Consider the following 113285-nt stretch of genomic DNA (forward strand, 5'->3'; position numbering starts at 1 on the left):
CTGCACGTTCGAGGCCGATCGCGGCGAACTGACCTGCGACGGCGAGGCCGTGCGCTTGACCGAGGCCGAGGTCACCCTGCTGCGCCGCCTCGCCCGCTCGGCCCACGAGCCGGTCGACCGTCTGGAGCTGGCCCGCGACACCGCCGACGCCACCGGCCGCGCGGTCGACGTCCAGGTCACCCGCCTGCGCCGCAAGATCGAGCCTGACCCGAAGAACCCGCGCTACCTGCAGACCGTCCGCGGCATCGGCTATCGGCTGGCGCCGGACTGATGATGCGCCCCTGATGCGTCTCAGGACCAAGCTCTACATCCCGCTGTTCATCAAGCGCTGGCTGCCGACCAGCCTGTTCGGGCGCAGCCTGCTGATCATCATTCTGCCGGTGGCGGTGATGCAGATCGCGGTGACCTGGGCCTTCTTCGACGCGCACTGGCAGTCGGTGACCAGCAAGCTGTCGGAAGGCCTGGCCGGCGATATCGCCTGGGCCGTGCAGTCCTACGAGGACGACCCCAGCCCCGCCGCCGTCGACAAGCTGGCCAAGCGCGCCGAGGACTCGATGTCGCTGTCGATCGCCTTCCAGAAGGGCCGCAAGCTGCCGACCGGCCACCGGCCCTCGCTGTTCGCGGCCCTGGATCGCTCGCTGGACAGGGCCCTCGACGACCGGCTCGAAAATCCGTTCTGGTTCGATACCACCCGGTACACCGCCTATATCGACATCCGCGTGCAGGTGAAGGACGGGGTGCTGCAGATCTACGCCCTGCGCGACCGGGCATACGCCACCCAGGGCCACATCTTCATCCTGTGGATGGTGGTGGCGACCATGCTGCTGACGGCGGTGGCGATCCTGTTCATCCGCAACCAGGTGCGGGCCATCGAGCGCCTGGCCGACGCCGCCGACGCCTTCGGCCGGGGCGAGGACCACGACTTCAAGCCGCATGGCGCGCGCGAGGTCCGCCAGGCCGCCCAGGCCTTCCTGGCCATGAAGGCGCGCATCGTCCGCCACATCGAGCAGCGCACGGCCTTGCTGGCCAGCGTCAGCCACGACCTGCGCACGCCGCTGACCCGCCTGAAGCTGGAAATGGCCATGTCCGAGCCCAGCGAACAGCTCGAGGCCATGAAGGGCGACCTCTCCGAAATGGAGCACATGATCGACGAGTACCTGGCCTTCGCCCGCGGCGAGGGCGGGGAGGCGGTTCAGGAAATAAGCCTGTCGGAGCTGGTCGAGGGCGTGGTCGCCGACGCCGAACGCGGCGGGGCGATGGTCGAGACCGAGATCACCCGCGACCTGGAGGCGCGCCTGCGGCCTCTGGCCTTCCGCCGAGCCCTGGCCAACCTGATCGACAACGGCGTCGCCCACGCCGACCGGGTGAAGGTGACGGCCACGGCCCGCCTGACGGGCGGTGTCGAGGTGACGGTCGACGACGACGGTCCGGGCATCCCCGAGGACCGCTACGAGGAGGCCTTCAAGCCGTTCTCGCGACTGGACGAAAGCCGGAACCAGAACGAGAAGGGCGTCGGCCTAGGCCTAGCTATCGCGCGGGACATGGCGCGCGGCCTGGGCGGGGATCTGGTGCTGTCGCGCTCGATGATGGGCGGCTTGAGGGCGTCGATCCGGCTTCCAGGCTAGAACCCCGCCCCGATCTTCGAGAGCCGGTCGGCCATCTGCTTCAGGCGCTTGTCCAGCTCGGCCATGGTGCGGTTCAGCGCGCCCTCGTCGTCGCGCCAGACCTGGACGACGCGGGCCCAGACGGCGGTCATGGCGGCCAGGCGCGGGGCGGTGGCCTCGATCCCGGCGGCTTCCAGCACGGCGCGGGCGATGCGGGGGAAGCGGGTCGCCGAGACGAGGACGCCCTCGGCCTTGGCGATGGCGATCAACGCGGCGCGGTGGGGCTCCATGGCTTCCAGCCGGGCCATGGCGGCGTCGAACAGACGATCGTGGACGTCGGCGCTCTCGGCATAGTCGACGCCCAGCGCCGCGCGGTCGAAGCGGGCCGAGAGATGGGCCAGCACCGCATGCTTGCTGTCGGCCAGGCCGTAGAGTTCGGCGAACGGAACCTCGGCCTTCACGGCGATGTCGCGCAGGGCGATGGCCGGCCAAGGCCTGTCGGCGGCCAGGGCGAGGGCCGCCGCGGCGGCGCGGTCGAGGATGTCGTCGTCAGCGGAGATTGGGACGTCGGTCATGGGAGTCACATGGCGGCGGAAAGCGACGAGAGCAAGACGCTTAGCCCCCAAGTTCCTTCGAGCGCGCCACGGCGGCGTCCAGCGCCTTCGGGAGCAGATCGCCAAAGCCGCCCTCGCCCATCAGCACCGCCAGCGCGGCGGCCGTCGTGCCGCCCGGCGAGGTCACCTGCTTGCGTAGCTCGGCCGGCTCCTCGCCGCCCTTCTCCATCAGGGCGGCGGCGCCGATGATCGTGGCGCGGGCCAGCCTGGCGCTGTCGGCCGCGTCCAGCCCCTGGGCGGCGCCGGCGGCTTCGAGCGCCTCGATGAAGGCGTAGAGATAGGCCGGCGCCGAGCCCGACACGGCGGTGGCCGCGTGCAGCAGATCCTCGCTGGGCAGGTCGACCACGGTCGCGACCGGCGCGAACAGGGCATGGGCGACGGCCCGGGCGTCGTGATCCTCGGCGAAGATCGAGGCCGTTCCCTGGCCGATGGCGACGGCGGTGGTCGGCATCACCCGCGCCACGCGCCTGCCGCCGAAGACTTCGGAGATGTCCGCCGCGCGCACCCCGGCGGCGATCGAGACGATGACCGCGTCGGGGGCCAGGCGCGGGACGACATCCTTGACCGCCTCGCGCCAGATCTGCGGCTTCACGGCCAGCAGCACGGTCTTGGCGGCGCTCAGGGCTTCCAGCGGTGGATTGACGAGCGCGTCTTGGAAGGCGGCGGGGTCGACGTTCGGATCACGGACGATCAGGTCGGCGGCGGCGAACGCGCCAGCCGCGCTCCAGCCTTGGATCAAGGCGCCGCCCATACGGCCCGCGCCGAGCAGGAGAATGGGGGTCATGGCGGGTCTCCCTCGCGGCCGCGAGGCAACCCCTCATCCGACCTGCTTCGCAGACCACCTTCTCCCGCAAGGGGAGAAGAGAAGTCCAGCCTAAATCAAGCCTGGCCCACCGTCTCGAACATGCAGGCGGCCATGGCCTCGTCCGGGGTCTTGGCGCCCTGGAGCAGGAATTCGAAGGCCGGGAAGAAGCGATCGGCGGCTTCCACCGCCGCGTCGATCATCGAGGCGGCCTGGGCCATGGTCGGGCGCTCGCCGGCCGGCAGGGCCAGGGCGTGGCGGAACACGACCTCGCCGTCCTCGGTCCAAACCTCGAAGTGGCCAAGCCAGACGCGCTGATTGATCAGCGCCAGCAGCTCGTAGGCGTTGGCGCGCTTGGACTTCGGCGCGCGCATGTCCAGCGACAGGCACAGCTGCAGGCAGTCGGCTTCCGGACGCCAGGCGAACCACAGCTCGTAGTCCTTCCAGTCGCCCTTCAGCGCGAACGCCAGGTCGCCGTCTTCGGTGCGATCAAAGGTCAGGTTCTCGGCCGACAGCACGTGTTCGACCACCTCGAGGGGATCAAGCGCCATCAGGACGTCGTCGTCTTCCGGTTGGGTGTCCATGAAAAACCTACGTCCCCGCCGGCGACGGCGGGGGGAGCCCCCGCCATGAATCGCTTACGTGCCAGGGGACACTAATCTGCTTCGTGACGTTCGTCTCAACTCGCTTCACGCCGTGAGCGAGCGACGAGTCGCCTATTCGCCTGAACTCGCGGTTTTTCCAGCGGCGCTTTTAGCGGGGGCTTTCTTGGCCCCTTTAAGCGCCGCGACCTCTTCGCGAAGGGCGGCGACCTCGGCCTTGAGCGCCTCGAAATCATCGCGACGGATCAGGTCGAACTCGGCCGCCAGACGATCCGCCTGAGCCCGCATGGCGGTCTTGGCTTCCTCGCCAGCCGTCTGGGCGATGCCCATGGCCGCCTGGGTCAGCTTGGCGAATTCGTCGAGGAAGGGGTTCTGGCTGTGCATCGCGGTTCCGAGTGGCCCGAAGAGCGGGCGACAGCTCTTATATGGGAAACAAGGGATGAAAGCGAAGCCCGAAGGCGATAGGAGTGCGACGATCTGTCCCGCACGGAGCCGCTCGTGATCTTCCCGAACATCGACCCCATCGTGCACATCGGGCCCTGGGCCCTGCAGTGGGGTCCGCTGGCCCTGCGCTGGTACGCCCTGGCCTATGTGGCGGGCATCCTGCTGGGCTGGCGCTTCGCCGTCCGGATGACGCGGACCGAGCGCCTGTGGGGCGGCCGCACGCCGACCGCCACGCCATTGCAGATCGACGATCTGGTGCTTTGGATCACCCTGGGCATCATCCTGGGCGGGCGGCTGGGCTACATCCTGTTCTACATGCTGATGAACGAGGACCAGCGGATCTGGCTGTTCGCGCACCCGCTGGACCTGTTCAAGATCTGGGAGGGCGGCATGTCCTTCCACGGCGGCTTCCTGGGCGTCTGCGCGGCGATCGCGCTGTTCGCCCGCCAGCAGAAGATCGACATGCTGAAGCTGGGCGACCTGATCGCGCCGGTGGCGCCGATCGGCCTGTTCTTCGGCCGCGTCGCCAACTTCATCAACGGCGAGCTGTGGGGCCGGCCGACCGACGGGCCGTTCGGCATCATCTTCTGCAACGAGACCATCAAGGCCGCTCACCCGCAGCATATCTGTCCGGCCGGCTCCTATCCGCGCCATCCCAGCCAGCTCTATGAGGCGGGCCTCGAGGGCGTGGTGCTGTTCCTGATCCTGGCCTTCGCCGTCTATCGCCTGAAGTGGCTGCAGCGGCGCGGGGCGATCGTGGCGACCTTCCTGATCGCCTACGGCCTGTTCCGCCTGTCGCTGGAGAATGTGCGCAATCCGGATGTCGGCATGCCCGACTTCCCGTTCGGCCTGACCATGGGGATGATGCTGTCGACCCCGATGATCCTGGTCGGCGGCTGGCTGATGTGGAAGGCGCTGCGCGAGCCCGTTCAAGCCGGTCCAGGCGAAGGCGGGCATGAGCCTGCTTGATCGCCTGAAGGCGCGGATCGCCCAGGACGGGCCGATCGGCGTTCCCGAGTTCTTCACCCGCTGCCTGCACGACCCCCGCGACGGCTATTACGCCACGCGCCCCGATCTGGGGGCCGGCGGCGACTTCATCACCGCGCCGCTGGTCAGCCAGATGTTCGGCGAGCTGATCGGCCTGTGGGTGCTGGAGACCTGGACCCGCATGGGCCGGCCCGCGCCGTTCCGCCTGGTCGAGCTGGGTCCCGGCGACGGCACGCTGATGAGCGACCTGCTGCGGGCCGGCCGGCTGGATCCCGCTTTCCTGGCCGCCGCCGAGGTATGGCTGGTCGAGGTGTCGGCCCCCCTGCGCGCCAAACAGGCCGCCCGGCTGGGCGAAGGTCCGCGCTGGGTCGGTCGCCTGGACGAGGTCCCGGCCGGCGCGCCGATGATCCTGGTGGCCAACGAGCTGCTGGACTGCCTCCCCGCCCGCCAGTTCGTGCGCGCCAAGGACGGCTGGGCCGAGCGGGTGATCGGATTGGGCGAGGACGGTCAGCTGGCGTTCGGGCTCAGAAGCTTAGGCAAATCCCCCTTCCCCCTTGATGGAAGATTTCCCATCGGCGCGATCCTCGAATCCTCCCCCGCCCAGGCCGCCCTCGCCTCGGACATCGCCCACCGCCTCGCGGTCGACGGCGGCGCGGCGCTGCTGATCGACTACGGCCGCGACGTCCCGGAAGCCGGCGACACCCTGCAGGCCGTGCGCAACCACCAGAAGGTCGATCCGCTGACCACCGCGGGCTTGGCCGACCTCACCGTCTGGGCCGACTTCCCTTCGGTCGTCGCCGCCGCGCGGGAAACCGGCGCCAAGGCCGGACAGATCCTGAGCCAGCGAGAGTTCCTGCTGGCCCTGGGGATCGAGGCCCGCGCCCAGGCCTTGGCCAGCGCCCGCCCCGATCGCGCCGACCAGGTCGCAAGACAGCTTGATCGTCTGGTCGGAGAGGCGCAGATGGGCGCTCTGTTCAAGGTCGCGTGCCTGACCGCGCCCGACCTTTCGCCCCCCCTCTTCGAGGACGCGACATGACCAAGACGCCCGACCTGCCCACCGTCCAGTCGCCGCTGCTGGGCAGCCTGCCCGGGATCAAGCACGCTTTCTTCACGCGCCAGGGCGGGGTCTCGAAGGGGATCTACGACAGCCTGAACGTGGGGCGCGGCAGCAAGGACGAGCCGGCCGACGTCGAGGAGAACCGAGCCCGCATCGCGCGCTGGTTCGGCGGCGCGCCCGAGGATCTGAACGTCTGCTACCAGATTCACTCGACCATCGCGATCACGGCCGACGGCTCCTGGGGCGATGCGCGGCCGGAAGGCGACGCGGTGGTCTCGAAGACCCCCGGCGTCATCTGCGGCGCCATGGCGGCCGACTGCGCGCCGGTACTGCTGGCCGATCCCGAGGCCCGCATCGTGGCCGCCGCCCATGCCGGCTGGCGCGGGGCGCTGGACGGCGTCGTCCAGGCCGCCGTCGACCGCATGGTCAAGCTGGGCGCCCGGCCCGACCGCATCACCGGCGTCGTCGGCCCGTGCATCGGCCCCAAGTCCTACGAGGTCGGCCTGGAGTTCCTGCACCGGTTCGAGGCCGACTGCCCTGGCTCGGGCCGTTTTTTCACGCCGGGCGCCGCCGAGGACAAGCGCTTGTTCGACCTGCCGGCCTTCGTGCTGGACCGGCTGGAGACCGCCGGCGTCGAGCGTCGCGAATGGGTCGGGCGCGACACGCGGGCCGAGGAGGAGTGGTTCTTTTCCAACCGCCGCGCCTTCCTGAATAACGAAGGCGACTACGGCCGCCTGCTGTCGGCGATCAGCCTGGAAGCGTGAGGCGCCGGGGACACGCCGGCGAAGCTCCGCATACGGAAGCGGAAAAGTTCCGCCGTTAACACTTGTGCCTGGGGCGATCGCTGCTAGAAGGCCCCGCATCGGCCGCCCCCCACTCCGAGATATCTCCATGAAGCTGCTGTCCGGCAACTCCAACCGCCCGCTGTCCCAGGCGATCGCGGAATATCTCGACATGCCGCTGACCCGCGCCCAGGTGCGCCGGTTCGCCGACCTCGAAGTGTTCGTCACCATCGACGAGAACGTGCGGGGCGAGGACGTCTTCGTCATCCAGTCGACCAGCTATCCGGCCAACGACAACCTAATGGAGCTGCTGATCTGCATCGACGCCCTCAAGCGCGCGTCGGGCAAGCGGATCACCGCCGTGCTGCCCTATTTCGGCTATGCCCGCCAGGACCGTAAGACCGGCGGTCGCACGCCGATCTCGGCCAAGCTGGTCGCCAACCTGATCACCCGCTCGGGCGCCGACCGCGTCCTGACGATGGATCTGCACGCCGGCCAGATCCAGGGCTTCTTCGACATCCCGACCGACAACCTGCTGCCCTCGCGCCTGATGGCCGAGGATATCCGCCGCCACTACGCCATGGGCGACGACCTGATGGTCGTGTCGCCCGACGTCGGCGGCGTGGTGCGCGCCCGCGCCCTGGCCAAGCGCCTGGACGACGCGGACCTCGCCATCGTCGACAAGCGCCGCTCGGGCCCAGGCCAGTCGGAAGTCATGAACATCATCGGCGACGTCAAGGACCGCCGCTGCATCCTGTTCGACGACATCGCCGACTCGGCCGGCACCCTGTGCAACGCGGCCCAGGCCCTGATGAGCCATGGCGCCAAGTCGGTCAGCGCCTACATCACCCACGGCGTCCTGTCGGGCGCGGCGGCGGACCGCGTCGCCAACTCGGTCCTGACCGAGCTGGTCGTCACCGACTCGATCGAGGCCTCGGACCCGGCCAAGGCCTGCCCGAAGATCCGCTACGTCTCGTGCGCCCCGCTGATCGGCGAGGCCATCCGCCGCATCGCCAACGAAGAGTCGGTCTCGAAGCTGTTCGATTAAGCCTGGCGGGCGAGGGGCGAGCTTAAACTCGCCTCGCGCACGGCCACGCTTGTAAAAGTCTGGTTAACGGGGCGAAGTCACAATCTCGCCGACCCGGGCTGCTATGCGCGCCCCAAGACTTGATGGGGAATTCTCGAAATGCGTTCTTTTTCGCGTACGCGCGTCGTCCTGACGACGTCCGTCGTGGCGCTGGCCGCCTTGATGGCGGCCTGTAGCGCCCCCGCGCCGCCCGCGCCGCCGCCCGTCGTGCAGGCGCCGCCGCCGCCGCCGCCCATCACCCTGTCGTCCAGCATCGTCGAACGCGCCAGCGCCTTCCGCGGCTACATGGCCCGCGCCGGCGCGGTGTCCCCGACGTTCCAGAACGGCGAACAGATCCAGGCCTCGCTGAAGCTGGGCGCGGCCTACGAGCCCAAGTCATTCATGAACGGCGCGGTAGCCTACGCCGCCGTCCTGGCCCTGCAGGACCCCACCTTCGTCGCCTCGGTGCGTGAGGTCGCCGCCAACCCGACCCAGCGCCAGGAGATGATCAACAACATCTTCTCCAACCCGTCCTACGCGGCGGTGTTCAAGGGCGCCGACAGCGCCGCGGGCCTGATCATCGACACGATCGGCAATGACGGCCTGAAGGTCTACATGGCCGGCAAGGCCGTGAAGCAATCGGCCTACGACGTGCAGAAGTCGACCTGGTCGAAGAGCTCGGTCGTCGATCGCGACGGTCGCCTGGCCTCGGCCAAGAGCCTCTCGGCCAGCCCGGCCCTGGCCGAGAGCGCCGACGTGGCCGTGCTGCAGCAAGCCTCGACCGGTGGCCAGTCGCTGGGCCTGATCCCGCGCGCGGCCCCGGCCCCCTACCAGCCCGTGGTCATCCGCGGCCTGGCCGTGGCCGCCCTGGCCGCCCTGGGCGCGGCCGGCGACAACAACCTGGCCTCGATCGACGCGCTGAGCGGCGATTGGGCCACGGCCAACTGCCTGAACATGGCCAAGCTGAACCTCTATCAGTGCCTGGCCGTGTCCAAGCCGCACTACGAGGACATCTTCTGCCTGGGCCAGCACATCCTGATCGACACCGGCGCGTGCGTGATCAAGGCCTCTGGCGCGACCCTGCCGCCGGAACCGCCTCCGCCGCCCAAGGCCGAGCCGGTCAAGAAGACCGTGGCCAAGAAGGCTCCGGCCAAGAAGTCGGCCGCCAAGAAGAGCTGATCTTCCACGCCATTCCCTCCGAAAGGGCCGGGCGTTGCGTCGCCCGGCCCTTTTGTGTATGTAGCGCGACCCCAAAACGACGCTGGCGAGCGTGGCAATACAGCCATAGGCGCTAGGTCACAGAAGAGAGCATCCGGCTCTCTGGAAAGACATGACAATGTCCGAGATCATTCTGAACGTTGAAGTCCGTGAAGGCGCCGGCACCGGCGCGGCCCGCGCTGTCCGTCGCGAAGGCAAGGTCCCCGGCACCCTGTACGGCGGCGGCAAGGCCCCGGTGAGCATCGCCGTGAAGGTCAACGAATTCCGCAAGTCGCTGTACACCGGCAAGCTGCTGGGCCACCTGGTCACCCTGCAACACGGTGACGAGAAGCAATCGGTCATCGCCAAGGCCATCCAGTTCCACCCGGTCACCGACGAGCCGGTCCACTTCGACCTGTTCCGCGTCAGCGAGCACCAGCTGATCAAGATCGAAGTGCCGGTGCACTTCAAGAACCACGAAACCTCGGTCGGCCTGAAGAAGGGCGGCTCGCTGGAAGTGATCCGTCACACCGTCGAACTGGCCTGCCCGGCCGACAAGATCCCGGAAGAGCTGGTCATCGACCTGACCAACCACGACATCGGCGACACCATCCGCATCTCGGAAGTGAAGCTGCCGGAAGGCGTGAAGCCGGCCGTGGACCGCGACTTCGTGATCGCGACCCTGAAGGCTTCGTCGGCCGCCCAGTCGGACGCCGGCGACACCACCGAAGGCTAATCGCCTCTCGGTCATCCGACCGAATTGTTTTACGGAACGGGCGGGCCTTCGGGTCCGCCTGTTTTCGTTTGAAGTCTTGAGATCCAAGCGATGCTGATCCTCGCCGGCCTGGGCAATCCCGAGTCCAAGTACGAGAAGAACCGCCACAACGTCGGCTTCATGGCCGTCGACGCCCTGGCGCGGAAATGGGGGACCGCCCCGTGGCGCGCGCGCTTCCAGGGCCTGGCGTGCGAGGGGCAGGTCGGCACGCCCGACGGCCCGGTCAAGCTGCTGCTGCTCAAGCCCAAGACCTACTACAACGAGAGCGGTCGCGCCGTGGGCGAGGCCATGAAGTTCTTCAAGCTGGCGCCGTCCGACGTCATCGTCTTCCACGACGAGATCGACATGGCCCCCGGCCGCTTCCGCATGAAGGCCGGCGGCGGCGCGGCCGGCAATAACGGCATCCGCTCGGTGACCAGCCAGGTCGGCGACGCCTTCCGCCGGGGCCGCATCGGCGTGGGCCATCCCGGCCACAAGGACGCGGTCATGCACTATGTTCTGGGCGACTTCCACAAGGTCGAGCACCAGTGGCTGGACCCGATGCTGGACGCCATCGCCGACGCCCTGCCCTTCGCCGCCGCGGGCGACGACGAGCGCTATCAGGCCGAGGTCATGCGCCTGGCCCCCGCGCCCAAGGCCGATCCGCGCAAGCCCGCCAAGGACGACTGACGATGTTCTCGCTACCCCTGCCGTTGATCGGCCTGTCGCTCCTGATCGCCATCGCCCTGTGCGTCCACGTGGTCCGCACCGGCCAGCAGATGTACTGGCTGTGGATCATCCTGGCCTTCCAGCCGATCGGCGGGCTCGTCTACTTCGTCGCCATCATCGCTCCGGCCTGGTTCGGCGGCCGCACCGCCCAGAAGATGGGCCAGGCGGCGCGCAAGGCCATCGATCCGCAACGCGAGTACCGCGACGCCGCCCGCGCCGTCGATGACGCCCCCACGGTCGCCAACCGCGTCCGCCTGGCCGTCGCCGCCACCGAGTTGGGCAAGCACGCCGAGGCCGAGCGGCTCTATGCCGACAGCCTGACCGGCCTGTACGCCGACGACCCGCAGCTGCTGCTGGGCCGCGCCAACGCCCTGATCGAGCTGAACCGCCCCAGCGAGGCCCTGCCGCTGCTGGAGAAGCTGGGCGAGACGCCGACCGGCGGCCGCACGGCCCACATCATGCTGGCGCTCGGCCGCGTTTATCACGCCCTGGGCCGCGAGGAGCAGGCCGAGACCGCGCTGCGCTGGGCCGCCGACAACTATCCGGGCTTCGAAGGCATCGCCCGCTACGCCGTCTTCCTGGCCGCCATGGGCCGCAAGGACGAGGCCCGCGCGCAGTTGGCCGAGATCGACAAGCGCCTCTCCAAGACCCACGCCCACTTCCGCAAGGAAGCCAAGAGCTGGCGAGACTTCGCGGCGGCGGCGGTGGGTTAGAACCGCCCGCGCTGGAAGTCGTCGAACGCCTGCACGATCTCCTCGCGGGAGTTCATCACGAACGGGCCGTGCCAGAAGACCGGCTCCTCGATCGGGCGGCCGGCCAGCAGCAGCACCCGCGCGTCGGTGACGGCCTCGACCCGCACCGTGTCGCCGCGGCCCAGGAAGACGCCCGACAGCGCGTCGACCGTGTCGTGGACGACGCGGACCTGACCCTCATAGACCGCCAGCATGGTGTTGCGATCGTCGCCCACGGGCTCTTCGAACACGGTCCCGGCCGGCAGCACGACGTCGAAATAGAGCGCGTCGACCGCGCCGCCGCCGATCGGGCCGGCCGTGCCGGAGTCGGTGACGCCCGAGATCACCTTGACGGTGACGCCGCGATCGCGGGCCTCGACCGGGATCGCGTCGCTCTCGAACTCGCTATAGCCGGGCGCGCTCATCTTCAGCCTGGCGGGCAGGTTCACCCACAGCTGGAAGCCGCGCATCCGGCCTTCGGCCTGTTCGGGCATCTCGGAGTGGACGATGCCCTTGCCGGCCCGCATCCATTGGATGCCGCCCGGCCCGATCACGCCCTCGCGGCCGGTGTTGTCCTTATGCCGCATCCGGCCTTCCAGCATGTAGGTCACGGTCTCGAAGCCGCGATGCGGATGGTCGGGGAAGCCGCCCATGTAGTCGGACGCCTGGTCGTTGTCGAAACAGTCCAGCATCAGGAACGGGTCGAACATCTGGGCCTCGGGCGTGCCCAGCATCCGGGTCAGCCGCACGCCGTCGCCATCCGAGGCGGGCATGCCCTTCACGATCTTCAGGACGGGACGAACGCTCATGGGAAGCTCCTTTGCGCCTTTGATATCTGATCTGGTTGCAGTTCGCGCAAGAGGGGTCCGGTTCGCCTTTCCCGACCATCCGTGCTAATCGCCCGCCCAACGAAATCCACGAGAGTTCCATGGCCCTTAAAGTCGCCATCGTCGGCCTGCCCAACGTCGGCAAGTCCACCCTGTTCAACGCCCTGACCCAGACGGCGTCGGCCCAGGCCGCCAACTATCCGTTCTGCACGATCGAGCCCAACACCGGCGAAGTCGCCGTGCCCGAGCCGCGCCTGGACGCCCTGGCCAAGGTGGCGGGCTCCAAGGAGATCATTCCGGCCCGGATCACCTTCGTCGACATCGCCGGCCTGGTGCGCGGCGCGAGCAAGGGCGAAGGCCTGGGCAACCAGTTCCTGGCCAATATCCGCGACTGCGACGCCGTGGCCTTCGTGGCCCGCTGCTTCGAGGACGGCGACATCGTCCACGTGGAAGGCCGCATCGACCCGATCAGCGATCTCGAGATCATCGAGATGGAGCTGATGCTGGCCGACCTGGAAAGCCTGGAAAAGCGCGTTCCCGCCCTGGAGAAGCGCGCCAAGGTCGGCGCCGACAAGGAAAGCGCCAACACCCTGCGCCTGGCCAATATCGCCCTGGCCCTGCTGCGCGAGGGCCGCCCCGCCCGCGCCGCCAAGATCGACGCCGACGACGAGAAGGCCTGGCACATGCTGCAGCTGCTGACCTCGCTGCCGGCCCTCTATGTCTGCAATGTCGACGAAGGCTCGGCCGACAAGGGCAACAAGTACAGCGATCTGGTCGCCGAACGCGCCGCCAAGGACAACGCCAAGGCCGTGGTCATCTCAGCCCAGATCGAGAGCGAGATCGCCCTGCTGGACGCGGCGGAACGCGCCGAGTTCCTGGAAACCCTGGGCTTGGAAGAGCCGGGCCTGAACCGCCTGATCCGCGAGGCCTACACCCTGCTGGACCTGCAGACCTATTTCACGGTCGGCCCCAAGGAAGCCCGCGCCTGGACCATCCATGTCGGCGACACCGGCCCGCAGGCGGCCGGCGTCATCCACACCGACTTCGAGAAGGGCTACATCCGCGCCGAGACCATCGCCTTCGACGACTTCATCAAGCTGGGCGGCGAAAACGGCGCCAAGGAAGCCGGCAAGATGCGCGCTGAAGGCAAGGAGTACGTCGTCAAGGACGGCGACGTGATGCACTTCCGCTTCAACGTCTAAGCGTCCAGAACAAGCCAGCGGCCGGAGCGGAAACGCCCCGGCCGTTTCTCATTGGGGAGTACGCCTATGTCCGACACCGTCACCCTGACCTCCGCCGTCGACGGCTTCGCCTTCACCGCCCTGCACGCCCAGCCCGAGGGCCCGCGCAAGGGCGGCGTGGTGGTGATCCAGGAGATCTTCGGTCTCGACCAGTACGTCCAGGCCGACGTCGCGCGCTGGGCGGCCTTGGGGTTCGAGGTGCTGGCCCCGTCGATCTTCGATCGCGCCGAACCCGGCTTCGTGGCCGAGCATGACCCCAAGGGCTTCCAGACGGGCGTCAGTTACGTGCAGAAGGTCGGGATCGACGCCATGCTGTCGGACATCCAGGCCTGCATCGACGCGCTGGCGACGCGCGGCCCGGTGTTCGCGGTCGGTTACTGCCTGGGCGGTTCGCTGGTCTGGCTGGCGGCCGGCCGGCTGGAAGGGCTGGCGGCGGGCTCGGCCTACTATGGCAGCATGATCGCCGCCAATGTCGAGCTGGCCCTGAAGGCGCCGGTGATCGTGCACCTGGGCCGCAAGGACGCCCATATCGCCGCCGATGAGGTCAAGGCCAAGGTCGAGGCCGCTCATCCCGATGTTCCGGTCTACGTTTACGAGGCCAGCGGCCACGGCTTCAACAACGACGGCCGGCCCGACAGCGATCTCGCCGATGCGGAGCTTGCCCGCGCGCGGACGCTCGCGCTGTTCGCCGCCAACGGAGCCGCCTGAGATGGGCGAACGGATAGCCCTGGCCCGCAAGGACGACGGCGCGCCCTTCGCCGCCTATCACGCCCCGCCGCGGGAGGCCCGACGCGGCGGCATCGTCATGCTGCACGCGATCTGGGGCGTGACGCCGCATCTGCGCGGGCTGGCCGACAGCCTGGCCGAGCAGGGCTATGAGGTCATCGTCCCCAGCCTGATGGACGCGGCCGACGCCGACTTCCCCGTCGAGGACACCACGCCTACGATCCTCCACGCGCGCATGGCCATGGGCAAGGCGACCGGCTGGGGCGTCTCCACCCTGCCCCGCGTCCAGGCCTGTATCGACGCCCTGGACGGCCCCGTGTTCGCCATGGGCTTCTGCTATGGCGGCACGACGGCCTGGCTGGCGGCCTGCCGCTGCGAGCGGCTGACGGCGGTCTCGGCCTTCTACGGCGGCGACATCGTCGCCTATCGCGATGAGACGCCCAAGGTCCCGACCATCCTGCACTTCGGCAAGACCGACAGCCTGATCCCGCTGGCCGATGTCGACGCCATCCGCGACGCCCACCCAGACCTGCCGATCTATCTCTACGAGGCCGGCCACGCCTTCGTGGCGCCCAGCGGCCATCACCCCGACAGCGCCCGGCTTGCCTTGCTGCGGACTTCGCAGCTGTTCCATCGTTCGGGCGGGAGCAAGGGCGAGGCCTGAGGCCTGGTTCGGCGCTGTCACCGGAATGTCGAACCCATCGCGCCAGCGTCACGGCTGCGTTACGTTGACGCCATGCGTCTGCGCTTGACCGTCCTGACCTGTGTGCTCGCCCTGCCCCTCGCCGGCGCGGCGCGGGCTGGGGAGACGGCGTGCTGGTTCGAGAACGGGGCCGTCGTCGTTCCGGCGGCGATCGCCGACATGGCCGGCGACTATGTTCTCGACCTCTCCGCCCCGCGCACCCTGCTGCACGAGACCAAGGCCCAGATGGCGGGCGTCACGACGCCGGAACTCACCCTGTCGGTGGAGGTGGCGGGCCTCAAGGCGTCGGCCGTGTCGGTCAAGGTCGCCGACCTGGACGCCCGCGGCGCCGGCTTCGTCACACCGATCGCCGGGGTCATCGGCATGGACGTCTTGACCGGACACGGGGTGGAGATCGACTTCGCGCCCTGTCGGGTGCGCATCGACCAGCCGTGGAGCGCGGCCCGTCAGGTCGTGTTTCCGGTCGAGGTGATCGACGGCCTGCCGACCATCGTCGCGGCCGTCAGCGACGGCCCCACGGCCCTGCGCGGCGCCTTCGCCATCGACACCGCCTCCAAGGCCATGACCCGGCTCTCGACACGCGGGGCCGCCGCGACCGGTAAGCTCGACCCGAGCGCCCGCCACATCGCGCCGGCGCGGCTTCGAGCCTTGTCGATCGGCGGCGTGCTGGCCCAGAACGTCCCCGCCACCCTGGCCGACGACCTGCCGGAGGGTGTCGACGGGACCCTGGGCACGGCGCTTTGGGCTCGTCACCGTCTGCGCCTGTCGGCCGACGCCCGCACCCTGTCGGTCGCGCCCTGATGCTGATCGAAGCCAAGCCCGACGACTTCGCCGCCCTGCTTCGCGGCGAAGCGCCAGCCCCCTATCGCCTGGCCGACAGCCCGGTGGCCCCGCCCGAGGTGCTGGACATGCTGGCGCGGCTGGCCGACCAGATTCGCGCGTCGTTCAGCCCCAGCGCCTGGATGATGGTGGAAGACGGCGAGGTCGTGGGCCTGATCTCGTCCGTCCAGCCGCTGGACGCGGCCGACCGATCCTTGCTGATCGGCTATGGGGTCGCCCCCACCCGCTGGGGCCGAGGCGTCGCCACCCGCGCCGTCGCCGACCTGGCGGCCTGGGCGCGAAGGGATGACCGCCTGCTGGCGCTCGCGGCCGAGACCTCGGTCGACAATCCGGCCTCGCAGGCTGTGTTGGCCCGCAACGGCTTCCAGGCCGTGGGTGAGCGCGAGGACAGCGAGGACGGGCCGCTGATCGTGTGGCGGCTGGACCTGTAGCCACAAAGAAGAAGGGCCCGGTGTTTCCACCGGGCCCTTCGAACTTCAGTCCTTGTAGCGCTCTGAGCCCGCTTAGTGCGACTCGTTGCGCCACACGGTCTTGTAGCTGGCGTACAGCAGACCCGAGAGCAGGACGAGGTAGATCAGAACGGCGAAGCCGGTCTGCTTGCGCTCTTCCAGCTTGGGCTCGGCGGCCCACATCAGGAACGCCGAAACGTCCTTGGCCTGCTGGTCCAGGGTGGACTTGGTGCCGTCATCGAACGTCACCAGGCCAGCCTTCAGCGGCGGGGCCATGGCGATGAAGCCGCCCGGCGGGATGTGCTCGTGGCTGCCCGACCAGGCCGAGGTCAGATCGCCGGGGAAGTAGGGGTTGTAGTGACCACCGGTCGGAACCTTGAGCCCCTTCGGCGGATCCACGTAGCCGGTCACGATCGAATAGATGTGGGCCGGACCCTCTTCACGGGCCTTGGCCAGCAGCGACATGTCCGGCGGCAGGGCGCCGCCGTTCGAGGCGCGGGCCGCGGCTTCGTTGGCGAACGGGCCCGGGAAGTGGTCCGCGCTGGTGGCCGGACGCTTGATGACGTCGCCGGTCTCACCATCGATATCCGGAACCTCGTAGTCCTTGGCGATCGCCTTGACCCACGGGTTGTCGTTCGAGTTCGGGTACTTCTCGCTATAGAACGGGCCGCCCTTGTCGCCGAGGTTGCGGAACGCGACCAGCTTCATCGAGTGGCAGGCCGAGCAGACCTCGCGATAGACCTTGTAGCCGCGCTGCAGCTGGGCCTGGTCGAACTTGCCGAACGGGCCTTCGAACGACCAGTGGACTTCCTTGGCCTTCAGCGCGCCGCCGTTGGCGAGCGCCGGACCGGCGACGCCGACCGTCAGGAGACCGACCGCCGCCGCGAGAACCGAGAGTTTGCGGAGCATCGGGATCAACCCTTATGAGCGTCGGCCGAGAGGGCCGGCGAAGCGATCGAGTCCGGAACCGGCAGGGTCTTTTCGACCAGACCCAGGACCGGGAGCACGACCAGGAAGAAAGCGAAGTAGTAGAGCGACGCGACGCGGCTGAGCCACACGAAGCTGTTCATGTCCGAGCCCATCAGCTGGAACGTGGTCAGGTGCGGGATCACCGGATCGTCGGGCAGCTTGGCGCCGCAGAAGCCCAGGATGACACAGGCCACCAGGAAGAACAGGAAGTAGATCTTCGCGGTCGGACGATAGCGCATCGAGCGCACCTTCGACGTGTCCAGCCAAGGCAGGGCGAACAGGCAGGCGATGGCGCCGAACATGGCCAACACGCCCATCAGCTTGTCCGGCACGGCGCGCAGGATCGCGTAGAACGGCAGGAAGTACCATTCCGGGACGATGTGCGACGGCGTCACCAGCGGGTTGGCCTCGACATAGTTGTCGGCGTGGCCCAGGGCGTTCGGCATGTAGAAGACGAAGAAGGCGAAGAGGATCAGGAAGACGCTCATCGCGAAGCCGTCCTTCACCGTGGCGTACGGCGTGAAGGCGACGGTGTCGGCCTTCGACTTCGGGTCGACGCCGGTCGGGTTGTTCTGGCCGACCACGTGCAGGGCCCAGACGTGCAGGATCACGACGCCCGCGATCATGAAGGGCAGCAGGTAGTGCAGCGAGAAGAAGCGGTTCAGGGTCGGGTTGTCGACCGCGAAGCCGCCCCACAGCCAGGTGGTGATGCTCTCGCCGACCAGCGGCAGGGCGCCGAACAGGTTGGTGATCACGACGGCGCCGTGGAACGACATCTGGCCCCAGGGCAGGACGTAGCCCATGAAGGCGGTCGCCATCATCAGCAGGTAGATCACGCAGCCCAGCAGCCACAGCACTTCGCGGGGCGCCTTGTAGGAGCCGTAGTAGAGGCCGCGCAGCATGTGGATGTAGACGGCGATGAAGAACATCGACGCGCCGTTGGCGTGCATATAGCGGATCAGCCAGCCGTAGTTCACGTCGCGCATGATGTGCTCGACGGACGCGAAGGCGCCTTGGGCGCTCGGCGTGTAGTGCATCACCAGGATGATGCCGGTGATCAACTGCGAGGCCAGGCACAGCGACAGGATGCCGCCGAAGGTCCACCAGTAGTTCAGGTTCCGCGGCGTGGGATAGTCGACGAACGAGTCATAGCCCAGGCGGATGATCGGCAGACGAGCGTCGAGCCAACGCTCGATGCCGGTCTTCGGTTGATAGGTCGAATGTCCGCTCATCTCGCTTAACCGATCTTGACCTTGGTGTCGGTGAGGAAGGCGTATTCCGGAACCACCAGGTTCAGGGGCGCGGGGCCCTTACGGATACGACCCGAGGTGTCATAGACCGAGCCGTGGCAGGGGCAGAACCAGCCGCCGTATTCGCCACCGCCGAAGGTCGGCACGCAGCCCAGGTGGGTGCAGTTGCCGCCGACGATCAGCCATTCGGCCTTGCCCGGCTTGACGCGCGAGGCGTCCGTGGCCGGATCCTTCATCGGCGCGTGGTCGTCAGCGACGGCCTTGGCGATCTCGGCCTTGGTGCGATTGCGCACGAAGAGCGGCTTGCCGCGCCACTTGATGACGACCTGCTGGCCCTCGGCGACCTTGGTCACGTCGAACTCGGTCGAGGCCAGGGCCCGCGTATCGGCGGACGGGTTCATCTGGTCGATGAACGGCCACACCAGGGTCGCTGCGCCGCCGGCGGCGGCCGCGATCGCGGCGATGTGAATGAAGTCGCGCCGGGAGGGATCGCTCCCGTGTTCCGGCTCGGTCGTTGCGCCCACGGCGGTGTCGGCCACCTACGTCACCCTCTAATTCCGCCGGTCCGCGAAAAGCGGTCCGACTTGGAGAAGCGCTTTGCAGCGCCATATCTTGCTCGACCCGCAAGCGGATCTCCGCCACAAGGCAGCGGTCGGATCGTCGTATCGGACGCGCGGACCGAGTCCGCAAGCCCTTTCGATTCCCGGCAAAGCCCCTGCTGCCCTTGTGGTTGGTTCGCTTATTATGCGTATCGCACTTTTTCAACCAGGCATTCCCCAAAACGTCGGCGCGGCCATCCGGCTGTCGGCCTGTTTCGGGGTGGGTCTGGACGTGATCGAGCCCTGTAGTTTTCCCTTGGATGACAAGAGCTTGAAGCGCGCGGCCCTGGATTATGGGCCGCTGACCCAGCTGATGCGCCACGACAGCTGGGAAGCTTTCCTTAAGGCGCCGGAGCGCGTTGACGGGCGCCTGCTGCTCTTCACGACCAAGGGCGCCACGCCCTTCCACAGGTTTTCGTTCGAGCCCGGCGACACCCTGCTGTTCGGCAACGAGAGTCGCGGCGCGCCGGAAGAGGTTCACGCCGCGGCGGAAGGCCGCATCGTCATCCCGATCCGCGCCGAGACGCGTTCGATGAACCTGGCGACCACGGCCGCGATGGCCCTGGGCGAGGCGCTACGGCAGACGGGCGGGTTTCCGGGGAGCTAGTGATCCCCGAAGTCGACGTCCCGCCGCGCGGCGACGATGGTCACGATGAAGCCGGCCAGGACGTCCAGCAGCACCATCAGGGTGATCAGGAAGAAGGTCGAGGTCGCGAAGGCCGGGGCGAGCAGGAACTCGACCAGGCACAGGATGAACAGCACCATCGACAGCGAGTGGTTGATGATCGCGATCTTGCGGCTGGTGGTCGATTTCAGCAGCTCGACGAACAGCACCACCAGCGAGGCGGCCAGCAGCAGGTCGCCCAGGCTGACGCCCCATTCGGCGCGCGAGGTCATGTGGATGGTGAACAGCCGGTCGGTCATGCGGACACTGGCGTCCACGGCCTTGAAGCCGCCCGTCAGGGTCAGGGCGATCAGATTGTAGATGATGACCGGCAAGGCCAGCAGCGGAACCGCAGCGAACATGAACTTCCCCCTACGGCGGATGCAAGCCGCCGTCTTGGTTAAGGCGTAGCCGGAATTTAGCCAGCGGTGAAGCGGCCTCGCCCGAGACGCTTAAGCTTCGTCCACGCCCTGGGGATTTCGAGCCCGCGACTGCAGCCACATCACGCCCAGCAGATCGGACACCGAGGCCTTCAGCCGGCCGAAGTTCGTGTACTTCGACACGCCGGTCTCGCGGTGACGGTGATTGACCGGCTGAAAGCTCACCTCATAGCCCTCGCGCAGCATCAGCGCCGGGATGTAGCGGTGGATGTGATCGAAGTACGGCAGGCGCAGGAAGGCCTCCCGACGGAAGGCCTTCAGCCCGCAGCCGGTGTCGTTGGCGGTGTCTTTCAGGAGACGCTTGCGCACCCCGTTGCCGAGCTTGGAGGCGAAGCGCTTGGCGTTGCTGTCCTGGCGCTTGACCCGCTCGCCGCCGACCAGGGCGAGGGTCGAGGGGCCGGCTTGCAGGGCCTTGGCCAGGCGCGGGGCGTCCGCCGGATCGTTCTGGCCGTCGCCGTCCAGGGTGACGATGATCGGACCGCGCGCGGCCAGGATGCCGGTGCGCACGGCGCGGCTCTGGCCGGAATTCTTCTTATGGCCCAGCACGCGTAGCCGCGGAATTTCGGCCTTCAGCGCGACCAGCCGGGCCTTGGTGTCGTCGCGGCTGGCGTCGTCGACGAAAATCATCTCGTAGTTTTCGCCCGCGAAAGCGGTCGCGATCTCGCGCGCGAGTTTTGGCGCGGCCTCGCCCTCGTCGAAGACGGGAACGACGACGGAAAAATCGGGGGTGGCGTTCATCGGCTTCTAATAGCGGAAAAATTTCCACACGAAAGGATCGTGCTAAACGTGGCCGCATGACGCTTGAATCTCGCTTGGATGACTGGAGCCGCAGTTGGCGCGGCCCGCTGTTCGCCGCGCTCGTCGCCCTGATGGCCGGCCTGCCCGGTCTGTTCGCCATGCCGCCGCTGGACCGGGACGAGTCCCGCTTCGCCCAGGCCACGTCCCAGATGCTGGAGACGGGCGACTACGTGGTCATCAAGTTCCAGGACCAGCCGCGCTTCAAGAAGCCGGTCGGCATCCACTGGCTGCAGGCGCTGAGCGTCAAGGCGTTCTCCGACGCAGAGGACCGCCGGATCTGGGCCTATCGGATCCCGTCCCTGCTGGGCGCGATGCTGGCGGCGGCCGCCTGCGCCTGGGGCGCGGCGGCGCTGTTCGATCCTCGGACGGGCCTGCTGGCCGGTTCGATCCTGGGCGCCACCTTCCTGCTGTCGTCCGAGGCCTTCATCGCCAAGACCGACGCGGCCCTGTGCGGAACCACGACCCTGGCCATGGCCGCCCTGGCCCGCGTCTATGCCGGCCACCTGACGGGCGAGAAGGCGGGGAAGCTGACCAAGCTGTTGTTCTGGCTGGGCCTGTCCGTCGCCGCCCTGATCAAGGGCCCCGTCGGCCTGCTGGTGGCGGTCTTCGCCCTGATCTGCCTGGCGATCTGGGACCGCAAGGCGGCCTGGATGAAGGACCTGGGCTGGACCTGGGGCCTGATCCTGTTCGCGGCCATATGCCTGCCCTGGGCGATGATGATCACCGTGGCCACCGACGGGGCCTTCTGGGGCGCGGCCGTGGGCGGGGATCTGGCGCCCAAGCTGGCCGGCGGCCAGGAGGGCCACGCCGGCCCGTTCGGCTATCACGCCTTGCTGGCCCCGCTGCTGTCGTTCCCGGCCACGCTGCTGCTGCCAGCTGGCCTGGTCGTCGGCTGGACCCGGCGCAACGAGCCAGGCGTGCGCTTCGCCGTCTGCTGGCTGGTCCCGACCTGGCTGATGTTCGAGATCCTGCCGACCAAGCTGGTCCACTACGAACTGCCGGCCTATGGCGCCCTGGCCATGCTGATGGCCGCCGCCGTGCGCGAGCCGCTGGGCAAGCTCGTCCGCTGGCTTGGCGGCGGGCTGTCGGTGCTGATGGGCGCCGTGCTGGCCGCGGTCGCCGTCTACGGCCAGACCCAGTTCGGCGATGGCGGCGATCTGGCCTGGACCGTCGTGGCCGCCAGCCTCGCCCTCGCCGCCGGGATCGCCGGCGCGGTTCTGCTCCTGCGCCGCCACTCGGCCCGCGCCCTGGTCACGGCCGGGGTGCTGGGCGTCGGCGCGCACATCGCCCTGACCGCCGGCCTGATCCCGCATCTGCAGCCGCTGTTCCTGTCCCAGGACGTCGCCGACGCCCTGGACCGCACGCGGCTGTCGCCCCGCTCCGGCGCGGCCGGCCCCGTGGCCGTCACGGGCTATGCCGAGCCCAGCCTGATCTTCCAGCTGGGCACGGCCACCGAACTGACCGACGGCGAGGGCGCGGCCCAGGCGGTCATCGAAGGCCGCCCCGCCGTGGTCGAGGGGCGCGAGGAGAAGCCCTTCCGCGACACCCTGGCCGCCCTAGGCCTGACCCCGCATCCCGTCGCGACGGTCGAGGGTCTGAACTATTCCGACGGCGACCAGGAACGCCTGACCGTCTACCGGGGCGAACCCCAGGCCGCCGCCCCTGAAGAGGAGGGTCAACCGTGAGCCGCTTCATCCAGATCGTCGAGGTCGGGCCGCGCGACGGCCTGCAGAACGAGAAGCTGTCGCTGTCGGTCGACGAGAAGCTGGACCTGATCCGCAAGCTGGAGGCCGCCGGCGCCAGGCGCACCGAGGTGGTGTCGTTCGTGAACCCCAACCGCGTGCCGCAGATGGCGGGCGCGGAAGAGATCATGGCCGCCCTGCCCGCGGATCTCGTTCATTCGCGCATCGGCCTGGTGCTGAACATGCGCGGCTGGGAGCGTTGCGTCGCCGCCCAGTGCGACGAGGCCAATGTCGTGGTCTGCGCCTCGGACGGCTTCGGCCTGGCCAACCAGGGCGCGACGGTCAGCCAGCAGCTCGACGCCTTGGCCGCCATCGCCGAGCGCCAGGCGGTGGAGGGCGGCCCGCCGATCACCGCGACGATCTCCGTCGCCTTTGGCTGTCCGTTCGACGGCGAGGTCTCCGAGGACCAGGTGATGGCCATCGTCCGCGAGGCCGCCGCCCTGGGCGTGCGCGAGATCGCCATCGCCGACACCATCGGCGTCGCCGATCCCTGGACCGTCCGCAAGCGGATCGAGGCCGCCCGCGCCGCCGCGCCGGACACGCGCCTGCGCATGCACTTCCACGACACCCGCAACACGGGCCTGGCCAACGCCTATGCCAGCGTCGAGGCTGGAGTCGACGTGCTGGACGCCTCGGTCGGCGGCCTGGGCGGCTGTCCGTTCGCGCCAAACGCCACCGGCAATATCGGCACCGAGGATCTGGTCTACATGCTGGAACGCGCCGGCTTCGAGACGGGTTACGATCTGGCGGCCCTGATCGAGATCGGCCGCGAGATCAGCGCCAAGCTGGGCAAGGTCCCCGCCTCGTCCCTGGCCCGCGCCGGAGGCTTTCCCGCATGATCCGCTTCGCCGCCCTGCTGACCCTAGGCCTGGCCGCCTGCGCCGCCGCGCCCGTCGACAGCGGCGTCACCGCCCGCTGCGACGTGACGATCAAGTTCGGCAGCTATGGTATGGGGATCGACCAGCCGCTGGCCGCGACGGTCGCCGACATGGTCAAGACCGACCCCGACATCGCCCGCTCGGAGCGCAAGCCCTGGGGCCGCGAAGGCGAGTTCGACCAATGCCTCACGGTGAAGCCGGGACGTAACGTCAAGGCGATCTACGAGCGGTATCGCGCGCTGCTGCCGGCCAAGAACCCGAAGGCCCCGACCTCGATCGAGGGGCCGGATGGGGTAAGGTTCGAGACGATAGGGCCGATGTGACCGCGAAGAGCGCCTAGATCGGTCGCCCGGTCAGCTTCCACAGCAGCGGCCGGCAAACGCTCATCAGCATGATGGCCGGCGCCAGCAGCACCGCCGCCGCGAACAGCTGCAAGCTATCGGCGCGCTTGATGAAGTAGCGGGTCAAGCCGACGCCCTTGTGGAACTCGACCTTCAGCGGGTGTTCCTGGCTGGTGTGGCCCAGATGGATGACCTGGGCGTCCGGCTGGAACAGCACCTGCCCGCCAGCCCGGCGGGCGCGCCAGCACAGGTCGATGTCCTCGACGTGCAGGAAATAGCCCTCGTCGAAGCCGCTCAGCACCTCGAAATCGCCTCGGCGCATGGCGAAGCAGGCGCCCGAGATGGTCGGCATCGGCGCGGGACCGCGCGGCAGCGGCTCGTTCTCGCGATGGATCTCGAAGCTGGCCAGCTGCGGATGGCGCCGCGTGAACTGGCCGAAGGTCAGCACGGTGGTCATCGGGGTAACCTCGCCGCGGCGGCCGCCACGTTGCTCGGTGCCATCGACATTGAGCACGCGCGCCCCGACCACGGTCGGTGTCGGCTGGCCCTTGAAGGCGGTGACCAGCGCCGCCACGCAACCCGACTGCAGGTTGGCGTCGGGATTGAGGAAGACGATGTATTCGCCGCCCGCCACGCTGGCGCCCAGATTGGCGCCGCGGGCGAAGCCGATATTGCCGTGGCCCTGCTTGAGCACGACGCGCGGCTCGGTCAGGGCCAGAGAACGCAACATGTCCTCGTCGCGGCCGTCGGAGCCGTTGTCGACGATGACGAACTCGTCGACCAGCGGCTCGGCCAGCACATGCTTGATGCTCTGCGCCAACGCCTCTCCCGTCCGATAGACGACCATGACGACGGACACGTTCGGACGAGCCGGACGCGCGCCAACGGCAAGGGTCGAGACGGACGGGAGAATGCTATTCATCAGGCGGTCGCGGCCTCCAGGGCGGGTTTGGCGACGCCCTGATTGCGGGCGATGTCAGGCGGGGTGGCATCGGCCTTCAGGACGCGGAGAGCTTCCTCCAGCGACAGGATGTTCTGACCTTCACCGCCGAGGCGGCGAAGGGCCAGTTGACCCGTCTCAGCTTCCTTACGACCCACCACCGCGATCACAGGCACCTTGGCGAGGCTGTGCTCGCGAATCTTGTAGTTGATTTTCTCATTACGCAGATCCACCTCCGCGCGCATCCCCAAGTTCGTCAATTTCTCGGCGACCTCACGGGCGTAGTCATCAGCGTCGGAGGTGATCGTGGCCACGACAACCTGAGTCGGCGCCAGCCAGACAGGCAGGGCGCCCGCGAAGTTTTCCAACAAGATGCCGATGAAACGCTCGAAGGACCCCAAGATCGCCCGGTGAAGCATCACCGGACGCTTCTTCGAACCATCCTCCGAAACGTACTCGGCGTCCAATCGTTCCGGCAAAACAAAATCGAGCTGCAGCGTACCGCACTGCCAGACACGACCAATGGCGTCCTTCAGCGAGAACTCGAGTTTCGGGCCGTAGAACGCGCCTTCACCTGGCTGCAGCACCAAGGTCTCGCCCGCTGCTTCAGCGGCGGCGGAGAGGGCGGCCTCGGCCTTGTCCCAGACCTCGTCCGATCCGGCGCGCAGTTCAGGACGCGTCGAGAACTTGGTGTCGGCAAGAGTCATCCCGAGGTCGTTATAGACCGAGCGCAACAGTTCGATGAACCGCGCGCTTTCTTCCGTGACCTGCTCTTCGCGACAGAAAATGTGGGCGTCGTCCTGCGTGAAGGCCCGCACCCGCATGATGCCGTGCATGGCGCCCGAGGGCTCGTAGCGGTGGCAGGCGCCGAACTCGGCCATGCGCAGCGGCAGCTCGCGATAGCTCTTCTGGCCAACATTGAAGATCTGGATGTGGCCGGGACAGTTCATCGGCTTGACCGCCAGGATCTCGCCCTCGGCGCTCTCGCACATGAACATGGCGTGGCCGAACTTCTCGGCGTGGCCGGACTTCTCCCAAAGGCTCTTGTCGAGGATCTGCGGCGTCTTCACTTCCTTGTAGCCAGCCGCGTCGAGGCGACGGCGCATGTAGTCCTCGAGCACGCGGTACAGGGCCCAGCCCTTGGCGTGCCAGAACACCATGCCCTTGCCCTCTTCCTGGATGTGGAAGAGATCCATCGTCTTGCCCAGCTTGCGGTGATCGCGACGCTCGGCTTCCTCGATGCGCTTCAGATAGGCTTCCAGGTCGGCTTCCGAGGCCCAACTGGTGCCGTAGATGCGCTGCAGCTGGGCGTTGTTCTGGTCGCCGCGCCAGTAGGCGCCGGCCAGCTTGGTCAGCTTGAAGGCCTTGCCGACCGCCTTGGTCGAGGGAAGGTGAGGCCCGCGGCACAGATCCTTCCACTTCTCGCCCTGGTGATAGACCGTGATCGTGTCGCTAGCCGGCAGGTCGCGGATGATCTGGGCCTTGTAGCTTTCGCCCATGGCCTCGAAGTCGGCGATGGCGGCGTCGCGATCGACCTCTTCGCGGCGGATCTTCTCGTCGCGATCGACGATCTGACGCATCCGCTCTTCGATCTTCGGCAGGTCTTCCAGGCTGAACGGCTCGTCGCGCGCGAAGTCGTAATAGAAGCCGTCCTCGACGTTCGGGCCGATGGTCACCTGCGTACCGGGGAACAACTCCTGCACCGCCTCGGCCAGGACGTGGGCGGTGTCGTGGCGGATGACTTCCAGAGCGTCCGGCGATTCGCGCGTGATGATCTCGAACTTGCGGTCGCCGGTCAGCAGATCGGCCGTCAGCGGACGGTCGAGGTCCAGCAGCACGCCGTCCAGCTTGATCAGCAGCGCCTTCTTCTCGAGGGATTTGGAGATGGCGGCGGCGACGTCGCGCCCCGTCGAGCCGTCAGGATACTGACGGGCCGAGCCGTCGGGGAAAACCAGATCGATCATTCTTCACATATCCACTTGCGTGGCTGGCGTCGCGACGGCGGCGGGTCGTAGCCCGATCCACCTAACGGATTGCATCGGCAAATCCGTCGCAACGCCAACCAGGAACCCTTGAGCGGGCCATGATCCTTGAGGGCGGCCGCCGCGTACTCCGAACAGCTCGGCGCGAAGCGGCACTGACGCCCTATCAGAGGCGAGAGCGTCAACTTGTAGGCGCGAAGGCCAAGGTCGACGGTGCGGTCGTAGAAGGTCATGCCGGCGCGCGACTTTGTTGCGATGCGGTTACACACTCCCCGAAGGCAGGGATCAAGCCGCGCCGGCGGTGCTAGTTCGCGTTTCGGAGACAGCTGTGGCCTTACGGACAGCCTCCACCGTCGCTTCGAACGCCAAAAGCGTCGAGGCATGACGGGCGGGATAGTCCTTGACCGGCTCCAACACGGCGAGCTCCGCGAACCGGCCCGCAGGGTGCGGACCGTTCGTCTTAAGCATAGCGGCAAGAGAGTCGCGCGCCAACTCGATGTCGGAAAGTTCCGCGCCGATGACATGGGCGCCCAGGATCGCGGCGGCGGCCTGGCCCAAGGCGCAGGCCGAAACCTCCTGGGCGTAGTCGACGACCTTGCCGTCCTCGACAACCACGTCGACGACGATCCGGCTGCCGCACAGCTTGGCGTGCTTCTCGCTGCTGGCGTCGGGCGCGGACAGGCGTCCGGCTCGCGGCATGTTGGCCACGAGGTTGAGGATCCTGGCGCTGTAGAGGTCGTCGATCATCGCTGGCCTAGAATGGACGAACCTAAGATGGGGTCTTCTGGCGCTCGGACCAGATGGCCTCGGCGCGGTCGCGCACGGCCTCGCCCATCTCCGTGAAGGCGGCCCGCAGCTGGCGGCGCTCCTCGCGCGACACGAACCGCAGCAGGAAGCCCATGAACAGCTCGCCGTTGGAGAAGGTGGCGTTCTGGGGCCCCATGCTCTCGATTTCGAGATAGCGGATGGCCGTCACGAAACCGCCCATCCGGCTGGAGCGCCAGTGCAGTTGCTCATAGGGCACCCAGTCCTGGACGATCGGCGCGATGACCTTGGCGGGCTGGCCCGGCAGGTGCTGCTCCAGGGTCAGGGTCGTGCCGATCTTCATCTGCCCCTCGGCCTTGCGGTAGAGGGGGTTCCACTCGCGCCAGGTCTCGAACTCGGACACGACTTCCCAGACGATCTCGGCGGGGGCCTGGACGCCCAGGCGATGTTCGACGGCGCGCTTCATGGTGCGGGACTTACCACTACGGCGCGCGAACGCTCAACTTGGCTCATTGGGACCCCGCTCAGTCCTTCATGCGCCAGGTCGCGCCCGACGGGCCATCCATGACCACCACGCCCAGGGCGTCGATCTCGGCGCGGATGGCGTCGGCGGCGGCCCAGTCCTTGGCGGCGCGAGCGGCCAGGCGCTTGGCCAGCAGATCCTCGACCCGAGCCTTCAGCTCGTCGGACGCATCGCCCTCGAACCAGCTGTCCGGATCGGCCTGCAGGAAGCCCAGCAGAGCCCCGGCCTCGATCAGGCGGGCCTTGTTGGCGGCGATGGCGACCGTGTCGCCGGCCGTCACGGCCCGTTCGATGGCGCTGGAGACCTCGAAGAAGCTCGACACCGCCAGCGGCGTGTTGAGATCGTCCATCAGGGCCGCGACCACCTCTTCAGGCGCCTCCATGGCCTGGTCCAGCGGCACGTCCTTGGCGCGACGCAGGGCGCCGTACAGACGATCCAGCGACTTCCTGGACTGCTCGAGCAGCTCCGGCGTCCAGTCCAGCGGCTGGCGATAGTGGGCCGACAGCAGCGCCCAGCGGATCACCTCGCCCGGGACGTTCTTGAGCAGCTCGTGCGGGATGACGACATTGCCCAGGCTCTTGGACATCTTCTCGCCGGCCATGTCGAGGAAGCCGTTATGCATCCAGTAGTTGGCCAGGACCGGCGTCTTGTGGGCGCAACGGCTCTGGGCGACCTCGTTCTCGTGGTGCGGGAAGGTCAGGTCGATGCCGCCGGCATGGATGTCGATGGTGTCGCCGAGCGTCTTCTCGATCATGGCCGAGCACTCGATGTGCCAGCCCGGACGGCCCGCGCCCCAGGGGCTGTCCCACTCGGGCTCGTTTTCCTTCGAAGGCTTCCACAGCACGAAGTCGGCCGGGTGGCGCTTGTACGGCGCGACCTCGACGCGGGCGCCGGCGATCATCTCGTCCAGCGGCCGGCCCGACAGCTGGCCGTAGTCGGCGAAGCTTTGGGTGTCGAAAAGCACATGGCCTTCGGCGGCGTAGGCGCTGCCGTTGTCGACCAGCTTGCCGATCATCTCGACGATCGCGCCGATATGGTCGGTGGCGCGCGGCTCGAGATTGGGCCGCAGCGCGCCCAGGGCGTCGGCGTCCTGGTGATAGGCGGCGAGGTAGCGCTCGGTGATCACCGAGATGTCGACGCCTTCCTCGGCCGCCTTCTTGTTGATCTTGTCGTCCACGTCCGTGACGTTGCGGGCATAGACCACCGCGTCCTCGCCATAGAGGCCGCGCAGCACGCGATACAGCACGTCGAACACCACGACGGGCCGGAAATTGCCGATGTGGGCGTGGTTCCAGACCGTCGGACCGCACACGTACATCGTCACCCGCTTGGGATCGGCGGGAACGAAGTCGCGCTTCTCGCGCGCCAGGGTGTCGTGGATCTTCAGGGTCATTGGGTCGCGGCAACCTAACGTAACGGAGGTGTTGCCCCCGAAAGGGGCCGGCCCCATATATCTTCCTGATACGGTAAGGGCCATGTCGCGATGCGTCTAAATCGCTCCCCGCGCCGTATTATGAAACGGGTGGCACGCGTAATTCCGGAGCGAGAGGCGCTTCGGCGCAACTCAGCCCGTGGAAAGACCTCTGAAAAACATGGACGCCTTGTCCCGCGAGCGAACCCTGATCGGCGCCCCCTTCTCTGAAAATGGGGACACCGGTCTTGATCTTGAACCCGCCCAGCGCCCCACCCGAGATGAGGCCATGGCCGCCGTCCGGACCCTGCTGGCATGGGCCGGCGACAATCCGGACCGTGAAGGCCTGCTCGACACGCCCCAGCGCGTGGTCGACGCCTATGGCGAATGGTTCGCCGGCTATCACGGCGATCCGGCCAAGGAGCTGTCGCGCACCTTCGAGGACGTCCAGGGCTATGACGACATGGTCATGTTGCGCGGCATCGACGTGCAAAGTCACTGCGAGCACCACATGGCTCCGTTCCTGGGCAAGGCCTGGGTGGCGTACATGCCGACCGGCAAGGTGGTCGGCCTCTCCAAACTGGCCCGCCTGGTCGAGATCTTCGCCAAGCGTCTGCAGACGCAGGAAACGATGACCATGCAGGTCGCCGACGCCATCGAGGACCACCTCTCGGCCGCTGGCGTCGCCGTGCTGATCGACGCCGAGCACCAGTGCATGTCGACGCGGGGCGTCCACCACCACGACGTCTCGACCATCACCACCCAGTTCCGCGGCGTGTTCAAGACCGACAAGGTCCTGCAGCAGCGGTTCATGGACTTGGTGACGCGGAAGTAGTTTTCTGGATGCTCCCCCGTGACACGGGGGAGCTGTCACGGAGTGACTGAGGGGGCGAACGCGGCCTCGATCCAGCTAGCCCCCTCCGGCCCTCTGGGCCACCTCCCCCGCATCGCGGGGGAGGATCTATAGATTTAAGCCGCCCGCCAGATCCCCTCGCGCAGCCGCGCCACGCAGGCGTCCACCGGGCGGTGGACCAGCGTCACCAGCACGAAGCTGATCAGCATCAGAAGATACCAGGCGCCCATCTTCTCGATCGGCACCAGATGCCAGCCCTTGGCCTGGCTGGGATAGATCCAGGCGCCGGCGAAGGTGCCAAGATTCTCGGCGAACCAGATGAACAGCGAGACCAGGACGAGGCCCATCAGCATCGGCATGCGGCGGGCGACATGGTCCGGCGTGAACACGAACCAGGTCCGGCCGAACAGCAGCGCCGAAAGGGCGAAGAGGCCCACCCGGAAATCGACGATATAGTGGTGGCTGAAGAAGTTGGCGTAGATCAGCACCGCCAGGATGTGGGTGCTCCAGAACGGCGGGTAACGCACGAAGGTGATGTCGAACAGCCGCCAGATGCGGGCGATGTAGCTGCCGACGCAGGCATACATGAACCCCGTGAACAGCGGCACCCCGCCGATCCTCAGGACGCTGGGCTCGGGATAGATCCACGAGCCGTGGGCGGTCTTGAACAGCTCCATCACCGTGCCGACGACGTGGAACATGAAGATGACCAGCGCCTCGTCCCAGCGCTCCAGCTTCAGGGCCAGGAGAAGGACCTGGATGGCGACGGCGGCGATGACCAGGAAATCGTAACGCGCCAGCGGCGCGTCGGCCGGCCAGAAGAGATGCGTGCCGACCAGCAGGGCCAGCATCAGGCCGCCGAACAGGCAGGCCCAGGCCTGCTTCAGCCCGAACAGCAGGAACTCGTAGGCATAGCCGTTCCAGCGCGACCGGCGCGCCCAGGGCCTTGCCCGATCGTCCAGCGCCGCCACGCCGGCCTTGATGCGGTCCTTCAGGTTCATCTCTTCCCCGTGAGATCGGCGCGGAAGCTAGCGCAGGCTCAAGCCCTGCGCCATATGTGGCGCCATGAGCACCGACCTGTTCCCCCAAGCCCACAGCAAGCACGACCTTGAGCGCGGCGCGGCCCTCGCCCCGCGCTTCAACGCCGACGGCCTGGTCGTGGCGGTGGCCCAGCATGCCGACACCGGCGAGATCCTGATGCTGGCCTGGATGAACGCCGAGGCCTTGAAACTGACGGTCGAGACCAACATCGCCCACTATTTCAGCCGCTCGCGCGATGAACTCTGGAAGAAGGGTGAGACCAGCGGCCAGCTGCAGGATGTGGTCGAGCTGCGGGTCGACTGCGACCAGGACGCGGTGCTGCTGAAGGTGCGTCCGCGCGGCGACGGCGGCGCCTGCCACGTCGGCTTCCGCTCGTGCTTCTATCGCGTGCTGGAAGACGGGGCGCTGGTCGAAAAGCCCTGACCTCTCCGACGGAGCAGGCGCGCGGCCCAGGGCTCGAACCAATGGTGCGCGGCCCAGGCCGCGCCCAACGCCAACGGGATCGCCAGGGCGTTCAGCTTCCAATGCGCCAGGCCCATCACGATCGGGATGTGCAGGGCGTAGAGCGCGTAGGACATCCCCGCCAGGCCGTCCAGCGCCGGCCTTAGCGCCCGCCCGACGTCCGCCCGCGCCGCCCAGGCGACCAATAGCGGGAAGACGATCAGCGCCGCGACGAGATCGAACACCGCCCGCGCGGCCTCCGGGACCGGCGGCGACAAGGCCAGCACCACCACCGCCAGGATCGCCAGGATCGGCGCGGCCGGGACCTTCAGCCGCCCCTGGCTCGCCAGGCGCGCCAGCAGCACGCCGGCGAAGAAGCCGTAGATCACGCGCGGCGCGCCGGCCCACCAGTTGAAGCCGTAGGGACCCAGCGAGCCCGTGCCATAGGTCAGGGTCAGCGCCACGTGCGCGACGCCGCCAATGGCGACCAGCGCCGCCAGCCGCCTCGTCGTAAGCCGCGGCGCGACCACCGCGTAGACCAGGTTCGCCGCCAGCTCCCACACCAGCGACCACTGCGGGCCGTTCAGCGGAAAGACGTCGCGGCCGCTCGCGAACGGGATAAAGGCCAGGCCCAGGACCATCAGCAGCAGGGTCGCCCCCGGATCCGCGCCCTGGGCCAGCCAGATCCCCGCGCCGAGCAGCAGGCCCAGCAGCGCCATCGGGTAGAGGCGCTTCAGCCGCTTGACCATGAAGCCCGCGCCCTCGCCGGCCGCCAGGCTCGCGTCATAGGCCCGCGCCAGCACGAAGCCGCTGATCACGAAGAACAGGTCGACCGCCAGATAGCCGTGGCCCAGCACCTCGTACGGCCCGATCGCTCGAGGAATGGACAGGCCCCGCGCGTGGAAGGCCAGCACCAGCAGGGCGGCGAGGCCCCGCAGGGCGTCCAGGCCGGGGATGCGGCTTGCGGTCATGATCGCATGACGCCATGGATTGGTTGAGAAACCCGGAAAGGCCCGCCAGGACACCCCGATGACCACGCCCGAGGCGCTTGTCGCCTTCACCCTGGCCGCCGGCCTGCTGACCCTGACCCCGGGCCTGGACACCGCCCTAGTGATCCGCACCGCCGCCGCCGAGGGCCCGCGCCGGGCGACGGGCGCGGCGATCGGGATCGGCCTGGGCTGCCTGATCTGGGGCGCGGCCGCCTCTTTCGGGGTCGGGGCGCTGCTGACGGCGTCCGAGTTGGCCTACACGGTGCTGAAGTGGACGGGCGCGGCCTACCTGGCCTGGACCGGGATCAGGATGATCCTCAAGCCCCGCGACGCCTTCGAGCCCGGCGAGATGAAGGCCATCGACGCCGGCCCGATCGCGGCCCTTCGGCGGGGTCTGCTGACCAATCTGCTCAATCCCAAGGTCGGGATCTTCTACGTGTCGTTCCTGCCGCAGTTCATCCCGGCCGGCGCCGATCCGGCCCGGTTCGGCCTGTTGCTGACCAGCATCCACGTCGTGGAAGGCTTGCTGTGGTTCGCCGCGCTGATCGCCGCGACGGTGCCGATCGCGGGTCTGCTGCGCGTGCCGGTCGTGGTGCGCTGGCTCGACCGGGTGACGGGCGGCGTGTTCGTGGCGTTCGGCCTGCGTCTGGCGCTGGAGCGGCGCTGACCCCCTCCACCGGCTTCGCCGGTCCCCCTCCCCCAACAGGGGGAGGAGAAGAAGAAGACGCGGCGTCCGCTACGCCTCTTTCAACGCCTCGACCCCGCCGCCCGAGGCCGGCGTCACGACGAAGCGCTTCAACACGCTGGTCGTGTAGTCGGTCTTGTGGATCGTCGAGACCTGCATCAGCTCGCCCGTCGCCTTGCCGTGTTCCAGGGTCAGCAGCAGGAAGCCCTTGGCGCTGGGGTGGGCGTACTTCACTTCCTTGTTGCGCTGGACGAAGGCCTCGCCCAGCGGCACGCCGGGCAGGATGTCGCCATAGCCGGGCGAGGTCACCGAGGTCGCGCCGAACTCGGCCGCCACGCGGGTCTTGCCGGCGTCGTCCCACAGCTCGTTGACCCAGAACATGTGGCTGTCGCCGGCCAGCACGATCGGCCGGGCCTTGGCGGCGGTGAAGATGTCGTAGACCCGCTGGCGATCGGCCGGATAGCCGTCCCAGGCATCGAGGTTCGAGGGAATGTCGTAGGCCGACATCGCCACGGTCTGGGCGACGCGCTTGGCCGCGTAGTCCGGCAGCTTGGCCAGCAGGCCGGCGAACTGGGCCTCGCCCATGGTGGCCTTCAGGTTCGGCGGGGCGACGCGGGCCATGACCACCTGGTTGCCCAGCACCTGCCACGCCGTGCCGGCCTTGGCCGAGGCGCCGACCTGGTCGGCCAGCCACTGCTCCTGGCCCTCGCCCATCATCCGGTGGGCGGGGTCCTTCCATTTCTTGACGAAGCCCGCGACGTCCGGCTTGCCGTCGACGATCGCCATGTCGGTGTCGTAGTCCAACTGGTGCGTGCGGGCCGTCAGCCGCGTCTCGACCATCAGCAGGCTGGCGACATCGCCGAACTGGAAGCCGCGCCAGGCGGCCTCCGGCAGGGCTCCGGCCTCGCGGATCGGCATCCACTCGTAATAGGCCTTCAGCGCCGCGGCCTTGCGTGTCGCCCAGTCGCCTTCGGTCTTGGGATCGTGGTTCTCGGCCCCGCCGATCCAGCTGTCATTGGCGGTTTCGTGGTCGTCCCAGACGACGATCCAGGGCGCGCGCGCGTGGGCGGCCTGGGCGGCGGGGTCGGTCTTGTACTGGGCGTGGCGGCGACGATAGTCGTCCAGCGTCACGATCTCGTGGATCGGATCATGCGTGCGCTGGGCGGCCACGGGCGAGTTCATGCCGTAGTCCTTGGGGCCGCCGCCATACTCGTAGATGTAGTCGCCCAGGTGTACGACCGCGTCGACGCGGGGCAGTTTCGAGATCGCGTCGTAAGCGTTGAAATAGCCGTTCGGATAGAGGCTGCACGACACCACCGCCAGGACGACGTCCTTGGTCGCGCCCTTCGGCAGGGTCCGCGTGCGGCCGACCGGCGAGGTCACGCCGCCACCTTCTTGGTTTGGCGCCTTGAAGCGGTACCAGTATTCGGTCCCGGCCTTGAGGCCGTCGCCGTCCAGGTCGTGCTTGACCGTCCAATCGCGGCTGGCGCGGGCGCGCAGACCCTTGCTGCTGGCGACCAGGGTCTTGAAGTCCGGATCGGCCGCGACTTCCAGGTCCAGACGGATGTCGCCGGTGGTCGCGTCCTTGGGCGTGACCCGGGTCCAGAACACCACGGCGCTGGTCGTGGGATCGCCGCTGGCCACCCCGTGCTCGAAGGCCACGGGGCCCTTGTAGTCGTTGCTGGACTGGGCGGCGGCCTCGCCGGCGGCGGCGCCCGACAGGCCCAGAAGGCCCAGAACCTTACGGCGATCGATCTTCATGAGGCGGCCCTCCGGTCAGCGTACGAACAACAGAAATCACGCGCCGTCATCCCGCGTCTTGTTCGCGGGATGACGGTTCGAGGGGTTAGTGGCGGAACGTGACGCCCACGCCCATGAAGCGCGGCTTGCCGGCGATGAAGGTCGGGATGCCGAAGCTGTCGCCCGTATTACCCGCGTCCTTCAGGTACTTCTGGTCGGTGAGGTTCTCGACAAAGGCCTCGACCTTCCAGCGATCGTCCGCGGCGCCGAAGCCGACGCGCACGTTCAGCAGGCCGTAGGCGTTCTGGTATTCGTCGACCTGGGTGTCGGGGAACAGGCCCGCCGACTGCAGGTCCGAGCGGTCGTTGTCGTCGTCGAAGAACATCTTCGAGCGCCAGGTATAGGTCGGGGTGAAGGTCAGCTTGCCGCCCAGCGCCTCATGGCTGAAGGCCGCGCCGACCGAGAAGGTGCTGTCCGGCGACAGGCGGAAGTGGTTGCCCTCGCGCAGGCCGGTCTCCAGGCGGGCGTGGTTGTAGCCGTAGGTCGCGAACAGGGTCCAGTAGTCGTCGGCCTGGACGCGGGCCTCGCCCTCGAAGCCGTAGGCCTTGGCCTTGCCGGCGTTCAGGGTCACGACCTGCGCGCCCTGGCGGAAGCTGGTGGCGAAGTTGTCGTAGTCGTAGTGGAACACCGCGCCCGACAGGAACACGCGGCCGCCGGCCAGCTTGGCCTTGGCGCCGCCCTCGACGCTGTTGACCTGTTCGGCGTCGACGACGCTGAAGCGCGCCGGACCCAACGGCGTGGCCGGAGCGCTGGTCGAGATCACGTCCGGGCGACGGCCACGGGCGTAGGAGGCGTAGAAGCTGAGGTCTTCCGAAGCGGCATAGCGACCGACCAGGCGCCAGGTCAGGCCGCTGTCGCTGATCTTCTTGCTGAAGCGGTCGCCGTTGTTCGCCGTCGGTTGGGTGATCAGGCCCACCATCGGCAGGGCCGGGTTGGCCACCGCGTTTGGCTGGGCGGCCAGGAACAGGTTGGTCGCGGTCGGGGCGGCCAGCAGGATGCCCAGGATCGAACGGCCGTTGTCGACGCTCGAGGCATAGGCGGCCTCGCGGTCTTCGCTGGTGTAGCGGATGCCGGCCGTGATCTCGAACTTGTCGGTCAGCTTGAACGTGCCGTCGGCGTAGACGTCGTAGGCGGTGTTCTCGCTGTAGTTGGCGAAGGTCTCGCGGTGGATCGGCTTCAGGTTCGAGACGATGCCCGGAGCGATCGAGGACGGGATGCCGAAGCCCAGCTGCAGCACCTGCGCCAGATAGGCCGGGTTGGTCAGCACGGCCAGCGGCTGCGGGTTCGGACGACTGATGCCCAGCGGCGTATTGCCGGCCAGCAGCGCCAGCACGAGGCGTTCGTCGAACTGGCCCGGAATGCGCCACGAACCGGTCTCGTGGAAATAGTTGCCGCCGACAAAACCCGAGAGCCGGCCGCCGTTGTCATAGCGCAGGCGCAGTTCCTGGCTCTGCTGACGGCCCTTGGCGTCCTCGGCGAAGGTCAGGATCGGCAGGCTCGTGCCGTCCGGATCGAACACTTCGGTGGAGTGGAAGGCGCGGGTGGCGGTGATCGACGACAGGGTCAGGCTGTCGCTGAGCTTGTACTCGGCCAGGGCGGTCAGGCCGTAGACCTTGCGGTCCAGCCCCAACGGCTTGCCGCCTTCGAAGCCGGCGCCCGGCGACAGGGTCGCGGCCGACGCCACGCCGGTGTCGCCCAGCACCGCGCCCGTGACCGGGTTGGTCGGGTTGAAGGTGTGGCTCTTGAACGAGGTGCCGCTGGTGTCGTCGACCTGGTAGTTGCCGATCAGGTCGAGCTTCAGATTGCCCGGCTCCAGATGATAGGCGACGCGCACGGCCTTGCTGTCGGTCGAGTTGAAGGCGTCGCCGCCAGCCGCGTCGTCGACATAGCCGTCGATCTGCCGGGTGCGGGCCGCGATACGCAGGGCGCTGCCGTCGCCAAACGCGAAATTGACCATGGCGTCGCCGGTGAAGTAGCCGCCGGTGCCGCCCTCGGCCTTCAGCGCCCAGTCGTTCTTGGCCGGGTTGGCCTTGTTCTGCACCAGGTTCACCGCCCCGATCAGGGCGCCGCGGCCAAACAGGGTCGACTGCGGTCCCTTGGCGACCTCGACGCGCTCCATGTCGAACAGCTCGACATAAGAGCCGCGCGAGCGCGAGATCGACACGCCGTCCTGATAGATCGACACCCGCGCCTCGTCGGCGGACGAGCCGGAGTCGGAGGTGATGCCGCGCATCACGAAGCCGGAATTGTTGTTCGACTGGTTCTGGACCAGGAAGCCGGGCGTGAAGGCCGACAGCTCCTCGAACGACTTGACCCCGATGGCTTCCAGGAACTTGCCCGAATAGGCGGTGACAGCGATCGGAACCTCGACGGGGTCTTGGGCGCGCTTCTGGGCGGTGATGACCAGTTCGCCGAGCTGGGTGTTCTGATCGTTGGTGGTCGGCGTCTCGTCCGCGGCCATCGCGGGAACGGCGACGGCCAGGGCCAGGAGGCTGGCGGTCAACAGCGTGGTGGTGCGGAAAGCGTGCATCGATTATCCCCTCGGCGCCATACTAGACCTGGGCCGTAGGCATCGCCCATGTCGGCCACGCGACGAGTACGTGACGGAGCGATGAAACCCCCGTGGGAGACAGTGTGGACAGAGTCGAAGACCCGCTGGATGACGACGCGCTGGACGCCGATGCTCCGGAAGCGGGCGTCGGCGAACCACTGACCGCCGAGCTGCCCGACAGCCTCGCCGGCCAGCGCCTGGACAAGGTGCTGGCGCCGCTGTTCCCCGACCTTTCCCGCGCCAGGCTGCAAGCTCTGATCGGCGAGGGCCGCCTCAGCCTCGACGGCCAGCCGATCGCCGACGCCTCGCGCAAGGCCAAGGCCGGAACCTATGTCCTGTCCGTCCCGCCGCCCACGCCGGCCGATCCTGAACCGCAGGCCCTACCGCTCTCCATCCTCTATGAGGACGAGCACCTGATCGTGGTCGACAAGGCCGCCGGCATGGCGGTCCACCCGGCGCCCGGCACGCCGAACGGCACCCTGGTCAACGCCCTGCTGCACCACTGCGGCGCCAGCCTGTCGGGCATCGGCGGCGTGGCGCGGCCGGGCATCGTCCACCGCCTGGACAAGGATACGTCCGGCGTCATGGTCGCGGCCAAGAGCGATGTGGCCCACCAGGGCCTGTCGAAGCTGTTCGCCACCCACGACATCGATCGGCTGTACGTCGCCCTGACGCGCGGCGCGCCGTCGCCGGCCCATGGCACGATCGACACGCGGTTGGGCCGCTCGCTCAGCGACCGCAAGAAGATGGCGGTGCTGAAGTCCGGCGGCCGCCAGGCGATCACCCACTATCGCGTCGAGGCTTCGTTTGGACCGCTGGAGCGGCCGCTGGCCGCTCGCGTGGAATGTCGCCTGGAAACCGGCCGCACCCACCAGATCCGCGTCCACATGGCCAGCAAGGGCTCGCCTTGCCTGGGCGACCCCGTCTACGGCGCCAGCCAGGCGGCGGGGCCGGTGCGCGAGCAGGTGGCGGCGGCGGGCCTGAAACGCCAAGCCCTGCACGCGGCGCTGCTGGGCTTCGTCCATCCCGTGACCGGCCAGACCCTGCGTTTCGAGACCCCCCTGCCCCCGGACATGGCGGCGCTAGAGGCGGGACTGGAAACGCTCTGAACCCGCCCCATATCCACGGGGCGGGTTAAACTTGCGCCGTGGCAACAAAAGCGCCCTAATTGCGCTGGCTTGCCTGGCTAGTTTTGAGCCGTCCAGTTTGTCAGTCTGGTCATGTTGGAGCGTCCCATGCGGCATCATCTCGCGATTATCGCCCTGACGGCCGCGAGCATGGGCGCCTCGGCCCTGGCCGGGCCGGCCTTCGCGCGTGATGACGATGAGGTCATCGCCACCGCCCAGGCCAAGCCCTCGGCTCAGGCCCTGACCGCGACGGCTCCGGCCGCTCCGATCGCGCCGGCGCCGGTCAAGCAACTGACCACCCAGGAACAGATCGCCGCCTTCATCGCCGCCAATCCCGGTCCCGAGATCGACGACGGCCCGCGCGGCCTGCTGCCCGCCGACCGCGACGAGAACGGCAAGCGCAAGGTCCATGGCGAGATGGGCGTGTCGGTCGGCACCGGCGGCTATCGCAGCGTCTACGCCTCGGGCCTGTTCCCGGTCGGCGAGAACACCACGGTCGGAGTCGCCGTCTCCAAGACCGACTTCGGCAAGCGCGGCGGCGGCTGGTACGATCCCTATTACGGCGGCGGCTACGGCGCCGGCTATGGTTACGGCCCCGGCTATGGCCGCACGCGCGGCGGCGACAGCCAGTCGGTCGCCCTGTCGATCATGACGGGCAACCGCCGGGGCGGCTCCGACACCCCCGACGGCTGCGCGCCCGGCTTCCGCGATGGCGGCCGTTATGTCGAGCCGCTGTGGGTCGAGGGCATGCGCGACGGAAGCCATCCCTGCGCCGCCGCCGACAGGCGCTAAACCGTCCGGCGCCAAACAGCCTGGAAACCGTCAAAAGCCGTAGCGCTGTTCGCGGATGTTTAACGGCTTGACCTTCATGGTGCCGGCCTCGGGCGTCTAGGGCTTGTTGATGCAGCCGGAAATCACCGCATACCGCCATCCCGCGACTGGGACGGTGACTTATCTGATCGTCGATCCGGCCACCTTTCTCTGCGCCATCGTCGACCCCGTGCTGGATTTCGATCCGGCCAGCGAAGCCGTGGACACCGGCTTCATCGACAAGATCATCGCCGACATCCGCGCCAAGGATCTGGGTCCGACCTGGATCCTCGAGACCGGCCTGCACGCCGGCCACGTGTCCGCCGCCGGCCACCTGAAATACGAGACCGGCGCCTCGGTCTGCATCGGCGCCAAGGTCGTCGAAAGCCTCAAGCGCCTGGCCCCCAAGTTCGGCGAGACCATGGTCGACCTGGACGGCTGGGACTTCGATAAGCTGGCCAAGGACGGGGAGCCACTGCCGATGGGGGGGCTTCAGATCTCCACGATCGCCGTGACCGGCCGCCTGCCCGGCGCGGTGGCCTACAAGCTGGGCGACATCCTGTTCACCGGCGACCTGCTGCTGGCCCCCGCCGAAGGCGCCGGCCGCTGCGACGTCCCCGGCGCGGACCCTGGCAAGGCCTGGGACGACGCCCGCGAGTTCCTCAAGCTGCCGCCACAGACCCGCATCCTGCCCGGCGTCTGCGCCGGCGAGCCGTGCGAGTCGACCGTGGCCGAGGAAAGGGCCGCCAACATCCAGCTGAACGACAAGATCGACCGGCTGGACTTCATCGCCCTGCGCACCGCCGCCGACGCCATACTCCCCGACCCGGTGCTGGCCTCGGCCGCCCTGCGCGTGGCCATCCGCTCGGGCAAGCTACCGTCCGAACCGGACAGCGGCCCGCGCTTCCCCGTGGTGGACATCACCCGGCTCTAGCCGCGGAGAGCGGGGCTCGCGCTGACGTCGAACGCCAGTACGCCACACGATCATTCCTTTTCGAAACGGACTTGCGCCGGATCCCCACGCCAAGCATATGGTTCGCACGCGAAGCATGTGGAGTACGCCGCCATGGCCGAGGATTTCAGCGCCGCCCTGACCGCAGGCCAGACCGGCTTCCTGCCCGATCTCCTGGGCCTGCGGTGGCAGGTGGCCGTGCCAGGCCACGTCAAGGGCCGCTTCGACGTCGACAAGCGCCACATGGCCCCGAACGGCTTCCTGCACGCGGCCAGCGTCATCGCCCTGGCCGACTCGGCCTGCGGCTATGGCTGCGTGATCTCGCTGCCCGAGGGTGGGGCCAGCTTCACCACCATCGAGCTGAAGTCGAACTTCCTGGGCACCGCCCGCGAAGGCGGCGTGGCGGTCGAGGCCACGCTGGTCCACGGCGGCAAGACAACCCAGGTCTGGGACGCCGTGGTCAGCGCCGAAGCCACGGGAAAAACCATCGCCCTTTTCCGCTGCACTCAGATGATTCTGCGACCCAAAGGCTGATCGGAAAAAAGCTGGGAAGAAGGGCTTGCGTCCCGGCGGCGACGCCGTTAGGTATCGCGCCCTCGACCTCGGGCGGTTCAAAAACCGCTCGGAACGGCGGCCTGGAGAGGTGGCAGAGTGGTCGAATGTACCGCACTCGAAATGCGGCGTGCCTGGAAGGGCACCGTGGGTTCGAATCCCACCCTCTCCGCCAGCCATCCTTTTGATACCGCGCTAGAATAGTCGCCGCTACCCGCGGCGGATGACCGCGGAACGCAAGATTGCGGCCCGCCGCGACATCGTCTTCGACGGCCTGCTGATCACTCGCGCCGTCGCGCTGGAAAGCCGCCTCTGGCCTAGCGCTAGCTCGAGGCGACCACGCCCGCTTCATGTAAGGCTACGATACGCGAGTGAGACGCAAATACTGAAGGGCGGAATTTCAGTATTTGATCAAGATCAAGAGAATTATTGTCGCACCCTAGATACCGGAATTGAGTTCCCATCAAGCGAGACCATTATCCGCTCTTTAAGAACGAACGGAGATACCCGAGCGGATACCAAGTATCCTTGCAAACCCGGGTTCGCGCCTAAGATGTCCACAGACAACCTCAAGACGCACACGTCTTCGTCTCGCAAGCTGGAACGCTTCATCACCCTGATGATCGGCGGCCTAAGCGCCTTCTGCGTGTTGGCGGCTCTGAGCGCCAGCGCGTCCATGGAGATGCAGCGCCGCGCCCGCGCGACCGAGTCCGCGCGCGACGACCGGGTCAACGCCCAGATGCTGGAGCTGTCGGTGCTGGCCAAGCAGATCCAGCTGGAGATCGTCCAGGTCCAGCAATTCCTGACCGACGTCTCGGCGACGCGTGGACAGAACGGCCTGGATGACGGCTGGAGCGAGGCCGCCAAGAACGCCGCCGATTTCAAGAAGGATGTCGCGCGCGCCGATGCGCTGGCCGACGCCTTGAACGATGGTGAGCTGAAGCAGGCGCTGGATGAGGTGCGGGTGGCCTTCCCGGCCTATTATGCGACCGGCCAGAAGATGGCGCATGGCTATGTCAACGGCGGCACCGACGCCGGCAACGCCTTGATGGGCGAGTTCGACGCCACCAGCGAGGCGTTGGCCGGCAAGATGGACGCCGCCCGTGCGGCCATGAAGCGCCTGGACCAGACCCAGAACGCCGAAAACAACGTCGTCGAGAAGCGCCTTCACGACCAACAGATCGCCGCGGTCGTCCTGGCCCTGGCCGTCGCCGTGGTGGCCTGCGTGATCGGCGGCGCGGCGATCATTCTGACCCGCACCCGCCTGCTGCGCCCCCTGTCGACGATCGGAGACTATATGGGCCGTCTGGCCGAGGGCGACTACGAACGCGAGCCGCCCTTCCGCAACCGCCAGGACGAGCTCGGCGCCATGGCCCGCACGATCATGGTGTTCCGCGGCGCGGCGCTGGACCGGCGCCAGGCCCGCATCGAGCAAGACTCCGCCCGCGACGTCGCCGACGCCGAGCGCCGCGCCAACGAACAGGAGCGCGCCCGTTCGGACACCGAACGCCAAGCCGTGGTGCGCGAACTGGCCGCGGCGCTTGGTCGCCTGTCGGAGGGCGACCTGACCGCCTCGATCCATACGCCCTTCCCAGCGGCCTATGAGGCTCTGCGCACCGATTTCAACGCGGCGATCGCGCGCCTTTCGACCACCCTGTCGGCCATCGCCCACGGCGCCCGTAACATGCGCGCCAGCTCCGAAGAGATCGCCTCGGCCGCCGATGACCTGTCGCGCCGCACCGAACAGCAGGCCGCCAGCCTGGAAGAGACCGCCGCCGCCCTCGGCGAGATCGCCTCGACGGTCGCGCGCGCCAACGACGGCGCGCGGGAAGCCGCCGCCGTGGTCACCAAGGCCAAGACCGAGGCCGAGACCTCGGGCGCGGTCGTCGAGCGCGCCGTCACGGCGATGAGCGCCATCCAGAAATCCTCGGACAAGATCGGCCAGATCATCGGCGTGATCGACGAGATCGCCTTCCAGACCAACCTGCTGGCCTTGAACGCCGGGGTCGAGGCCGCGCGGGCCGGGGAGGCCGGTCGCGGCTTCGCCGTGGTGGCCATGGAAGTCCGCGCCCTGGCGCAGCGGTCGGCCGACGCGGCCAAGGAGATCAAGACCCTGATCGCCGAGTCCGGCGCCCAGGTGAACGCCGGCGTCGAACTGGTGGGCCAGACGGGCGATACCTTGAACCGCATCGTCAACGAGGTGCTGCGCGTGCACGGCCTGGTGAACGACATCGCCAGTTCCTCCGAGGAGCAAGCTACAGGCCTCCGCCAGGTGAACACGGCGGTCAACCACATGGACCAGGTCACCCAGCAGAACGCCGCCATGGTGGAGCAGACCACGGCCGCCACCCACGCCCTGCGCGGCGAGGCCCTGGATCTGGCCGGGCGCGTCGGCGAGTTCCGTCTGGAGGCCCCGAGCGCTCGAACCAGAGCGGCGGCCTAACCCGGAATGGGGCGAGGGCCTGATCCGGCGCTAGCGGGTGGCGATCACTCTAGCGTCGAACCCGCAGCGCAACGGAGATTGTCCGCGGCGTTTGCGGAGTCGTCTGGCGCAAGCGCTTCAGCGTGAACGGGTTGCCGTAGGCGAACGTGTCTCCGGCGCTGTCAAACAGGTTATCGGCCGCGAGGCTCAAGTCCCATCGCTCCGTGCCGAGGCGCACCCCCGCCCGCGCCGAGACATAGCCGCCCATGACCGGCGCGGTCGCCGCATCGAAGCTGAGGCGGGATCGGCCGACATAGGCCAGTCGGGACTCCAGGCCGAGCCGCCATCCGTCGCCGAGCGAGCGCTCATAGCTCGCCGAGAGCGACGCCGACCCGCGCGGCACGCCCGCCAGCCCAAGCTCCTCGCGCCCCGGAAAGGCCGCGTTGACCGACTCAAGCTCTGGGTTGTTCAGGAGAAAGCTGGCGTCCAGCCGAAACCCGCCCTGCAGGTAGCTGCCCTCGAATTCGACACCCAGGTTGCGGCCGTTCCCCAGGTTCGCCGTGTAGGGCAGACCGGACGGCAGCAACTGATCGCTCTGGATGTTGGTCCAAGTCGCCTGGAACGCCGCCGCGCGCAAGCGCAGACGCCCTTCGAGGAAGCTGGCCTTGGCGCCGGCCTCGAAGCTCCAGAGCTCGTCGCCATCATAGCGACGCTGAGGCTCTCCGCCCTGAGTGTCGAAGACCTGGCTGGGAATGACGGCCGTGTTGAAGCCACCCGATCGATAACCCTCGGCGGCCTGCACGTAAAACAGGACGGCGCTGAACGGCGAATAGGAAAGCACGGCCTTGGGGGCGAAACCCGTGTAGCTCTGCTCGTCACGAAAGCGCGCCGTGTCTCCCGACGCCGCGGCGTGACTGGACGCTTCGGACTTGGTCGCGAACAGGCGCCCGCCCAAGGTCACGCTCCAGCCGCGGCCGAGGGCGCCGATCGCCTCGCCAAACAGCGCCCCCTCCTCCAGCACGTCGCGCCGCGTCTCGCGCGCCAGGGGCGACGTCGGCTGGCTGGTCAGCAGCAAAAGGCCATCGCGGCCTTGGCGCGTCCGCGCCAGGAACACGCCCGCCTGCCACTGGATCCGCCCTTCGGGACGTGACGCCAGAGAGGCCTCGGCCACGACCGCGCCGACATGGTCATCGTCGTCAAAGGCCACCGCCGCGCCAGCGGGCGCCGCGACGGGCGGCGCGGCGCTGGCGTCGTAGCGGCTGGAGAGGTCGTGACGCACGGCGGCCAGCGTCACCTTGGCTTCCCGCCCGAAAAGCGCTCCACGCGCCCCGACATGGACCGCCAGAAAATCGTTGTCGTGCGGCTCGGCGATGCGGTTTCGCCGCGCGTAGGGGCCGACCGAAGGATCGGCATATTGGGTGTCCGCGGAGCTGATCGCCTGGACAGTCATCCCGCCGTCGGCGGTCCAGTTAGGTCCGACCTCGGTCCGCAGCGATAATCTCAAGCCTGACCGCCGGGTTCGGTTGACGTCCGAGCGCCCCTGCCCCGGATCGTCGATATAGCCGCCGCCGCGCTCCGCGTAGGCGACCAGTCTGGCGGCCGCCCGGCCACGGGCCAGCGGGACGTTGACCATCGCCGAGGCCGCCCCGCCGACCCGCCCCCCTTGCGTGCTGGCCACCGAGGCTTCCGTCCAGGCGTCGAAGCCCGACGGGTCGGGACGATGCGTGACGATCTGCAGAACGCCGCCCAGCGACCCGGCGCCATAGAGCGCGCCCTGCGGACCGCGCAGCACCTCGACCTGGCTGACATCGATCAGCGGCAGATCCGGATCCGGCGCGTTGTAGGTCAGGCGCACATCGTCGAGATAGATCCCGACCATCGACTGGGTCTGGCCTGTCAGAGGGCCGTCCGACAGGCCGCGCAGGATCACCTTGTCCCGCCCTGGCCCGAGGTTGGTCACCGTCATCGCGGGGACCGCCAAAGCCAGGTCGGCAGCGTCTCTCACGCCGCGCGCGGCCAAGGCCTTGGCGTCCAGGGCGCTGACCGAATAGGCCAGACGGTCGGCGAGCGTCGGACGCCGGGTGGCTACGACCACCAGTTCGGACAGCGGCGCCAGGGTCTCGGACGGGGCGTCAGCCGCCTTGGCGACGCGCTCGCGCACGACGGGCGCGGCGCGGCGGACGATCTGGAACGCCTTGTCGTCGATCTGGACCGCATCGCAACCCGTATCCTTGAGAAGCGCCTTGAGCGCCGCCCTGGGAGAGGCCCGGCCGGAAAACCCCGGCGAGGCTCCACAGGCCTCCGCCGCGCCAAGCTCGATCGAAACCCGCGCCTGGATCGCGAAGGCCGTGGCGGCGGCTTTCAACTGCCCCGGGGGAATGGAGAACGCCGCGTCGGCCGCATAGGCGCGCACGGGCAGAACGGCCAATCCGATCGCCGACGCCAACCCAAGGCGCCGCCTGGCCCGCCCGTGCAAATCACGCCCCTCCGAACTCGTCAGGGCGTCACCTTAGGACGATTTCTCCGTCGGCGCGATCCACCGTCAACGACGCATAGGCGGCGAGAATTCGCACCGCCGCCTCCTGATCGTCGAGCGCGATGACGCCGGAGAAGCGCTTGAGCGCCGCCTGGGGCGCGATCCGGATCGGGGTCGGGAAACGGCGATTGAGGTCGGCGACGATGTCGCCGAGGGTTTCGCCGTCGGCGACCAATTGCCCCCGCGACCAGGCGAAGGCGGCGTCAGGCTCGACGCGCCGCAGCTGCGAGCCGCTCGCGCCCTGGACGTGACGCAGTTCCTGCCCGACGGTCAGGCGGGCCGGCGGTCCGCCCTTGCCGTCGCGCTGAGCGACCTCGACAATCCCGCGACGCACGCTGACGCGGACACTTCTGGCGTCATGGCGAATGTTGAACTCCGTGCCGACCACGCGCACCCGTTCGTCGCCGACGCCGATCACGAAGGGCCGCGAAGGATCCTTGGCGACGTCGAAACTGGCCTGGGCCAGACCCATCTCCACCCGTCGCTCGCGCCAGCCCAGCCGGACGCTGAGCCGGGAGCCGCCGTCGAGCGTGATCCGCGTGCCGTCTTCCAGGTCGACCTGCCGCGTCTCGCCGGGCCTGGTCTCGTAGGTCACCAGATCCCCCCGCGAGCTCTTCCACAGCGCGGGACCGCCGACCAGCACGGCGAGGGACGCCGCGATCGCGCCGCCGACCCAGATCCCGCGCGGCGCCGCCCTTCTCGGGCGGAAGGCGACCACATTGGGCGGAGCCGGCGAGAGCGCCTCGGCGATCTCCGTCTTTCGGCCCTCAAGATCGGCGACGATCAGCTCGGCCTCTTCGAAAGCCGCCAGGCGGGCCTCGGAGCCCTCCAGCCAGTCGGTCAGGGCGGACCAGTCGTCGGCCGTGGCCGCGTCGGACTGGACGCGGATCAGCCACGCGACCGCTTCGTCGCGCAGCGTCTCCCTCGTTTCCAGATCCTGACCGTTCATCCGATTTCGCCGTGTGCTGGGAGGCCGGCGGCCTTCCCCTTCGCCCCAAAGACGCCATAAAGCCAAAGGCGCCTCAAAAGAATTTCTCGCGCCGCCCTCATGGCCACCGCCCCACCTTGGCGACGATCAGCTTGAGACTGGCCATGATGTATTTCTCGATGCTGGATCGGGACACGCCCATGGCCTGAGCGGTCTCGGCGTGAGTCAGCCCCTCCAGCTTGTGAAGCCGGAAAGCTTCCTGCTGCGCCGACGGCAAGGCCTTTACCGCCTCGAGGACCCTGCCCAGCTGCAGCTTGGCCGCCGCGGCCTCATCGGCGGGGACCTCCTCGGCGATTTGCACGCCGCCCACGTCGGAAACATTGACGCCATGCCATTGGGCGTCGCGGGCCTCGGCGCGCCGACGAACCTTGATGCGGTCCAGCATCAGGTTCGAGCCCAGGCGATAGAGATAGGCCGCCGGATTGTCGACGCCCTCCACGGGGCGCGCGGCGATCTTCAGATAGATGTCCTGGACGAGGTCCTCGGCGGCGACGTCGGATCGCAGGCGCACGCGGAAGTACCGCAGCAGTTCCTCGCGTCGCTCCATATAGACGGCGAGCAGGGGATGGACGTCGACGTCGTCCAAGGCTCGTTCGCGCTCCTAGCGTGATGGGGTCCGAGAATCCGGACCCGCGACAATCTTTCTGAACCGTCCGCGTCGCGCAACCACCGAAAACTTTGAGGCGCCGATCCGAGGGTGTCGTCCTTGCCGGTCGAAAGGCGCTCGTGCGCCGCCCCCCCCGGGCAGGAGGTCTCCTTGCTGGAAGTCATGATGATGAACGACGGCGCGAGCGTCGGCAGCCTTCGGTTCGACGCCGATCGCATCCGCCGCTTCACGTCGGTCGAGCCGCGGGTGATCTCTATCCACCAGCACCTGCGCCCTGAGCGCGAGCGCGTCGAGCGCTATATCGAGGCGACCTACGCCGAGGCCTTCAACAGCCGCCTGCGCGCCCACTACCCCACCCTGATGAGCGTGCAGGACGCTCACGGCGAAATCCACGCCGCCGTCGGCTTTCGTTTGGCCGCCGGCGCGTCGCTCTTCCTGGAACGCTATCTCGACGACCCCATCGAAGCAGCGCTCTCCAGGGCGGTCGGCGCGGCGATCTCGCGCGGCGGCGTGGCCGAGATCGGCAGCCTGGCCTCCCAGAGCGCCGGCGCGTCCTTCTTCCTGTTCATGGCCCTGGCGCGCTACCTCGATCAGCAGGGCTGCGAGTATGCGGTGGCGACCGCCACCCGCCAATTGCGCCGGACCTTCGCCCGCGTGGGCTTTCCGACCCAGCGCCTGACGGCGGCCGATCCGGCGCGCCTTGGCCCGGAAGCCAAGGACTGGGGCGGCTACTATGAACGTGATCCCGAGGTTCTGGCGGGCGCCATCGCTCCGGCCCTGGAGCCGCTGACACAACTACTGCTGGTCGAGCCGCCGCCGATCGAGGGCGCCTGCTCGCGATTGCATCCTTGCATCGGAGGACAGCCATGAGCCGGGTTCTCCTCGCCATCGCCGAGCGAGCGCGTTCGAACGATGGCGCGATCGCGCTCAGCGACCAGACGATGGCGCTCAGCTATGGCGCTCTGCGGACGCACATCGAAAGCGCGGCGCGCGATCTCTTCCGGTGGGCGCCGCTGGTGTGCCCCGGATCGCCAGTCGCCCTCAGACTGCCCAACGGCCCGGCCTGGGTGATCCTGGACCTGGCCCTGGCGCACCTCGACTGGGCCAGCCTGCCGCTGCCCGGCTTCTTCACGGACGCCCAGCGCGAGCACGCCATGGCCGACGCCGGCGCGAGCCTGCTGATCGAAGTGTGCGACGCCGCCAACGCCGACCTGACCATCGCCGGCGCGCCGCTCCGCGTGTCGCCCCTCTCCCTGGCGCCGCGCGCCTTGCCGGCCGGGACGGCGAAGATCACCTACACCTCCGGCTCGACCGGCCAGCCCAAGGGCGTCTGTCTCTCGCGCCAGCACATGGAGGCCGTAGCCGGCGCGCTCGTCGAGGCGATCGGCTCGGACTATGCCGGCCTGCACCTGCCGATCCTGCCGCTGTCGATCCTGCTGGAAAACGTGGCGGGCCTGTACACGACCCTGCTGGCGGGCGGCCGCTACCACATCCTTCCGCCTGACCAGCTAGGCCTGACCGATCCGTTCCGCCCGGACCTGCCGCGCCTGGCCGGCGCGATCGCCGACCACCACGCCACCAGCCTGATCCTGGTGCCCGAGCTGCTGCGCGCCTTGATGATGGTGATGACCTTCACCGGCGTTCGCCTGCCAGACCTGAAACTGGTCGCGGTGGGCGGGGCCAAGGTCGCGCCGTCCCTGCTGGCCCGCGCCGATGAGCTGGGGCTGCCGGTCTATGAGGGCTATGGCCTCAGCGAATGCGCCTCGGTCGTGGCCCTCAATACGCCCTCGGGCCGCAAGGCCGGGACGGTGGGCCGCCCCCTGCCCCACCTGTCGGTCCGGATCGAGGACGGAGAGATCGTCGTCGAGAACGCCGCCCTCCTCGGCTATGCCGGCGGACAGGCGCACGATGGCCCCGTCCGCACGGGCGACCTGGGCGACATGGACGAAGACGGCTTCCTGCGCATTTCGGGACGCCGCGCCAACACGATCATCACCAGCCATGGCCGCAACGTCGCGCCGGAGTGGGTCGAGAGCGAGCTGACCGCCCAGCCCGAGATCCGCCAGGCCGTGGTGCTGGGCGAGGCCCAGGCCGAGCTTTCGGCCCTGATCGTCCCGCTCATCCCCGGCATGGACGAGGCCGCGATCGCACAGGCCGTGGCCCGCGCCAACGCCAGCCTGCCGCCCTACGCCCAGATCGGTCGCTGGCTGATCCGCGACGCCTTCGACGCGGCCAGCGGCGAACTCACCAACAACGGACGCCCCAGGCGCGCGGCGCTGGCCAACCGCCACCGGGACTTCATGGAAAACGCCACGACAGGAGACCTCGCTTGACCTTCTACCAACGCCTCGTGACCGAGACGGTCGACGGACAGATGGGCCTGGCCTCGGTGCCGCAGATCCAGGACGGGCTGACGGGCCGCATCTCGCGCGAGACCTACATCGCCTATCTGACCGAGGCCTATCACCACGTGAAGCACACCGTGCCGCTGATGCAGGCGGCGCGGGCGCGGATGGATCACGACCACCAGCGCTTCGTGGAGGCCCTGGACGAGTACATCACCGAAGAGACCGGCCACGAGCACTGGATCCTCAGCGACATCAAGAACTGCGGCGGCGATCCCGTGGCCGTTCGCGACGGCGAGCCCCGACCGGCCACCCTGGCCATGACCGACTACGCCTATGACTACATCCGCCAGGCCAATCCGATGGGCTTCTTCGGCATGGTCTTCGTCCTGGAGGGCACCAGCGTGCGCCTGGCCACCCAGGGCGCCGAAGCCGTGGCCCGCAACCTGGGCCTTGGCCCCGAGTGCTTCAGCTATCTGAGCTCGCACGGCGCGCTGGACATGGAGCACCTGACCTTCTTCGAGACGCTGATGAACCAGGTCGACGATCCGGCCGACCAGGCCGCGATCATCGAGGTGGCCAAGGCGATCTTCGAGCGCTTCGCCAACGTCTTCCGCGCGATCCCGCATGTCCGCGAGACCGCCGATGCTTGAGGGCAAGACGGTTCTGATCACCGGCGCCTCCGGCGGGCTGGGGAGCCTAGTGGCCTCGCAGTTGATCGCCGAGGGCGCGCATGTCGTGGCGCTTGGCCGTTCGCGGCCGGAGGGCATCGACGGGTTCCTATCGCATGACCTTTCAACCCCGGAAGGCATCGAGACCGCCGCCCGCGCCGTTGAAGGCGGCCAGTGGGACATCCTGATCAACCTCGCCGGCGTCCAGCATTTCGGTCCGTTCGAGACCGAAGACCCCGCCGAGCTGCTGTCGGGCTATCTCGTGAACCTCGTGGCGCCGGTCCGGCTCTGCCAGGCGGTCGCGCCAGCCATGAAGGCGCGCGGCGGCGGCCAGATCGTCAACATCGGCTCGATCTTCGGCTCGATCAACTTCGCTCACTTCGCCACCTATTCCAGCGCGAAGGCGGGACTGCGCGGCTTCAGCCAGGCCTTGCGGCGGGAGCTGGCGGGAACCGGCGTGGACGTGACCTATGTCGCGCCGCGCGCGGTCCGCACCGCCATGGTCTCCGAGCGCGTCCTGGAGTTCGCCAAGCTGACCCAGATGAACATCGATCCGCCGGGGGCCACGGCGCGCCGCATCGTCTCGGCGATCCGGGCTCGCCGTCGCGACGTCTATCTGGGCTTCCCCGAAACCTTCTTCGTCCGTCTCAACGCCCTGCTGCCGGGCCTCGTCGATCGCGCCCTGTCGGCCAACGACCGCAAGGCCGCGCAGCTCTTCGCCCGCTGAAATCGCAGGACATCCCATGAAAACCAAAGCTCTCCTCGCCCTTGGCCTCGCCGCATCCCTGCTGGCCGGCGCCGCCAACGCCGACGCCCTCGACACCCGCATCGACAGCCTGGCCCGCGACTGGGCGCACGTGAACTACGAGGTTACCGACAAGACCGCCCAAGCCGCCGGCGCGGCCAAGGTCGCGGGCGAGGCCGACGCCCTGGCCCACCAGAACCCCGGCCGCGCCGAGCCCCTCGTCTGGGAAGCCATCGCCAAGGCCACGGAAGCCGGCGCCAAAGGCGGCCTGGGCGGCCTCGCCCTGGCCAAGGAATCCAAGGCGCTTCTGGAGAAGGCCGAGAAGATCAATCCGGCCGCGCTGGGCGATGGCTCGGTCTATACGAGCCTGGGCTCGCTCTACGCCCAGGTCCCCGGCTTCCCCCTGGGCTTTGGCGATGCGGGCAAGGCGCGGAGCTATCTGCAAAAGGCCCTGTCGGTGAACCCGAACGGGGTGGATCCCAACTTCTTCTACGGCGATTTCCTGTTCCGCCAGAATGACTACGCCGGCGCGTCCAAGGCGCTGCAGAAGGCGATCGCCGCCCCCGGCCGTCCGGGTCACGAAGTCGCCGACAAGGGCCGCAAGGCCCAGGCCCAGGCCCTGCTCACCCAGGCGCAGGCCAAGGCCCACTAGGACCGTACAGTTTCGCACCGACATCCGGCGAGTTCGAAGAGGTCGAGCTCGCCACTCGCGCTAGCGTCGCGTCCCGCCGAGACCAATTGCCACGCGCGGCGGATTCGAAGAAGCATTGCACCCGCTTGAAATGAAGCCGCAAACTACGCCCAACGCCGAATAAGGGTGCGCGGCTCAGGGAGGAGCGGGTGCCGGAAACCGTGAAGAAAAGGCATGCCGCCCATGTGCGCGACGTGCTGGCCGACGGTTCCGCGGCGGCGCGATCGGCCTTGGCCGCATCCTGGAAAAGATCGTTCTCCTGGTATGGCTTGACCCCCGAGGACACGACCGCGCCGCGTGTTCTGAGCGAGCGCGAATTGCGGGAAGCGCGTGAGCGCATCGAACCCCTCCTGGACGCGGCTCAGCCGACGCTCGACAGGCTGTTTCTCGCCGTGGGCTCCACCGGGTGCTGCGTTCTCTTCACCGATCACCAGGGCGTTCCGGTCGATCGGCGCGGCGCGGACGTCGATGACGAGACCTTCCACCGCTGGGGTCTGTGGACCGGCGCGGTGTGGAGCGAAGAGGCCGAAGGCACCAACGGCATCGGCACCTGCCTGGCCGAGGAGCGTGCGCTCACCATCCACCGCGATCAGCATTTCCATGCGCGCAACACCGCGCTGAGCTGCACCGTGGCACCCATCTACGACCACCAGGGACGGTTGGCGGGCGCCTTGGATGTCTCGTCTTGTCGGGCCGATCTCACGGAAGGTTTCGTCGGTCTGATCTCGGCCGCCGTTCTGGATGCGGCGCGGCGCATCGAGCTCGAGCATTTCCGGCGAATGTTCCTGGGCGCGCGCTTGATCGTGGTCGAAGGTACGAAGCACGGCGGCGGCGTGGTGGCGGTCGATCGCGATGATCTGGTGATCGGCGCGACCCGCGACGCCCGTCTCGGCTACGGCCTGACCGACGCGCGCCTGGCCGGCCGGCTCCACGTGGACGAACTGCTCTTTCCAGAGTCGGCGCTCGAGCAGGACCTGCTGCACCTTGAGCGCTCGGGCGTGCAGCGCGCCCTGGCCCTGACCTCGGGCAATGTCTCCGCCGCGGCGAAGGCTCTGGGCGTCAGCCGGGCGACCTTGCACCGCAAGCTGGCGCGCCTGGGCCTCACGCAACGCCGCTAGGCCCGGGAACTGTCGCACCCATGCGACAGTCGATCTGGGGCGCTGGGCCCCGCCTCCTGACAAGGTCAAAGCCTTGGCGGATGCTTCCCTCTTGACGCCGAACACGGCGCGACAGGAGGAAGCCATGACCAAAGCCGAGTTCACGCGCACAGCCAAGCCGCCGTTCAAAGCGCGCTATGGCAACTTCATCGGCGGCCGATGGGTCGAGCCGACCGCGGGCCGCTATTTCGAGAACACCTCGCCGGTCAACGGCCGCGTCCTCTGCGAGATCGCCCGCTCCGACGCCGCCGACATCGAACTGGCCCTGGACGCCGCGCACGCCGCCAAGGCCGCCTGGGGCGCGGCCAGCGTCACCGAACGCGCCAACCTGCTGACCCGCATCGCCCAGGTGATGGAAGACAACCTGCCGCTGCTGGCCGCCGCCGAGACCTGGGACAACGGCAAGCCGATACGCGAGACGACCGCCGCCGACCTGCCGCTGGCGATCGACCACTTCCGCTACTTCGCAGGCTGTATCCGCGCCCAGGAGGGCGGCATCTCGGAAATCGACCACGATACGGTCGCCTATCATTTCCATGAGCCCCTGGGCGTGGTCGGCCAGATCATCCCGTGGAACTTCCCGCTGCTGATGGCCTGCTGGAAGCTGGCCCCGGCCCTGGCGGCCGGCAACTGCGTGGTGCTCAAGCCCGCCGAACAGACGCCGGCCTCGATCCTGGTGCTGGCAGAGCTGATCGCCGACATCCTGCCGCCCGGCGTGCTCAACATCGTCAACGGCTTCGGCCTGGAAGCCGGCAAGCCCCTGGCCTCGAGCCCACGCATCGCCAAGATCGCCTTCACGGGCGAGACCTCGACCGGCCGGCAGATCATGCAGTACGCCAGCCAGAACCTGATCCCGGTCACCCTGGAGCTGGGCGGCAAGTCGCCGAACATCTTCTTCAAGGATGTGATGGCCGAAGACGACGACTATCTCGACAAGGCCATCGAGGGCTTCGTGATGTTCGCCCTCAACCAGGGCGAGGTCTGCACCTGCCCCAGCCGGGCGCTGATCCACGAGGACATCTACGACGCGTTCATGGCGCGCGCCCTCAAGCGCGTCGAGGCGATCACCCAGGGCGATCCGCTGGACCCGACCACGATGATCGGCGCCCAGGCCTCCGGCGAGCAGCTGGAGAAGATCCTCGGCTATATCGACATCGGCCTCGCCGAGGGCGCCGAACTGCTGACCGGCGGCGCGCGTAGCGACCTGCCGGGCGATCTGGCCGGCGGCTTCTATGTCAAGCCGACGGTGTTCAAGGGCCACAACCGGATGCGGATCTTCCAGGAGGAGATCTTCGGTCCAGTGCTGTCGGTGACCACCTTCAAGACCGACGAAGAGGCCCTGGCGATCGCCAATGACACGCTCTACGGCCTGGGCGCGGGCGTCTGGAGCCGGGACGCCAATCGTTGCTACCGCTTTGGCCGCGCCATCCAGGCGGGCCGGGTCTGGACCAACTGCTACCACGCCTATCCCGCCCACGCGGCGTTCGGCGGCTACAAGTCGTCAGGCATCGGCCGTGAGAACCACCGGATGATGCTGGATCACTATCAGCAAACCAAGAACATGCTGGTCAGCTACAGTTCCAAGAAGCTCGGCTTCTTCTAGCGCGCCGCGCCGATTTTGACGCGGCGTCGGTATCACCTGGCGCCGCGACCTTTCCGATCCAGAAGGAAATCACCATGGCCAAAACCATGAAGGCCGCCGTCGTGCGCGAATTCGGCAAGCCGCTGGTCATCGAGGACGCACCGATCCCCGAACCGGGTCCCGGCGAGATCCAGGTGCGCATCCAGGCTTCCGGCGTCTGCCACACCGATCTGCACGCCGCGGAGGGCGACTGGCCGGTAAAGCCCAACCCGCCGTTCATCCCCGGACACGAGGGGGTCGGCTTCGTCTCGGGCGTGGGCGCCGGGGTCAAGAACGTGAAGGAAGGCGACCGCGTCGGCGTGCCCTGGCTCTACAGCACCTGCGGCCACTGCAAGCATTGCCTGGGCGGCTGGGAAACCCTGTGCGAGTCCCAACAGAACACCGGCTATTCGGTCAATGGCGGCTTCGCCGACTATGTCGTGGCCGATCCCAACTTCGTGGGCCATCTGCCCAAGGCGATTTCGTTCAACGAGATCGCGCCGGTGCTCTGCGCGGGGGTCACGGTCTACAAGGGCCTGAAGGTCACCGACACCAAGCCCGGCGACTGGGTGGTGATCTCCGGCGTCGGGGGTCTGGGCCACATGGCGGTGCAATACGCCAAGGCCATGGGCCTCAACGTCGCGGCGGTCGACATCGACGACGCCAAGCTGGACCTGGCCCGCGCGCTGGGCGCGACCATCACGGTCAATGCCCGGACCGTCGCCGACCCGGCGGCCGAGATCAAGAAGCAGACCAGCGGCGGCGCTCAGGGCGTCCTGGTCACCGCGGTTTCGCCCATCGCCTTCAAGCAGGCGCTGGGCATGGTCTCGCGCGGCGGAACGGTGGCGCTCAACGGGCTGCCGCCAGGCGATTTCCCGCTGTCGATCTTCGACATGGTGCTGAACGGGATCACCGTGCGCGGCTCGATCGTCGGCACCCGCCTCGACCTGCAGGAAGCCCTGGACTTCGCCGCCGACGGCAAGGTCAAGGCCACGATCAGCACCGCGCGCCTGGACGACGTCAACAGGGTCTTCGACCGCATGCGCAATGGCCAGATCGAAGGCCGCGTCGTGCTGGACCTTAGCCAGTAAGGCGCGGGGCCTCATGAGCGGCGTGACGGGGTGCGCCGACACCCCATCGCGCCCCTTCACACCTCGGAAAAAATGCCAAAGGGAGTAGACGGCGTGAGCGACGGACAGGTTTTCCCGGTTCCAGAAGCCCTGGCGAAGTCGGCGCATATCGACGCGGCCGCCTATGACGCCGCGCTCGCCCGGGTCGAGGCCGATCCGGAGGGCTACTGGCGCGACGTCGCCGCCCGGCTGGACTGGATCAAGGCCCCGACCCGGATCAAGGACGTCTCGTTCGACAAGGACGATTTCCGCATCCGCTGGTACGAGGACGGCGTCCTCAACGTCTCGGCCAACTGCCTGGATCGCCACCTGCCGCACAAGAAGGACGACGTCGCCCTGATCTTCGAGGGCGACGAGCCGGGGACCTCCGACACCCTGACCTATGGCCAGCTGCACGAGGAGGTCTGCCGCATGGCCAACGTCCTCAAGGTGCAGGGCGTCCAGAAGGGCGACCGGGTGACGATCTATCTGCCGATGATCCCGATCGCGGCGGTGGCCATGCTGGCCTGCGCCCGGATCGGCGCGGTGCACTCGGTGGTGTTCGGCGGCTTCTCGCCCGACAGCATCGCCGGCCGCATCCAGGACTGCGCCTCGCACTTCGTGATCACCGCCGACGAGGGCAAGCGCGGCGGCAAGCGCATCCCGCTGAAGGCCAATATCGACGAGGCGCTCAAGCACTGCCCGTGGGTGGGCAAGGTGCTGGTGGTCCGCTGGACCGGCGCCGACGTCCCCCTGGTCAAGAACCGCGACATCGTCTGGCAGGACGTGCGCGAGGCGGTGTCGGCCGACTGCCCGCCCGAGCCGATGAACGCCGAGGATCCGCTGTTCATCCTCTACACCTCCGGCTCGACGGGCAAGCCCAAGGGCGTGCTGCACACCACCGGCGGCTACCTGGCCTGGGCCTCTTGGACCTTCTGGGCGGTCTTTGACTATCGTGCGGGCGAGGTGTTCTGGTGCACCGCCGATGTCGGCTGGGTGACCGGCCACAGCTATGTCGTCTACGGCCCGCTGGCCAATGGCGGGACCAGCCTGATCTTCGAAGGCGTGCCCAACTATCCCACCCCCAGCCGCTTCTGGGAGGTGATCGACAAGCACGGGGTCGAGATCTTCTACACCGCCCCCACGGCCCTGCGCGCCCTGATGCGCGAGGGCGATGAGCACGTGACCAAGAACGACCTGTCGTCCCTGCGCCTCTTGGGCAGCGTCGGCGAGCCGATCAATCCGGAAGCCTGGCTGTGGTACCACCGCGTGGTCGGCAAGGCGAAGCTGCCGATCGTCGACACCTGGTGGCAGACCGAGACCGGCGGCATGCTGATCACCCCCCTGCCCGGGGCCACCGACCTCAAGCCCGGCTCGGCCTCCAAGCCCCTGCCCGGCGTCAAGCCGCAGTTGGTGGATGCGGAGGGCAAGGTCCTGGACGGCGCGACCGAGGGCAATCTCGTGATCACCGACAGCTGGCCGGGCATGATGCGCACGGTCTATGGCGACCACCAGCGCTTCTTCGAGACCTATTTCTCGACCTATCCCGGCAAGTACTTCACCGGCGACGGCTGCCGGCGCGACGCCGACGGCTATTACTGGATCACCGGCCGGGTCGACGACGTGATCAACGTCTCGGGCCACCGCCTGGGCACCGCCGAGATCGAGAGCGCCCTGGTCGCCCACGAGACCGTCGCCGAGGCCGCCGTGGTCGGCTGCCCGCACGACATCAAGGGCCAGGGCGTCTACGCCTATGTCACCCTCAACGCCGGGGTCGAGCCGACCGAGGACCTGCGCAAGGCCCTGGTCCTGTGGGTCCGCCACGAGATCGGCCCGTTCGCCGCGCCCGACGTCATCCAGTGGGCCCCCGGCCTGCCCAAGACCCGCTCGGGCAAGATCATGCGCCGCATCCTGCGCAAGATCGCCGAGAACGAACTCGGGAGTCTCGGTGACACCTCAACCCTCGCCGACCCCTCCGTCGTCGACGACCTCGTCAAAAATCGCGCTGGGGCGTGACGGCGCGGTGGTGGAGCATCGCTCTCCACCGCCGCGCCTCGCCCGGATGGGGACGAGCCGTTTCTAGTCCTTGCGCACCGTCAGGCGCGACAGGGTCTGGTTGAGCAGGATGTAGGCGAACTCGCCGAAGGTCACCGGGCCGACGAAACCGCCAGCCGAATGACCTTCCAGGTCAGCGTAGAGATAGTTGAGGATACAGTTGCACGACAGCATCCGGCCGGCGTCGCCCCCCACGCCCGCCTGCGAGTAGGCGGCCCCGAGATCAGCGACCGGACGGGCCAGGCGATAGGGCGTACGCGGCACGACCGGCGCGTAGAAACTGACCTTTCCAGCCTCGGCGTCGATGTCCCGGAAGGAGACGTTGATCATGGCGCCGGCATAGTCGGCCACCAGGGGCAGGCGCGTGTCCACCTTGTTGTCCGACACATAGCGCGCGAGATTGGTGGGCTGGCCGTTGACCAGGCAGTCACCGACGGAGAAGCCCTCGTCCGAGAAGACTATTTCGTCGCCATCGCCCGCGGTGAACAGGTTGACGATGTCGAGATCCACGTTGAGATCGGAGGGGAGTTCGACCCAGAGCACCGCCAAGCCGTCCTCTGCGACCTGCCCCGTCGCGCCGTCTATTACCTTGGGCGTCTGCGATTCCACGAGGTCCAGCCGCACGCCGGCCACCCAGCCAAACACCGGCTGGTTATAGAGGCGGGGCAGGGCGGGTCCTTCGACCGCATAACGTTGATGCGTGGCGCTGAAGGCCGGAGCGACGATGCAGGCAAAGCCGTGCTCAAAGCGCCTGTCGGTCAGATCGGCGAGCCGATCCGACGGCAAGATCGCCGTGCGCGCGCTGATCGCCTCCTCGAACACCGTACAGAAGAGCTTGTCGTCGCGGCAAACCCCGCCCACGTCAGCCATGAAGTAGGCGGTCGTACCGCCAATCCAGTGACCCTTTGGCAAGGTCTCCAGCAGCGCTTGGGCGCCCGAGACGAAGACTACAGCGCCAGACTTGATGATGTCGGCGGCTTCCGCTGACGAGATGAATAGGTTCTTCATGATCGTTTTCCTTTAGATCGCGCCTGCGTCTTGGTGGGTAAAGGCGTTGTCGACGAAGAAACGATGAAGTTCAGACGCCGCCTGCTGGGCGCTTTTCAAGCGATCTTGTACTTCTCGCCGCAACCTCGTCACGGCCAGGCGCGTCGCAAGAACACTGAATTCAGGACTCCGTGCTCCAGAAACGATCTGCGCCCATCTTGGGTCTGTATTTGCCGGCACCATGGCGCCTTCCTCCACATTTGCGGAGCCAAGCTATCGAGTCGTAGTAAATAATAAGTAATAAAAGGTGGCGACAATTTGTCACTATGTATAATTACCTAGAAATCGAGATTTTATATTATCCACACTTCAGACGTATGCTCAAGGCGCGACGGATGGTCGCCCACGTCTACTGTGAGCGCTCCTCGCTAGATCGCCAGGCGCGCGGCTTCGAGGGGCGACACGGGCCCGCAAGCTGGCCGCGTCCGCCCGCCGTCGCCGCACCCACCTGCTTCCCGCCCGCCCCGAGTTGACCCGGGGGCGGAGCTCGAAAGGTCAGGCCCGGCGCGCTACGACGCCGATCATCCGTCCGGCGCTGAGCCGCAGTAAGCCGTTCGGCTTACGCCGCGCCAGGCCAGACGCCTGGGCCTGAACCGAGGATCAAAACTCCTCCCAAGCCTTCGCGGCGGTCGAGGCCGCCGCTCCCGGTCTGGCGAAGGTAACGACCCGCGCCCGAGATTGGGCCACCGGATTGCGAGCGGGCGCGTGGCGGCCCGGAACGGCGACTTCCAGCCGAGGCGCGACAGGCGCGTTCCCGGTTTCGAAGCGCGCCACCAGTCGTTCCAGTTCACCGGCTTCGGATTTCAGATTGGAAGCGGCGGCCGTGGCCTGCTCCACCATGGCGGCGTTCTGCTGGGTGACCTGGTCCATCTGGTTGACGGCGGTGTTGACCTGATTGAGGCCGGTCGCCTGCTCTTGTGACGACTGGGCGATCTCCGAAACCAGGGCGTCGATCTCGGTGATCTTGCCGACGATGCCGGTCAGAGCCTTGCCCGTGTCACCGACGAGCTTCACGCCGCGCTCCACCTGGGCCGTGCTGCTGGCGATCAAGCCCTTGATCTCCTTGGCGGCGTCGGCCGACCGTTGGGCCAGGGCCCGGACTTCCTGGGCGACGACGGCGAAACCGCGCCCCGCATCGCCGGCCCTCGCCGCCTCGACACCGGCGTTGAGCGCCAGAAGATTGGTCTGGAAGGCGATCTCGTCGATCACCCCGATGATGTTGGTGATCTGCTTCGAGCTCTGCTCGATCTCGCCCATGGCGGACACCGCCTCGTTCATCACGTCGCCCGACTTGGCGGCGTCCACGGTGGCGCCGGAGGCCGCGGTGGAGGCCTGCTGGGCGCCGTTCGCGCTGCGCTTGACCGTAGCGGTGATCTCGTCGAGCGCGGCGGCGGTTTCCTCCAGGCTCGCGGCCTGCTGCTCCGTGCGCCGGGACAGGTCGTCCGAGGCGGCGGCGATTTCGTCCGACCCGGCCCGCAGGCCGCTGGTTGTCGCCGCGATGGCGTTCATCGCCCCGCGCAAGCTGTCGATCGCGGCGTTGAAGTCGTCCTTGATCTGCTGGTAGCGCCCGTTGAAGGGCGCCGCGATCCGCGCCGTCAGGTCGCCCTGGGCCAGGCGCTTGAGGCTATCAGCCAGGGCGGTGACCACCGCGTTCTGTTCTTCCGCGACAGCGAGACGCTCCGCCTCGACGACCGCGCGCTCTTCATCGGCCTTGGCGTTCAAAACCTGGAAATAATTGAACATGACGACGCTGGCGTCGGAGAACACTGACTTCATCAGGCTCAGCATCAGCTGGTCGGAATTCTTCTCGTTCCAACCCTTTTCCTTCATCAGACCCGACGCCAGACCAGCGGCATAGGCCGCGTAGGTCTTGCTGAGATAGGTCGCGAAATCCAGGCTGCTGGAAATATTTTGGGTAATGACAGCCTGTTGCTCGAAATACTCGGGAGGAAAGTTCCCCCTGGCGATGAAGGAGAACTTTCTCTTCTCGTTCTCCCAGACGTCGCGCGGCAACGCTTGCAGCGAGGGGTCAATGACGCGATAGGCGTTTAGAAGAGCGCTCTCGAGATGCTTACCAGCTCTCGTGTGAACAATTTCCCCGATGTCTCGATCCTTATCGTTCCAGGTTACGATCTTCGTTGTTATATCGGACAATTCGGAGCCCTCCCGTTTGAGTTTCAGAACGCAGCTTTCGGTAAGTATTTTACCATGTATTGGCGGCTATAATTATTATGGCGCGAAACATTTTTTACTTGATTCAACAATCAAGCCCAAATCGTTACAGGAGAATTAACTGAGAAATTATTGCCCGTTAACCTGTCGCATCCGTGCGACACCGACGAATTCGCCTATGACGTCGCGCGCGCGACGATGAGCGCGGCGTTTGAACAGACGTCCCGGAAATGACGGCTAGAGCATTTTCCGACGAGGTGGATGCCGGTTCGTCGTCAGAAAATGCTCTAGCTCGACCTGCGTGGGCAGCGTTCGACGGCGGCGACCAGGCTTCGCATGTCGATCGGCTTTTCGATGAAGCCGGTCATTCCGGCCGCGATCGCCGCGGCGCGCTCGGCCTCGGTGATCCCGGCGGTCAGGCATAGGACCGGCAGGTCGCGCAATCTGGCCTGGGCCCGGATGCGGCGGGTGGCTTCCAGGCCATCCATGACGGGCATGTTGAAATCGATCAGCACGACGTCGAACGCCTGGGTCTCAAGCAGACCGAGGGCCGATCGCCCATTCTCGGCCTCGGCGATCTGGCAGCCCAGAGGCGCCAGCATCATGACGACCACCTTGCGATTGACCGTGTAGTCGTCAACGACCAGCACCCGTTTGCTCGTCGCGGGATCGCTCGCGACGTTGCCAGCCGGGGTCTCGCGCACGGCGCACGCGAAGGTCAGGGTGACGGTGGAGCCCTTGCCGACCGCGCTCCTGACGGCCACGTCGCCGCCCATCAGATTGGCCAGTCGGCGCGTGATGCTGAGGCCCAGGCCGGTGCCGCCCGTTTGGCGCGCGGTGGCCGCGTCGCCCTGTTCGAACGGCGCGAACAGGCGCGAAAGCGTCGAAGCGTCCATGCCGACGCCCGTGTCGGACACGGTGACCTTGACCAGGAACCGTTCTGGATCGAGGGCCGGCGCACAGGACACGCGCACCAGGATCTGGCCCGCCAGGGTGAACTTCACCGCATTGGATATGAGGTTGGCCAGGCATTGACGCACCCGCAGCGGGTCGAACACCAGAGCGGGAGGCACCGAGGGATCGACGACGAGATCGATCGTGGTCCCCTTCTCGGTCGCCAGCGGCAGGTTCAGACGTACGACGCGATCACACAACGCCGCCAAGTCATCCGTGATTGGCGCGATCTCCAGCTTTCCGGCCTCGATCTTGGCCAGGTCCAGGACGTCGTTGAGCAGGGCCAGCAGCGTGCGCCCCCCCTCCTCGATCAGTTCGACCTGACCCTTGACCCCAGGCGTGAGCGGCTCGAGCGTGAGGGTCTGAGCGATGCCGAGCATGGCGTTGAGCGGCGTGCGCAACTCGTGGCTCATCAGCGCCAGGAACTCGGACTTGGCGGCGTTGGCGCGCTCGGCCTGGGCGCGCGCGGCTTCCACCGCCCGCCCCCTGCGGACATTGGTGACGGCCGCCTGCGCCGTATAGGACAGGAGCATCAGAGCCGCGATCACCAGCACCACGCGCTGCCCCGGCGGGAAGCCGTTGACCGCCAGACAAAGGGCCACGAGGATCGTCGCCGCGCCGCCCCCGACGATCAGCAACAGAAGCTTGGACCAGGAGGCGAAAGCCTGCGCGTGAACCAGAAGCGCGGCGAGCAGGCAGACCCCGGCCAGCCGGAACGCTTCCTGGCCGGAGGTCCACAGAATGACCACCAGGCTCCACCAGACGATGTTCATCCAGGCGACAGCGGCGACGTAGGCCAGACGCTGCCCCGCCGTGGTGGGCGAAGCGGTGCGTTGCGGGCGGCTCGTGATCCACACCCCCGCCTCGGCCGCGGCGGCGCCCAGGGCCCAGAGGCCGCCGATGACAGGCCCGATCTGCCAGACGCAAAGCGCCGCCGAAAGCGCCGAGATCCCCAGCCGCAGCGCCAGGGTCGGCAGGCTGCGGGCGGTCACCGAGGTCACGCCCTCGCCGAGCCAATCCGACCAATCTGACACGTGCGCCCCCGCTCACATGGACTACCCAGCCGCGCTCGCCCGCCCACGGAATTTCGTCCGAGCGGGCCAAGCGTCGACGGTCTTTGGTCCGAAGGCGGGCGTCGGCGCGTCCTCGGGCTCGCTTTCCACCTAGACCGAGCCGAGCCGTCTTGTCACCTCGCGGCGGGGCTGGTGACGAACCGAGCTTTCAGACCTTGGGCGGCGTTGCGAGTATTCGACGCGCCAGTCGCGCCTGGATCCGCTCCCAGGTCCCGAGCTTTATCGGCTCGCCCTTGCGCAGCTTGGTCCAGGTCGTCTCGCTGATGCCGTAGACGTCCGTGAGATGCTCGCGCGTGATCGCGGGCAAGACGGCCTTGAGCGCCTCGAAGCGCTCAAGGCTGATGGTGATGGTCTGAACCACGCCGAACTCCGATGGCCGCTGAAAGGTGCGCGGCCGGCGCCGCCCAGAGGAGGACTGGGTGGCGCCGGCTGCTGACGATCGCTTTGGGGGAAAGCGACCGCTACTCGCGTCCCGAGGAGGCGGGCTTGCGATAGTCCAGAGCCGGCGGTCGGTCGCCCAGCATGGCCTTGTAGGCGAAGTTGGGGCCGCGGCGCTGGTCCAGCTCGGCCTTGGCCTTCTTGACGACGTCGGGATTGGAGAAGAGATCCGCGCCCGTCAGGGCCAGGGTCTTGGCGGCGTTGACGGCGCCCTTGACGCCGATCGACGAGCCGGCGGCGGCCACGTTCTGCCAGCTGTGGCCGGCCGAGCCCGGAACGAAGGTGGCGGTGCCCAGGCCGACGGTCGGGGTGACCCAGCTGATATCCGAGACGTCGGTCGAGCCGCCGCCGCCTTCCATCTCGATCTTGTAGGGCTCGATTGTCTTGACGGTGTCGATCGACGGCGCGCCAGGCAGGCTCTCCTGCATCTTCTTGGCGAAGGCCTGCTCCTCGGGGGTCCAGGTGATGCCGCCGACCTTGCGCAGGTTGGCGTCCATGACGCGACCCAGGGTGTCGTTGGGCAGCAGGGCGTAGACGCCGCCGGTGATCTCCTTGTCGACCGTGGTGCCGGTGGCGAGGGCGGCGCCCTCGGCGGCCTTCTCGACGCGCGACCAGACGTCCTTGACCACGGCCGGGTCCGGATGGCGGACGTAGTAGTAGACCTCGGCGAAGTCCGGCACGACGTTCGGCGCGGTTCCGCCGGCGGTGATCACGTAGTGGATGCGCGTCTTGTCGGGCGTGTGCTCGCGCAGGAAGTTGGTGGCGACGTCCATGATCTCGACGCCGTCCAGCGCCGAACGACCCTTTTCCGGCGCGCCGGCGGCGTGGGCCGAGATGCCGTGGAAGCGGAACTTGCCGCTGATATTGGCCATCGACACGCCCTGGACGGCGGAGTTCACATTGGCTGGGTGCCAGTGCAGCGTGGCGTCGACGTCGTTGAACAGGCCGTCGCGGACCAGATAGACCTTGCCCGAACCGCCTTCCTCGGCGGGCGTCCCGAACACGCGCAGTTCGCCCTTGATGTTGTTCTTGACCATCCAGTCCTTGATGGCGACGGCGGCGCCGACCGAGGCGGCGCCGAACAGGTTGTGACCGCAGCCGTGGCCGGCGACCTGGCCGGGGATGCCAGTCTTCACCGGAGCGGCCGTCTGGGCCAGGCCCGGCAGGGCGTCGAACTCGGCGAGGATGGCGATGACCGGGCCGGCGCCGTTCTTGAAGCTGGCCACGAAGGCGGTGGGTTCGCCCGCGACGCCGGCCTTCACGTCGAAGCCGGCGGTCTTCAGCTGGTCTTGCAGCAGGGCCGAGCTCTTGACTTCCTGATAGCCGACCTCGGCGAAGCCCCAGATCTTCAGCGCCGCGTCCTGAATCCGCGGGGCGTCGGCGTCGACGGCCTTGAGGATCTGGGCGCGGCTGGCGTCGGTGAGCGGCGCGGCATGGACCTGGGTCGCGAGCACGCCCGTCGCCATGCTGGCGGACAGAAGGGCGAGCTTCAGAGCGGAAAGCTTCATGGAACGGTTTCCCCGGGGTGGCGAAGGACGACGCCGGACGGGCGCCCACCTATACGACGTAGGGCGGCGACCGCCCCTCACCGGGAATGTGAAAAATTTCTTTGGCTCTGTCCCGCGTCAGGCGCGGGGACGCACCAGTTCGACCCGCGCATCGTCGGCGCGACCGACGTCGGCCAGGCCATAGGTCTTGAGCGCGGCCACGAACGCGTCGATCTGGCCGGTCTTGAAGACGCCGCTGACCGGCGTGGCGCCCAGGGCCGGATCGGCCAGCGCCAGCTTGCGGTCGGAGAAGCGGTTCATCTCGGCGACGACGGCCGACAGCGGCTCGCCGTCGAACACCAGCCGGCCCTTCAGCCAGGCGGATTCCTTGGCGGTGTCGACCGCCGAGATCAGCCAGTCGGCGGAATCGACGGCCACGAAGCGCGAGCCCGCCGACATCTCGACGCGGCGTTCGCCCCCCTGTCCATTGGCGGGGGCGTCGGCGGCGATGCGCACCCGCCCCTCGACCAGAGTCACCGACAGCTTGCCCGGGTCCATGCGCACGTCGAAGGCCGTGCCGACGGCGGTCACGCGCTTGTCGCCGGCCGCGACCACGAAGGGGCGCGTGGGATCCTTGGCGACCTGGAAGAAGGCCTGGCCGCGCAGCAGCGTCAGCCGGCGCTCCCGGGCCCAATGGTTCACCCGCACGGCGGAATCGGTGCTGAGGGTCACGATCGAGTTGTCGGCGAGACGGAAGGTCGAGCGCTCGCCGACCGCCGTGCTGAAGACCGGCTCATCGGGGGCCGAAGCTGGCGACACAGCGCCGCTCAGCCAGCGCCTGCCGAACACGGCCCCGCCCACGGCGGCCACCAGGCCAGCGGCCGCCAACCCCAAGGCGCGACGGTCCAGATGCGGACGCTTGTCGCCCGCGTTCAGCGCGTCGGCGCGCAGGGCCGCGAAGGTCGGATCGCTCTCTAGAGCGGCGACGCTGTTCCAAGTGCGGTTGAGGTCGTCCCACGCGGCGGCGTTGCGGGCGTCGGCCTTCAGCCAGCGCTCGAATTCCCGCCGATCGCGTGGCGGCATGTCATCGCCTTGCCGTCGCGCGAACCACAGGGCGGCCGCGCTATCCGGGTCGTCGTGTATCTCGTTGCCCGACGTGGTCGACGTCATCTTGGTCTCGCAGACGCGCGTGCAGGTGACGCAGCGCCTTCATCACATGTTTCTCGACAGCGCTGACGGAGACCCCCAGGCGCTGGGCGACGAGCTTGTAGCTCATCTCCTCGAAGCGCACGAGAATGAAAACCCGTCGCGTGCGTTCCGGCAGCTCGTTGAGGGCCGCCATGGCGCGCGCCATCTGCTCACGTCCCTGTAAGACGCGTTCGGGCGAGACTTCATCAACGGGGTGATGAATTTCTTGCAGTTCGCAGTGATCGGACCGCCGGCGGGTGCGGTCGCGACGTCCGCGATCGATCAGGACATTGGCGGCGACCTCGAAGAGATAGCCCTCGACATTGGTGACCACCGCGCCCGGTTGGCGCTTCTGGATCCGGAGAAGAACCTCCTGCACCAGATCCTCGACATCGTTGGCGTGCGCCCGACGGGAGAAGAACGCGCGCAGCGCCGGCGTGAAGCGCGCGCCGCTGTCCGACAGGTCGCGAACCTGCTCGGGAGGTTCGGCGGGCCTGCGACCCCAGATCATTGTTTACGCCCCGACATGACAGTCAGGTGAAATCGCGGTCTCGCCTCTGTCAAGGGCGGTTCCCCCGGTGTGGCCGCGATGACGCAACCTGTGACCAGTTGCCTATTGCCTATGCAACGAGCGATCTTCCGCCGTCAGGCCGCGCCGCGAAGCACGGCGGGCCGGCGAAGTAAGGCATGGTGCGCGCCCTCGACGGCGTGACGTTCCAGGCCGCCAGGGGAGGTCGAAATTCGGTGTTGCCCAGGGTCGGAGGCTTGGAAGCGTGCGCGACACGCGGCGCCGTCTTGGCCCTGCTATTCGCCACGGCCCTGACCGCCACGGCGGTCGCCGCGCCGCGACGCCCCGACGCCGCCTTCCGCTTTGACCTGCCCGCCCAGCCGTTGGGCCAGGCGTTGAACCAGCTGGCGCTGCGTAGCGACCGCGAGATCCTGTTCTCGCCCGCCCTGACCCAGGGCAAGCGCAGCGACAGCCTGAGCGGCGTGTTCACGGCGGAAGCGGCGCTGGGGCGCCTGCTGGCCGGCTCGGGCCTGACCGTTCAGCTCGAGGGGCGCAGCTTCCTCGTGGTGCCGGCCGTCCAGCCCGCCAAGGTCCCTGCCCCCAATGCGGCGTCAGCCGCGCTACCGGATCCGCCGCCTCGGCCGGTCGAGATCGATTCGGTCGTCGTCACCGCGTTGAAGCGATCCAGCCTGATCCAGCAGACACCCATCAGCATGACCGTGGTCTCCGGCGAACCGTTGTCGCGCCTGGGTTTCTTCGACCTGGAAAAGGCCGCGCCGCTGCTACCAGGGCTGAAGCTGGCGCCCACCGCCTTCGGCCGACGCCTGGCGCTGCGCGGCGTCTATGGCGCGGGTGAAGCAACGACCGGGCTCTACTACGACGAGACGCCGATGACCGGGCCGGTCGGCACCACGTCCGATCCTGGCGTGATGGCGCCGGAGCTGGCCCTGGTCGATGTCGACCGGATCGAGCTCCTGCGCGGACCACAGGGCACGCTCTACGGCTCCGGCGCGATGGGCGGGGCGCTGCGGATCCTGTTCAAGCGGCCGGACCTTTCGCGGGACTCCGCCTCGATCGGCGCCGCGCTGTCCTCCGCCGCCCACGGCGGACTAGGCGGCGGGGCGAACGCCGCGCTGAACGCCGTCGTTATCCCCGAGACCCTGGCCGTTCGCCTGACCGCCTACGACCAGCGCCAGCCCGGCGTCGTCGACAATGTCCGGCTGGGACTTCAGGACGTCGACGCCTCCCGCGTACGGGGCGCGCGGCTGGCGGCGTTGTGGGCGCCGGGATCGCGGGTGTCGGCCCTGGTGTCGGCCACCCACCAGACCAGCCACCGCGACGACATCTCGGCCTGGAACGACACGGCCGGTCCGTGGCGGACCGTCCACGCCGCCCGCGCGCCCTTCGACGGCGACATCGACCTGGCGGCGGCGACCGTGAAATGGCGCGGCGACGCCGTGGACCTGACGGCGGTGTCGTCCTGGTACCGCTGGCGACTGACCCGCCGGTCGGACTACAGCGGCGTGCTGCTGGGCGAGCGCACCAACGCGGCGGGCTGCGTGCGGATGTTCACCCTGGCCCTGGCCTGCGACGCCACGCAGATGGCCAGCTACTCGGCCTATGTCGACAGTGTCTATCCGGCGATCCTGAACCAGCCGACGAAGCTGACCGCCCAGATCCAAGAAATCCGAGCCTCGTCCGTCGCCCAGGGTCCCCTGACCTGGACCCTCGGCGCCTATCGCGAGGTGCGTGGCGATACCATCGACAGCCAGGTCCGGCACGTGAATCCCGATACCGGCGCCCTGGCCGAACCGCCGGTGCTGATCGGTCGCCGCGACATCGAGAACCATCTCTCTCAGAGCGCCGCCTTCGGCGAGATCTCCTACGCCATCGCGCCCCAGACCGAGCTGACCCTGGGCGCGCGACGCTTCGACTACGTCAAGCGGGACCGGGGCGCTGTGCAGGTCGCCAATGTCGTGTCCGGCACCTGGGCCGACTATGCGATCAACGCGCGGACCGAGGAGCGGGGCTGGAGCCTGAAGGCCCTGGCCAGCCGCCAGTTCACGCCGGGGTTATTCGGTTATGCCCAGGTCTCGCAGGGCTTCCGTCCCGGCGGCGTCAATGTGGTGCCCGGTCTGCCCGAGACCCTGGCGATCTATCGCTCGGATCGCCTGAACAACTACGAGCTGGGCCTGAAGGCGCGAAGCGCCGACCGGCGCTTCACGGTCAATGTGGCCCTCTATCGGATCGACTGGCGGGACATGCAGTACGCCGCCCAGACCCAGAACCGCGCCTTCAACTACGTCACCAATATCGGCGCGGCGCGCATCCACGGGCTGGAGCTCGAGGCCGCCGCCCAGCGCGTGATGGGATGGACCCTGGCCGGCGCCCTGACCCTGACCGATGCGCGCCTGACCGCCGACCAGCTGACCAACACCGCGATCGGTCTGGGCCTGGAGGGAGACCGCCTGCCGGTCGTGCCCAGGAGGACGGCCTCGGCCTCGATGGAGCGTCGCTGGACCCTGCCCGGCGACCTTGTCGGCCGCCTGCGGTTCGACGGTTCCTATGCCGGGCTGGCGCGGTCGGCGTTCAACGCCGGCAACAGCGACTATCTGAAGATGGGCGGCTATGCCGTCTTCGGCGCGAGCTTCAGCCTGGAGCATCGCGCCTGGATCCTGGACCTGTCGGTCGACAACCTGCTGGACCGAGCCGGTCGCGCCACCGCCGCCCGCAACACCTCGGGTCCGGTCGAGTACTTCGGCGTGGCGCCGCGCACCCTGCGCCTGGGCGTCGAACGTCGCTTCTGAGGCGCCCCGGCCTTTTTCGCCCTCGCCGAGTGAGGGAGCGTCTCGCCCTTGCGTCTGATCCTACAGGCCGCCGTCGAGCGCGCCGACAATAGGGGATCTACAATGATGCAGTTTCGAGGCCTTCGCGCCCTGGCCCTCGGCGCCAGCGCCCTGACGAGCCTGGTCGCCGGCCAGGCGTTCGCCCAGTCGAGCGAACCCAAGGACGCCGGTACCATCGAGGAAGTGATCGTCACCGCGCTGAAGCGCTCCACCACCGTCCAGACCACCCCGATCAGCGTCAGCGCGGTCACCGAGAAGTCGCTGCAGGCGCTGGGCGCCCAGGGCATCCAGGACTATTTCCGCACGGTTCCGAACCTGCAGGTCGACGGCAACTCGCCGACCAGCCGCCGCCTGACCCTGCGCGGCGTGCGCAGCGCCGGTGAAGCCACCGTCGGCCTCTACTACGACGAAACCCCGCTGACGGGCCCTGCCGGCACGACCGCCGACGCCAGCTCGACCAGCGCCGACGTGAACCTGTTCGACGCCGAGCGCGTCGAGGTCCTGCGCGGTCCGCAAGGCACGCTGTACGGCTCGGGCTCGATGGGCGGCACCCTGCGCGTGATCCTTAACAAGCCCGACACCAGCCGCTATGCCGGCGCCGTCGAGGCCCAAGGGACCAGCACCAAGGGCGGCAGCAACGGCTACTCGGTCAAGGGCATGGTCAATGTGCCGCTGATCGAGGACAAGCTGGCCGCCCGCCTGGTGCTCTACAAGACCGAAGGCGGCGGCTATGTCGACGACGTCCTGCTCAACAAGAAGGACATCAACGACCAGCACTCGAGCGGCGGTCGCCTGATGCTGGGCTTCACGCCCACCGAGAACCTGACGATCAACGCCACTGGCCTTTACCAGAAGACCACCCTGGACGGTCAGAACAGCTGGTATCCGGCGCTGGGCAAGGAAGAGTACAAGACCAACGCCCGCGTCATCGCCCCGACCAGCGACAACCTGCGCATGTACAACCTCACGGGCAAGTGGGACCTGAGCTTCGCCACGGTCACGGCGACCTCGTCCTATTACAAGTGGACTCTGCTGCGGAATTCCGACTACAGCCCGACGCTCTCGGGCAGCCGGGCCAACGCCACCGCCTGCCGCAACTGGGTCGCCGGCGGTCCGGCCCCGACGGGCTCCACCAACCCGGCCTGTACGTCGACGCAGTTGACGGCCTTCACCGCCTATGCCGACAGCCGGATCCCCGGCGCGCTCTATCAGCCGATGGGCCTGACCTCTTGGAACCACGAGCTGCGCATGACCGGCTCGCTGTTCGACGACAAGGTCGACTGGACGGCCGGCGCCTATCTCGAAAAGCGCGAAGACTATATCGAGAGCAAGGTGGCCAAGGGCGACGCGACCACCGGTATTATCAACCCCAACGACCTGACCGCCTGGCGCCACGTCGGCACCGACACCAAGCAGACCGCTTTCTTCGGTGAAGTGTCCTACAAGCCGATCGACAAGCTGACCCTCACCGGCGGCCTGCGCCGCTTCAAGTACGACAAGACGGTCTCGGGCCAGGTCCTGATCAGCAACTTCATCACCCAGTCCTATGTGGGTCCGGCCGCCCAGGTCGACGCCGGCGCCGACGGCTGGGTCAGCAAGCTGAACGCCTCCTACCAGGTCACGTCCGACGTCATGGTCTACGCCGTGGCGGCCAAGGGCTTCCGTCCGGGCGGCGCCAACAACGTCCCCGGCCTGGCCAGCGCCCTGCTGGGCTACGCGCCCGACAGCCTGTGGAACTACGAGGGCGGCGTGAAGAGCCAGTGGTTCGATCGACGCCTGACGCTGAACGCGGCCGTCTACCAGATCGACTGGTCGAACATGCAGATCTCGGCGACCAGCGCCAACGGCGCCTTCAGCTACCTGACCAACGCCGGCAAGGCCAAGATCAAGGGCTTTGAAATCGAAGCCACGGCGCGTCCGATCTCCGGCCTGACGATCAGCGGCACCGCCGCCATCGTCGACGCCAAGTTGACGGAAGACCAGGCCAACTCGACCATCCTGATCACCGGCTCGACCGGCCTGCGCGGCGACGAGTTCCCGAACGTGGCCAAGTACAGCGGTTCGGCCGCGGTCGAATACACCTGGCCGCTGAACGGCGACCTGAACGCCCTGGTCCGGGCCGACTACGCTTATGTCGGCGAGTCCGCCTCCCAGTTCCGTCCGACCTACGTCTACTACGAGAAGCAGGGCGACTACGGCTACGCCAACCTGCGCGCCGGCGTGGAAGGCGCCGACTGGGGCGCGTACCTCTTCGTCAACAACGTGACCGACGAGGTCGGCCTGATGAGCGTGACCTCGGCGGTGAACAACAAGCAGCAGGTCGTGAGCATCAATCCGCGCACGGCGGGCTTCCAGGTCCGGAAGCGCTTCTAGAGCATTTTCCGGCGAAGTGGACACCGGTTCGTCGTCAGAAAATGCGTTAAAACAAAGGGCTAGAGCATTTCAGATATCCAGTCGGATCGGAAAATGCTCTAGCAAGAACGGGCGGGCGGACTTTCCGCCCGCCCGTCGCCTCGACGAAGCTCCCCTCTGTTTAGGGAAGCAGGCGGCGCATCGCCTCCGCGACGCGCTCGGCGTCGGGGCCGAGGACGAGGTGGACGATGTGGTCGCCGATGCGGACGAGGCCGCGGGCGCCTAGGGCCTTCAGGGTGGGTTCGTCCACCGCGCCGGGGTCGGCGACGACCAGGCGCAGGCGGCTGGAGCAGGTTCCGACGCTCGTCAGGTTGGCCGCGCCGCCGAGGGCGACGAGCAGCGCTTTGGCCCTGCGGTCGTCCTCGACGCTCGGCGGCGCCGAAGGCGCGACCTTGGCGACGGCGACGGGCTTGGCGGGAGGCGGAGCGTCCCCGATACCCCGGCTTAGGGCCGCGCGGATCTCGCCAGCGACACCGTCGGCGATGGGGCCCAGCACGACCTGCAGCGCGTTGGCGGACGGCTTGACGATCCCGCGCGCGCCCAACGCCTTGAGGGCCGGCGCATTGACCGCGCCCTGGTCGACGACGATCAGGCGCAGGCGGGTGGTGCAGGCGTCGACGCTGGTCAGGTTGGCCGCCCCGCCCAGGGCCTGGACGAAGTCCGCGCCGCGCCCGCCGCCGGTGGTGACGGTCTCGACGGCGACGGTGTCCTCGTCCTCGCGGCCTGGGGTCTTGAGGTCGAAGCGCTGGATGAAGAACCGGAACAGGCCGTAATAGACCGCGCCATAGACGAGGCCGACCGGGATCAGCAGCCACGGGTTCGTGGCCTTGCCGAAGTTCAGCACATAGTCGAACAGGCCCGCCGAGAAGGTGAAGCCCAGCTTCACGTTCAACAGGTTCATCAGCGCCATGGCCACGCCCGTCAGCACCGCGTGCACGGCGAAGAGCACCGGGGCCAGGAACATGAAGGAGAACTCGATCGGCTCGGTCACCCCGGTCAGGAACGAGGTCAGGGCCAGCGAGAACAGCATGCCGCCGACGGCCTTTTTCTTCTCCGGCCTGGCGGTGTGGTACATGGCCAGGCAGGCGGCCGGCAGGCCGAACATCATCACCGGGAAGAAGCCGCTCATGAACGCCCCGGCGCTGGGGTCGTCGGCGAAGAAGCGGCGGAGATCTCCCGTGGCGCCGTGATAGTCGCCGACCACGAACCAGGCGATGTTGTTGAGCACATGGTGCAGGCCGGTGACGATCAGGATCCGGTTGAGGAACCCGAAGACCAGCAGGCCGATCTCGCCCGAGCCGACCACGGCCCGGCTGGCGGCGTCGACCGCGCCGTTGATGCCGTCATAGCCCAGGCCGATCAGCACGGCCATGATCAGGCCGGCCAGGCCCGCGATCATCGGCACGAAGCGCCGGCCGCTGAAGAAGGCCAGATACTCCGGCAGCTTGAAGGTCGAGAAGCGGTTGTAGAACAGCCCGCCGATCACGCCCGAGAGGATGCCGATCGGGGCGCTCAGCTTGGCCAGGGCCTTGGCCTTGTAGGCCGCGCCCGCCAGCTCGGCATGAGCCTTGACGAGGTTGGCGGTGACCTCGGCCGGGACATGCAGCAGGGTCTTGGCGCCCTCGGTGGCGATCAGGAAGCAGACGACGCCCGCCAGGCCCGCCGCGCCGTTGTTCTCCCTGGCGAGGCCCACGGCGACGCCGATGGCGAACAGCAGGCCCAGGTTGGAGAAGATCGCGCCCCCGGCGGCGGCCATGAAGCCGATGTTCAGCAGGTCGGGCTGGCCCAGGCGCAGCAACAGGCCCGCCACTGGCAGCACCGCGATCGGCAGCATCAGGGCCCGGCCCAGGGGCTGGAGGATCTCGAGCGGAGACTTCATGGGCGTCAGGCTCCTGCCCCAATAGAAAGATGAGACTTCACGAGGGCCCGGACCGCCTCGGGCGAGGTCTGGTCCAGCGCCTGCCGGGCCAGGCCGCGGCAAGCCTCGCGCGAGAGGCCGCGCACGCGGGCCTTCACCTCGGGCGCGATGCTGGCCGTGGTCGACAGCTCCGTGACGCCCAGGCCCAGCAGGATCGGCGTGGCGGCGACGTCGGAGGCCAGCCCCCCGCAGACGCCGACCCAGCGCTGATGCCTGGCCGCGCCCTGGCAGGTCTGGTCGATCATCCGCAGCACCGCCGGATGCAGGGCGTCGATGCGGGCGGCCAGCTCGGGATTGCCCCGGTCCATGGCCAGCACATACTGGGTCAGATCGTTGGTGCCGATCGACAGGAAGTCGGCCTCGGCGGCGAGCAGGTCGGCGGTGACGGCGGCGGCGGGCGTCTCGATCATCACGCCCAGCTCGACCTTGTCGCTGACGCCCAGCTCGCGCTTGGCCTCCTCGAGCACCGCGCGGACGGCGCGCAGCTCGTCCAGGCTGGCGATCATCGGGACCATGATCTTGCACTGGCCAAAAGGTTGAACCCGCAGGATGGCCCGCAGCTGGGTCTTCAGCAGATGCGGCCGCCACAGGCTGACGCGCACGCCGCGCAGGCCCAGCGCCGGGTTCTCCTCGGCCGGGATCGGCAGGTACGGCGCGGCCTTGTCGCCGCCGACATCCAGCGTGCGGATGATCAGCGGCCGGCCTTCCAGCGCGTCGGCGATGGCCTGGTACTGGCGGGCCTGCTCGTCCTCGTCCGGCGGGGTGTCGCGGTCCAGGAACAGGAACTCGGTGCGGAGAAGACCGCAGCCTTCCGCGCCATTGGCGACGGCGGCCACGGCGTCGCCGACCGAGCCGGTGTTGGCGAACACCTCGATGCGGACGCCGTCCTGGGTGACGCAGGCCTCGTGGGCGGCGGCTTTCGCGGCGGCGCGGCGTTCCTGGCGCTGGGCCAGGGCGGTCTGGGCCGCTTCCAGGGCGGGCGCGTCCGGCGCGACGCGCAAGGTTCCGCCGTCGGCGTCGAGGATCAGGGCGGCGCCGTCCTTGACCTTGAGCAGCGCGCCGCCCAGGGCGACCATGGCCGGGATGCCCATGGCCGCGGCCAGGATCGCCACGTGCGAGGTCGGGCCGCCGCGCGCGGTGGCGAAGCCGGCCACGGCGCTTGGATCCACGCCCATCAGCTGCGAGGGCAGCAGTTCGTCGGCCAGCAGGATCGAGCCGGGCGCCAGGACCGCGCCTTCGTCCTCTTCGCCAGCCCCTTCCAGAACAAGGAGCGCGCGCAGCACCTGGCGCTCGAGATCCACCAGGTCGTCGACGCGTTCGGCCAGGCGGCGGTCGCCCAGACCGCGCAGGGCTTCGACATAGCCGCCGACGGCCTTACGCCAGGCAAAGCCGGCGCTCTTGCCCTCGCCGATCAGGCGGCGGGCGCCGGCGGCGAGTTCGGGGTCTTCGAGGAAGGCCAGGTGCGCGCCCAGGATCGCCTTGCGGGCCTTGTCGCCTTTGGCCGCGTTTGCCTCGATGCGAGTACGGACAACGTCGAGGGCGGCGGCCAGAGCGGCCTCCTCATGGGCGACGCCTTCGCCCTGCTCGCGCACGACGATGTCGGCGGCCGCCAGGCGCACGGCCTTGCCGATCGCCAGGCCCGGCGCGGCCAGCACGCCCTTGAGCACGCCGTCACGCGGCAATTCGGCCGGCGCCACGGGCGTCTCGGTCACGACGGGCGGGGCGCTCTGGGCGGCCACCGGACCGCCCTCGCCCATGCCGCCTTCGATCAGCTCGGCCACCGCCTGGATCGCCGCCTCGGCGTCCAGCCCCGAGGCCACGACCTGGATGGCGTCGCCATGGCGGATGGCCAGGGACATGACCCCGACGGGGCTCTTGGCGCTGGCGCGGCGGTTGACCGCCACCAGCGCGACCTCGGCCCCGAACGGGCGGGCCGTCTCGGCGATGCGGGCGGCGGGGCGGGCGTGGATGCCATGGACCAGCGGCACGACGACCTCGCGCGACACTTCACCAGTGCTGACTGGGCTGGCGGCCACCGCGCCGCCCACCGGCGACAGCTCCATCAGGAAGTCGCCGACGCTCAGCGCGCGGTCCTGGTCGCGGCGAACGATCTGGAAGGCGTCCGGATTGGTGATCACCACCGGGGTGATCAGGCTGCGGGCCTTCTGGGCCAGCAGGTCGAGGTCGAAGCCCAGCAGCCTGTCGCCGGCCTTCACGCTCTGGCCGTCCCGCACGAAGACCCTGAAGCCCTCGCCGTTCAGGGCCACGGTCTCCAAGCCCACATGCATCAGGATCTCGGCGCCATTGGCCGCGCGCAGCGTCACGGCGTGGCGGGCGCGATGCACGCTGACCACCACCGCGTCGCACGGCGCGTGCAAGGTCGAGCCAAACGGATCAATAGCCAGCCCGTCGCCCAGCATCCGCTCGGCGAACACCGCGTCCGGCGTCTCATCCAGCGGCCCGATCCAGCCGTTAAGCGGCGAGACGAGAACGAGGGGCGACGTGAGAACGAGGTTGGACACGGGCGCTACTCTTCCTCGGACTTCAGTTCGCGGGCTTCAGGGTCACGCGCTCGATCACCCAGAAGGGATCGAGGGTCTTGGACGTGAAGGTCAAGCAGAGATCGGCGTTGTCGGCGCGGGCCGGCAGCCGTGCCGTCACCGTGGACAGGCCCGCGTTCCTGGCGGCGTCGCCCAGTGGGATGGCGGCGATGCGCTCGCCCGCGCAGCCCAGCCGCACCTCCAACTCGCCGCCCGGCGTCGCCGGCGGGTGGAGCGGAATGTTGTCGCGCTCCTTGCCGACCTGGAAGTTGAACGGGATCTGGGTGATCCGCGCGGTCAACACCGCGCCCTTGTCGAGCTTGGCGCCTTCCCAGATCCAGCAGGGGTTGAAGATGTCGACATACATCATGGGCCGCTTGTCGAAGGCGGCGGGCGCGTCGTCGATCAGGGTCAGCGGGACCTTCTCGGTGCAGAGCTTCAGCTGGCCGCTGACCCGGGTGTCCAGCAGGCCGGGCGTGACGGTCCACGACCGCGCGCGTCCCAGGGCCTGGCCGCCGACGAAGGTCTGGGCCTTCAAAGTCGCGCCGCTGGCCAGCGCCAGGGCGCCGGCATAGGGCGTCGAGGCCGCCGTCGGGGCCTTGCCATCGGTGGTGTAGCGGATCTCGCCGACACCGAGGCCCGTCGAAAGCGCTAGGGCGGTCTTGCCCCCGTCCCCTTCCGACGGCGCGGCCTGCGGCTCGAACGGCACGGTGTTGGCCGCGACGCCCAGGATCTTCAGCCGGGCCATCTCTGCCGGCATCCGGCGGGCGAAGTCGTCCCAGTCCGCGGCCGCTTCCGAAGACCAGCCGCGCTCGGCCAAGGCCACGGCGCGCGGAAAGGCCATCAGCTCCAGGCGCGCATCGGTCTGCATGTGCTCGGTCCAGACATTGGCCTGGACGCCCAGGATGTGCTTGCGCTCGTCGGGGGTCAGCTGGGCCGGGGCCGGATCGAAGGCGTAGACGTCCTTCAGGCTGGAGACGTGGCCGCGACCGGTCGGCTCTTCGGCCGACCTGCTCTGGCGGTTGTCGAGATAGAGCACCGGATGCGGCGACAGCACGGTATCGTGGCCCTGCCTGGCCGCGGCGATGGCGCCGTCGATACCCCGCCAGGACATGACCGTGGCGTTGGGCGCGAGCCCGCCCTCCAAGATCTCGTCCCAGCCGATCAGGCGGCGGCCGCGCTTGTCCAGCGTCTTGCCGACCCGCTGGATGAACCAGCTCTGCAACTCGTGCTCGTCCTTGAGGCCCAGATCCTTGATCTTGGCCTGAATCTTCGGGCTGGCCTTCCACTGGTCCTTGACCGCCTCGTCGCCACCGACGTGGATGAAGGTCGAGGGGAAGATATCCATCACCTCGTTCAGCACGTCGTCGAGGAAGGCGAAGGTCGCGTCGTCGGTGTTGTAGAGCCAGGGGAACACACCCCAGTCTCCCATGTGCGAGGCGTCCGGCGCGGCCGTGCCGAGCGACGGATAGGCGACGATCGGCGCCAGGGCGTGGCCGGGTGTCTCGATCTCCGGCACCACCGTGATGTTTCGAGCGGCGGCGTAGGCGACCAGCTCGCGGGCCTGATCCTGGGTGTAGAAGCCGCCGTACTTCGGATAGGCGCGCGCCGCGCCCGGATCGGTGCGCCAGGCGCCGACCTGCGTCAGCTTTGGATACTTCTTGATCTCCAACCGCCAGCCCTGGTCGTCGACCAGATGCCAGTGAAAAGTGTTGAGCTTGTGGGCCGCCATGGCGTCGACGACCGCCTTCAGCGTGTCCAGCGACTGGTAGTGTCGAGCGCTGTCGACCATCAGGCCGCGCCAGGCGAAGCGCGGCGCGTCCTCGATCGACGCGGCGGGCAAGGCGACCTGGCCCTTGGCCGCGTCCGGCGTCGCCAGCTGCCACAGCGACATGGCCCCGTAGAACAGACCCGCGCGCTTGGCGGCGGCGATGGTCACGGACGTCGGCGAGACGTCCAGTTTGTAGGCCTCGCCCGCGGGCCCTTCGCGGGTCAGGACGACGGCGGCTTCACCGACGGCGAGCGGACCTTCCACAACGGCGGGCTTGAAGCCGCGCGAACGCTGGATCAGGTCGGCGAGCTGTCGTGCGACGCCCGTGGCCTCGACGTCGCCCTTGGCGACATGGATACGCGTGGCGCTTGAAAGCTTGAAGGCCCCCTCGGCGGGGACCGCCTTGGCAGGCGCGGGGGTCAGGGTCAGGCTGGCGGAGTCGGCCAGGGCGCTCGTCGCGAGCACGGCGGTCCCGATACTCATGGCAAGAGCGAACGCCGAAACGGCGATGGTGCGCAGCGGGGTCTTGGTCACGCGGCCTCGCGGGAAAATACGCGGCAAAAAGCGGGCGGGACAGCCAGGCTGCCCCGCCCCAGCTCCATGCTTGCAGTCAGGAGGGGTTGGATCAATCGCGCTGATGGCCGGAGGCTCCGGACGGACCCGGAGCCTCCGGCGCTGAATGTCAGCCTAGAAGCTGACGTTCAGCGTGGCCTGCAGCTTGCGGCCGGTGCGGTAGACGCCGCGCGGCAGGGCCGTGGTGTTGGCGTAGGCGTAGTACTCGCTGTCCAGCAGGTTCTGGCCCGAGACCGACATGGTGATGTTCTGGTTGATCGCGTAGCCGACCGTCGCATCCAGGGTCTTCGACGCCTTGACGAACATGTCGTCGCCGCGATCGACGCCGGTGAAGTACTTCGAGCGCCAGTTGAACGTCGCCCGGGCCGAGAACGGACCATGTTCATAGAAGGGGCTGACGTTGATCTGGTTCTTCGAGTTGTACGGCAGCGGCGCGCCGCCCTGGCCCGAGCCATCGGCGTAGGTGTAGTTGGCCAGCAGGCCGAAGCCGTAGGCGAAGTTCTGCTGATAGGCGACCGCCAGGCCCTTCACTTCGGCCGAGCCCGCGTTGAACGGACGGCTGATCTGATAGGTCGTGACCTTGCCCTGCGACTGGTTGAAGTAGGATTCCGGCTGGGTGCGCGTCAGGATGTAGTTGGAGATGTCCTTGTAGAACACTTCGGCCGACAGGATCGCTTGCGGCTGGAAGTACCACTCGGCCGAGGCGTTGACGTTGCTGGACTTGTAGGGCTCCAGCGCCGGGTTGCCGCCGCCGCCCGTCAGGATGCCGTCCGACAGCCAGAAGTAGTTGGTCATGTCGGCATAGTTCGGGCGGGCGATCACCTGGGCGGCCGCGAAGCGGAACACCAGGTCCTGGCGCGCGTCGACGATGATGTTCACGCTGGGCAGGACGTTGTCGTAGCTCTTCTTCGTCGTCGCCCAGGTCCAGTCGGCGGCGGCGTTGCAGGCCGCGCCGGGCTTGCAGACATAGCCGGCGCTGTCGACCGAGGTCTTCACGTAGCGAACACCGAAGTTACCGCGGACGTTGTCGGCCTTGAAGTTGGCCTGAGCGTACAGCGCGTCGATGTTTTCCTGGATGTTCCAGTTGCCCGCCGTGAACTCGGCGGCGGCGAAGATCGACGGCTTGGGCATGGAGGCGCCCGGAGCCAGCCACTTGCCGCTGTCGACATACGAGACCATCGACTGGCCGTCGATGCGGAAGCGGCTCGACATCTGCGTGCCCACGCCGTCGAAGCCCTTCAGGTAGTTGCTGGGCACGGTGGACGGGTTGAACAGCGAGGCCGGGGCGGCGACGCCAGTGATGGCGATGCCCGAATACTGCTGGCCGGTCTGGTGCTCACGGCGCTTGTAGCCGACCTGGACGCGCTGGATGACGCCGTCGAAGTCCTTGCCCAGGTCGATCTGGGCGTACTTCTCTTCGTCGCTGGTCGGCTTGCTGACCAGGTTGCCGCTCCAGCCCGGATCGGTCGCGAAGGCCGACGGGTTGCCCATCACATTGGTCGTGTAGGTCAGGCTGCCCGGGCTCTTGGGCGCGCCGCTGATGTCGACGGTGTAGTTGGCCCAGTTCAGGAACTCGAGGAAGACCTGGCGCTTGGTGCCGCCGTCGGCGGTCGACTTGCCGATCTCGCCGCTCACGTCCCAGCCGTCGGCCTTGTACTGGCCCTTCAGGTGGTAGGTGTCGGAGCTCAGTTCGGCTTCGCGATACTGCACGTCGAGCACGCTCAGCGCGTTGTTGAACGAGGCCTTGCTGACGACGCCGTTGTTCACCGTCAGGCCCGTCAGGGCGCCCAGGCTGTTCCAGGTGTTGCCCTGGAAGGCGTACATCGACTGGTTGGTGTTGTCGTAGTCGGCCTTGATCTTCATCCAGTTGAAGTCGAACGACAGGGCGTCGGTCGGCTTCCACTGCAGGGCCGTGGTGTAGGTGGTGCGGGTGCGGTCCTGCTCGAAGTACGAGGCGCCAAAGGCGTTCGGGCCGCGGGCCGTCAGGTTCGAGGTCAGGGTCGTGGCGCACGAGCCGGTGCAGCCCTTGGTCCGCGAGTCGACCGGGTTGTCCGGGTTGCCGCCGGCCCATTGGTTGGCCGCCATGGTGCCGTAGCTTTCGACGCCGTCGCGGCGCAGCTGGTCCTTGGCGCGCTGAACCGAGAAACTGGCCCCGAAGGTCTGGGCGTCGTTCTTCCAGCTCAGCAGCAGCGAGCCCTGGGCGTCGCCCTTCTTGGAGCGGTCGGTGTAAAGATAGCTCACCGCGCCAGCAACCAGGCCCGCCTTCAGATCCAGCGGCTTGCGGGTGTTGACGATGACCGTGCCGCCGATGCTGCCTTCGTCGATGCGCGCTTCGGGGGACTTGAAGACCTCGACCTTGCCGACGATCTGCGGGGCCAGCAGGGCGTAGTTGAACGTACGGCCCGGAGAATCCAGGATGAACCAGTCGGCCGACGCGACGGTCTGGCCGTTGAGCAGGGTGCGGTTCAGCGCCGGGTCGGTGCCGAGGATGCTGACCTTTTCACCTTGACCAAAGGCGCGGTCGACCGTGACGCCGGGAACGATGGTCAGGGCTTCGGCCACGTTGGAGCTTGGGAACTTGCCCACGTCCTCAGCGGTGACGACATCGACGATGGCGTTGGCGCGGCGTTTGGACTCTATGGATTGCAGCAGCGAGGCGCGGATGCCGGTGACGACCACCTCATCGACGGTGCTGTTGTCTTGCGCCAGAGCCGGCGCGGCGGCCATCACGGCCATGGCGCTGACCGATACGGCCATCACGGATTTGCGGAAATTAGACATAACTCGGCTTCTCCCCATTTTTGCCGGGCCTACTGGACCGGAGCCGAACCCCAAAGCCCAATATGGTACCAATTTTCCGGGAGGTTCCGCAGAAAGTGGTACTTCTCAGGCCTCAGGAGCGAACTGTGACGGAAATTTTGCGGATGACAAGGCCAAAAAGAAACCAATTGCAGACCATGACCATATTGGTATGAAAATGGTTATAGTCTATCGTGAGCGGATATCGGGGCGCCATGGTCTGCGCGGCATGGGCGGGGAGGCTGTAAATGACGTTTGCTGAACGGATCGGGCGGCTCGACGCCAAGGACGATCACGCTCCGCTCTACAAGCAGCTGCAGCGCGCCCTGCGCGAGGCCATCCAGACGAAGGTCCTGGCGCCCGACGACGCCCTGCCGGCGGAGCGGGATCTGGCCGAGGAGTTCAGCATCTCGCGCATCACCGTCCGCAAGGCGCTGGACGGCCTGGTCAGCGAAGGCCTGCTGACGCGCCGGCAGGGCGCGGGCACCTTCGTCGCCGCGCGCGTGGAAAAGAGCTTCTCCAAGCTGTCGTCCTTCACCGAGGACATGATCTCGCGCGGGCGCACGCCGCGCAGCGAGTGGATCAGCCGCGGCGAGGGCCAGGTCACGCCCGAGGAATCGCTGACCCTGGGTCTGTCGCCCGGTACGCCGGTCTATCGCTTCGCCCGGATCCGCTATGCCGACGGCGCGCCGATGGCCGTGGAATACACCACCATCGCCGCCTTCGCCCTGCCCTCCACCGAGGTGGTCGGCGTCTCGCTGTACGAGGCGCTTGAGGCTACCGGCCATAGGCCCGTGCGCGCGCTGCAACGCCTGCGCGCGGTGCTGTTCCAGGCCGAGCAGGCCGACCTGCTGGGCGTGCCCGTCAAGGACGCGGGCCTGCTGATCGAGCGACGCGGCTTCCTGAAGGACGGACGGGCCGTGGAGGTGACGCAATCCTACTATCGCGGCGATGCGTATGACTTCGTCGCCGAACTGAACGCCCTATCGTGAGCGTCAGGCCCGCTTGTCTTGAGTCCTGAGGAGTCATAGCTTGGAGGCGACCGTCTTGACCTGTCCCGAGACCCCCGCGCACGGGCGGTTGTCGCCTGAAGCCACGCGCATGTTCCTGGAAGCGGGCGAGGCCTCGGCGGTCGTGGCCGCGCAGCTGGCGGCCAATGCTGGCGCGATCGAGGCCTTGGCCGAGCGCCTGCGGGCCAATCCGCCGCGCGTGGTGGTCACCTGCGCGCGCGGCAGCAGCGATCACGCCGCCACCTTCGCCCGCTACCTGATCGAGACCAAGGCCGGGGTCCTGACCTCGTCGGCGGGCCTGTCGGTCAGCTCGGTCTATGACGCCTCGCCCAACCTCGACGGCGCGCTGGTCTTGGCCATCTCGCAGTCGGGCAAGAGCCCCGACCTGCTGGCTTCGGTGAAGGCGGCCAAGGCCGCCGGCGCCTATGCGGTGGCCCTGGTCAATGTCGTCGACTCGCCGCTGGCCCAGCTGGCCGACGCGGTGATCCCGCTGCACGCCGGTCCCGAGCTGTCGGTGGCCGCCACCAAGTCCTACATCGCCGCCCTCGCGGCCATCACCCAGCTGATCGCCGCCTGGACGCGGGACGACGAGCTGACCCAGGCGCTGTCGACCCTGCCCGACGCCCTCGCCGAGGCCTGGACCCTGGACTGGACCCCGGCCGTCGAGCGCCTGACGCCGGCCCGCAATCTCTACGTCCTGGGCCGCGGCGTCGGGTTCGCGGTCGCCCTGGAGGCGGCCCTGAAGTTCAAGGAGACCTGCGGCCTGCACGCCGAGGCCTTCAGCGCCGCCGAGGTGCTGCATGGGCCCATGGCCCTGGTCAAGGACGGCTTCCCGGTCCTGGTCTTCGCCCAGAACGACGAGAGCCGCGCCAGCGTCGACGCCATGGCCGAGGGCCTGCGCGAACGCGGCGCCACGGTCATGCTGGCCGCGCCCAACGGAACGCAAGGGGACGAGACCGGCGATGGCGTGCTGCCGACGGTGTCCAGCCACCCGGTCCTCGAGCCGATCCTGATGATCCAGAGCTTCTACCGCATGGCCAACGCCCTGTCGGTGGCGCGCGGCTACGATCCCGACAGCCCGCCCCACCTCAACAAGGTCACCGAAACCCTCTGATGCTGGCCTCGCTTGTAAATGGCCGCGTCCTGACGGAAGCCGGCGTCGTCGACGGCAAGGCCGTCCTGGTCGAGAACGGCGTGATCGCGGAGATCGTCGAGGCGGACGCGGTTCCGGCGGGCGCTGAACGGCGGGACCTCTCCGGCGGCCTGCTGGTCCCGGGCTATATCGACACCCAGGTCAATGGCGGCGGCGGGGTGCTGTTCAACGACTCGCCCACGCCCGAGGCCATCGCCGCGATCGGCGCGGCGCACCGCGCCTATGGCACGACGGGGTTCCTGCCGACCCTGATCAGCGACGACCTGTCGGTGGTCGACCGGGCCATGCGGGCGACCGAGCAGGCCATCGAACAGGGCGTTCCCGGCGTGCTGGGGATCCACATCGAGGGCCCGTTCCTCAATCCCAAGCGCAAGGGCATCCATGACGAGGGCAAGTTCCGCGTCATCGACGACGAGGCCCTGGCGCTGCTGACCTCGCTGAAGGTCGGCGAGACCCTGGTCACCCTGGCCCCGGAACGCACGACGCCGGAGATGATCCAGCGCCTGGCCGACGCCGGCGTGCGCGTCGCCGCCGGCCACACAAACGCGCTCTACAAGACCCTGCGCCAGGCGCTGGACCACGGCCTGACCGGCTTCACCCACCTGTTCAACGCCATGTCGCCGCTGACCAGCCGCGAGCCGGGCGCGGTGGGCGCGGCGCTGGAGAGCCAAACGGCCTGGGCCGGCATCATCGTCGACGGCCGCCACGTCGATCCGGCGACCTTGAGGATCGCCCTGCGCACCCGGCCGCTGGACCGCTTCATGCTGGTGACCGACGCCATGCCGACCGTGGGCATGGCCGACAAGCGCTTCACCCTGCAGGGCCGCGAGATCGTCGTGCGCGACGGCGTCTGCGTCGACGACCACGGCACCCTGGCCGGCTCTGACCTCGACATGGCCGGCGCGGTGCGCAACGCCGTGGCCATGCTGGGCGTCAGCCCGGAAGACGCGGTGACCATGGCCTCGGCCGCCCCCGCCGCCTTCCTGGGCCTGGCCGCCCAGCGCGGCAAGATCGCACGAGGCTACGCGGCGGACTTCTGCCTGCTGGACGAGCGGCTGAACGTCACGGCCACCTGGATCGATGGGATCGCGCGTTAGCGCTCGGCCGCCAACGGAAAAAAGAAAAGGGCGCCGACCTCGCGGTCAGCGCCCTTCCTTTCAGGCCCGGGAGCCGTGGAAGCTTAGAACTTCCACTTCACGCCCAGATAGTACTGACGGCCGTAGTGCACGTACTCTTCCGAGATCATGCGGGTCGAGTCGTCGAGCTTGCTGTCTTCCTGGTCGGTCAGGTTGATACCTTCCAGGGTGATGGTGAAGTTCTTGAAGTTATAGCTGACCTGCGTGTCCAGGTTGAAGGTCTTTTCCTTGATCCGGACGTCGTTGTTGTTGGTCGCCGACGGGGCCACCTGGATCAGGTACGGGTCGCGATACGAGCCCGAGATACGCGCCTTGAACGGACCCTTTTCGTAGTAGAGCGTCGCGTTGAACGCGTCCGGCGACAAGTTCAGCAGCGGCTGGGTCAGCAGCACGGCCGGAGCCGTCTGAACGCGCGGCGTGCCGGCGTAGGTCGGGTTCTTGATCACATACTCGATGTCGCTGGTGACGTGCGTATAGTTCACGATACCGCCGAAGCCGTCGAAGGGCTCGGGCAGGAACGAGAACGGACGCTGCAGCGAGACCTCGAAGCCCTTCAGCTTGCCGCCGGGGGTGTTGATCTGGGTCGTGACCGTGAACAGCGTGTCCGGCGTGTTGCCGTTGGTCAGCAGCGAGGTCGGCAGTTCCGTTTCCGAGTACGGCATCGTGACGGCCGAGGTCTGGATGTAGGACTTGATGTCCTTCTGGAAGAAGCCGATCGAGAACAGGGTTTCCTTGTCCGGATACCACTCGAAGCTCAGGTCCAGGTTGTTGGACAGCATCGGGTTCAGCGCGGGATTGCCGCGGGTCAGCGTCTGCGCCGACTGGCTGACCGAGGTATAGCCCGGCGTCAGGTTCGGCAGCTGCGGACGCGTCATCGCCTTGGCGGCGGCGAAGCGGATGTAGAAGTTGTCGAACGGCTGGGCCGACATGTTCAGCGACGGAAGCGTGTTCGTGTACTCACGCGACACGGTCTGGACGGCGTCGGTCGGGACCGATTCCGAGATATTGCCGAACGGCGTGGCGACGGTCTTAACAACCGCGCCCGAGTTGTAGTGGCCGGTCGCCGTCTGGTCGGTCTTGATCCAGCGCACGCCGACATTGCCGCGCACCGGGATATTGAAGATGTCGTAGTCGAAGTCGCCTTGCAGGTAGAAGGCGGTGTCCTTCTCGGTGATCTGACGCAGGGCGCCCAGCTGGTTCAGGACGCTGAGACGGAAGTCGCCGTTGGCGTTGATGCAGTTGCAGTCGTAGCCGAGCTTGGACTGCAGCTTGCCGAGGTCAGGGGCCAGCCACGAGGTCGGCACGCCGGACGGCAGGTTCAGGCCACGGCCAAAGCCGCTGATCACTTGCGACACGTCGGCGATGGTGACGCCGGCCGGCAGGCCGTAGGCGGCTTCCGAGGTGAAGCTCGTGCCCGTTGTCGCGAGGTTGCGCGAATACAGGCGCTGCTCCCACGAGCTGAAGCCGTATTCCTTGTAGTCGCCGCCATAACGCAGCTTGAAGCCGTTCAGGATCTCGTAGTCGACGTCGGCGCGGAAGGTCTTGAAGGTGTTGACCGCCTTGCTGGGACGCATGCGCAACAGCGACGGGTCGCCCAGGGCGTTGCTCGGGCTGTAGACGTAGTTGGCCGGGTTGGTCGGATCGAAGCCATAGTTGAAGTTCGGCAGCTTGTCGTTGGCCGAGTAGTCGTAGCTATAGCCGTCGGTGTCGTATCGATCGAACGAGAAGGTCGTCTGGACAGGGTTGTCCTGGATCGAACGCGACTGGCCGTAGGTGGCCGAGAAGTGGCCCGACTCGCCGAACTTGGTCTCGTAGGTCAGAGCCAGCTGGTTGAACTCGGTCTTCAGCTCGTCGTGGCGATACTCGACGCGGGCGTCGACATCGTCGAATGAACCCTTGATCAGGCTGCCCTTGCTGTCCGCCGTGAAGTTGACGACGTCCGTCTGCGGCAGGCCAGCGCCCGAACGGCTGAACGAGATGATTTCCAGATAGGTTTCGTCGCGGTTGTTGGTGAACTTGGCCAGCATCGCGTCGAGGGTCAGGGTCGAATTAGCGGTCGGACGCCATTGCAGCGAACCGGTCACGCCCAGGCGCTTCTGATCGTAGTCGAGGCGGCCGTAGCGCGGGATCCGCGGGTGCCACAGGCTGTTGGCGGTGCCGGCGGCGGCCGTGGTGGTCGGGGTGGTGCCGCCGACGGTCGTACCGATCTGCGCGCAGGTCAGGGCTGGGCCGCTGACCGGGTTGTAGGCCGCGCCCGAGCAGGGGAAGGCGGTCGAGGAGTTGGCGGCGACCGACGGGTTTTCCCAGCGACCGGTCGAGGAGCCCTCTTCGCGCTGCTTGCGAGTGGCGTAGGCCACCGAGAGCAGGGCGCCGACTTCACCGATACCGGTGTCCCAGCGATTGCTGACCAGGAAGGTGTAGCGCGGGTCGCTCTTCCGCGAGAGGTCGTTCCAGCCGATCTTGCCCGAAGCGCTCATGGCGAACTGGCCGAAGTCGAACGGACGCGCGGCCTGCAGGTCGACGATCGCGCCCAGCGAGCCTTCTTCGTTCATGGCCGAGATCGACTTGCGCACGGTGACGCTGTTGAACAGCTCCGAGGCGAAGATCGAGAAGTCGAACTGGCGGCCGCGGTTGGCGCCGCCCGAGCTGTCCTTGCCGCCCGTGGTGGCCAGGGCTTCCAGGCCGTTCAGGCGCACGACGGTGAAGTCGGGACCCAGGCCGCGGACAGTGATGGTGCGGCCTTCGCCGCCGTCACGGTCGATCGACACGCCCGGCACGCGCTGCAGCGACTCGGCCAGGTTCAGGTCGGGAAAATCCGCGATGTCCTGGGCCTTGATGACGTCGACCAGGTCGTTCTCGCGACGCTTGATGTCGAGGGCGTTGGCCAGCGAGGCGCGGAAACCGGTGACGACGACGGCTTCGACTTCGTCGGTCGCGGCCGGAGCGGCGGGCGTCTCCTGGGCCGAAGCGGCGCCGGCGAAGACCATCGCCAGGGCCAGGGCGCTCGCGGACACGCCGTATTGCAGGGCGCGCACGCGTCCCGTGTTATTCTTGGACATAGAACCTCCTCCCGATGAGACCATTTGGAGACGGCGTCACCGCCGCCCTTGGCCTTCGTTCCGACTTCGCGTCCTTCCCACGAAGCCGTCCCCCGGCCTTAGATCTTGATTTTTGCCACCGGTGTCAGAAGCAGACACTCGTTCTTGACACCGGTATCAGAGCACTAACAAAGCGATTGGCGGCCGACAAGGCCACAAAGCGGACACAACTCATGAGACTTAGCGCCGTTGCGTTTCCGACACATGGCGACGGTTCGTCACAGGGCGAATCAGCCCTCGTGGGGGCGGTAGTGGCTGACCTGATAAAGCCCTTCCAGCATCGCCTCGCGCTGGGCGCTCGGCAGCTGGGCGCCCATCGCGCGTAGCAGCTTGAAGGCGTTGAGGTGGACGTCGACGGCATCCCAGCGCCAGACCCCGGCCTCCGCCAGGCTGTCGGCCAGGGTGCACAGCGACACCGCCGCCTTGTCGACCCCGCTGTCGGAGACGAACTGCCCCACGTCGATGATCCGCGAGCCGAGCAGGTAGAGCGCGTCGAAAGGCTCGCTGTCGCGGCCTTCGGCCGTCTTGCCGAAGCGGCGCTCGATCTCCGCGAGCGTCTCGTCCAGAGCGGCCAGCGAAGCCTCGCGCAGGCTCTCGACGCCCGCCTCGGCGGCGATGATGGCGTCCTGGGCCAGGATGCCGCCCCGCTCCTTGATCATGCTGGCGAGGCGGTTGGGCGGACGGAATTTACGGACGGTCATATCTGCACCTTCGCTGGGCGCATCAGGTTGGCGATTTCGTCGTCCGACATGTTGGGCGTCTGCGCATCACCCACCTCCGCCGGGAGGTCATCCTTCCGCCGTCCATCCGTCCCCGGCGGGGGTCCCTCGTGCTTGAAACGTCGATCAGGCCCTATGTAGGTGTCGCACTCGATGAACTGACGCTCCTCGCGCGCCACCCAGACGATGCGCTCCAGCAGCACCTTGGGGGTGATCGGCTTGGCCACGACATAGTTCGATCCCGCGTCGCGCAGCTTGAAGATCTGCGAGGTGCGGGTGTGGCCGGTGACCAGGATGACCGGGACGTAGCGGTTGGTCTCGCCGCCGTCCTTCCGCAGCCATTCGATGAACTCGATACCGTCGGTGACGGGCATCTGAACGTCGCTGATGACGAGGTCGAAGGTCTTGGTGCGGATCAGGGTCTGCGCGTCCGCGACACTCTCTGCCCGGAGCAGTTGCTTGACGCCAAAGCCCGAGACCACCTGCGACAAAATGTCCAGCGAGGCGCCGTTGTCGTCCAGGACCAACACCGTGGCCTTTTCGAGATTAATCCGCGTCGAGGGAAGGAGCGGTTCCGGCATGACGCGTCTAGAAGAAGTCCAGCTCGCCCGGATCGACGCGCGCGCCCACCCGTTCTTCAGCGCGCAGCCGCACGACCATGTCGGACAGGCCCAGCCCCCTCAGCAGCGGCTCGATCGAGACGTTCCACTCGCCGGAGGCGTGTTGGCCGATGCGCTCCAGCACCTCGGACAGGCCGTGCAGGCGCTGGGTCAGTTCGTCCAGCGACTGCAGGCGCGTGAGGTTCTCCAGCGTCGCCCCGCCCTTGGCGAGGTCGCCGGCCACATGCTCGCAGTCCCGACACAGGGCCGCGGCCGAAGCCAGCTCCGCGGCCAGACGACGCGACAGCTCTCCCACCGGCAGGTGCTCGGCTGGTGCGGTCGTCGGCGTCTGGAGCTGAAGAGCGGCCATCAGGCTCAGAACAGGTCCACGTCGCCGCTGGCCACGGCCGGCATCGGAGGCGGCGTGGGACGACGGACGTCCTGCGGCGCGTTGTCGACGGCGACCAGGCGCTGGCGAACGCGGCCCGAGGTCGGCCAGAACTCGACGCGACGGGCCGAAACCCCGCCGGTGCTGGACGAGACGATCGGAATGCCTTCGTCGCGCAGGAAGCGTTCAGCGAAGGCGGCGTTGCTGGCGCCGACGTCCGAGAGACCGTCGAACAGCTTGGCCCCGCCGAAGATCTTGGCCTCCATCCGCTCGCGGCGGGCGCCCTTCTTCAGCAGATCGTTGATCAGTACTTCCATGGCGTAGGCGCCATAGCGCACGGCGTCGCCACCGGTCCGGCCATCGCCGGAATCCGGCAGCAGGAAGTGGTTCATGCCGCCGACACCGGCCTGCGGGTCGCGAATGCATGCGGCGATGCACGACCCCAGCACGGTGGTCATCACCACCTGCGGATCGCCCGTCACATGGCTTTCGCCCTGGGTCACGTGAACCTTGATCGCCCGTTCCGGGTCGTCGTGATGGGAGAATTGCGTCATGTCAGCTGCCCGAACACCTGTTCGATCTTCTCTTTCAAGCCCTGAACCGTGAACGGTTTGACGCAATAGTTATTGACGCCGAACTGCACGGCGCGCTGGACCAGTTCGCGGTCGGCGCGACCCGTCAGCATGACGAAGGCGGTCTGGCGGATCGGCGGATGCGAGCGCACCGCGCGCAACAGCGCCAAGCCGTCCATCTTCGGCATGTTGAAGTCGGAAATGACCAGGTTGGCGGGCTTGGCCAGGAGGTTCTTGAGAGCCTCCTCGCCGTCCGGCGCCTCACGGATGTCCTTGAAGCCGATCTGCTGCAGCGCATTGCGGATCAGAGCCCGCATGGTGAGCTGGTCGTCGACCACGAGTACGGAGATGGTGCTAGCTTGCGGCATGGTTCAGCGCCTCGCGGAGGCTAGATCGAGAATGGATTGGCCCATGTGGGACAGGGAAACCTGCTTCTCCACAGCGCCAATTTCGAAAGCGGAGCGCGGCATGCCGTAGACGACGCACGAGGCTTCGTCCTGGCCCAGAGTCTTGGCGCCGGCGTTCCGCATGGTCAGAAGGCCCTGGGCGCCGTCGCGGCCCATGCCGGTCAGGATGGCCCCGACAGCCTTGTCGCCGACCGCGGCCGCCACCGAGTTAAACAACACGTCCACCGACGGGCGGTGGCCGCTGACCGGGTCGCCCTGAACCAGGCGGCAACGCAGGCCAGCCGAGCGAACGACCGTCAGGTGCGCGGCGCCGCCGGGGGCGACATAGACCTTGCCGGGCTCCAGCAGCGCGCCGTCGGTGGCTTCCTGCACCTTCGCCCCGCTGGCGCGGTCCAGGCGCGCGGCGAAGCTGGCGGTGAAGGTGGCCGGCATGTGCTGGGTGATGACCGTCGGCGGGCAGGTCTCGGGGAACAGGGTCAGGATCGACAGCAGGGCTTCCACCCCGCCGGTCGACGAGCCGATCGCCACGATGTCGCCCGACGGCATGAAGTCCTTGCGACGCACAGGCGCGGCGCTGGGCGCGGCGCCGGCGTTGGTGCGGACCGAGGCGCGGGCCGCGATCTTCACCTTGGCGACGATCTCGGCCAGGGCTTCCTGGGTGCCGGTGGCGTCGGCGGGCTTGCCCACGCAGTCCACCGCGCCCAGCTCCAGCGCCCGCAGCGTCATTTCAGCGCCAGCCTGGGTCAGGGTCGAGACCATGACCACCGGCATCGGCCGCAGGCGCATGATCTTCTCGAGGAACTCGATGCCGTTCATGTTCGGCATCTCGATGTCGAGCGTGACGACATCGGGGTTCAGGGCCTTGATCATGCCGCGAGCCTCGAACGGGTCGCCGGCGCCGCCGACCACCTCGATATCCGGGTCACGGGAGAGGGCCGCCGTGATAAGGCTCCGCATGGTGGCGGAGTCGTCGACGACGAGAACGCGGATCTTGGGCATCAGCGACCGACCTTTCGATAGGCGGTCAAGCCGCAGCTTTCGAACGCGGTGATGTTGGCGCTCACGCGCTCGGAGTGGCCGACATACAGCCGGCCGCCTGGCGCGACGAGCGGCGCGAAGCGGCTCCAGACGCGTTCCTGAGTAGGTTCATCGAAATAGATCACGACATTCCGGCAGAAGATTGCGTCAAAAGGCCCCTTCATAGGCCACGACGGACCATTGAGATTTAGTTCCCGGAACGCGACCAGGCCGCGGGCCGCGTCGCAAACGCGCCAAGCGCGACGATCCGACGCATCACGCTCGAAAAACTGGCTGCGCGCCGAGGCCGGAATCCCTTCCAGCAGAGACTCGTCGTAGACGGCCTCGCGACCGGTCGCGAGCACGTTGGTGTCGATGTCCGTGCCCAGGATCCGGATGTCCAGATCGGCCGCGTTCGGCCACACCGACAGCACGGTGAAAGCCATCGAATAGGGCTCCTGGCCCGACGAACTGGCGGCCGACCACAGGCGCAGGCGGCCCCCGGCGCGCACTTTGTCGACGACCGGCTCCAGCACATTGGCGCGCAGGTCGTCGAAGTGGTGAGGCTCGCGGAAGAAACGCGTGACGTTGGTCGTCAGCGCCCGGAGCATCTCCTGGCTTTCGTCGTGACCCTTGTCGCTGGCGACGAAGGCGCAGTAGTCGGTGAACGTCCGCAGACCCAGGGTCCGCAGGCGCTTGGCCAGGCGCGAATAGACCAGCGTCGCCTTGCTGTCGGGCAGGCTGATGCCGGCCAGATCGTACAGCAGCGCGGCAATGCGCTTGAAATCCTGATTGGTGAACGCGAACTCGCCATCAACGATGGCTTCGCGGCGTTCTGAGGTGGAGGCGGAACTCGTCATCAGGCGGCCATGGCCTCCCGTTCAGGCAGGATACGGTCCAAGGAGATCTCGCTGATCATGCGGCCCTCGATCGAGATGATGCCGCGGACGAAGTTGCGGACGGTGTCGCAGGCCATGTCCGGGGTCGGCTGGATCATGTCGTCATTGACCGACAGGATGTCCGAGACCGCGTCGACCAGCAGGCCGACGGTGCGGTCGCCCGCCTTGACGACGATGAAGACGCTACGGACGGTCGGTTCGATCACCGGCATGCCCAGACGGCAGGCCAGGTCCATGATCGGCAGCACCGCGCCGCGCAGATTGATGACGCCGCGCATGAAACCGGGCGATTGCGGCAGCACCGTCGCCGGGCTCCAGCCGCGGATCTCGCGGACCGCCATGATGTCCACGCAGTACTCCTGGTCTCCTACACGAAAGGAGATCAGTTCCCGGCGGTCGATCCCCGTGGCGGCGGCATGGTCAGTCATGACTTACTCCGCCGCGATGAGGGTGGGTTCTGTGGGGCGGGGCGCCCCGCCTTCGCGGCGACGCATGGCGATCGTGGCGTCCACGTCGAGGATCAGCGCGACGCGGCCGTCGCCCAGGATGGTCGCGGCGGCGACGCCCTCGACCTGCTGATAGTTCTGCTCCAGCGACTTGATGACGACCTGGCGCTGACCGTGGATGGCGTCGGCCACCAGGGCGGCGCGTGAGCCGTCCTCGCCCTCGACCAGCAGCACCACGCCGTCGGTCGGGTGCGGAGAGTGGGTGCGGTAGCCCAGGGCCTGGCCGACGTCGATCAGCGGCACGAAGCTGTCGCGGACGGCCAGCACGGAGCCGACCGGACCCAGCGGGCGAACTTCTTCCGGCTTCGGGCGCAGGCTCTCGACGATGGCCGCCAGCGGCACGACCAGGGTCTCGCCGGCGACGTCGACCACCATGCCGTCCAGGACGGCCAGGGTCAGCGGCAGGCTGAGCGTGAAGGTCGAGCCCAGACCAGGACGCGAGGTGATCGAGATGCGACCGCCCAGGGCCTGGACCGAGCGCTTGACGACGTCCATGCCGACGCCGCGACCCGACACGTCCGAAATCTTGTCGGCGGTCGAGAAGCCCGGGAGGAAGATCAGGTTGTCGATCTCTTCGTCGGTCAGGGTCAGGTCGGGCGCGATCAGGCCCTTCTTGACCGCGATCGACAGGACCCGCTCGCGGTTGATGCCCTTGCCGTCGTCCGAAACCTCGATGACGATCCGGCCGCTGCGGTGCAGGGCGGCCAGACGCACGACGCCTTCGGGATTCTTGCCGGCCGCCTTGCGCTCCTCGGGGCTTTCCAGCCCGTGGTCGATGGCGTTGCGCAGCATGTGGGTGATCGGGTCGGACAGACGCTCGATGACCGTCTTATCGACCTCGGTGTTCTCGCCGTCCATGACCAGGCGAGCCTGCTTGTGCGTCATGTTGGCGACTTCGCGAACCAGGCGCGGCATCCGCTGGAACACCGACTTCACCGGCTGGGCGCGAATGGCCATGACGCTGTCCTGGATCTCGCGGGTGAGCTGCTCGAGCTCATCCAGACCCATGGCCAGGTTGGAGGACGGGGCGATGCCGTATTCGCCGACGCGCTGCGCCAGCATGGCCTGGTTGATAACCAGTTCGCCGACCAGGTCGATCAGGCGGTCGATCCGCTCGGGATCGACGCGGATCACCGATTGGCCGGGCCCCGGGACTTCGACCTGGGTAGCCTTGGGCGTGGCGGCGGCAGGCTTGGCGGCCTCGGCGGCAGGCGCGGGCGTCGGCGCGACGGCCACGACCTCAGCGACGGGCGCCGCGACCGCTTCAGGGGCGGGAATTTCGATGGCGGCCGGAGCAACGGGCTCGATGGCCATTTCAGACGCCGCGGCGGGCGCTTCGGCCACCGTCAGCAGCGAGGCCAGAGCATCCTCGACCGCGGCTTCGCCACGGGTGATTTCCAGGTCGCAGTCGCCGTCGACGAACTCGAAGACTTCGCGGATCGCGGCCTCGTCGTCCTCGGTCTCGAGGCGGACGCTCCAGGTCACGAAGGCCGCTTCCGGATCCAGGTCTTCCAGGGACGGCAGGGCGCGGTCGTCCAGGGTCGCCTTGATCGGACCCAGGCGGTTCAGCTCGCGCAGCAGCAGCGCCGTCTCGTTGGCCTTGCGATAGAGGTCCGACTTCGGACGGATCGACACCGTCCAGACGTTCGAGGGGATCAGATCGGCGTCGGCGGCCTGCGCCTCGACCGAGATGGTCTGCGGCACGAAGACGAAGCCGAGGTCGTCGTCATCCATCGCGTCTTCGGCGGCGACGTCGGAAACGCTGGCGGGCGCGGCCGAAGCGGCCTCCTCGACCGCCACGGGAGCGGCGGCGGCCGGGGCCGCCACTGGGGCCGGGGCGGCGTTCGGGTCGGTCCAGGCTTCCAGCTCGGCGGCCATGGCGGCCGAGGCGGCCATGTCGACATCGCCCAGGCCGCGCGCGGCGCTGACGTGGTCGGCCAGGATGTCGGAGGCGCGCAGCAGGACGGCGGCCAGTTCGACCGTGTTGGGCACCGAACCGGCGCGCACGGCGTCCAGCAGGGTCTCGAACACGTGGGCGAAGCGCACCAGCGGCTCGAGGCCGAAGGCGCCGGCGCCGCCCTTGATCGAGTGGACGGCGCGGAACACGGCGTTGACCGTCTCGCTGTCGCCGGCCCCTTCCTGCATGGCCAGGAGACCGCCCTCGAGGTCGGCGAGAAGCTCCTCGCATTCCTGGAAGAAGGTGACCTTGATGGCCTCTAGCTCGTCCATATCCCGTACGTCCTAATTCGCGTCTAGCAACGGGTAGTCAAAATTCGGTACGCGGTACTGGCGGGCCCTGAGCGGCCCAACCCCTTAGGCGGCGACGCGACGGATCGCGTCGACCAGCTTTTCGGGGTTGAACGGCTTGACGATCCAACCCGTCGCGCCGGCTTCACGAGCCCGCTGCTTCTTGGCCGGGTCGCTTTCCGTGGTCAGGACCAGGATCGGGATGGCGCGATAGTCGTCGTCGACCCGCACCGCCTCGATGAAGCCGAAGCCGTCCAGCTTGGGCATGTTGATATCGGTGATGATGATGTCGGGGCGATGGGCGGAGAGAACCTCCAGACCATGTTCGCCGTCGACAGCCTCGACCACATTAAATCCGGCGCCGACCAGAGCCATGCGCAGCATGTCCCTCATGGTGCGGGAATCATCGACCGTGAGAACCGTACGCGTCACGATTCAGCTCCTTGGAATTCCGCCGAGAGGAGCGCCCCTTCGGCGCCGAAAAGACGGGTGGTTTCAACGAAGGCCTGGGAAGGCCCCTTGATCGAAAAGGCTTGGCCGTCCCGGTCCCACGCCTTGCGGGCGGCCAGCAGGACCTGCAGGCACAGACCGCCGAGGCGACGGACCTGATCGGCTTCCACGGTGATCGCCGCGCCGCGGCGTTCCAGGAAGGCGGCCTTGAGTGGGGCCGCGGCCTTCAGATCCAGGGTTTCAGGTAGCGCGATCGCGGCGGCCATCAGAATTCCTCCCAACCTTCGGTGGCGGGGGCCTGGGCCACGGCCGCCGAACCAGTGCTCCGCCCCGGACGGGCGAAGGTGTTCAGGCGAGCCTGTTGCTCGGCCACCGGATTGCGCGCCGGAGCGTGCTGCGTCGCGTCGGCCATGGCCGGGCGGGCGTAGGTCGAAGACCCGCCGCCCACCTGGAAGCGGGCCATCAGCCGAACCAGTTCGCCGGTTTCGCCCTTCAGCGAGTGCGTCGCCGCGGTCGATTGCTCGACCATGGCGGCGTTCTGCTGCGTGACCTGATCCATCTGGTTCACGGCCGTGTTGACTTCGTTCAGACCGGTCGCCTGCTCCGCGGCCGAAGCCGCGATCTCGGTGACCAGGGCGTCGATCTCGCCGACCTTCGTCACGATCCGCTGCAGCGCCTCGCCCGTCTGGCCGACCAGGCTGACGCCCTGGCTGACCTGCTGGGTCGAGCTGGAGATCAGGGCCTTGATCTCCTTGGCCGCTTCGGCCGAACGCTGGGCCAGGGCCCGGACTTCCTGAGCGACGACCGCGAAGCCGCGGCCGGCTTCGCCCGCCCGCGCGGCTTCGACGCCGGCGTTAAGGGCCAGGAGGTTGGTCTGGAAGGCGATTTCGTCGATGACGCCGATGATCTGACTGATCTGCTTCGACGAGTTTTCGATCTCGCCCATGGCGGAGACTGCCTGATGCACGACCTGGCCGCTATGCGTCGCTTCGCCACGTGTCGTCGAGACGACGTCGGAGGCCTGGCGCGCGCCGGAGGCGGTGCGGCGCACGGTAGCGGTCAGCTCGTCGAGGGCGGCGGCGGTCTGTTCCAGGCTGGCGGCCTGTTGCTCTGTGCGGCGCGACAGGTCGTCCGAGGCGTGAGCGATCTCGTCGGCGCCGGTGCGCAGGCCGTCGGTCGAGGCGGCGATGACCTTCATCGTCTCCTGCAGCGAGCCCATGGCGCCGTTGAAGTCGTCCTTCAGCTTGCGGTACTCGCCGGGGAATTCGGCGGTGACGCGGAAGGTCAGGTCGCCCGAGGCCAGTTTCTCCAGGCCCTGGGCCAGGTTGTTGACGACGGTGGAGGCTTGCTCGGCGGCGGCGGCGGCGGCGGCTTCCTTGGCGCGGCGCTCGTCGGCCGTGAGGGCGGCCGTCTTCTCCTGTTCGGCGCGCAGCGTGTCGAGGTGCAGTTGGTTGTCGCGGAAGACCTTCAGCGCCGAGACGATGGCGCCCAGCTCGTCGCCGCGCGTCATCTTTTCGAGGTCGATGGTGTTGTCGCCCTTCGACAGCTTGTCGGTGGCGCCGGCGATGTCGTTGATCGACTTGCGGGTCGTCATGACGGTGAACCAGGCCAGACCGCCGACGGCGGCCAGGGTGATCAGCGACATCACGATCGTGACGCTCATGGCGGCGGTGGCTTCAGCCTGGCGCTTGGCGCTCTCGGCCTCGACCCGCTGGTTGGCGGCGCTGACGACTTGGTCGAGCGTGCCGGTCATCTTGGCGTATTGCTCTTCGAACGGCGCGATGAAGCCCACGGCCATGTTGAAGTCGACGCCGATCATCCCGCTGACCGTGTCGATGGCGCTGCGGCACTCGTCCAGCTGCTTGATCAGCTCGGCGATCTTCGGCTGTTCCGCGGCCGGAAGCTTGGCCTTCAGCGAGGCCAGTTCCTTCTTCACCGAATCGGTCTCGGTCAGGATCGCCGCCATGCGGGCGTCGTTCTTGGCCAGATCGATGTTGCCGGCCTTGTGGGTCAGCACGGTGTAGAGTTCACCGTTGATGTTCGAGATGCGCTTGGAGATCTTCTGGATCGCCATGTTTTCGCGCATGTCGCTTTCAACGACCTGCTTCAAAGCGGCAGACTGACTTTTCTGAACGACAATGGCGCCGCCGGCCATGAGAGCCAGCATGAGCAGCGCGAAAGCTGGCGCAAAGCCGATCTTGATGATCAACGGCAGATCGACAAGACGTATGCGTTTCATCGCGAGGTACCCTCCAACCAGCGCTCCGTGCCCCCGGATCGCCAACATTGAGGTCGGATAATCCCGATAGATTCCTAACAACCTCTGACTTGGTTAAAGGGAATTCGACATAACCTGCTTTAACAGCCCCCGGATGGTCATTTGGCCGCAGGTCCACGCATGTGGAATCTATAGAGAGGGGCTCACATAACGAGAGTCTCGCAGGGGCGAGGCGATGGTTACCCAGAAGTAAACTACAATATTATTTGGCGACTCAGATTCTCTTAACTCGCATCTGCGAGAAAGTTTTTGCGTCCGGATGACGCGTCGTCCACAGGACGTGACACTTTTACTTGGGAGCAGCGGGATGAAATATCCGATCGCTATTGCCGCGGGAATCGCTGGCAGCTTTTTCGTCGCTCAGGCCGCTTCGGCCGCCGGCGGCTTTGAAGACCAAATGGGCCGTTGCCTGCAGCAGTTCGCGAACACCCGCGACGCCGCTCAGGTGATGCTGGAGTGCACCGCCGACGCGGGCAAGCTGTCGGACTGCAAGGTCGTCGACAACAGCGCGGCCGGCAAGGGCTTCGACAAGGCCGCCATGTGCATCGCCGAAAAGCTTCCGATGGGCGCCAAGACCGGCACCGTGAAGGTCCCGTTCCGCTTCCCGGGCGGCGCGTAAGCGCCAATCCCTTCCGGGGAACACAAAACGCCCTCGCCGACACCGTCGGCGGGGGCGTTCTGCTGTCAGAGGGTCAAGATTCGCGATCGACGCGTCGTTACTTAGAACTCTTCCCACTCTTCTTTGAGCGCCACGGCCGTATTGCCGCGGGCGACGGGGACCTGGCCGCCCGAGCGACTGGCGGGGCGAGCCGCAGGGCGGGCGGCGGGCGCCGAGCGCTTCGTCGCGACTGGCGCCACAGGCGCGGCGGCCGCCTGGCGCGCCGAGATCGAGAACGTCGACACCTGCTTGACCAACTCCAGCGTCTGACCCTTGAGGGAATGGGTGGCGGCGGTCGTCTGCTCCACCATGGCGGCGTTCTGCTGGGTGACCTGGTCCATCTGGTTCACGGCCTGGTTCACCTGGTTGAGCCCCGTGGCCTGCTCCTGGGCCGAACTGGCGATCTCCACGATCAAGGCGTCGATTTCGGCCACCTTGCCGACGATGGCGCGCAGGGCGTCGCCGGTCTGGCCGACCAGTCCCACGCCGCGATCGACCTGGGCGGTCGAGTTGGCGATCAGGGTCTTGATCTCCTTGGCCGCGTCGGCCGAGCGCTGGGCCAGGGCCCGCACCTCCTGCGCCACGACCGCGAAGCCGCGACCGGCCTCGCCCGCGCGGGCGGCTTCGACGCCGGCGTTCAGGGCCAGCAGGTTGGTCTGGAAGGCGATCTCGTCGATGACCCCGATGATGTTGCCGATCGAGCGCGAGCTGGTCTCGATCTCGCCCATGGCCACCACCGCCTGGTCGACGACCATGCCGGACTTCTCGGCCTCGGCCTTGGCGCCGGCCACGACATCCTGGGCCTGCTTGGCGCCGGAAGCCGAGCGGCGGACGGTCGAGGTGATCTCGTCGAGGGCCGCCGCGGTCTCCTCCAGGCTGGCGGCCTGCTGCTCGGTGCGGCGCGACAGGTCGTCGGCGGCCACGCCGATCTCGTCGGCGCCTGAGCGGATTCCGTCCGTGGCCACGGCCACCCGGCTCATCGCCTGCTCCAGAATGCCGACGGCGTTGTTGAAGTCGTCCTTCAGCTTCTGGAACTCGGACTTCACGTCGGCGTCGAGTCGACCCACCAGATCCCCGCGGGCCAGCCGATCCAGGGCTTCGCCGAGCGCCGCGACCATGTGAGCCTGGCAGGCCTCGTCCTCGCGGCGCTGAACCTCAAGGCGCTGACGCTCGGCCTCGATGGTCTCCAGATAGATCGAGATGGCGAAATCCATGTCCAGCATGACCGCCTTCATCAGCGCGCTGACCGCGTCGCCAGCCTTGGCCGGATCGCCCTTGGCCATGAAGCTCTTGGGCCACTGGTCGTTGATCACCGCGCGGATCAGGTGCTCGCTGACCACCGCATAGCCGCCGATGTACCAGCGCGGCTCCAGGCCGATGCGGGCATGGGTCTGGCCGATGGTGCGCACGGCCTTGACGTAGGTATCGTCGAAGTCGCCGCGCGAGATCACGTCCCAATGGCTCTGCTGGCGGCCCGAGGCGGCCTGCATGTGCTTTTCGTCGCTGAAGAACGCGCGGGTCTCGGGCGTGGCCCGGACCTTGGCGTAGAAGGCCTCCAGCGCGGGTCCGATGGTCTTTCGAATGACGGGCTGGAGTTCGCGCAGGGCGGCTCGCGCCTTGTCGTCCAGGCCCATGAACGCCACTCGGTCGCCGATTGCGTGATCCTGGCTCATGGCCGCCCCCGTTTCGAAATCCAGGGACAAACTCGTCCAGCATACTTAATGCCGGCTTAAATATTCGCGGCGCGCGAGCGACAGGATGACGCAATCGCTCCGAGGTCGTGCGCGGGCTTTTGACTGGCGGCGCCGTGAAAAACCCTCGCAAACACTGGAGAAACGCCCCTCCATGCCGCGCGACGCCAAGGCTCCAAGGCGGAGCGGGCGTGACATCCCGCCGCGCCCTAGCCGCCGCGCTTCAAGGTCTCGCGGGCGATGACCAACTGCTGGATCTGGCTGGTGCCCTCGTAGATCCGGAAGATCCGCACGTCGCGATAGAGACGTTCGATTCCATAGTCGGCGACATAGCCCGCCCCGCCGAAGATCTGCACCGCCCGGTCGGCGACGCGCCCGACCATCTCCGAGGCGAACAGCTTGGACGCCGCCGCTTCAAGCACGATGCCGGCCCCGCCATCGCGCTTGCGGGCGGTTTCGAGGACGAGCGCCCGCGCCGCCAGGGCTTCGGTCTTGCTGTCGGCGATCATGGCCTGGATCAGCTGGAAGCTGGCGATCGGCTGGCCGAACTGCTTGCGCTCGCTGGCATAGGCCACGCAGTCGGCGATCAGCCGCTCGGCCACGCCCACGCAGACTGCGGCGATGTGCAGGCGACCGCGATCCAGCACCTGCATGGCGACCTTGAAGCCCTCGCCTTCCTCGCCCAGCCGGTTCCAGGCCGGGACACGGACATTGTCGAAGGTGACGTCGTGGATATGGGCGCCCTGCTGGCCCATCTTCTTCTCGGGCTTGCTGACGGAAAGACCTGGCAGGTCGCGCGGGACCAGGAAGGCCGAGACGCCGCCCCCGCCCTTCACGTCGGGATTGGTGCGGGCCATCACCGTGAACAGCGAAGCCTTGCCCGCGTTGGTGATGTAGCGCTTGGCGCCGTTCAGAACGTAGTGATCGCCATCCAGCGTGGCGCGGGTCTGCACCGCGGCGCTGTCGGAGCCGGCTTCCGGCTCGGTCAGGGCGAACGAGGTGATGATCTCGCCGGACGCGATGCCCGGCAGCCACTTGGCCTTCTGGTCATCGGTTCCGAACATCACCAGGCCCTGGCTGCCGATGCCGACATTGGTGCCGAACACCGAGCGGAAGGCCGGCGAGGCCCGGCCCAGCTCGATGGCCACCAGCGCCTCTTCCTCCATGTCGAGGCCGAGGCCGCCGAAGTCCTCGGGGATCGACAGGCCGAACAGGCCCAGGCCCTTCATCTCCTCGACGACGTCGGCGGGGACCGCGTCGTCCTCGGCGACCTTGGCCTCGATCGGCCGCAGGCGCTCGGCCACGAAGCGGGCCACCGTCTCGATCAGCTGCTCGCGGGTTTCCAGATCGAGGGCCATGCGCTTCTTCTCCCACTGTCCAGCGCCCTCGCTGGACGCGAGAGCGTGTCAAACACTTGTTTTGACACCGACTGTAGCGATGGCCCTCGCGAATGGAAATCCCTTACCGCGCGGCCTTTTCAGCCTGGGCCAGCACGCTCTTGCGCATGCCGTAGGCGAAGTAGACCACCGCCCCGATGATGTGGGCGAACAGGAAGTAGATCTGGGTCTTGGCCGGCAGGCTGTAGAACAGATAGAGGCAGCCCAGGATGCCGGCCGGGGCCACGATCTGCCAGGCCGGGGTCGAGAAGACGCGCGGGCGGTTGGGCTCGCGACGGCGCAGCACGATCACCGACAGGCCCACGGCAATGAAGGCCGCCAGGGTGCCGGCATTGGCCAGCTCGGCGATGTCCTTCAGCGACAGGAAGCCCGACAGCACCGCCGATAGGGCCCCGGTCAGCAGGGTCATGACCACCGGCGTGCCGGTCTTGGCGTTGACCTTCGACAGGGCGCGCGGCAGCAGGCCGTCGCGGGCCATGACGAAGAAGATCCGGCTCTGGCCGTACATGAAGGCCAGGATCACGGTCGGCAGGGCGACGACGGCGGCCAGCGCCACCAGCTGGGCCATCTTGCCGTGTTGCAGGCTCTCCAGGATGAAGACCAGCGGGGCCTCGCTCTTGGAGAAGATCTCGGTGCGCGAGGCGCCGATCGAGGCGGCGGCGACGATCATGTAGATGGCCGTGCAGGCGGCCATCGAGCCGACGATGCCGATGGTCAGGTCGCGCTTGGGGTTCTTGGTCTCCTCGGCGGCCGTCGAGACCGCGTCGAAGCCGTAGAACGCGAAGAAGATCAGGCTGGCGGCGGCCATCACGCCGATCTTGGCTTGGTCCGCCCCGCCTCCGGCGGGCACATGGGCCGAGAAGCCGTTGGGCATGAACGGGGTGAAGTGGCTGGCGTCGAAGGCCGGCAGGCACAGGACCACGAAGACGATCAGGGCGATGATCTTCACGAAGACGAGGACCATGTTGACCGTGGCGCTCTCGCGGGTGCCCAGGGCCAGCAGGCCCGCCACCGCCATCGAGATGATCACCGCCGGCAGGTTGACCACGCCGCCGGCATGAGGTCCGGCCAGCAGGTAGTCCGGAAAGCCCGCCATCTTGAACAGGCCGTGGGCGTGGGCCGACCAGCCGACGGCGACCGCCGCGCAGACCAGGGTGTATTCGAGGATCAGGCTCCAGCCGACGAACCAGGCGACCGGCTCGCCCATGGCCGCGTAGCTGTAGGTGTAGGCGCTGCCCGCCGCCGGCATCAGGGTCGACAGCTCGGCGTAGCACAGGGCGGCGCAGGCGCAGACCGCCCCGGCGATCAGGAACGACAGGATCACGCCCGGCCCGGCCAGGCCCGCGCCGACGCCGGTCAGGGTGTAGATCCCCGTGCCGACGATGGCCCCGACGCCCAGGGCGACCAGGTGATACCAGCTGAGGGTCTTCTTCAGCTGATGGCTGTCCGCGTGGCCCGCGGTGATGGTGTCGATCGACTTGCGTCGCGTCCAGAAGCTCACTTGTGGGGTCCCTCCGACTCTCGATGGGGACCATGAAGCGGGTTTCGTTCCCCGCCAAGCCTTGATCTTTAGAAGAAAATCCTCGTCAGGGCGTAGGCCAGGACCGCGACGGCCAGTGTGACCGTTCCCAGCATGATGGCCAGCCTCGGCCTGACCTCCAGCAGGGCCTTGGGACCCAGCTTGGCCGAAATGGCCCCGACGCCGGCCAGCAGCAGGAAGCTGGAGCAGGTCGCCATGGTCGCGACCAGGGCCGGCGGGATCAGGCCCAGGCCCCGGCAGGCGGCGAGCGCCGCGAAGCCTAAAACAAAGAGCGGCGGCGCTTTCAGCCCGCCGACCACGCCGCCCTCCTTGGAGCGGCTCAGCATCAGGCCGATCAGGATGACCGCCGGGCCCAGCCAGACGATGCGGGCCAGCTTGGCCAGGGCCGCGGTGCTGGCGGTCTCGGGCGAGACCGAGGCCCCGGCCCCGGCCACCTGGGCGACGTCGTGGATCGAGAGACCGAAGAACACGCCGGCCTGGTGGGCGCTCAGGCCCAGGGCGTGGGCGATCGGCGGATAGGCCAGCATGGCCACGGTCGACAGCAGGTTGACCCCGACGATGACCAGCGCCGTCGTGCGCTGATTGGCCGGGCTGGCCGGCGCGGCTTGCGAGGCCGCGAGAGCGGCCGAAGCGCCGCAGATCGAGCAGGCGGCCGCCGCGATCAGGGCCTCGGCGAACGGCAGGCCCAAAGCGGTCCCCGCCAGGGCCCCGACGCCCAGGCCGCCCAGCACCACGGCGCCGCTGGCGACGATGGCCGGACCGCCCAGGGCGGCGAACTCGCTCCAGCTGATCTGGGCGCCCATCATGGCCACGCCCAGCCGCAGGCCGGGCTTGGCGAAGACGTCCAGGCCCGCGCCCAGCTGGGCTTGCAGGCCCAGCGCCCCGAGCATCATGCCCAGGATCACCGCGACCAGCGGGGCCGGGGCGTGCAGGCTGGAGGCCAGCAGCTTGGCCAGGACGGCCAGCAGCAGGCCGGCGACCAGGCCCGGCGCCAGCTTGCCGGCCCCGTCGCGCAGCGCGTCCAGCCGGATCGCCGCGGTCGTCATCCGCGGACGGTTTCGCCGGAGATCTGCGCCGAAGCCGCGAAATGCGCGTCGGCCTTGGCGCAGCGGTTCGACAGCCGCTCGTTCAGGCGGCGCACCGTCTGGCTGCCGGTGCGCTCGAAGGCGAACGGCAGGATGCCGTGGACGATGCAGGCCAGGCCCGCGCCCAGCAGCGTGAAGCCGAAGCTCCAGGCCACGCCCATGTGCTGACCATAGCTCTCGCCGACCGACTTGGGATGACGCGTGAAGGACAGGTCCATCGGAGCCCCGCTGAATTTCCGAGCGTCCTAGGATGACGCGGATTCGAGGAAAGACATGGTTTGAAAGGTTACCATTCGCGCGATAGAGAGAATTCCATTCTCCAAACGACGGGATAGCGAGATGATTGATCTCGATCAAATCGACCGCCGCCTGCTGGCCATTCTGCAGGAGGACGCCACCGTCGCCATCGCCGAGCTGGCCGAGCGGGTCGGCCTCAGCCAGACCCCGTGCTGGAAGCGGGTCAAGCGCCTGCAGGACGCCGGCGTCATCACCGCCCGCGTCGCCCTGCTGGACCGCGCGGCCCTGGACCTCAACCTGACCGTCTTCGTGGCCGTGAAGACCGGCCGCCACGACGAGGCCTGGCTGACCCAGTTCGCGGCCGGCGCCAGTTCCCTGCCCGAGGTCGTCGAGTTCTACCGGATGAGCGGCGACGTCGACTATCTGCTCAAGGTCGTGGTCAAGGACATCGCCGCCTATGACCGCTTCTACAAGCGCCTGATCGCCACCGCCCCGCTGACCGACGTCTCGTCCAGCTTCGCCATGGAGCAGATCAAGTTCACGACGGCCCTGCCGATCTGCCCGAGCTGATCTCCCTTCCCCCTCGATGGGGAGGGAACGTGTTTCATCGACCTCGCGCCGTGCGGCTGCGAGTGGGTATGGGGAGGCGACGGAGCGGCCGGGCGAACCCGGGGACCGTAGGGTTTGTTTGTGTTTCGGCTCGCAGACCGCTCCGCCAGGTTGTTCTTGCCCGTGAGGATGGGGGGCGTGAGCGTCTTTCAGCTCGGGACCCCATTTGCCCCCGGACGGGCGCGGACCAAGTCGATCGGCTACATCCGTCTCGACCCCGACGATCCACGATAGGCGGCTTGTACGATCACCGCCCTGTCGCTCCGCTGATGGTTTTGATCCCGGACGGCTCCGTCACCCGCGTGCGCTCCTAAAGAGTAAGCGACGTGGCGTGAAGGCTCCGCCAGGAACCGCCAGCGGCCCCGCTCAACCTACCCCCGCCGCCGTCTTGGGCCGGATCCAAACGCCCTCCCCCGCGACGGGGACAGCTCTGAGTATCGCGGCGGATTCAACGCCGATGATCCAGGGGCGCGAAAAAGTGGGAAGTGATTGATTTCGTGGGGTTCGGCGCCGCGAACGCCGGGGATAGAAGCCGCTCAATCCCCGCAGATCCTCCCCCGCGATGCGGGGGAGGTGGCCCAGAGGGCCGGAGGGGGCCAGCACGGCCGACCTCCAGCTAGCCCCCTCAGCCGCGGAGTTTATCCTCGGGCCGACCTTCGGTCGGTCCCGGGGGCGGCAGCTCCCCCGCATCGCGGGGGAGCATCTGGCGTGCGCGACCTCTTCCCGTCAAAACCGCCTTCCGCCCCGGAAGAGCGCCCGCCTTACATCTCACGGCGAGACGATCGCAGGGCTGTCCAGGTCACTCAAGGACGACGCTCCGCGTCGCCGCGCGCGGTCGCCGTAGGCGATCCTTGACTGACCTGGACAGCCCTGCACGCTGCAGCCTCCAAGAGATCTAAGGCGGGCTCCCTACGCGGGGCGTCGGCTCCTGACTCTTCCGCACGTTCGAAGGCGCTGCTTTAAGGAGGTATCGCGTTCGTATCGTAGCTGGCACGCCACTCCGGCTTAAAACTGCGAACGCCGTGATGCGGCGGAGATTGGATATTCGGAGCCAGCCTTGTCCGCAAGCGCACCGACGGCATGGTTGGGTGGCGCCTCGTCGCGCGATGAGGCATTGCAGTAAGAGCGCAATCGCCTCAGGCGCTAGCATAAATGGCGATTCTCGTTTAACGCGGCACTATGACAATTTGTGTAGCCATTCAAGTCAGCGACGCCATCGTCTTCGCCGCAGATAGCGCCACATCCATGATAGGCCGTGACGCCCAAGGCGGGGAGCATGTCATGAATGTCTACAATCACGGCAAAAAGCTCTTCTGCTTGCACAAGGGGCTGCCGGTCATGGCGATGACTGCCGGCATGGGTCACATCGGCGGTACGTCAATTGAGGTTCTGGCGAAAGACCTGCGGGCGGAGTTCAGCGAGCCGGGCGCCAACCACGTCGACACCGGCAACTACACGATCCAAGAAATCGCGATCCGAGCGCATGACTTCTTGAAAAGAGCGTACGATGCCGATCAGAACAGGCCTCAAGGTCCCCATTCCTTCGAGTTATTTGTGGCCGGCATTCCGTCTGGAAGCCGGCTAGGTGAGGTTTGGCAGATCACCCTCATCAACGGAGTTTGGACGCCGCCGCGAGAAGTGAGGGCTGCGGGTCAGTCGGGCCTCAATTGGGCAGGTGCACCGGAGGCAATCAATCGGCTGATCCTCGGCTATAGCGGAGCAATACCGGGCGTTCTCGCGAAGGCAGGCATCCCGCAACCCGATCTTGGACAACTTTTGGCCAGCATTCAGGCGGAGACAGAGGCGCATGTCGTCTTTCCGGCGATGCCGGTACAGGACGCCATTGACCTTGCAATTTTCCTAGTTGAGACCACTATAAACTTTACGAAATTTTTACCGGGAGCTAACACCGTCGGCGGCGCGATCGATGTCGCAACCGTTACGCGTCACGAGGGTTTTAAGTGGGTAAGGCGTAAGCACTTCTATCCCGCTAACCTCAATCCGTTGGAGACCGATCATGTCGGTGGCCGTCGAAGCTAAGCAGGGGGACCGTAACATGCCCGTTCAAGAATTGCCGATGCCGCCCGTGAAGGTGCAAAAGCAAGACTACTCCGGTGGGAGCGTGACCTACCGTCCGGACAATGCACCCGATCAAACCGTTCTGCCGCATCTCGGCAATTTGAAATTGTCTTTCGGCTCCTAGCCGCCTGGCAGACTTCGCCCCCGCGCCGCGACAATGAAGAAAGCCCGCCGCTCTGTGTGAGCGGCGGGCTTCGTCTTGTACGGTCCTTATGTTCGGGGCCGGTCAGGGCGACGGTGTCGCCGTCTTGATATCCAGGTTCGGTCTGCTCACGCGCCCAAGCGCGGCTTCTCGCCATTTCGTGGCACACCGTGAGGTTGTCGACGCTGATCGGCGAAGGCAAAGAGCGCAACTCTGGAGGGGGCGTCAAGAACGACGCCCCCCTACTCCGGCCACAAATCCTGCACATCGCCCTTGCGGTTCAGCATGTGCGTGGCCCGCTTGATCAGCATCAGCAGGCGCTCCTTCCGGCCGTCCTTGTCGTAGGTCAGGGTCGTTCTGGCCAACCCCTCCAGCATGAACCGCGCCAGATCGCGGCTGGCCTGGAACCTCGGACCCGCTCCGGCGTGGAGGATCTTCAGGAAGTGGTCGCCGGCCTGGGCGCGGTCGAACTCGGCCTGGGCGGGGGCCAGCAGGGCGTGGATGGCCGGGTCGGTGCGGCCAGCGTCCTCCAGCTCGCCGAAGGCCTGGAACGGCACGCTGTGCAGCAGGTCCCAGTAGCTGTCGATCGCGTGCTCGGTGACGTCGGCGCCGGCGGGCAGGTTCTCGGCGGCGGCGCGGAACAGGGTCGAGCGCTCGGCCTGGATGTGGGCCACGGCGGCCTCGACCAGGGCCTCGCGGGTGGGGAAGTGATAGAGCATCGCCCCGCGCGTCAGGCCGGCGGCGTCGGCGATCACCGGGTTGGTGGCGGCGTGGTAGCCGATCTCGGCGATCAGGCGCATCGCCTGGTCCAGAATCCGCGCGCGGGTCTTCTGGGATTTCGGCGTGTCCTTGGCGAGGCGGGCGGCGTCCATGCCGGTGATCTAGTGCCCGCGATGCTGCACCGCAACAGGCTTGCCGTGCTTGAGCAACCCCAAGCGCCAAAAGGGATTGCTTAACGGTCCAGAATTTTGACAATGACGTCGAAACTGCGCGTTTCGCGGGCAGGGCCGAGGTCCGCCGCGGGCCGCCCCCGAGCAAGCGACGCCTTAACGCCCGGTAAATCCGCCGCGGCCCGCTTCATCAAAGCGACATGCAATCAGCTTAATCGCCTGCCGTTGGCCGCCATCTTCCGATCCGGGGACGGAATGATCTGGCGGCGCCACAACGGGGGTTCGACATGAGCGCCGACGTCGCCGTTCGCCACTACCGCTCCATCTTCATCAGCGACCTGCATCTGGGCACCCGCGGGTGCCAGGCCGAGCTGCTGCTGGACTTCATCCGCCATGTCGAGTGCGACAAGCTGTATCTGGTCGGCGACATCATCGACGGCTGGAAGCTGCGCAGCGGCTGGTACTGGCCCCAGGCCCACAACGACGTGGTCCAGAAGATCCTGCGCATGGCCCGCAAGGGGACCGAGGTGATCTACGTCCCCGGCAATCACGACGACCGGATCCGCGACTTCTGCGGCGTCCACTTCGGCGGGGTGATCGTGGCGCGCGACGTGATCCACGAGGCGGCCGACGGCAAGCGCTACCTAGTGGTGCACGGCGACGAGTTCGACGGCGTCGTCCAGCACGCCAAGTGGCTCGCCTTCCTCGGGGATTGGTCCTATAGAACCATCCTCATGCTGAACACCGTGGTGAATCGCCTGCGGCGCCGCCTGGGGTTCGGTTACTGGAGTCTCTCGGCCTATTTGAAGGTCAAGGTGAAGAACGCGTTGCATTTCATCGAGAACTTCGAGGCCGCGGTTGCCGATGAAGCGCGACGTCGGGGGGTGGACGGCGTGATCTGTGGTCACATCCACAAGGCCGAGATGCGCGACATCGACGGCATCCGCTACATCAACGACGGCGACTGGGTCGAAAGCTGCACGGCCCTGGCCGAGCACGCCGACGGCCATCTCGAGATCCTGGAATGGGCCAAGCTGCGCTCGTGGTCGGTGATCGACCGCGCCCGTTCCGTCGTTCCCTCCCAAGCCGCTGAAGCCGCCGACGAGCCGTTGCCGGAGCCTGCCGCCGCCTGATGCGAATTCTGCTAGCGACCGATGCCTGGGAACCTCAAGTCAACGGGGTGGTCCGCACCCTGAGCCGGGTGACCGAAGAACTGCGTCTGATGGGCCACGAGGTCGACGTCGTCAGCCCCGAGCAGTTCCCGACCTTCCCGCTGCCGACCTACCCGGAGATCAAGCTGGCGATCGGCGCCTATGAGCCGGTGCAGGAGCGCTTCAAGCAGTTCGAGCCCGAGGCGATCCACATCGCCACCGAGGGGCCGATCGGCCTGGCCGCGCGCCGCATCTGCCTGGAGTGGAAGCTGCCGTTCACGACCAGCTACCACACCAAGTTCCCCGAATACGTCTCGGCCCGCCTGCCGCTGCCGCTGGCGGCCGGCTACACCTACATGCGCTGGTTCCACAAGCCGTCGGGCCGCCTGATGGTGGCCACGCCGACCATGCGCGACGAGCTGGCCAAGCACGGCTTCCGCAACCTGTCGCCCTGGTCGCGCGGGGTGGACACCGACATCTTCAAGCCGCGCGTGGAGGGCGATCCCGACCCGTTCGAGGGCCTGCCGCGCCCGATCTTCCTCAATGTCGGCCGCGTGGCCGTCGAGAAGAACATCGAGGCCTTCGCCAGCCTGGACCTGCCGGGGACCAAGGTGGTCATCGGCGACGGCCCCCAGCGCGAGGAGCTGGCCGAGAAATATCCCGAGGTGAAGTTCCTGGGCGCCAAGTTCGGCGACGAGCTGGCCCGCTATTTCGGCGGGGCGGACGTGTTCTGCTTCCCGTCCCTGACCGACACCTTCGGCCTGGTGATCCTGGAGGCCATGGCCGCCGGCGTGCCGGTGGCGGCGTTCTCGGCCCCGGGTCCGGTGGACATCATCCCCGGCTCCAACGCCGGCGTCCTGGCGCCCGGCCAGACGGACGGCCTCAAGGAAGCCTGCCTGGCCTGCCTGGACCTGGACCGCGCGGTGGTCCGCAAGTTCGCCGAGAAGTTCTCGTGGCGCGCCTGCGCCGAGGAGTTCTTCCGCAACCTGCAGCCCTATCCCGAGCCGGAAAAGACGAGGTTCTGGCGGCGCCTGCGGCGCCTGGCGCGGCTGCGCAAGAAGACGGCGGCTTAAGCCAGCCGCCCCTGCAGCCACAGGATGGCCGGATAGGTCGCCAGCCAGGTCCAGAAAAAGCGGTTGAGGCCGAAGAGGCACGCATTGGCCAGGTGGAAGGTCGCGGCGACCGCCAGGCCGGCGATCAGGGCCGGCTTCCACAGCAGGGTCAGCGGGAAGGCCAGCTCGAAGCCCATCACCGCCCACGACATGACCAGCAGCAGCCGGGGGCGCTCGGCGAGGCGGCGCAGGCCTTGCGAGACCGGATAGGCCGAGAACCGGAACACGTCGCGCAGCGCCCGGCCCGAGCGCCAGTCTGGGTTCACGATCTTGACCCCGCCGGAGATGACATAGCTGAGCATCAGCTGCGCGCCGAGATAGCCGAACGACAGCTCCTTCAGCGCCGGGGTCGGAAGCAGGCGGGTCAGGACCAGGCACCACAGCGCCAGCAGGCCCATGCGGTCGCTGCCGCCGTTATAGGGCCCCTGGAAGCGCTCGAGGATGACAAGCGAGACCAGCGCCAGTCCGATCAGCGGCCAGGGCGCGGCGATCCCGCCGGCCACGAGGACGCAAAGCAGGATCCGGATGGCGAACAGCGGCCGCTCGCCGGGCAGGCCGCGCAGGTGCTCCAGGCTCTGCTGGATCAGGGCCAGCGCCAGCAGGACCTCGGTCAGGCGGACGGCGGCGCCCAAGTCCATGGGGGGGCTCATCGGACGTCGATGTCCTTGAGCCGCCGAGGCGCGGGCTGGACCATGACCTCCTCGGTCAGCGCCTCGCCGTCCCGGCTGACGAAGACCAGGCGGAAGCACAGCCACGGCCGCGCCGGGTCCCGCGGCTCGACGGCGAGATCGGCGGCGATGCGCTTGAACAGCTCGGCCTCGCTATGGGCGGGCGTGCGATCCTCGGCCAGGCGCTCGGCGCAGCTCATCACGAACAGGGTCTGGTTCCAGCGCGGGTTCCAGACGAGGCGCTTCAGCAGGGTGGCGGGCGACACCTGCTCGGGCCTGGGTCGGAATTCCCGCCAGGTCCCGCTTGTGTCGCCGGGCGAGGCCAGCAGGGCGTACTCCACGCGCGGCGCCGGCGCGATCACGTCGAAGAAGTTCCACGACGGGACCAGGGCGGGGAGCAGAAGCTTCAGCGTCGAGAGCGGACTGCCGGTCGTCATGCTCCCCTCCTCCCGGCGCTACTTCAGTCCATCCTGCGCCAAGGTGTGCGCGACCACCGCGTTGGCGTGGCCATGGCCCATGCCGTGCTGCCCCTTCAGAAGCGCGACCAATTCCATGCGCCTGGCGGGATAGCCGTCCCGCACGATCTGCTGCCAATGCGCGATCGGCTGGCCGTACGTCTTCTCGATCGACGGAAAATAGGACGCCGGTCCCTTCACGGGGTCTTGGGTCATGAGCAACTCCTGATAGCCCCGATATCGCATCGGGCGACCGGGGTCCGCAACGGGTGGACCGGGGGCTCACGTTGCGTGGATTGCGATTCGTTGGATCGCTCCGAACGATACCTCGGAGAAATCGATCCCGCTGGTATCCTCGCCAGCCTGAGCATAGCCATCGATCTCGTTGAGGTAGCCCTCAGAGAAAAACAGCAGGAGACCGACGCCATGCTCAATGCCGGCGACATGGACAAAGTGTTCGCCTAGAGGCCCCCACGCGACGATCCTCTCGCAGGCTGATGGATCAACCTGCAAGTAAGTGTGGAAGCCGCAACCGGTATTCTCACGTGATATCGGTTTCGCGGCGGCAAGTTGCGCAGCGAGGCGAGGCTCCGCTGCCCCATATATTTCGCCGTAGGCGGTCATCACAGCGCGCTCAAGCGCATTGAATCCAGCATGGTCGGGATGCTATGGCGCACAGTCGGTGAGACGGGATCGGGAAAACCAGGGCTTACCACCGTGCCTTACTTGAGCACGCTATGGGTGATTTGGACCTAATCCGCGAACTTCCATACGGGCCAGCGCTCAAGGGCGCATCACAGGCCGGACAGATGGCAGCATCCGATCAAGCGTCAGAGCTTCGAAATCCGTCTTGCGCTGAAGGGGGCGTCCACAGATGGTCAGCGGACTTTCAACTTCGAAGCGACCCAGCGCGACAGAGCTGTCGCAGTCGTGCCCAACGCGGCAACCCACGCGATCAGCATGCCGGCGAGAAAGACGACACCTGAGGCTAGGCCGAGCCCCAGCGGCACCGTAATCAGTGCCGATAAAACTGCCGCCATCATGATCCAAACTCCGATCATGGTGGGCCGCATGGCAAGGGTATCCTTCAACTAACGTAGCTTGCATCTCAGCAGACCGGCCCAGTGCCTGCAACGGGTGGATTTCAGACCTCTCCGTTTG

105 protein-coding genes and 1 tRNA gene (1 of these 106 running past the window's edge) are annotated in these 113285 nt (G+C 67.7%); 48 read left to right on the forward strand and 58 right to left on the reverse strand.

Annotated features, from left to right (window positions below):
* A protein-coding gene (locus ACW175_RS21370) for a response regulator (protein ID WP_492101941.1) crosses the window boundary here: on the forward strand, positions 1-271 show its 3' portion. 431 nt of this gene lie to the left of the window's left edge; only the last 271 of its 702 coding nucleotides appear in the window; the start codon falls outside the window, past its left edge; it ends in the stop codon at positions 269-271.
* Between the two features lie 13 nt (positions 272-284).
* Positions 285-1625 carry an ATP-binding protein gene (locus ACW175_RS21375; protein WP_492101942.1) on the forward strand — a complete coding sequence of 447 codons (1341 nt, stop codon included), beginning with the start codon at positions 285-287 and terminating at the stop codon, positions 1623-1625.
* On the opposite strand, the gene ACW175_RS21380 is transcribed toward ACW175_RS21375, so the two are convergent.
* The 4 genes from ACW175_RS21380 to ACW175_RS21395 form a co-directional block, all read right to left on the reverse strand.
* Positions 1622-2179 carry a TetR family transcriptional regulator gene (locus ACW175_RS21380; RefSeq protein ID WP_492101943.1) on the reverse strand — a complete coding sequence of 186 codons (558 nt, stop codon included), beginning with the start codon at positions 2177-2179 and terminating at the stop codon, positions 1622-1624. The genes ACW175_RS21375 and ACW175_RS21380 overlap by 4 nt on opposite strands.
* Before the next feature lie 40 nt (positions 2180-2219).
* Positions 2220-3002 (reverse strand): pyrroline-5-carboxylate reductase, encoded by a 783-nt coding sequence (proC, locus tag ACW175_RS21385; protein WP_492101944.1) that lies wholly within the window; start codon positions 3000-3002, stop codon positions 2220-2222.
* Between the two features lie 95 nt (positions 3003-3097).
* Entirely contained in the window at positions 3098-3604 is a 507-nt protein-coding gene (locus ACW175_RS21390; RefSeq protein WP_492101945.1) for a type III secretion system chaperone family protein, read from the reverse strand.
* A 132-nt stretch (positions 3605-3736) separates the two neighbouring features.
* Complete coding sequence (locus tag ACW175_RS21395) at positions 3737-4006, reverse strand: accessory factor UbiK family protein (RefSeq protein ID WP_492101946.1); 270 nt, start codon at positions 4004-4006, stop codon at positions 3737-3739.
* 114 nt (positions 4007-4120) lie between these two features.
* Here ACW175_RS21395 and lgt point away from each other — a divergent pair, with 114 nt between their 5' ends.
* The 8 genes from lgt (at position 4121) to ACW175_RS21435 (ending at position 11351) form a co-directional block, all read left to right on the forward strand.
* Complete coding sequence (lgt, locus tag ACW175_RS21400; protein WP_492101947.1) at positions 4121-5035, forward strand: prolipoprotein diacylglyceryl transferase; 915 nt, start codon at positions 4121-4123, stop codon at positions 5033-5035.
* Positions 5022-6089, forward strand: coding sequence for a class I SAM-dependent methyltransferase (locus ACW175_RS21405; protein WP_492101948.1), 1068 nt, complete (start codon positions 5022-5024; stop codon positions 6087-6089). The genes lgt and ACW175_RS21405 overlap by 14 nt, the downstream gene beginning before the upstream one ends.
* A complete protein-coding gene (gene pgeF / locus ACW175_RS21410; RefSeq protein ID WP_492101949.1) occupies positions 6086-6874 on the forward strand; it encodes a peptidoglycan editing factor PgeF in 789 nt (262 codons plus the stop codon). The genes ACW175_RS21405 and pgeF overlap by 4 nt, the downstream gene beginning before the upstream one ends.
* 127 nt (positions 6875-7001) lie before the next feature.
* Positions 7002-7940: a ribose-phosphate pyrophosphokinase gene (locus tag ACW175_RS21415; RefSeq protein WP_492101950.1), complete on the forward strand. Its 939-nt coding sequence runs from the start codon at positions 7002-7004 to the stop codon at positions 7938-7940.
* Positions 7941-8078: 138 nt separating this feature from the next.
* Positions 8079-9137, forward strand: coding sequence for a hypothetical protein (locus ACW175_RS21420; protein ID WP_492101951.1), 1059 nt, complete (start codon positions 8079-8081; stop codon positions 9135-9137).
* A gap of 157 nt (positions 9138-9294) precedes the next feature.
* Positions 9295-9891, forward strand: coding sequence for a 50S ribosomal protein L25/general stress protein Ctc (locus ACW175_RS21425; protein ID WP_099581476.1), 597 nt, complete (start codon positions 9295-9297; stop codon positions 9889-9891).
* A 90-nt stretch (positions 9892-9981) separates the two neighbouring features.
* Complete coding sequence (gene pth / locus ACW175_RS21430; RefSeq protein WP_492101952.1) at positions 9982-10599, forward strand: aminoacyl-tRNA hydrolase; 618 nt, start codon at positions 9982-9984, stop codon at positions 10597-10599.
* A 2-nt stretch (positions 10600-10601) separates the two neighbouring features.
* Positions 10602-11351, forward strand: coding sequence for a tetratricopeptide repeat protein (locus tag ACW175_RS21435; RefSeq protein WP_492101953.1), 750 nt, complete (start codon positions 10602-10604; stop codon positions 11349-11351).
* On the opposite strand, the gene ACW175_RS21440 is transcribed toward ACW175_RS21435, so the two are convergent.
* Positions 11348-12178 carry a pirin family protein gene (locus tag ACW175_RS21440; RefSeq protein ID WP_492101954.1) on the reverse strand — a complete coding sequence of 277 codons (831 nt, stop codon included), beginning with the start codon at positions 12176-12178 and terminating at the stop codon, positions 11348-11350. The two genes, ACW175_RS21435 and ACW175_RS21440, sit on opposite strands and share 4 nt — an antisense overlap.
* 119 nt (positions 12179-12297) lie before the next feature.
* Here ACW175_RS21440 and ychF point away from each other — a divergent pair, with 119 nt between their 5' ends.
* From ychF to ACW175_RS21465, 5 genes are all read left to right on the forward strand, one after another.
* Complete coding sequence (ychF, locus tag ACW175_RS21445) at positions 12298-13398, forward strand: redox-regulated ATPase YchF (protein ID WP_492101955.1); 1101 nt, start codon at positions 12298-12300, stop codon at positions 13396-13398.
* Between the two features lie 66 nt (positions 13399-13464).
* Positions 13465-14145 carry a dienelactone hydrolase family protein gene (locus tag ACW175_RS21450; RefSeq protein WP_492101956.1) on the forward strand — a complete coding sequence of 227 codons (681 nt, stop codon included), beginning with the start codon at positions 13465-13467 and terminating at the stop codon, positions 14143-14145.
* A gap of 1 nt (position 14146) precedes the next feature.
* The gene (locus ACW175_RS21455; protein ID WP_492101957.1) at positions 14147-14827 is read left to right on the forward strand and encodes a dienelactone hydrolase family protein; all 681 of its coding nucleotides are present in this window, start codon (positions 14147-14149) and stop codon (positions 14825-14827) included.
* 72 nt (positions 14828-14899) lie between these two features.
* A complete protein-coding gene (locus ACW175_RS21460) occupies positions 14900-15667 on the forward strand; it encodes a hypothetical protein (RefSeq protein WP_492101958.1) in 768 nt (255 codons plus the stop codon).
* Positions 15667-16137 carry a GNAT family N-acetyltransferase gene (locus ACW175_RS21465; RefSeq protein ID WP_492101959.1) on the forward strand — a complete coding sequence of 157 codons (471 nt, stop codon included), beginning with the start codon at positions 15667-15669 and terminating at the stop codon, positions 16135-16137. Before ACW175_RS21460 ends, ACW175_RS21465 begins: the two co-directional genes overlap by 1 nt.
* 72 nt (positions 16138-16209) lie before the next feature.
* Here ACW175_RS21465 and ACW175_RS21470 read toward each other — a convergent pair whose 3' ends face one another.
* From ACW175_RS21470 to petA, 3 genes are read right to left on the reverse strand one after another with little or no spacing between them, the layout of a single operon-like run.
* Positions 16210-17064 (reverse strand): cytochrome c1, encoded by an 855-nt coding sequence (locus tag ACW175_RS21470; RefSeq protein WP_492101960.1) that lies wholly within the window; start codon positions 17062-17064, stop codon positions 16210-16212.
* Between the two features lie 5 nt (positions 17065-17069).
* Positions 17070-18356 carry a cytochrome b gene (locus ACW175_RS21475; protein WP_492101961.1) on the reverse strand — a complete coding sequence of 429 codons (1287 nt, stop codon included), beginning with the start codon at positions 18354-18356 and terminating at the stop codon, positions 17070-17072.
* 5 nt (positions 18357-18361) lie between these two features.
* Positions 18362-18913 (reverse strand): ubiquinol-cytochrome c reductase iron-sulfur subunit, encoded by a 552-nt coding sequence (petA, locus tag ACW175_RS21480; RefSeq protein WP_492101962.1) that lies wholly within the window; start codon positions 18911-18913, stop codon positions 18362-18364.
* 205 nt (positions 18914-19118) lie between these two features.
* On the opposite strand from petA, the gene ACW175_RS21485 reads away from it, so the two are divergent.
* A complete protein-coding gene (locus ACW175_RS21485) occupies positions 19119-19580 on the forward strand; it encodes a tRNA (cytidine(34)-2'-O)-methyltransferase (protein WP_099582412.1) in 462 nt (153 codons plus the stop codon).
* Here the strand turns inward: ACW175_RS21485 and ACW175_RS21490 are convergent.
* Both ACW175_RS21490 and ACW175_RS21495 read right to left on the reverse strand, forming a co-directional pair.
* Positions 19577-19999, reverse strand: a complete 423-nt coding sequence (locus ACW175_RS21490) for a hypothetical protein (RefSeq protein WP_099581506.1) — start codon at positions 19997-19999, stop codon at positions 19577-19579. The genes ACW175_RS21485 and ACW175_RS21490 overlap by 4 nt on opposite strands.
* Positions 20000-20089: 90 nt before the next feature.
* The gene (locus ACW175_RS21495; RefSeq protein ID WP_492101963.1) at positions 20090-20815 is read right to left on the reverse strand and encodes a glycosyltransferase family 2 protein; all 726 of its coding nucleotides are present in this window, start codon (positions 20813-20815) and stop codon (positions 20090-20092) included.
* Between the two features lie 56 nt (positions 20816-20871).
* Here ACW175_RS21495 and ACW175_RS21500 point away from each other — a divergent pair, with 56 nt between their 5' ends.
* The 3 genes from ACW175_RS21500 to ACW175_RS21510 are packed head-to-tail and all read left to right on the forward strand — an operon-like array spanning position 20872 to position 23818.
* Entirely contained in the window at positions 20872-22560 is a 1689-nt protein-coding gene (locus ACW175_RS21500) for an ArnT family glycosyltransferase (protein ID WP_492101964.1), read from the forward strand.
* A complete protein-coding gene (locus ACW175_RS21505; protein ID WP_492101965.1) occupies positions 22557-23456 on the forward strand; it encodes a hydroxymethylglutaryl-CoA lyase in 900 nt (299 codons plus the stop codon). The genes ACW175_RS21500 and ACW175_RS21505 overlap by 4 nt, the downstream gene beginning before the upstream one ends.
* On the forward strand, positions 23453-23818 hold the full coding sequence (locus tag ACW175_RS21510; protein ID WP_492101966.1) for a hypothetical protein: 366 nt from the start codon (positions 23453-23455) through the stop codon (positions 23816-23818). Before ACW175_RS21505 ends, ACW175_RS21510 begins: the two co-directional genes overlap by 4 nt.
* Positions 23819-23831: 13 nt before the next feature.
* On the opposite strand, the gene ACW175_RS21515 is transcribed toward ACW175_RS21510, so the two are convergent.
* The 6 genes from ACW175_RS21515 to cysS are packed head-to-tail and all read right to left on the reverse strand — an operon-like array spanning position 23832 to position 29439.
* Positions 23832-24758, reverse strand: coding sequence for a glycosyltransferase family 2 protein (locus ACW175_RS21515; RefSeq protein ID WP_492101967.1), 927 nt, complete (start codon positions 24756-24758; stop codon positions 23832-23834).
* A complete protein-coding gene (gene thrS, locus ACW175_RS21520; RefSeq protein WP_492101968.1) occupies positions 24758-26740 on the reverse strand; it encodes a threonine--tRNA ligase in 1983 nt (660 codons plus the stop codon). The genes ACW175_RS21515 and thrS overlap by 1 nt, the downstream gene beginning before the upstream one ends.
* Positions 26737-26991 (reverse strand): membrane protein insertion efficiency factor YidD, encoded by a 255-nt coding sequence (yidD, locus tag ACW175_RS21525; RefSeq protein WP_492101969.1) that lies wholly within the window; start codon positions 26989-26991, stop codon positions 26737-26739. Before yidD ends, thrS begins: the two co-directional genes overlap by 4 nt.
* Positions 26992-27043: 52 nt before the next feature.
* Positions 27044-27505, reverse strand: coding sequence for an iron-sulfur cluster assembly scaffold protein (locus ACW175_RS21530; protein WP_492101970.1), 462 nt, complete (start codon positions 27503-27505; stop codon positions 27044-27046).
* Between the two features lie 22 nt (positions 27506-27527).
* Positions 27528-27989, reverse strand: coding sequence for an SRPBCC family protein (locus ACW175_RS21535; protein ID WP_492101971.1), 462 nt, complete (start codon positions 27987-27989; stop codon positions 27528-27530).
* Positions 27990-28047: 58 nt separating this feature from the next.
* The gene (gene cysS, locus ACW175_RS21540) at positions 28048-29439 is read right to left on the reverse strand and encodes a cysteine--tRNA ligase (protein WP_492101972.1); all 1392 of its coding nucleotides are present in this window, start codon (positions 29437-29439) and stop codon (positions 28048-28050) included.
* 199 nt (positions 29440-29638) lie between these two features.
* Here cysS and folE point away from each other — a divergent pair, with 199 nt between their 5' ends.
* On the forward strand, positions 29639-30292 hold the full coding sequence (gene folE / locus ACW175_RS21545; RefSeq protein ID WP_492101973.1) for a GTP cyclohydrolase I FolE: 654 nt from the start codon (positions 29639-29641) through the stop codon (positions 30290-30292).
* A 134-nt stretch (positions 30293-30426) separates the two neighbouring features.
* Here folE and ACW175_RS21550 read toward each other — a convergent pair whose 3' ends face one another.
* Entirely contained in the window at positions 30427-31311 is an 885-nt protein-coding gene (locus tag ACW175_RS21550; RefSeq protein WP_492101974.1) for a DUF817 domain-containing protein, read from the reverse strand.
* Positions 31312-31375: 64 nt separating this feature from the next.
* Here ACW175_RS21550 and hisI point away from each other — a divergent pair, with 64 nt between their 5' ends.
* Positions 31376-31774 carry a phosphoribosyl-AMP cyclohydrolase gene (gene hisI, locus ACW175_RS21555; protein WP_492101975.1) on the forward strand — a complete coding sequence of 133 codons (399 nt, stop codon included), beginning with the start codon at positions 31376-31378 and terminating at the stop codon, positions 31772-31774.
* Here the strand turns inward: hisI and ACW175_RS21560 are convergent.
* Positions 31732-32763 (reverse strand): acyltransferase family protein, encoded by a 1032-nt coding sequence (locus tag ACW175_RS21560; protein WP_492101976.1) that lies wholly within the window; start codon positions 32761-32763, stop codon positions 31732-31734. The two genes, hisI and ACW175_RS21560, sit on opposite strands and share 43 nt — an antisense overlap.
* 58 nt (positions 32764-32821) lie before the next feature.
* Here ACW175_RS21560 and ACW175_RS21565 point away from each other — a divergent pair, with 58 nt between their 5' ends.
* Positions 32822-33448 carry a LysE family translocator gene (locus ACW175_RS21565; RefSeq protein WP_492101977.1) on the forward strand — a complete coding sequence of 209 codons (627 nt, stop codon included), beginning with the start codon at positions 32822-32824 and terminating at the stop codon, positions 33446-33448.
* Positions 33449-33517: 69 nt separating this feature from the next.
* Here the strand turns inward: ACW175_RS21565 and ACW175_RS21570 are convergent, their stop codons facing one another.
* Both ACW175_RS21570 and ACW175_RS21575 read right to left on the reverse strand, forming a co-directional pair.
* Positions 33518-35227 carry an alkaline phosphatase D family protein gene (locus ACW175_RS21570; RefSeq protein ID WP_492101978.1) on the reverse strand — a complete coding sequence of 570 codons (1710 nt, stop codon included), beginning with the start codon at positions 35225-35227 and terminating at the stop codon, positions 33518-33520.
* A gap of 85 nt (positions 35228-35312) precedes the next feature.
* Positions 35313-37796 carry a TonB-dependent receptor gene (locus ACW175_RS21575; protein ID WP_492101979.1) on the reverse strand — a complete coding sequence of 828 codons (2484 nt, stop codon included), beginning with the start codon at positions 37794-37796 and terminating at the stop codon, positions 35313-35315.
* Positions 37797-37900: 104 nt separating this feature from the next.
* Between ACW175_RS21575 and ACW175_RS21580 the strand changes: the two genes are divergently transcribed.
* The 6 genes from ACW175_RS21580 (at position 37901) to ACW175_RS21605 (ending at position 43701) form a co-directional block, all read left to right on the forward strand.
* On the forward strand, positions 37901-38926 hold the full coding sequence (locus ACW175_RS21580; RefSeq protein WP_492101980.1) for an RluA family pseudouridine synthase: 1026 nt from the start codon (positions 37901-37903) through the stop codon (positions 38924-38926).
* A 126-nt stretch (positions 38927-39052) separates the two neighbouring features.
* Positions 39053-39736 (forward strand): hypothetical protein, encoded by a 684-nt coding sequence (locus tag ACW175_RS21585; RefSeq protein ID WP_492101981.1) that lies wholly within the window; start codon positions 39053-39055, stop codon positions 39734-39736.
* Positions 39737-39842: 106 nt separating this feature from the next.
* Positions 39843-40688 (forward strand): MBL fold metallo-hydrolase, encoded by an 846-nt coding sequence (locus ACW175_RS21590; protein WP_492105027.1) that lies wholly within the window; start codon positions 39843-39845, stop codon positions 40686-40688.
* 132 nt (positions 40689-40820) lie between these two features.
* On the forward strand, positions 40821-41240 hold the full coding sequence (locus ACW175_RS21595) for a PaaI family thioesterase (RefSeq protein WP_492101982.1): 420 nt from the start codon (positions 40821-40823) through the stop codon (positions 41238-41240).
* Positions 41241-41343: 103 nt separating this feature from the next.
* Positions 41344-41433: transfer RNA gene (locus ACW175_RS21600), tRNA-Ser, on the forward strand.
* A 936-nt stretch (positions 41434-42369) separates the two neighbouring features.
* The gene (locus ACW175_RS21605) at positions 42370-43701 is read left to right on the forward strand and encodes a methyl-accepting chemotaxis protein (protein ID WP_492105028.1); all 1332 of its coding nucleotides are present in this window, start codon (positions 42370-42372) and stop codon (positions 43699-43701) included.
* Positions 43702-43750: 49 nt separating this feature from the next.
* On the opposite strand, the gene ACW175_RS21610 is transcribed toward ACW175_RS21605, so the two are convergent.
* The 3 genes from ACW175_RS21610 to ACW175_RS21620 all read right to left on the reverse strand — a co-directional run bounded on the left by ACW175_RS21610 (position 43751) and on the right by ACW175_RS21620 (position 47790).
* Complete coding sequence (locus tag ACW175_RS21610; RefSeq protein ID WP_492101983.1) at positions 43751-46108, reverse strand: TonB-dependent receptor; 2358 nt, start codon at positions 46106-46108, stop codon at positions 43751-43753.
* A 76-nt stretch (positions 46109-46184) separates the two neighbouring features.
* Positions 46185-47165, reverse strand: coding sequence for a FecR family protein (locus ACW175_RS21615; protein WP_492101984.1), 981 nt, complete (start codon positions 47163-47165; stop codon positions 46185-46187).
* Positions 47166-47262: 97 nt separating this feature from the next.
* Positions 47263-47790, reverse strand: a complete 528-nt coding sequence (locus tag ACW175_RS21620; RefSeq protein WP_492101985.1) for an RNA polymerase sigma factor — start codon at positions 47788-47790, stop codon at positions 47263-47265.
* 171 nt (positions 47791-47961) lie between these two features.
* On the opposite strand from ACW175_RS21620, the gene ACW175_RS21625 reads away from it, so the two are divergent.
* From ACW175_RS21625 to acs, 9 genes are all read left to right on the forward strand, one after another.
* Positions 47962-48681, forward strand: coding sequence for a thermostable hemolysin (locus ACW175_RS21625; RefSeq protein WP_492101986.1), 720 nt, complete (start codon positions 47962-47964; stop codon positions 48679-48681).
* Positions 48678-50144, forward strand: a complete 1467-nt coding sequence (locus ACW175_RS21630; protein WP_492101987.1) for an AMP-binding protein — start codon at positions 48678-48680, stop codon at positions 50142-50144. Before ACW175_RS21625 ends, ACW175_RS21630 begins: the two co-directional genes overlap by 4 nt.
* Positions 50141-50809: an iron-containing redox enzyme family protein gene (locus tag ACW175_RS21635; RefSeq protein ID WP_492101988.1), complete on the forward strand. Its 669-nt coding sequence runs from the start codon at positions 50141-50143 to the stop codon at positions 50807-50809. The genes ACW175_RS21630 and ACW175_RS21635 overlap by 4 nt, the downstream gene beginning before the upstream one ends.
* On the forward strand, positions 50802-51554 hold the full coding sequence (locus ACW175_RS21640) for an SDR family NAD(P)-dependent oxidoreductase (protein ID WP_492101989.1): 753 nt from the start codon (positions 50802-50804) through the stop codon (positions 51552-51554). The genes ACW175_RS21635 and ACW175_RS21640 overlap by 8 nt, the downstream gene beginning before the upstream one ends.
* Positions 51555-51570: 16 nt before the next feature.
* Entirely contained in the window at positions 51571-52224 is a 654-nt protein-coding gene (locus ACW175_RS21645) for a tetratricopeptide repeat protein (protein WP_492101990.1), read from the forward strand.
* 188 nt (positions 52225-52412) lie between these two features.
* Positions 52413-53381, forward strand: a complete 969-nt coding sequence (locus ACW175_RS21650) for a GAF domain-containing protein (protein ID WP_492101991.1) — start codon at positions 52413-52415, stop codon at positions 53379-53381.
* Between the two features lie 124 nt (positions 53382-53505).
* The gene (gene adh / locus ACW175_RS21655) at positions 53506-55023 is read left to right on the forward strand and encodes an aldehyde dehydrogenase (protein ID WP_492101992.1); all 1518 of its coding nucleotides are present in this window, start codon (positions 53506-53508) and stop codon (positions 55021-55023) included.
* 74 nt (positions 55024-55097) lie between these two features.
* Positions 55098-56132, forward strand: coding sequence for an alcohol dehydrogenase AdhP (gene adhP / locus ACW175_RS21660; protein ID WP_492101993.1), 1035 nt, complete (start codon positions 55098-55100; stop codon positions 56130-56132).
* Between the two features lie 72 nt (positions 56133-56204).
* On the forward strand, positions 56205-58166 hold the full coding sequence (gene acs / locus ACW175_RS21665; protein WP_492101994.1) for an acetate--CoA ligase: 1962 nt from the start codon (positions 56205-56207) through the stop codon (positions 58164-58166).
* Between the two features lie 63 nt (positions 58167-58229).
* Here the strand turns inward: acs and ACW175_RS21670 are convergent, their stop codons facing one another.
* The 7 genes from ACW175_RS21670 to ACW175_RS21700 all read right to left on the reverse strand — a co-directional run bounded on the left by ACW175_RS21670 (position 58230) and on the right by ACW175_RS21700 (position 67075).
* Positions 58230-59213: a DUF6976 family protein gene (locus ACW175_RS21670; protein WP_492101995.1), complete on the reverse strand. Its 984-nt coding sequence runs from the start codon at positions 59211-59213 to the stop codon at positions 58230-58232.
* A gap of 639 nt (positions 59214-59852) precedes the next feature.
* On the reverse strand, positions 59853-61406 hold the full coding sequence (locus tag ACW175_RS21675) for a methyl-accepting chemotaxis protein (RefSeq protein WP_492101996.1): 1554 nt from the start codon (positions 61404-61406) through the stop codon (positions 59853-59855).
* A 305-nt stretch (positions 61407-61711) separates the two neighbouring features.
* Positions 61712-63412, reverse strand: a complete 1701-nt coding sequence (locus tag ACW175_RS21680; protein ID WP_492101997.1) for a response regulator — start codon at positions 63410-63412, stop codon at positions 61712-61714.
* Between the two features lie 187 nt (positions 63413-63599).
* Entirely contained in the window at positions 63600-63812 is a 213-nt protein-coding gene (locus tag ACW175_RS21685; RefSeq protein WP_492101998.1) for a hypothetical protein, read from the reverse strand.
* Between the two features lie 100 nt (positions 63813-63912).
* Complete coding sequence (locus ACW175_RS21690; protein WP_492101999.1) at positions 63913-65397, reverse strand: amidohydrolase; 1485 nt, start codon at positions 65395-65397, stop codon at positions 63913-63915.
* A 117-nt stretch (positions 65398-65514) separates the two neighbouring features.
* On the reverse strand, positions 65515-66546 hold the full coding sequence (locus ACW175_RS21695) for a FecR family protein (protein ID WP_492102000.1): 1032 nt from the start codon (positions 66544-66546) through the stop codon (positions 65515-65517).
* On the reverse strand, positions 66500-67075 hold the full coding sequence (locus tag ACW175_RS21700) for an RNA polymerase sigma factor (RefSeq protein WP_492102001.1): 576 nt from the start codon (positions 67073-67075) through the stop codon (positions 66500-66502). Before ACW175_RS21700 ends, ACW175_RS21695 begins: the two co-directional genes overlap by 47 nt.
* 284 nt (positions 67076-67359) lie before the next feature.
* Between ACW175_RS21700 and ACW175_RS21705 the strand changes: the two genes are divergently transcribed.
* Together ACW175_RS21705 and ACW175_RS21710 are read left to right on the forward strand one after the other, a co-directional pair.
* On the forward strand, positions 67360-69879 hold the full coding sequence (locus ACW175_RS21705; protein ID WP_492102002.1) for a TonB-dependent receptor: 2520 nt from the start codon (positions 67360-67362) through the stop codon (positions 69877-69879).
* Positions 69880-69981: 102 nt separating this feature from the next.
* Positions 69982-72291: a TonB-dependent receptor gene (locus ACW175_RS21710; RefSeq protein WP_492102003.1), complete on the forward strand. Its 2310-nt coding sequence runs from the start codon at positions 69982-69984 to the stop codon at positions 72289-72291.
* 160 nt (positions 72292-72451) lie between these two features.
* On the opposite strand, the gene nagE is transcribed toward ACW175_RS21710, so the two are convergent.
* From nagE to ACW175_RS21730, 4 genes are all read right to left on the reverse strand, one after another.
* Positions 72452-74209 (reverse strand): N-acetylglucosamine-specific PTS transporter subunit IIBC, encoded by a 1758-nt coding sequence (nagE, locus tag ACW175_RS21715; RefSeq protein ID WP_492102004.1) that lies wholly within the window; start codon positions 74207-74209, stop codon positions 72452-72454.
* A gap of 5 nt (positions 74210-74214) precedes the next feature.
* Positions 74215-76770: a phosphoenolpyruvate--protein phosphotransferase gene (gene ptsP, locus ACW175_RS21720; protein ID WP_492102005.1), complete on the reverse strand. Its 2556-nt coding sequence runs from the start codon at positions 76768-76770 to the stop codon at positions 74215-74217.
* 22 nt (positions 76771-76792) lie between these two features.
* A complete protein-coding gene (locus tag ACW175_RS21725; RefSeq protein ID WP_492102006.1) occupies positions 76793-79093 on the reverse strand; it encodes a beta-N-acetylhexosaminidase in 2301 nt (766 codons plus the stop codon).
* A 153-nt stretch (positions 79094-79246) separates the two neighbouring features.
* Positions 79247-81913 (reverse strand): TonB-dependent receptor, encoded by a 2667-nt coding sequence (locus ACW175_RS21730; RefSeq protein WP_492102007.1) that lies wholly within the window; start codon positions 81911-81913, stop codon positions 79247-79249.
* A 266-nt stretch (positions 81914-82179) separates the two neighbouring features.
* On the opposite strand from ACW175_RS21730, the gene ACW175_RS21735 reads away from it, so the two are divergent.
* Genes ACW175_RS21735 through nagA form a run of 3 tightly spaced genes read left to right on the forward strand, consistent with a single transcriptional unit; the run spans position 82180 to position 85191 of the window.
* Positions 82180-82923 carry a GntR family transcriptional regulator gene (locus ACW175_RS21735; RefSeq protein ID WP_492102008.1) on the forward strand — a complete coding sequence of 248 codons (744 nt, stop codon included), beginning with the start codon at positions 82180-82182 and terminating at the stop codon, positions 82921-82923.
* 40 nt (positions 82924-82963) lie between these two features.
* On the forward strand, positions 82964-84055 hold the full coding sequence (locus ACW175_RS21740; protein ID WP_492102009.1) for an SIS domain-containing protein: 1092 nt from the start codon (positions 82964-82966) through the stop codon (positions 84053-84055).
* Positions 84055-85191 (forward strand): N-acetylglucosamine-6-phosphate deacetylase, encoded by a 1137-nt coding sequence (gene nagA / locus ACW175_RS21745; protein ID WP_492102010.1) that lies wholly within the window; start codon positions 84055-84057, stop codon positions 85189-85191. Before ACW175_RS21740 ends, nagA begins: the two co-directional genes overlap by 1 nt.
* 83 nt (positions 85192-85274) lie before the next feature.
* Here the strand turns inward: nagA and ACW175_RS21750 are convergent, their stop codons facing one another.
* From ACW175_RS21750 to ACW175_RS21810, 13 genes are all read right to left on the reverse strand, one after another.
* Positions 85275-88289 carry a TonB-dependent receptor gene (locus ACW175_RS21750; RefSeq protein ID WP_492102011.1) on the reverse strand — a complete coding sequence of 1005 codons (3015 nt, stop codon included), beginning with the start codon at positions 88287-88289 and terminating at the stop codon, positions 85275-85277.
* A 269-nt stretch (positions 88290-88558) separates the two neighbouring features.
* Complete coding sequence (locus ACW175_RS21755) at positions 88559-89029, reverse strand: chemotaxis protein CheE (RefSeq protein ID WP_492102012.1); 471 nt, start codon at positions 89027-89029, stop codon at positions 88559-88561.
* Positions 89026-89628, reverse strand: coding sequence for a response regulator (locus ACW175_RS21760; protein ID WP_492102013.1), 603 nt, complete (start codon positions 89626-89628; stop codon positions 89026-89028). The genes ACW175_RS21755 and ACW175_RS21760 overlap by 4 nt, the downstream gene beginning before the upstream one ends.
* A 7-nt stretch (positions 89629-89635) precedes the next feature.
* A complete protein-coding gene (locus ACW175_RS21765) occupies positions 89636-90016 on the reverse strand; it encodes a DUF8776 family protein (protein WP_492102014.1) in 381 nt (126 codons plus the stop codon).
* 5 nt (positions 90017-90021) lie between these two features.
* A complete protein-coding gene (locus ACW175_RS21770; protein WP_099581610.1) occupies positions 90022-90588 on the reverse strand; it encodes a chemotaxis protein CheD in 567 nt (188 codons plus the stop codon).
* Positions 90585-90974 (reverse strand): response regulator, encoded by a 390-nt coding sequence (locus ACW175_RS21775; protein WP_010918325.1) that lies wholly within the window; start codon positions 90972-90974, stop codon positions 90585-90587. The genes ACW175_RS21770 and ACW175_RS21775 overlap by 4 nt, the downstream gene beginning before the upstream one ends.
* 3 nt (positions 90975-90977) lie before the next feature.
* Positions 90978-92012 (reverse strand): protein-glutamate methylesterase/protein-glutamine glutaminase, encoded by a 1035-nt coding sequence (locus ACW175_RS21780; RefSeq protein WP_492102015.1) that lies wholly within the window; start codon positions 92010-92012, stop codon positions 90978-90980.
* Positions 92012-92890: a CheR family methyltransferase gene (locus ACW175_RS21785; protein ID WP_492102016.1), complete on the reverse strand. Its 879-nt coding sequence runs from the start codon at positions 92888-92890 to the stop codon at positions 92012-92014. Before ACW175_RS21785 ends, ACW175_RS21780 begins: the two co-directional genes overlap by 1 nt.
* Positions 92890-93357 carry a chemotaxis protein CheW gene (locus tag ACW175_RS21790; protein ID WP_492102017.1) on the reverse strand — a complete coding sequence of 156 codons (468 nt, stop codon included), beginning with the start codon at positions 93355-93357 and terminating at the stop codon, positions 92890-92892. The genes ACW175_RS21785 and ACW175_RS21790 overlap by 1 nt, the downstream gene beginning before the upstream one ends.
* Before the next feature lie 3 nt (positions 93358-93360).
* Positions 93361-95664, reverse strand: a complete 2304-nt coding sequence (locus ACW175_RS21795) for a chemotaxis protein CheA (protein ID WP_492102018.1) — start codon at positions 95662-95664, stop codon at positions 93361-93363.
* Between the two features lie 84 nt (positions 95665-95748).
* On the reverse strand, positions 95749-96114 hold the full coding sequence (locus ACW175_RS21800) for a response regulator (RefSeq protein ID WP_099581620.1): 366 nt from the start codon (positions 96112-96114) through the stop codon (positions 95749-95751).
* Positions 96111-96398 (reverse strand): STAS domain-containing protein, encoded by a 288-nt coding sequence (locus tag ACW175_RS21805; RefSeq protein WP_099581622.1) that lies wholly within the window; start codon positions 96396-96398, stop codon positions 96111-96113. The genes ACW175_RS21800 and ACW175_RS21805 overlap by 4 nt, the downstream gene beginning before the upstream one ends.
* Positions 96398-98419 carry a methyl-accepting chemotaxis protein gene (locus ACW175_RS21810; protein ID WP_492102019.1) on the reverse strand — a complete coding sequence of 674 codons (2022 nt, stop codon included), beginning with the start codon at positions 98417-98419 and terminating at the stop codon, positions 96398-96400. The genes ACW175_RS21805 and ACW175_RS21810 overlap by 1 nt, the downstream gene beginning before the upstream one ends.
* Positions 98420-98717: 298 nt before the next feature.
* Here ACW175_RS21810 and ACW175_RS21815 point away from each other — a divergent pair, with 298 nt between their 5' ends.
* Positions 98718-99029 (forward strand): hypothetical protein, encoded by a 312-nt coding sequence (locus tag ACW175_RS21815; protein WP_099444777.1) that lies wholly within the window; start codon positions 98718-98720, stop codon positions 99027-99029.
* Between the two features lie 101 nt (positions 99030-99130).
* On the opposite strand, the gene ACW175_RS21820 is transcribed toward ACW175_RS21815, so the two are convergent.
* The 5 genes from ACW175_RS21820 to ACW175_RS21840 all read right to left on the reverse strand — a co-directional run bounded on the left by ACW175_RS21820 (position 99131) and on the right by ACW175_RS21840 (position 104999).
* Positions 99131-100741: a methyl-accepting chemotaxis protein gene (locus tag ACW175_RS21820; protein ID WP_492102020.1), complete on the reverse strand. Its 1611-nt coding sequence runs from the start codon at positions 100739-100741 to the stop codon at positions 99131-99133.
* 227 nt (positions 100742-100968) lie between these two features.
* Positions 100969-102117 carry an acyl-CoA dehydrogenase family protein gene (locus tag ACW175_RS21825; protein ID WP_492102021.1) on the reverse strand — a complete coding sequence of 383 codons (1149 nt, stop codon included), beginning with the start codon at positions 102115-102117 and terminating at the stop codon, positions 100969-100971.
* A gap of 103 nt (positions 102118-102220) precedes the next feature.
* Positions 102221-103723, reverse strand: coding sequence for an amino acid permease (locus tag ACW175_RS21830; protein WP_492105029.1), 1503 nt, complete (start codon positions 103721-103723; stop codon positions 102221-102223).
* A 2-nt stretch (positions 103724-103725) separates the two neighbouring features.
* Entirely contained in the window at positions 103726-104742 is a 1017-nt protein-coding gene (locus ACW175_RS21835) for a putative sulfate exporter family transporter (protein ID WP_492102022.1), read from the reverse strand.
* Positions 104739-104999, reverse strand: a complete 261-nt coding sequence (locus ACW175_RS21840; RefSeq protein ID WP_492102023.1) for a DUF6356 family protein — start codon at positions 104997-104999, stop codon at positions 104739-104741. The genes ACW175_RS21835 and ACW175_RS21840 overlap by 4 nt, the downstream gene beginning before the upstream one ends.
* 121 nt (positions 105000-105120) lie before the next feature.
* Between ACW175_RS21840 and ACW175_RS21845 the strand changes: the two genes are divergently transcribed.
* The 3 genes from ACW175_RS21845 to ACW175_RS21855 all read left to right on the forward strand — a co-directional run bounded on the left by ACW175_RS21845 (position 105121) and on the right by ACW175_RS21855 (position 107830).
* Positions 105121-105588: an Lrp/AsnC family transcriptional regulator gene (locus ACW175_RS21845; protein WP_492102024.1), complete on the forward strand. Its 468-nt coding sequence runs from the start codon at positions 105121-105123 to the stop codon at positions 105586-105588.
* Positions 105589-106908: 1320 nt separating this feature from the next.
* Positions 106909-107667: a hypothetical protein gene (locus ACW175_RS21850; RefSeq protein ID WP_492102025.1), complete on the forward strand. Its 759-nt coding sequence runs from the start codon at positions 106909-106911 to the stop codon at positions 107665-107667.
* A complete protein-coding gene (locus ACW175_RS21855; RefSeq protein ID WP_492102026.1) occupies positions 107645-107830 on the forward strand; it encodes a hypothetical protein in 186 nt (61 codons plus the stop codon). Before ACW175_RS21850 ends, ACW175_RS21855 begins: the two co-directional genes overlap by 23 nt.
* A gap of 260 nt (positions 107831-108090) precedes the next feature.
* Here ACW175_RS21855 and ACW175_RS21860 read toward each other — a convergent pair whose 3' ends face one another.
* On the reverse strand, positions 108091-108720 hold the full coding sequence (locus ACW175_RS21860; RefSeq protein ID WP_099581639.1) for a TetR/AcrR family transcriptional regulator: 630 nt from the start codon (positions 108718-108720) through the stop codon (positions 108091-108093).
* A gap of 305 nt (positions 108721-109025) precedes the next feature.
* Between ACW175_RS21860 and ACW175_RS21865 the strand changes: the two genes are divergently transcribed.
* Positions 109026-109871 carry a UDP-2,3-diacylglucosamine diphosphatase gene (locus tag ACW175_RS21865; RefSeq protein ID WP_492102027.1) on the forward strand — a complete coding sequence of 282 codons (846 nt, stop codon included), beginning with the start codon at positions 109026-109028 and terminating at the stop codon, positions 109869-109871.
* Complete coding sequence (locus tag ACW175_RS21870; RefSeq protein WP_492102028.1) at positions 109871-110962, forward strand: glycosyltransferase family 4 protein; 1092 nt, start codon at positions 109871-109873, stop codon at positions 110960-110962. The genes ACW175_RS21865 and ACW175_RS21870 overlap by 1 nt, the downstream gene beginning before the upstream one ends.
* On the opposite strand, the gene ACW175_RS21875 is transcribed toward ACW175_RS21870, so the two are convergent.
* The 5 genes from ACW175_RS21875 to ACW175_RS21895 all read right to left on the reverse strand — a co-directional run bounded on the left by ACW175_RS21875 (position 110959) and on the right by ACW175_RS21895 (position 113197).
* The gene (locus tag ACW175_RS21875) at positions 110959-111639 is read right to left on the reverse strand and encodes an HTTM domain-containing protein (protein ID WP_492102029.1); all 681 of its coding nucleotides are present in this window, start codon (positions 111637-111639) and stop codon (positions 110959-110961) included. The two genes, ACW175_RS21870 and ACW175_RS21875, sit on opposite strands and share 4 nt — an antisense overlap.
* A gap of 8 nt (positions 111640-111647) precedes the next feature.
* Positions 111648-112106, reverse strand: a complete 459-nt coding sequence (locus tag ACW175_RS21880; protein WP_492102030.1) for a hypothetical protein — start codon at positions 112104-112106, stop codon at positions 111648-111650.
* Positions 112107-112124: 18 nt separating this feature from the next.
* Positions 112125-112340: a DUF4287 domain-containing protein gene (locus ACW175_RS21885; protein WP_492102031.1), complete on the reverse strand. Its 216-nt coding sequence runs from the start codon at positions 112338-112340 to the stop codon at positions 112125-112127.
* A gap of 66 nt (positions 112341-112406) precedes the next feature.
* Positions 112407-112748: a hypothetical protein gene (locus ACW175_RS21890; protein WP_492102032.1), complete on the reverse strand. Its 342-nt coding sequence runs from the start codon at positions 112746-112748 to the stop codon at positions 112407-112409.
* Positions 112749-113002: 254 nt separating this feature from the next.
* Positions 113003-113197 (reverse strand): hypothetical protein, encoded by a 195-nt coding sequence (locus tag ACW175_RS21895; protein WP_492102033.1) that lies wholly within the window; start codon positions 113195-113197, stop codon positions 113003-113005.
* Positions 113198-113285 lie beyond the last annotated feature (88 nt).

This window comes from Caulobacter sp. FV1ye6ST, assembly GCF_058681225.1.

Coding starts and splice junctions, on each gene's coding strand:
- ACW175_RS21885 (WP_492102031.1), bottom strand. CDS start 112,340: ATGACCCAAGACCCCGTGAAGGGACCGGCGTCCTATTTTCCGTCGATC.
- ACW175_RS21475 (WP_492101961.1), bottom strand. CDS start 18,356: ATGAGCGGACATTCGACCTATCAACCGAAGACCGGCATCGAGCGTTGG.
- ACW175_RS21735 (WP_492102008.1), top strand. CDS start 82,180: ATGACGTTTGCTGAACGGATCGGGCGGCTCGACGCCAAGGACGATCAC.
- hisI (WP_492101975.1), top strand. CDS start 31,376: ATGAGCACCGACCTGTTCCCCCAAGCCCACAGCAAGCACGACCTTGAG.
- ACW175_RS21870 (WP_492102028.1), top strand. CDS start 109,871: ATGCGAATTCTGCTAGCGACCGATGCCTGGGAACCTCAAGTCAACGGG.
- ACW175_RS21730 (WP_492102007.1), bottom strand. CDS start 81,913: ATGTCTAATTTCCGCAAATCCGTGATGGCCGTATCGGTCAGCGCCATG.
- ACW175_RS21700 (WP_492102001.1), bottom strand. CDS start 67,075: ATGATCTGGGGTCGCAGGCCCGCCGAACCTCCCGAGCAGGTTCGCGAC.
- ACW175_RS21615 (WP_492101984.1), bottom strand. CDS start 47,165: ATGAACGGTCAGGATCTGGAAACGAGGGAGACGCTGCGCGACGAAGCG.
- ACW175_RS21375 (WP_492101942.1), top strand. CDS start 285: ATGCGTCTCAGGACCAAGCTCTACATCCCGCTGTTCATCAAGCGCTGG.
- ACW175_RS21755 (WP_492102012.1), bottom strand. CDS start 89,029: ATGACCGTCCGTAAATTCCGTCCGCCCAACCGCCTCGCCAGCATGATC.
- ACW175_RS21450 (WP_492101956.1), top strand. CDS start 13,465: ATGTCCGACACCGTCACCCTGACCTCCGCCGTCGACGGCTTCGCCTTC.
- acs (WP_492101994.1), top strand. CDS start 56,205: ATGCCAAAGGGAGTAGACGGCGTGAGCGACGGACAGGTTTTCCCGGTT.
- ACW175_RS21815 (WP_099444777.1), top strand. CDS start 98,718: ATGAAATATCCGATCGCTATTGCCGCGGGAATCGCTGGCAGCTTTTTC.
- ACW175_RS21490 (WP_099581506.1), bottom strand. CDS start 19,999: ATGTTCGCTGCGGTTCCGCTGCTGGCCTTGCCGGTCATCATCTACAAT.
- cysS (WP_492101972.1), bottom strand. CDS start 29,439: ATGACCCTGAAGATCCACGACACCCTGGCGCGCGAGAAGCGCGACTTC.
- ACW175_RS21890 (WP_492102032.1), bottom strand. CDS start 112,748: ATGACCGCCTACGGCGAAATATATGGGGCAGCGGAGCCTCGCCTCGCT.
- ACW175_RS21500 (WP_492101964.1), top strand. CDS start 20,872: ATGACGCTTGAATCTCGCTTGGATGACTGGAGCCGCAGTTGGCGCGGC.
- ACW175_RS21770 (WP_099581610.1), bottom strand. CDS start 90,588: ATGACGCAATTCTCCCATCACGACGACCCGGAACGGGCGATCAAGGTT.
- ACW175_RS21455 (WP_492101957.1), top strand. CDS start 14,147: ATGGGCGAACGGATAGCCCTGGCCCGCAAGGACGACGGCGCGCCCTTC.
- ACW175_RS21565 (WP_492101977.1), top strand. CDS start 32,822: ATGACCACGCCCGAGGCGCTTGTCGCCTTCACCCTGGCCGCCGGCCTG.
- ACW175_RS21860 (WP_099581639.1), bottom strand. CDS start 108,720: ATGGACGCCGCCCGCCTCGCCAAGGACACGCCGAAATCCCAGAAGACC.
- ACW175_RS21460 (WP_492101958.1), top strand. CDS start 14,900: ATGCGTCTGCGCTTGACCGTCCTGACCTGTGTGCTCGCCCTGCCCCTC.
- ACW175_RS21485 (WP_099582412.1), top strand. CDS start 19,119: ATGCGTATCGCACTTTTTCAACCAGGCATTCCCCAAAACGTCGGCGCG.
- ACW175_RS21560 (WP_492101976.1), bottom strand. CDS start 32,763: ATGACCGCAAGCCGCATCCCCGGCCTGGACGCCCTGCGGGGCCTCGCC.
- ACW175_RS21785 (WP_492102016.1), bottom strand. CDS start 92,890: ATGACGAGTTCCGCCTCCACCTCAGAACGCCGCGAAGCCATCGTTGAT.
- ACW175_RS21390 (WP_492101945.1), bottom strand. CDS start 3,604: ATGGACACCCAACCGGAAGACGACGACGTCCTGATGGCGCTTGATCCC.
- ACW175_RS21530 (WP_492101970.1), bottom strand. CDS start 27,505: ATGATCGACGACCTCTACAGCGCCAGGATCCTCAACCTCGTGGCCAAC.
- ACW175_RS21415 (WP_492101950.1), top strand. CDS start 7,002: ATGAAGCTGCTGTCCGGCAACTCCAACCGCCCGCTGTCCCAGGCGATC.
- ACW175_RS21695 (WP_492102000.1), bottom strand. CDS start 66,546: ATGACGTCGACCACGTCGGGCAACGAGATACACGACGACCCGGATAGC.
- ACW175_RS21835 (WP_492102022.1), bottom strand. CDS start 104,742: ATGACGACCGCGGCGATCCGGCTGGACGCGCTGCGCGACGGGGCCGGC.
- ACW175_RS21645 (WP_492101990.1), top strand. CDS start 51,571: ATGAAAACCAAAGCTCTCCTCGCCCTTGGCCTCGCCGCATCCCTGCTG.
- ACW175_RS21790 (WP_492102017.1), bottom strand. CDS start 93,357: ATGACTGACCATGCCGCCGCCACGGGGATCGACCGCCGGGAACTGATC.
- ACW175_RS21760 (WP_492102013.1), bottom strand. CDS start 89,628: ATGCCGGAACCGCTCCTTCCCTCGACGCGGATTAATCTCGAAAAGGCC.
- ACW175_RS21595 (WP_492101982.1), top strand. CDS start 40,821: ATGGCCGAGGATTTCAGCGCCGCCCTGACCGCAGGCCAGACCGGCTTC.
- ACW175_RS21510 (WP_492101966.1), top strand. CDS start 23,453: ATGATCCGCTTCGCCGCCCTGCTGACCCTAGGCCTGGCCGCCTGCGCC.
- ACW175_RS21495 (WP_492101963.1), bottom strand. CDS start 20,815: ATGAACGCCACCCCCGATTTTTCCGTCGTCGTTCCCGTCTTCGACGAG.
- ACW175_RS21875 (WP_492102029.1), bottom strand. CDS start 111,639: ATGGACTTGGGCGCCGCCGTCCGCCTGACCGAGGTCCTGCTGGCGCTG.
- pth (WP_492101952.1), top strand. CDS start 9,982: ATGCTGATCCTCGCCGGCCTGGGCAATCCCGAGTCCAAGTACGAGAAG.
- ACW175_RS21440 (WP_492101954.1), bottom strand. CDS start 12,178: ATGAGCGTTCGTCCCGTCCTGAAGATCGTGAAGGGCATGCCCGCCTCG.
- ACW175_RS21435 (WP_492101953.1), top strand. CDS start 10,602: ATGTTCTCGCTACCCCTGCCGTTGATCGGCCTGTCGCTCCTGATCGCC.
- ACW175_RS21470 (WP_492101960.1), bottom strand. CDS start 17,064: ATGCTCCGCAAACTCTCGGTTCTCGCGGCGGCGGTCGGTCTCCTGACG.
- ACW175_RS21380 (WP_492101943.1), bottom strand. CDS start 2,179: ATGACCGACGTCCCAATCTCCGCTGACGACGACATCCTCGACCGCGCC.
- ACW175_RS21605 (WP_492105028.1), top strand. CDS start 42,370: ATGAAGCGCCTGGACCAGACCCAGAACGCCGAAAACAACGTCGTCGAG.
- ACW175_RS21630 (WP_492101987.1), top strand. CDS start 48,678: ATGAGCCGGGTTCTCCTCGCCATCGCCGAGCGAGCGCGTTCGAACGAT.
- ACW175_RS21585 (WP_492101981.1), top strand. CDS start 39,053: ATGCGGCATCATCTCGCGATTATCGCCCTGACGGCCGCGAGCATGGGC.
- ACW175_RS21575 (WP_492101979.1), bottom strand. CDS start 37,796: ATGCACGCTTTCCGCACCACCACGCTGTTGACCGCCAGCCTCCTGGCC.
- ACW175_RS21805 (WP_099581622.1), bottom strand. CDS start 96,398: ATGGCCGCCGCGATCGCGCTACCTGAAACCCTGGATCTGAAGGCCGCG.
- ACW175_RS21425 (WP_099581476.1), top strand. CDS start 9,295: ATGTCCGAGATCATTCTGAACGTTGAAGTCCGTGAAGGCGCCGGCACC.
- ACW175_RS21710 (WP_492102003.1), top strand. CDS start 69,982: ATGATGCAGTTTCGAGGCCTTCGCGCCCTGGCCCTCGGCGCCAGCGCC.
- ACW175_RS21465 (WP_492101959.1), top strand. CDS start 15,667: ATGCTGATCGAAGCCAAGCCCGACGACTTCGCCGCCCTGCTTCGCGGC.
- folE (WP_492101973.1), top strand. CDS start 29,639: ATGGACGCCTTGTCCCGCGAGCGAACCCTGATCGGCGCCCCCTTCTCT.
- ACW175_RS21855 (WP_492102026.1), top strand. CDS start 107,645: ATGTCGGTGGCCGTCGAAGCTAAGCAGGGGGACCGTAACATGCCCGTT.
- nagA (WP_492102010.1), top strand. CDS start 84,055: ATGCTGGCCTCGCTTGTAAATGGCCGCGTCCTGACGGAAGCCGGCGTC.
- ACW175_RS21795 (WP_492102018.1), bottom strand. CDS start 95,664: ATGGACGAGCTAGAGGCCATCAAGGTCACCTTCTTCCAGGAATGCGAG.
- ACW175_RS21840 (WP_492102023.1), bottom strand. CDS start 104,999: ATGGACCTGTCCTTCACGCGTCATCCCAAGTCGGTCGGCGAGAGCTAT.
- ACW175_RS21570 (WP_492101978.1), bottom strand. CDS start 35,227: ATGAAGATCGATCGCCGTAAGGTTCTGGGCCTTCTGGGCCTGTCGGGC.
- ACW175_RS21850 (WP_492102025.1), top strand. CDS start 106,909: ATGAATGTCTACAATCACGGCAAAAAGCTCTTCTGCTTGCACAAGGGG.
- ACW175_RS21405 (WP_492101948.1), top strand. CDS start 5,022: ATGAGCCTGCTTGATCGCCTGAAGGCGCGGATCGCCCAGGACGGGCCG.
- nagE (WP_492102004.1), bottom strand. CDS start 74,209: ATGAAGTCTCCGCTCGAGATCCTCCAGCCCCTGGGCCGGGCCCTGATG.
- ACW175_RS21810 (WP_492102019.1), bottom strand. CDS start 98,419: ATGTTGGCGATCCGGGGGCACGGAGCGCTGGTTGGAGGGTACCTCGCG.
- ACW175_RS21750 (WP_492102011.1), bottom strand. CDS start 88,289: ATGTCCAAGAATAACACGGGACGCGTGCGCGCCCTGCAATACGGCGTG.
- thrS (WP_492101968.1), bottom strand. CDS start 26,740: ATGATCGATCTGGTTTTCCCCGACGGCTCGGCCCGTCAGTATCCTGAC.
- ACW175_RS21420 (WP_492101951.1), top strand. CDS start 8,079: ATGCGTTCTTTTTCGCGTACGCGCGTCGTCCTGACGACGTCCGTCGTG.
- ACW175_RS21880 (WP_492102030.1), bottom strand. CDS start 112,106: ATGACGACCGGCAGTCCGCTCTCGACGCTGAAGCTTCTGCTCCCCGCC.
- ACW175_RS21845 (WP_492102024.1), top strand. CDS start 105,121: ATGATTGATCTCGATCAAATCGACCGCCGCCTGCTGGCCATTCTGCAG.
- ychF (WP_492101955.1), top strand. CDS start 12,298: ATGGCCCTTAAAGTCGCCATCGTCGGCCTGCCCAACGTCGGCAAGTCC.
- ACW175_RS21895 (WP_492102033.1), bottom strand. CDS start 113,197: ATGCGGCCCACCATGATCGGAGTTTGGATCATGATGGCGGCAGTTTTA.
- pgeF (WP_492101949.1), top strand. CDS start 6,086: ATGACCAAGACGCCCGACCTGCCCACCGTCCAGTCGCCGCTGCTGGGC.
- ACW175_RS21865 (WP_492102027.1), top strand. CDS start 109,026: ATGAGCGCCGACGTCGCCGTTCGCCACTACCGCTCCATCTTCATCAGC.
- yidD (WP_492101969.1), bottom strand. CDS start 26,991: ATGACCTTCTACGACCGCACCGTCGACCTTGGCCTTCGCGCCTACAAG.
- ACW175_RS21640 (WP_492101989.1), top strand. CDS start 50,802: ATGCTTGAGGGCAAGACGGTTCTGATCACCGGCGCCTCCGGCGGGCTG.
- ACW175_RS21780 (WP_492102015.1), bottom strand. CDS start 92,012: ATGCCCAAGATCCGCGTTCTCGTCGTCGACGACTCCGCCACCATGCGG.
- ACW175_RS21765 (WP_492102014.1), bottom strand. CDS start 90,016: ATGGCCGCTCTTCAGCTCCAGACGCCGACGACCGCACCAGCCGAGCAC.
- proC (WP_492101944.1), bottom strand. CDS start 3,002: ATGACCCCCATTCTCCTGCTCGGCGCGGGCCGTATGGGCGGCGCCTTG.
- adhP (WP_492101993.1), top strand. CDS start 55,098: ATGGCCAAAACCATGAAGGCCGCCGTCGTGCGCGAATTCGGCAAGCCG.
- ACW175_RS21395 (WP_492101946.1), bottom strand. CDS start 4,006: ATGCACAGCCAGAACCCCTTCCTCGACGAATTCGCCAAGCTGACCCAG.
- adh (WP_492101992.1), top strand. CDS start 53,506: ATGACCAAAGCCGAGTTCACGCGCACAGCCAAGCCGCCGTTCAAAGCG.
- ACW175_RS21535 (WP_492101971.1), bottom strand. CDS start 27,989: ATGAAGCGCGCCGTCGAACATCGCCTGGGCGTCCAGGCCCCCGCCGAG.
- ACW175_RS21825 (WP_492102021.1), bottom strand. CDS start 102,117: ATGGCCCTCGATCTGGAAACCCGCGAGCAGCTGATCGAGACGGTGGCC.
- ACW175_RS21550 (WP_492101974.1), bottom strand. CDS start 31,311: ATGAACCTGAAGGACCGCATCAAGGCCGGCGTGGCGGCGCTGGACGAT.
- ACW175_RS21775 (WP_010918325.1), bottom strand. CDS start 90,974: ATGCCGCAAGCTAGCACCATCTCCGTACTCGTGGTCGACGACCAGCTC.
- ACW175_RS21820 (WP_492102020.1), bottom strand. CDS start 100,741: ATGAGCCAGGATCACGCAATCGGCGACCGAGTGGCGTTCATGGGCCTG.
- ACW175_RS21690 (WP_492101999.1), bottom strand. CDS start 65,397: ATGAAGCTTTCCGCTCTGAAGCTCGCCCTTCTGTCCGCCAGCATGGCG.
- ACW175_RS21515 (WP_492101967.1), bottom strand. CDS start 24,758: ATGAATAGCATTCTCCCGTCCGTCTCGACCCTTGCCGTTGGCGCGCGT.
- ACW175_RS21670 (WP_492101995.1), bottom strand. CDS start 59,213: ATGAAGAACCTATTCATCTCGTCAGCGGAAGCCGCCGACATCATCAAG.